Source organism: Aminobacter sp. 01T433 (assembly GCF_056398585.1).
On the sequence record NZ_JBFTPR010000008.1, the window covers coordinates 1 to 112479 of the forward strand.

Here is a 112479-nt window from a genome sequence, read left to right on the forward strand (position 1 = left end):
CTCGTGATCCGGCTCTGGCGGCCTGTAGCGGGTTCGTTGACGGGGAGCCGGGGGCGCGGCGTCGATTGCTGCCAACCCGGCTAGGATTGTGGCTAAAGCTAAACCTCGCCAGCCGGTCATCTCGTCCTCGCGTCTATCTGCGCGAACAGCGGGCGGGCGGCTGGCACTGGTAGCTTGCCGGATGCCTTCTCGGTGCGCTGGGCGGATTTGATTTGTCATGCTGCAATCCTTTCAAGTTCGTCGGCGCTGGCGTAGAGGCACGCGGCCTCGCTGGCGTATTCATCGGCAAGCTCATGCTGGCCGGCAGTGGCTAGAACCTCAGCCTGACGCCACAGCCTGGACGCCTCAGCACGGAGTTCCCTTGGTGTCCGGCATGGCTTCACGGCAGCACCTCAGCTTTGGCCGATAATCAGTGCCGCGAGCAGCAGGGCGATCCCGACGCGCTCGAACGGCTGGAGGTGGTTGATCAGGCGGGCGATCATCAGGCGGCTACCTTCGCTGTGGCGATTTTCTCAACACGATATCCAAGCGCCAACGCCAGCTTGCCGAATTTCTCCTCGGCCGTTGCGACGTGGTGCGCGACCGTGAGCGGGTCTGCATGCCCGCTGAGTGCATGCGCCATGAGCAGCGACTTGCTGACCTCGTCGGCGGAAAGGTGCGCGCGGTAGGTGGCCATCTTGTTCATCACAGCATTGCCTCGTCGTCTTCGTCCGCGTCTAGCTCAAGCTCGAAAGGCGTCTCGCCGCGTTCGAGCGCTGGCAGTAGGTGATCGTTCACTGTGTAATATTCGCCGTCGTAGAGAATGCGGGTGAGCGACGGCAGCGGCGCGCGATGAAGCCGGTCGATGATTGTGAACGGTACAGGCTGGATTTTCGCGTGGGCGGTCATCGGTTATCTCCCAAATCCTTATGTTGTAACTATCGCAACACTAGCAACGACTGTCAACATAAATCGCAACACTTTGCGCAACAGTTTAGAGGCGCTTTTGCAGCCAGTACCGGGCCGAGAATTTGGTGTCCTCGTCCATATCGCTCTTGTCCCTGATCCATTCCAGGTAGTCGATCGGAGCCGCCTCGAACGTGGTGCCGCGATGCTTGCCGAAGTTCATGACCTTCAACAGCGCGGGATACCTCGACATCACGATCATCTCGTCAGGCGTCTTCTCGTCGAGCAACCGCACGAATAGGTGAGCCGTGACATAGGCGTCGGGCAACGCGCGATGCGGCGGCGTGGCGCGGTGGGCGTCGACATCGAGGTCGAGCCAGTAGCGCAGGCCCTGGTTCGAATGCGTCGGCGCGTCGGGCCACACGATGCGCGCCACCTTGTAGGTGTCTATCCACGGCCGGCCGTCGCCGTTGTGGAAGTGCATCTCGAATTTCGCGTTGTGCGCGACCAGGACATCGGTTTCGGCGCATCCGTCATAGAACTCGTCCCAGAGCTCTCTGGCGTCTGGCGCGTTCTTCACGTCGTCCTCGGTGATGTGATGAACGGCCTTTGTCACGGCAGGTATAGGCCCACGCGGCTGAGCGAACGACTGCCATGGGTTTGCGATCTCACGTGAGGCCAAGTCGACATCGATCCGGCCGAACTCGATTATCTCGGCGCCGTCGTCTTCCGGGGTGCCGGTGGTTTCGTAGTCGATTACGCGGGCGATCTTCATTTCTGGACCTTCTTCCTGCGGGGCAATATCCCAGCTTCGGAGCGGCGCTGGCGGATGCCCTTCGCCAAGCCTGCAGCCTTGACCTCGTCGAGTGTGACAGGCTCGTCGTTCAGATAATACTCGGTCGACCAGCACAAGCGCTCGCCACGCTTGCCGGCCCATGGGCGGCGCCAGATCACCGCGCGGAACCTGCCAAGCGGCGTATCGAGGCCGGCAAGGGCATCAGCGGTCGCGCCTGACAGCCCGGAGCCGTGGCCATGCTTCTCGAACCATGTGCGCTGCGCCAACCTCTGAAGCTGCTCCAGATAGTTGACGGGCGTGCTGTAGACGATCCGCGACGGCTTATCAGGCATCACGGAGCGAAGCGCCTCGAACACATCTGCGTCGGCGCCTGGGCATGACTGGCTGACTGTGCGTATGCAATCTTCGACGGCGTGCTCGTAGGCGATGCGCTCGGCGAGGGTCATGCTGCGGCCTCGGCCATTCCCGCCTCGATCTGCGCCACCAATGCGTCATAGTCCTCACCAGATATGCTCTCCGAGTCGATCCCGCGAGCACGCATCTCAGCCTCTACCTTTGCTTCGATCTTTGCGTCCTCGTCGGCCTGCTCGGCCAGGACCGCGCTCATCGTGTTTTTCATGTTGACGCCGAATTCTTCCATCGCCTTGACGACGGAACACAATCCAGACGCCTCGGTACGATGACCTTCGCGCACAAGATCACCAACAAGGGTGAAATAGACCCTCGCAAGCGCGATCATGCTGTCGGCGTGGGCTTCGAAAACGTCAGCTCTGCGGATATCCATTTTGTCTCTCCCGTCTTCATGTGTTGCGACAGTCGCACCAAACGCAACACTATGTCAACAGGTTTTATTTGAGGTTTCAATTCGGCTCGATCGCCGCACTGTATACCTGCGAACGAGGTGTGAACGATTTTCGAAACCTGTTCACAGCGTACTAAACAATCGACCTTTTTTGACCAAATCAGAACCTCTTGGCGCAACCAAAAATCCAATATTATTCATGTTTTCCAATCGCTTAACTACTACTCCCCTTAGTGACAAAGAGGTTATAATAGAGACATCAAACATTTATAAAAATAGGGGGTCGCCGCAGTATATACCGCGCTGACCCTCGTCAAATACGAATTTTCGATGTCGTTATTAAAACCTCTTGTCGAAACCTCCCCTGCACCCCGTTCATTCGAGCAACCATCCTTGCGTTATCTGATGCGGAAATTACAACGCAGGAAAACGAGGTTATGGCTGACGAAATCAGGGCGAAAACACTCACTCCAAAACAGGAGCGATTTGTCGCCGAATACCTGATCGATTTGAACGCCACGCAGGCGGCGATACGGGCGGGGTTCAGCGAGAAAAGCGCGCATGACATCGCCGCACAGCTACTCGGCAAAACTCATATCAAGGCAGCAATCGACGCAGCGGTGTCGAAACGCTCTGAGAAAACCGAGATCACAGCCGATCGAGTGCTGAAAGAAATCTCTCGGATGGCGTTCTATGACCCGCTCGATCTGATCGAGATCGTACGCGATGCATTGCCCGAAGATGTTGCAGGTAATGTCGAGCTTAGCGACGACGGCAAGGCGATCACCGGACTGCGCAGCGCGCGGGATATCAAATACCTGCCGGAAGACGTGCGGCGCGCAATCGTCGGCTGGGGCTACGACCGCAACCAGAATTTCACGGTGAAGCTCGCCGACAAGTCTAAGGCGCTCGATCAGCTTGCGCGCCACCTCGCGCTCTACAACGACAAGGTCGAGGTCGGGTTGACTGAAGCGCTCGCCGAACGGTTGGAACGCGCGGCCAGATCAGGGCAGGGCGGCTAATGGCCAAGCCTCGCGCTGCCGATCCGAACGATGCGATAATCGAGAAAGCTGCTGCCTGCCGGTATGATCCGCTGGCCTGGGCGCAATTCGCGTGGGACTGGGGCCATGGCGTCCTAGCCGACTATGACGGCCCGCGTGAGTGGCAGGCGGATATCTTTCGCGTGATCCGCGACCATCTGGCTAACCCTGAGACGCGTCATGAGCCACTGCAAATCGCCGTCGCTTCCGGCCACGGCATCGGCAAGTCGGCGTCGATGGGCATGCTGTCGAACTGGGCGATGTCGTGCTTTGCCGACGCAAAGATCGTCACCACCGCCAACACTGACGGCCAGCTACGAACCAAGACCGCCCCAGAGATTGGCAAATGGTTCCGCACCTCGATAACGGCGCATTGGTTTGATGTGCAGTCGCAATCGATCAAGTCGCGCGACAAGCTCCATGTGAATGACTGGCGCCAGGACTTCATTCCGTGGAGCGAACACAACACTGAGGCGTTCGCCGGTCTGCACAACGTCGGGCGCATCATCATCCTGGAATTCGACGAGGCGTCGAAAATCCATGACAAGGTGTGGGAAGTCGCTGAAGGCGCGTTGACCGACGAGAACACCGTCATCATCTGGATCGTTTACGGCAATCCGACGCGCAACTCTGGCCGGTTCCGTGAATGCTTCCGCAAGTATAGGCATCGCTGGGTGCCGCGCCAGATCGACAGCCGCACGGTCCCCGGCACCAACAAGAAGAAAATCCAGCAATGGCTTGAGGACCATGGAGAAGATAGCGACTTCTTCAAAATCCGCGTTCGGGGGCAATTCCCCTCGCAGTCTGCCTTGCAGTTCATATCAGGCGACGACGTTGACGGCGCTCGCTCCCGCCACCTGCGGCCCGAGCAATTCAATTTCGCGCCTGTGATCCTGGGCGTCGACCCGGCATGGACCGGCGACGATGCGCTTGAGATCGTTCTGCGACAAGGGCTCTACTCCAAGAGCCTCGCGACGCTCCCGCGCAACGACAACGATGTCGAGGTCGCCAACCTGATCGCTCGCCTGGAGGATGAGCACCAAGCCGACGCGGTATTCGTCGACGCGGGCTATGGGACGGGCATCGCGTCGGCAGGCACAGTCATGGGCCGTGCGTGGCAGCTTGTATGGTTCGGCGGCAAGGCGACCGATCCGGGGTTTGCGAACAAGCGCGCCGAGATGTGGGGCGGCATAAAATCCTGGATCAAGAAGGGCGGCACGATCGATCCAAAAGACGAGGAGCTTTATCAAGACCTGATCGGCCCGGAGACCGTGGCGCGGCTCGACGGCAAGATATTGCTCGAAAGCAAGCAGGACATGAAGGAGCGCGGCCTTCCATCGCCGAACAAGGGCGATGCGCTCGCGCTGACGTTTGCGCAGCCGGTGTCGAAGAAGGACCGATCACAGCGCGCGGCCGCTGTTGGCGCTCCACTGATGGACGCTGATTACAACCCGTATGACTGAGCAACCATTGCCGTGCGCAACTTGGCGGGCAGTCTATCAACTACCGTCAATGAAAGGATATCCGATGGTTCGCTACTCGTTCCTTGGCCGCATGTTCTCGATGTTCAGCCACTTCATGCTGTCGATCGTCTCGTTCTTCGAACACACTGCCATCCCGTCGCCGCGTGACGCTATCGCGCTCGATGCCCTCCGCCGCTCCGCCTCGATCGAAGCTGACGGCAAGCCCTCGTTCACGGCCTTCATCGCCCGAGCGTTGCGCCATCCGAATTACAGCGCCGGCCGTTTCGATCCTGGGCGAACGTACGCCTGACCGCTTTAAGCCAGATGCAGAGAACCCGGCCTAACCAGCCGGGTTTTTCTTTGGGCGGGTGACGTTCAGCCGGTCAACCATCCGCCGCTAATCATCGGCGGCATGGAACATGATCCGCACAAGCTCGACTACAGGCTCGCGATTGCTCGCAACATCGCGGCGAACGGCCGGCTGTTCTCCGTGCTGCTCGTGGCAATCAACCTCGTCGCCTTCCTGAAGCTCGGCGGCGGCGTTCACCTGCTGCTCGCGCTTGCTGGCGCCGTGCCTGTCGGTGCGTCGTGCCTCGTCGACCAGATGCCGGGCGGTCGCGCTCGCCTGTTCGCCACGGCCGTCACCTACCTCGTTTCGATCACCGCCATCCTACTGACCATTCTAGCGATTGGATGAATTCTCATGTGCATGTTCAATTCGCCTGACGTTGCCGCTCCTGTCCTGCCGCCTGAGCGCGCAGCCCAGCGCCAGCCCGACACGGCGGTCGCCAGCGACACCTCGCGCCGCACGACTGACCAGATGCGGGCGGCGAGCGACACGATCCTAACGTCGGGCTCTGGCGTCACTGGCGCTGCCCCGACTGAGAAAAAGACGCTGCTCGGCGCCTGAGGTCATCGTGAAGATCGAAACCAAGCGCCAGTACCATGACCGCCGCCTCCAGTCGCTGAAGGAGATGCGCAACCCATGGGAGCCGCATTGGAGCGAGCTTTCCGAGTTCACTGCACCTTCGCGCCTGCGACTGTCGCTGAACACGAGCGAAGGCCGGCCTTCGCGGAAGAAGATCGTCGACAGCAGCGGATCGTTCGCGCTGCGGACGCTCGCCAGCGGCTTGCATTCGGGCATCACGTCGCCAGCTCGTCCGTGGTTCCGCCTTGCGACCAACGACCCCGAATTGAAAGAATTCGCTCCGGTTAAGGCCTACCTGAGCACGGTGGAAAAGCGCATGCGCGATGTCTTCCAGGCATCGAACATCTACAACTCGTTCCATTGGGGGTACGGTGATCTCGGGCTGTTCGGCCAGTCCTGCGGCCTGTTGGTCGAGGATACCGACAAGGTGATCCGCATGATCCAACTGCTGCATGGATCGTTCTGGATCGCGCGCGATGAGACGGGCAGGGCATCGACGCTTTACCGCCAGTTCTCCTGGTCGGTCGAGCGTATCGTGCGCAGGTTCGGCCTGGACAACGTTAGCAACGCCGTCAAGCGCTGTTACGACAAGAGCGATTACGACGAGCGGTTCACGATCAATCACGCGGTCGAGCCGCGCCATGACCGCGATGTCACCAAGATCGACAAGCGAAACAAGCCTTGGTCTTCGAATTACTGGGAGGATGGCGCGCGGCCGATCGCGGGCAGCGGCATGCTTGAGGAAAGTGGCTTTGACAGCAACCCGATCATTGCCCCGGCTTGGGAACTCGTCGCCGAAGATCATTATGCAGTCTCGCCGGGTATGGACGCGCTTCCTGATGTGAAGATGCTCCAGACGATGCAGCTTCGCTCGGGCGAGGCGATCGAGAAGAAGGTGCGACCGCCCATGAAAGGGCCGATGTCGCTCAAGAACAACCCGGCGTCCCTCATGCCTGGGTCGATCACCTATGTCGATGACCCGACCGGGCGCGGCTATACCGCTGCGATCGAGGTCAACCTGTCGCTGACCGAATTGGAGAACAAAATCCAGACTACGACGCAGCGGATCGAGCGCGCGTTTTATGCCGATCTGTTCCTGATGCTCGCCAACATGGAGGGCATCCAGCCGCGCAACAATTTCGAGATCGCCGAACGCAAGGAAGAGAAGCTTCTGGCGCTCGGCCCGGTTCTCGAAAACATCTATGGCGGGCAGTTGGCGCCGACGATCGACCGCACCTATGACATGATGGAGGCGCGCTCGATGCTGCCGCCTCCGCCTCCAGAACTGGAAGGGCAGGACCTGAAGATCGAGTATATCTCGATGCTTGCCCAGGCACAGAAAGCCGTCTCGACTGGCTCGATCGAACGTCTGTTCTCGTTCGTCGGCAACCTCGCAGCGGTCAACCCTGAAGTGCTCGACAAAGTCGACATGGACGAGGGTATCGACATCTACGGCGACATGATCGGTACGTCGCCGTCCGTCATTGTGCCGGATGAGGAAGTCGCAAAGAAGCGGGAAGGCCGCGCACAACAGCGCGCCCAGGCTGAGAGCGCCGCGAATGCCGCCGCCATGGCGCCGGCCGTCCGCCAAGGCGCTGAAGCCGCTCGCCTCCTGAGCGAGGTCGACACAGGCGGCGGCGGTTCTGTGCTGCAGCAACTGGGGATTGGGTGATGTTCCCGCCGAAGCCCGCTCCGACCGTTGAACTCCTGAACCTGACGCAGAACTACGCTGTGTTCGCGGGCGGTCTGACGCTGCCGATAACCGACTATTTCGACGCTGCCGGTGACAACTGCGAGGCGATAGAGGCGATAGTTTGCATAGCCGGCGACGACGCGCACGGCTGGTACACGATAGAGATCGGCGCGCCGGCCGAAAGGATGGTGCTGCATTGAGCGAAGCCAATTTGACCGAGCAACCATCTAAGGACCAAGGATTGCAGCGTGACCAGATCGCCAGTGATTTGGAAGCAGTGTTGCGATTACCGCATGGACGACGAACCCTGTTGTGGCTTCTCGGGCTTTGTGGCGTTTCGCGCACCGCTTACCAAGGCGATGAGGCCGCGACGAATTTTAGGCTGGGTGAACAGAACATTGGTCTGCGTCTGATCGTCAAGCTGGAGGAAATCGGCCCGACCGAATATCCGCGCCTGCTTCTGGAGGCGGCACAACGGAAGGACCTCGAAAAGGAAACGGTGCATGTTGTTGACGCTGAGGGATAGGCTGAGGGCAGGAGTGGTGTTCGCGCCCGAAGGCGGTTCGGGTGGTGGCGCGGGCGATCCGCCTGCTGCTGTCGTTACGCCGCCTGCCGACGCGGGCTCGGTTCTGTATCCGGCCGACGCCGGTAAGGTCGAGGCCCCGGTCGAGCCCGATGCCGCCAAGCCTGCCGGCGATCCTCCTGCCGTTGAGTGGAAGGAATACGAGACTGACCCGGCGAAGACCGCTGAGGAAAACGCAGCCGCCAAGGTCGAGCACGACAAGACCAAGCCCGCTGCCGACGATCCGTCCGACAAGGTGCCGGAAGATGGCAAGTACGCGCTCACGATGCCCGAAGGCGTCGAGGTCGATCAGGAATTGCTCGACGAGCTTTCGCCCGAGTTCAAGGCCGCTGGTCTGACCGGCAAGCAAGCCCAGGCGCTGACCGACAAGTTCATCGCCAAGCAGCAGGCTCGCATGAAGGCGCAGGGCGAGGGCTGGGCCAAGACCGTTTCCGGCTGGGTCGATGAGGCCAAGAAGGACCCGGAGATCGGCGGCGCCAAGTGGGACGGGACAGTTAAATCGGCCAGCGGCGTCGTCAACAAGTACGGCACGCCCGGCCTCAAGGAATATCTGAACGCTTCGGGAGGGGGAAACCACCCCGAAATGATCCGGTTCATGGCGACGGTCGGTGCCCTGATCGGTGAAGACAACCCGGCCATCAGCGAAAACCCAGGGAAAAAGGTCAAGGCAGATACCGCCGAGACGCTCTATCCCGATGACAAACCGAAGGGCAAATAACGATGGCAACTCTGTCGTCCACCTATATCAACCTGATCGACATTCATAAGCAGAATGATCCCGCTACTGGCGCGGTCATCGAAGTTTTGAAGCGACAGAACCCGATCCTCGACGACGCCGTCGCGATGGAATGCAACAACGGTTCGGCGCACAAGCATGCGATCCGCACCGGCCTGCCGACGCCGGCTTGGGGCGCGCTCTATAAGGGCATCCCGCAGTCGAAGGGCAGCATTCAGGCCGTCGAAGACACGACCGGCTTCCTTGAGGCTCGATCGGGCGTCGACGTGCGCGCGCTTGAACGCTCGAAGAACCCTGCCGCTCTGCGTCTAGGCGAGGCATCTGGCCACCTTGAGGCCATGAACCAGGAGATGGCGACCGGTCTGTTCTACCATGACACCGCGACTACCCCTGAAAAGTTCAAGGGCTTCGCGGCGCGCTACGGCGTCAAGGGCGGCGGAGGCGCGGGCAACCAGATCGTTGACGCTGGCGGCACCGGTTCGGCCAATACGTCCATTTGGTTCATCACCTGGGGCGATCACGCCTCGCACCTCCTGTTCCCAGAGGGTTCGAAGGCTGGCGTCCAGCGTCAGGACAAGGGCGAACAGCGTGTTCTCGACGACACGGGCAGTCCGTTCTTCGTCAAGGAAGAGCTGTTCACTTGGCACATGGGCCTTGCCGTCAAGGACTGGCGTTACAACGCCCGTATAGCCAACATCGACGTGGCGGCACTCCTGGCCGGCAACATCGACATCCACTCGCTGATGATCGACGCCTATTACAAGCTCCAGTCGACCCGGTACGACAGCGTGTCCTCGCGCATCGCCATCTACATGAACCGGGGCGTCATGGCCGCACTCGACAAGCTGAGTGCGAACATCGGCGGCACCGCCAAGAATTCGGCGCTTCGTCTGGTCCCTCGCGAGCTTGAGGGCAAGATGGTCAACGCGTGGCGCGACATCCCGATCCGCGAAACGGATGCGCTTCTGAATACCGAAGCTCGCGTCGTTTGACGCGAGTGATGTGAATTCCGCAATGCCCGGTGCGATGGTCGCACCGGGAACTCTGATTTGCTGAGGAAGGCAATCAAAATGATCTTCGACAAAACCCTCCTTCTGTCCGACCAGCAGGCCGTTACGGCAACCGCTGCGTCGACCAACGCCGTCAACTTCGGCGCCATGGGCCGCGCTTTCGGCCACGCTGCCGATCTGTCGCGCGATGTCGCCAAGTCGCTGAAAATCCCGTTCCTCATTCAGGTAACGGAGACGTTCAACAATCTCGGGACGCTGAAGATCGACATAGAACTCGACAGCACTGAGACATTCACTCCCGACAAGACGATCACGATCGGGACGTTCACGCTCGCCGAACTCAAGGCCGGGTTCCAGGTTCCGTGGACGCTGCTGCCCCAGGGCATCAACCTTCAGTACGCGCAGTTGAAATACACTGTGGCAGGCGGCACGGCCCCGACGACCGGCAAGATCACCGCTGGCGTCGTGGCCGGCGTCCAGACGAACGGGGTGTAAGCCATGAAGGTTCGTGCAACCGCTCGTGGCTACTACGGCGGAATGATCCGAGAGCCCGGCACCAAAGACGCCGAGTTCTCGCTGACCGATCCGAAGGCGGATTTCGCCTCGTCGTGGATGGAGAAGATCGGCAAGTCCGATCCTCTCGATCACGACAGCGACGGCAAGAAAGGCGGCTCGATGCCGTCTGGCAAGCCTTCCGCCGCTGAGCGCATCGCCCAGGCGAAGGAACTGACCGGCCGCGACGACATCACGACGGCGAAAGAAGCCGACGCGATCCTCGCCGCTGCCGGCGACCCTGCGCCTGCGGCCGGCGACCCTACGCCTGCCGTCGATGAGCCGGCGCCGTTCTCCGACGACACGCCGATCGAGGCCGTCGACGAATAATTGGGGCGGCTTCGGCCGCTCCTCTCATCTCTTTGAGGGCTGAACATGCCTGCTGCCAAAATCGATCTACTGTCGAACGTCGCTGCGACCGGCGCTGCGAAGCCGGTGAGCTTCGGCGGTCGTTACCTGTTGCTCGCTTCGGGTACGTTCAGCGGCGCGACCGTGAGCGTTGAAATCCTGGGGCCTGACGGTGCGACGTATATCGCCGTACCGGGGAGCGCTGTCACCGCAGCCGGCTCGGCCGTGATCTACCTGCCGTGGGGCTGCTCAGTGCGCGGCGTTGTGGCAAGCGGCACACCTGCCGGCCTGTATCTGTCGCTGTACCGCATGGAGGGCTGACCTCCATGAAGATGCAGGACCTCGGCAAGAGCTATAGCGAGCCGTCCGTCGTTTCGGACAAACCGTCTAACGAGAAATACTACCCGTCCATCTACCTCGACAAGGAGCAGATGAGCGCGATGGGCTTGAGCCGATCGCAGGCGGGCGATGAGTTGCAGATGGTCGCAAAGGTGCGCGTCCGCTCGAAAAGCGACAGCATCAGCGGCGGCGGTAGCCTCGACCTTGAAATCATCGAGGCGGCTTTCGAGGCCGCGCCAGACGGCAAGGACACTGCGTCAATCCTCTACGGTGATGACCAATGACCTCCGTCGTATCGATTTGCAATCTGGCCCTGTCGAACCTCGCCAAGGAAAACATTCAGGACTTGGACGAGGGGAGCGTCGAGGCTCGGCTGTGCAAACAGTTCTACGAGCATTCTCGCGACACGCTGCTTCAGGTCTTTCCGTGGCGGTTCGCGCGCAAGACCGGCTCGCTTGCCGAGATCACCAACACAAAGGGCAAGCGCTGGCTCTATGCCTACAAGCGCCCGACAGACTGCCTGAAGGTCCGACGTGTCACCGACGAAACGCACCTCGACTATCTGCCGTATGCCGATGGCGCCGTCGCTGGCGGCTATCCCTACGACATCGAAGGGACGACGGTATTCTGCGATCTGTCTCCCGCGTTCCTCGACTACACATGGCGGGTCGACGATGTGACGAAATTCCCGCCGCTGTTTGTCGACGCGCTCGCGTGGCATCTCGCCGTTCGGCTCGCTATGCCGGTTACGCGTGATCCCAAAATCCGCGCCGACGCGTTCCAGCTTGCCACGAAAATGCAGAACGAAGCGGCTGCGGCTGATGCCAACGAGGTCCGCGAGACCTCCGATTATCCCTCCGAGATGATGGAAGCGAGGTCGTAGTGGGCGACGTAGTCGACTTGCCGGTTATCACCACACTCGATCTCGATCCTGATCGCGTGTTGCAGAAAGCGATCGGCCGGATGTCGCGCGTCGTCGTCATAGGCATCGATAAGGACGGCGAGGAATATTTCGCCTCCTCGGTTGCCGATGGCGGAACCGTCGTATGGGACATGGAACGCGCGAAGCTCAAGCTTCTTCGCCTGCCTGATGAGGCTGACTGATGCCTGATTTGCGCGCATACCAGCCGGCGTTTACTGGCGGCGAACTATCCCCGGCGCTTTGGGCTCGCGTTGATCTGGCCAAATATGGCTCGGGGCTCAAGTCGGCGCTCAATCTGTTCATTCATCCGCACGGAGGCGCATCCAACCGGGCCGGGCTGGAATTCGTGGGCGAGGTCAAGGACAGCGGGCGCCCGACGCGGCTGGTTCCCTTCCAGTTCAACACCGAACAATCCTACATCCTTGAGTTCGGCCATGCCTACATGCGCGTCTACAAGAACGGCGGCTTGGTTCTGACTGGCGGCTCGACGCCGTATGAACTCGTAACGACCTATTCCGACATTCATTTGGGTGATCTCGTCCAGACGCAAGAAGCGGACGTGATGTATCTCACCCACGTAAACTATCCACCGAGAAAGCTCGGTCGCCTCGCCGATAACAACTGGACGGTTGCGACCGTGACCTTCGCGCCGTCCATGTCCGCTCCGACTGGCGTTGCGGCGGTGGCCCAAATTGGATCGGGCGTGACCGGATACCGCTATGTGGTCGCTGCGGTCAGCGATGCGACAGGCGAGGAAAGCATTCAATCTGCGCAGGCCGTCTGCCTGAACAACCTCGCCATTGCGGGGAACATCAACCGGATCACATGGAGCGCGGTTGCAGGGGCTGCGCGTTACATCGTCTACAAGCTGGACAACGGCGTCTATGGATACATTGGTGGCACTTCCGCATTGCTGTTCGATGATGAGAACATCGTCGCTGATCTGTCCGACACGCCGCAAACCGCGCGCAACCCCTTCGTCGGCGCCGGCAACTATCCGCGATGCTCGACGTTCGTCGATCAGCGGTTGGCATTCGCCTCGACGCTGAGCAACCCGCAAGCCTGCTGGCTATCCCAATCTGCGAACTATGAGAATTTCGGCTATTCAAGCCCACGCAAGGCAAGCGATGCGTTCGAATTTCGCATTCGTTCGCGGCAGGTGAATGAGATCAGGTCGCTGCTACAGGTGCGCGGCCTGATGGCTCTGACGTCTGGCGCGGAATGGGTCATATCAGGCGGCTCGAACGAGTACCTGTCGCCCGGCCAGACCGTGATTAAGAACCAAGGCTATCGCGGCGCGGCTGAGGTGCAGCCGATCGTCGTCGGCAACACGATCCTGTTCGCCCAGGAGCGCGGCGGCGTGGTTCGCGATTTCTCCTATGAGTTTGCCGAAGACAGCTTCACAGGCAAAGACCTGACGATCCTGGCGCGGCACCTGTTCGAGGATCGCGAAATCAAGGCGTGGGCGTATGCGCAGGCGCCTCATTCGATCGTCTGGGTTGTGTTGGACGACGGCTCGCTGCGGTCGCTCACCTACATGAAGGAGCATGACGTTTGGGCGTGGACGCGCCACGAGACTGACGGGGTTTTCGAAGACGTGACCGTCATCGGCGAGGGGCGCGAGGACGTTCCCTACTTCATCGTCAAGCGTAAGATTGGCGGCGTCAACAAGCGCTACATCGAACGTTTGCACTCTCGGGCATTCGAGAACGTGAAGGATGCGTTCTTTGTCGACAGCGGCATTTCCTATTCCGGCGCGCCAATAAGCACGATCTACCTGCCTCACTTGAAAGGCAAGGCGGTCGTTGCCCTGGCTGACGGCAACGTCGTTCGTAATCTCACCGCCGATCCCGTCACTGGCGCCGTCACGCTGCCCAATGCGGCATCGACCATCCACGCGGGTCTACCCTACGAGGCGACGTTGAAGACGCTCGATCTCGACCTCGGGCAGGTGAAGGGGCTCGGCACCGTGCAGGGCCGCAAGAAATCCGTTTCGAATGTGACGTTGCGTGTTGAGAAGACGCGCGGCATCTGGCTCGGCAGCGGCGACTATTCTCGCGATAGCGGTAAAATGGCTGAGTACAAGCAGCGCTCGACTGAGGCTTGGGACGAGGCCATTCAGGCGTTTACCGGCGATCTGGCCACCACCCTCATGCCGGCATGGACCGATGGCGGCAGTGTCGTCGTCAAGCAATTCGACCCCCTGCCTATGACGATCCTCGCGGTAATGCCCGATGTCACGTTGGGGCTGTGATGTCTCGTATCTTCCGGCCGATGCAACGCATATCGCGACCATTGCGGAGCGGATGCGTCACGCGGATCGCGATGAAGTTCTGGCAGCTTCGGGCGTCTCTCCGACTGAAGCCCTCGAAAGATCACTGCAGAAATCGTCAAGCGCGTGGACAGGGCTGATCAACGGAACCCCTGAAGTGATGTTCGGTGTCGGCGATCTCAACATCCTGACCCTGACCGGCGCGCCCTGGTTGCTTGGGAGCGATGCGGTCGAGCGTCATTTCCGAGTGTTCCTCCGCCAATCGATCGATTGGAGAGAACAACTATTGCAGCGGTATGCAGTGCTGAGAAACGTCGTTGATGACCGGAACGAGGTTTCCAAACGCTGGCTGCGCTGGATGGGCTTCGAATTGTCCAGCCCGGCGCCTCTCGGCGTCAATGGTGAAATGTTCCGGCTGTTCGAAATGAGGCGCTGACATGTGCGATCTGATGTTAGCTTTGACCCTGGGCTCGACCCTGCTCGGCGCGGCGGGGCAGGTCCAGCAGGGCAATGCTGCCGCCTCGGCTGCGAAGTACAACGCCCAGGTATCCGAGATGAACGCGACCCTGTCGGATCGTCGGGCGAAGGATGCGCTCGAACGCGGTGCGATCGAGGAGCAGAATAAGCGCCAGGAAATCGCCCAGTTGAAAGGCCGACAGCAGGCGTCGATGGCCGCGAACGGCGTCGACCTCACATTCGGCTCGCCGCTCGACACGATCGTCGACACGGCCGTCCTCGGCGAACTCGACGCGCTGACCGTGCGACGTAACGCCAACCGCGAGGCCCATGATTACGAAGTGCAGGCCGTGAACGGCCGCGCCGACGCCAACTTGAACCGGATGAACGCCAAGGCCGCAAAGGCGGGCGGGTATCTCGGCGCGGCCGGAACCGTGCTCGGCGGTGCCGGTGGGGCATGGAAAGATTATAAGACGCCGAAAACTGGTATCGGGAGCATTAACTAATGCCTGTCGTTCCTCAGTACCAGCGCACGGTTGCCGACCGGCCAATCCATCAACAGGGCGTCAGCGTCAACGCGAGCGCCGACGACATGGGCGCAGCCGTTGGGCGTGGCATGCAGGGGCTTGCGGCTGGTGTCAACCAGATGGGCGCTGCAATGGCCCAGGTGCGCGAGCTTGAGGATATCACTGAGGCGAAGGAGCGCGACAACGAGCTTGCCGCATGGGACCGTGAAGCCAAGTACGGTGAAAACGGCTTCATGACGCTTGAGGGGAAGTCGGCCGTCGCCGGCCGCTCCGATTATGAAAAGCGCCTCGCCGACAAGCGCCGCGAGCTTGGCGAGGGTCTGTCGCCGTCTGCGCAGAAGAAGTATTCGCAGGCGTCACAGGCGCGCGTGAACTCGTCGCTGGATCAGTCGATCGTTCACACGGCTCAGTCGCGGAAGAAGTGGTTCGCTGAAGCGTCGACCTCTCGCATTGACACGTTCGCGGAGGATGCCCTTGCCGGCTACCAGAACCCGGCGCTTGTGAATAAGAATATTGCGGCGGGTCAGGCCGAGTTGCGGTCTATGGCCGATCTGCAGGGCTGGGACGCCGACACGCTGAAAAACCGAGAGATGGAATACATCTCGGGCGTTCACAAGAACATCGCACTGCGCGTTGCGCAGACTGACCCGGTCGCTGCCAAGAAGTACGCGGCCGACAACAAGAGCATGCTGACCGGCCCGCATCAGACTGATCTCGATGGCGTGTTTGCGCCGCTGGTGATTGAGGAGGAGGCGAAGCGATACACGAACGAGTTCTTCGACGGCGGAAAGGTGCCGTCTACGAAATTCGCGGCGGCAGATTTGCCGAACCCCGCATACTCGTTGCTTGGCGTCATCGCCGGAACGGAAAGCCCGGATTACCGCACCATCAACGGCGGCTCGAAATTCTCGGACTTCTCGGATCACCCTCGCCAGAAAGGTGCTGGCGGCACCTCGACCGCTGCTGGCCGCTATCAGTTCGTGAAAGGCACATGGGACCGCACGGCTTCGGCGATCGGCGCCAAAGACTTCTCCCCTGAAAATCAGGATCGCGGCGCGTGGTGGCTCGCCCAGGCGGATTACAAATCGCGCACCGGTCGCGACCTTCAGGGCGATCTCGATGCTGGCCGGTACTCCGACGTCCGCAATGGCCTCGCGCCGACGTGGGAAGGTATCGCCAAGCTGACGAATGCCCAGTTCGCGGCACGCATGTCTAAGGCGAGCGGTGTCGCCGTGTCGGCTGACCCGACTGCGTTCCTTGACGGCATCAGCAACCCGTCCGTCCGCGATGCCACTATGCAGCGGATCAAGGCGATCACCTCCGTGCGCGAGGCCCAGGCCAAGGCCCAGGCAGAGGCCCTGAAGACCCAGGCATTCGGTTTCGTCGACGGTGGAACGAGCCCCGACGCGATCCCGGCCGAAATCCGCGCGCAGCTTGGCCGCGAGGAGATGTCGGGCCTGTGGTCGTATTTCGAGGCGAGGGCAAAGGGTGGCCAACCGAAGACCGACGATCGGACGCTGTACGATCTGCAGTCGATGTATGCCGAAGACCCCGGCGCGTTCACCGACATCGACATGTTCAAGTACCGCGACCGCCTCAGCGACGAGGATTGGAAGCAGGTGAACGGATGGCGCCAGTCTGCGCTCACCGATGAGCGCAAGGCGCGCGAGGACGGCATGACGATCACCGCAGCGTTCTCCCAGGCTCAGACGCAGCTTGAGGCACTAGGCATCAGCACGGCCGGACTGAGCGGCACTGTGCGTCAAACACAAGCTGCGCGCGTGGCCGAGTTCAATAATGCGCTGTCGCGCCAGATGCAGGAATTCAAGAAGGTCGAGCAGCGCAACCCGACGCAGATCGACATTCAGTCGATGATCAACCGCATGCTCCTGCCGGTCGTGATCCAAGAAGAAAAATCGATGTGGAACCCGACCAAGACGCCATGGTCGGCGACATCGGAGCGAGGCGGCTTCTTGTTCGAGGCCGGCAAGATCGGCGACGGGCTGACCGTCGATGTCGCTGTCGAATACTCGGATATCCCGGCTGACCTACGGCGCGGGATTTCGACGCGGCTCGAAACCGAGCTTGGCCGCAAGCCTAGCGAGGATGAAATCGTCGCTGAATACGAGGCTTTCGTCTTGGCTCAGTAGTTCAGGATGGACCCGTAAATGAACGCGAACACCAAGAACAGAACAGGTAGCGCGAACGTGTAGAGCAAAAACCGTCCAGCCGCCCGGCTTCTACTCAATTGTTTGGCTTGCATAGGAACACCACCCTTATGGATAATCTCGCGGACTATGATGCATGGAAGTCGAAGCAGCAACAGTCAACCGCTGCGTCGGCAGGGATAGTGCTCGAAACGATTAACGTCCAGCCCGACGAAACGGCGGGCGATATGCAGCTTGCAAACGAGTACGCGAAGGCGACGGGCAAGCCCGTTCCGCCGCTGTCTCTGGTGACGGAAAACCGTTCGATTTTCCAGCAGCAGATAGAGAGCAAGAAAAACGCAACGCTGTTGTCATCCTCGCCAATGCTGGCCGAATGGCTCCGCAAGCCCGACAATGCAGCGCTGGCTCGCGACGATCTCGATAGCCTGTCATGGTTCGAAGGCTTCGGGCGCGGCGCTGCGAATGCGGGCAAGCGTGCGGCTCAGCGTATCGGACAGGCCGGCAATCAGTTCATGCTCGAACAGACGGCGGGCCGCGCAAACGATAGGTCGAAGTCGTTCGGCGATCTCCTCGAAGGCGAGCGCGACACGATCAGCACGTCGCAGGGAGATCAAAAGGCGTGGGTGAACCTGTCCGATCTGGTCTCTGCATCCGGTCGATACATCGACGCGCGTTATGCCGATCTGATCGGCGCTGACGACGCGACTGCGGCAGAACAGTTCGCGGGGAACCTGAAGGCAAGCCGCGAAGCTCTCGCCGCGATCCCGAAATCCCAGATCGCGACATCGTTCGAGAAAGAGGCCATGGTCGACGGCGCTGGCCTGGGGGATGCCTTTGCCAACTTCAGCAAGGCGTTCGCCAGCAACCCGCTCGGTGGCCTGTCCTGGGCGCTGGAGACGGCTGGGGAGAGCGCGCCGCAGATTGCTGCCGCGCTGGCTGCTACTGTTGCCACGCGCAACCCTGGCGTCGGCATCGGTGTTCTTGGCGCCGGCTCCTACGCGACTGAGCGCTTCACGTCGCCGGCCGAGTTCCTTGACGAAAAGGGCATCGACCTCGGCAAGCCCGAAGACGTTCAGCGCCTCATCGCCGATCCGACCTTGATGAAGGACGCGGCGGATCGCGGTGTAATCCGTGGGTCGATCATCGGCGCGTTCGATATGTTCTCGGGTGGCATCGCCGGCCGCACTCTGGCGGGCAATCCGTTCGTCGAGGCGCTGGCCCAGGGCGTGACCCAGATGATTTTCGGATCGTCGGGCGAGTACGCGGCGCGGCTGGCGGCGGGGCAGGAAATCGACTGGAACGAAATCTTGGCGGAAGGTTTCGCCGAACTCGCGACGACGCCGGTCGACATGGGCATTGCGGGCCGCAAGTTCACCAGCGACCGCCGCGCCGCGAAACAGGCTGAGGCTCGCGAAACGGAGATCAAGGAGCTTGCTGGCGGCGCCACCGGGTCGGTCCTCCGTGGCCGCATGCCAGATGCGTTCCGCGATTTCGTCGCCCGCGCCACGGCGAACGGCCCGGTCGAAAACATGTATGTGCCGGCCGATCAGTTCATTGAATATTTCCAAGGCGCGGGCGTCGATCCTTTCGCGCTGGCCGACGAACTCGACGGCGTGAATGCTGACGATCTCAGGACCGCGCTGGCGACGGGCGGCGATTTGCAAATCCCGACCGCGACTTATGCCGCGAAGATGGCCGGGTCGGATCATGACGCGTTCCTTATCGAGAATGCGCGGTTCACGCCTGATGAGATGACGGCGCGCGAGGCCCGCGAATTTAACGAGCGGGCCGAAGATGCGATGCAGGAGGCTTTCGAGGAAGCCGAGCGCATGAGGCAGGATGACGAGCAGTATCGTTCGTTTGAGGCTCTGATTTATGACGACATGGTTTCTCGCCTGCGTGTTGCCGGCCGCTCGACCGATGTCGCGACCAGCGAGGCGATGCTCTATCCGGCGTTCTACCGCGTCATGGCCGAGCGCTCTGGCCTGACGACTGAGGAATTCCTTGCGCGCTACCCGCTACCCCAAGTGCGCGGCGATGTTCCGCAGGGTTTGCAGTTGAAGAACGTCGATGCGTTGACGCGGACGCTGGCAGAAGCGCGGGCGCAGAAGTCGGTCGCCGTCGATCGGCGCCAGTCGTTGCTCGAATTCATCGCCGATTACGGCGGCATCTCGGATCGCGGCGGCGAGTTGCGTGCGCGTGATGCTGAGGTGATTGATCGCGGTCGCGGCAAGAAGAAGCTCCGTCTCGCTCGCAAGTCGCTGACTGATGGCATGAAGTCGCTATTCGGCGCGGACGGCGGCAAGAAGCACGGTCCCGACGACGTTGCCTTGGCTGCGATCGAAGCCGGGTTCATGGCCGATCAGCCGGCCGTCATGGCGTATAAGGAAGCCCTGGCGACTGGCGGGCAGGTGCCGGATATTGGCGCCGCGCTGTGGGAGGCGATCGACGCCGAGTTGGGGGGCTTGCAGAATTTCTCCATCGATCAGGCCAAGCCCGCCGAACCGGACGCCGATGCGGATCAGATCGAACAGTACCTGTCGAGCCTGGGTGTGTCTCTGGACGATGCCGACGACGCGATACGCGCGGCGATCGAAGCTGACCAGGCGGTCGAGGTGCGGCGGTATGGGCAGTTTGCGGGATCGCGCGCCGATGGGCTGGACCGCGCCGGCCTTATGCGCGCTCAGGATATGCAAGACGCCCGCGCATCCCGGGACGATATCTATGACGCTACCGGGTTTTTCGTCGGGCCTGACGGCCGTTGGCGGTTTGAAATCAGTGACGCTGACGCGAAAATCCGCATGGGTTTTATCGACAAGCTTCGCGGCAAGATGGCCGCTCCATCGGGAAATCTGAGCGACGTTCTGGATCACCCAAAGCTATTTGGGGCGTATCCTAAACTCGCCAACTACTGGACATCGATGACTATCGACCCCGCCATGAAAGACCGTGGCGGCTCATTCGAGAATGCTGTCAACCGGATTGAAGTGCGTGGCCGTAGCGTTGAAGAGGCTCTATCGATCCTCCTTCATGAGGTCGCTCATGCGGTCCAAAACATTGAGGGGTTCGCCACGGGCGGCAGTCCGAACATGGGCGAAGTCTACGATGGCGAGAAGGTCAAGGCCCATCAAAGCCGGATCGACCAGTTGGTGAAGGATTGGGAAGCCTTCGCCGATTCAAACGACGATGCGCGCCTAGACGAAATATCCGTCGCGATCGAAGATGAGAAGCGCCGGCTGGTTAATGCAGCGCGGTTCGAGCACTACAGACGGATTGCCGGCGAGGTCGAGGCCCGCAACGTCCAGACGCGAGATGTCCTGCGCAGGCGCGGCGATGACGTTGATGCGCCTTGGTGGACCTCCGACGTTCCTGCGGACAAGGTAATCATTGTGCGCACCGATGAGCCCGGCGAGGCGTTCAAGGCTATGTCGGTCGCCGCTCCAGACGCCGGCTATGCGCAGTCCGGCGACGTTCGCGGAAATCGCGGCTCGGTCCAGTTCCCGCTTGCCGGCGTCGGCAACGGCGACAGCGTCATATCGCTGTTCAAATCGGCCGATCTCAGCACGTTCATCCACGAAAGCGGTCACTACTTCCTGACGGTCATGCAGGACCTTGCGGCGCGCGGCGAACTCGCCAGCGGCGCGGATTATGCTGCGGTCAAAAGCTGGTGGCTTTCGAACGCGGACGCTGTTGCGAAAGACGCAATGCGTGTGATGCCTGATGTCAAGATCGCACCGGAAGACGTGGTTTCTGCCCTCGAAAACGGCTCGACCGGCGATCTGATGAAGGACGCCGCCGTCGATGTCGGCTTGCAGGAGCAGTGGGCTCGCGCATTCGAGGCGTATCTTCTGGAGGGCAAGGCGCCTTCGATTGAACTCCGTGGTGCGTTCGAGAAGTTCCGCGCATGGCTGCTCTCAATTTACAAGAAGCTGGCCGGCCTGAACGTCACGCCGTCCGATGATCTGCGCGCGGTGTTCGACCGCATGCTCGCCACAGATGAGCAGATCGCGGCGGCACGGCAGCAGTCGGCGGACAGCGCTCCGGTATTCGCGACGGCGGAGGAAATGGGCCTATCGCCCGAAGATTACGCCGCTTTCTTAAAGCTTCGCGATCAGTCGATCGACGAGGCACATGCGAAGCTCCTGGCTGAAACCATGGCGCCGATCAAGCGCGAGCGCGAAAAGTGGTATCGCGAGGAACGGGCCAAGGTTCGCGACGAGGTTGAGCTTGATGTGAGCGCGCAGCGTGTCTATCGGGCGATCGAGTGGATGGGCAATCGCCGATGGTTCGGTGATGCAGCGCCCGAGCCTATGGGCGACATTCGGCTGTCGAAAGACATCTTGGTCGACCGCTACGGCGCTGGCGTACTGAAGACGCTCCCGCGCGGCAAGCAGACGGTTTACTCGGTCGAGGGCGGGCTTGATCCCGACGATGCTGCCGGCGTCTTCGGCTTCGGCTCTGGCGACGAGATGGTGAAGGCGCTGGAGCAGGCGCCGCCCCGCAAGCAGGCCATTGAGGGTCAGACTGACCGCGTGATGTTCGAGCGCCATGGCGATGTGCTGCGCGATGGGACGGTAGAGGCGGCGGCGCTGGATGCAGTGCATGGCGACAAGCGCGCCCAGGCGCTGGCCTTGGAACTCAAGGCGCTGGTCGAGGTGTCGGGCTCGGATCGTGGCCTGACGCACAAGGAGGCGCGCGAGATTGCGCGCCAGACGCTGAGCCGGGCCAAGGTCCGTGATGCGGTGAACGCGAACCGTTACCTCGCTGCAGAACGAAAGGCGGGCGAGGAGGCTGAAAGGCTGGCGTCGTCGGTCACGCGCACCGGCATGTGGATGACCGCAGCCCGTCGTCGTGTCGCCGTAAAGGCCCGCGCTGCCGTTCGGGCTGAGAACGCATCGGGCGTGGCCGCTGTGCCGCCCCAGATCGAACGGGCGAACGATACGACCGGCCGATACAATGAGAACGCCGCCAAGCTGGTCGAGGCTAAGCGCCGCCAACTGCTGAACCACGCCTTGTATTCTGAAGCTCGCCGGGTTGCCGACGAGGTCGAGGCTGCTGAAAAGCTGGTCGCTAAGCTGGAGAAGGCCACCAAGAAAATCCGCTCGGGCCGCAAGCGCATGGGCGAGGCTTCGCTGGCCGGGGACTATGTCGAGGCGATCGAGGCGATCATTTACGGCTACGAATTCCGCAAGGTATCGGGCGCCAAGGTCGATCGCCGTGCTGGCCTGCTGGCCTATGTCGAGCGGATGACGGCAGATGGCCGCGCGAACGAGCTCGCAATTCCCCAGTCTGTTCTCGATGATGCGCGTGTCGTCAACTATCGGTCGCTGCCGGTCGAGCATCTGCGCGGCGTCGTCGACAGCCTGAAGAACATCGAGCACACGGCCCGGATGAAAGGCCAGATGCTCATCAACAAGCGGAAGCGCGAGTTCGAGGAGGCCACGGCAGACGTGGCGCGTGCGATCGGCGAGAACGTCAAGGGCCAGCCGATCCATTGGGTGAAGGATGATCGCGCCACCACCAAGGCGCGCGAGTTTGTGTCGGGGTACATCTCGACGTTGCAATCGTCGACGACGATCCTGCGTCAACTCGACGGGCGTGAGGACATGGGCGTCGTGTATGAGACGCTGAAGTCCGATATGGATGCCGCCGCCTATGCCGAACGCGACATGCGCAAGGAGGCGACCGACAAGATCCTCGATCTGTATTCGGTCTATTCTGAGGACGAGCAGCGCCGCATGGCGGTTCGCATGGTGATCCCCGAACTCGGCGGGCAGTCGTTCTCCAAGTGGAACCTGATCGCCATGGCGCTGAACATGGGCAACGAGGGCAACCTTGCGCGTCTGACCAACAAGAACGCGCTCATGCACCTGACGCCGGATCAGGTCGACGCGGTCAAGGGCCTGCTCGACGCGCGCGATGCGAAATTCGTGCAGTCGGTGTGGGATTACATCAATTCGTTCCGGCCGAAGATTGCCGAACGCGATCGCCGCATCCGTGGTGTGGAGCCGACGTGGGTCGATCCTGCCCCGGTCGAGATTGCCGGCATGACGTTGCGCGGCGGCTACTACCCGATCAAGTACGAGGGGCGGCTAGGCGGCGCGTTGTTCTCGTCTGGCGACAGTGACGCGGATATCCTGAATTCGATGATGTCGTCGGGCTTCTCGTCGGCGCAGACGAAGAACGGCCATCTGAAGGCGCGCGGGGAGCACATCAAGCAATCCCTGGCGCTAGATGTCAGCGTCATCGCCCAGCATGCAAACGAGGTGATCCACGATCTGGCTTTCTCTGAGCCCGTCGTAAACACGTGGCGCATCCTGACCAACGGCAAGGTTGAGCAGGCCATGATCGGCGCCGGCCTGGATGCTCAGTACAAGATGCTGAAGCTATGGGTGCAGGACGCGGCAAGCGGGCAGGTTTCGTCTGGGTCGGGCCTAGCGCGCTCGGTGCAGTTCGTCCGCAGTGGGTTCACCTATTCCAAGCTCGCGCTGAACCTCAAGACGATCCTGCTCCAGCCGCTCGGCCTGATGCAGTCGGCCGTCGTCGTCGGCAAGAAGAACCTCGCCTATCAGACGATGCGGTATGTTCAGAACCCGGCCGCGATGACGAATGATGTCCTGGCTCGGTCGCGTATGATGTGGGAGCGCAGACAGACGTTCAACAAAGACCTGATGGACGCGGTCGCTCAGTCGAATATCGCAAGTCCGACGGCCGGCAAGATCAGGACAGCGATGGACGACTACATTATCCCGTTTGGCATGGCCGGGATTACGTACACGCAGTTCTATGTCGTCGACGTCCCCACGTGGGCGGCTGCGTTCCAGAAGGGCATGAAGCAGTTCAAGAACGACGAGGTGAAAGCGGCCCATTTCGCGGACATGACAGTCCAGCGCTCGCAGGGCTCGGGCATCTGGTCGGATCGGTCGGGCATCGAACGCGGAACGCTGTCGCAGACGATGCGTCAAAACCCGTTCGTGACACTGCTGACGACGCTCGGCTCGTACTTCTTCGCCAAGATGAACCTGATCGTCGAGCGGACGCAGGGCCTTCGGGCTGAGCCTGTGTCGGTTGGAGCTGCCACGTCCTACGCCTTGGACATGGCTCTGCTCCTGGCAGGCGAGGCGGCTGCTCTGGCGTTGGTGAAAGAGGCGTTCGATGACGATGACGGGGACGATGACGACAACATCGCCGCAACGATCGCCATGGAGGCGGCAAAGACGTTCGTGGCTGGCCTGCCGGTCGTTCGCGACGTTGCTGGCCTGTCTCAGGGGTTCCAGGCTGGAACCTATGCCTCGATCCTCGATACCGTCTGGGCGCCACTGAAGCAGGCAGGGCAGGGCGAGGTTGATAAGGCGCTGGTTAAGTCCGTCGTGAACCTGACCGGGATGCTGACGCGTCTTCCGTCATCGCAGACGAACCGGATCATCGACGGCGCGTGGCGCGAACTGGAAGGTGATGACGTGTCGGTGATAGAATACCTGATGGGTCGATCGAAGAAATAGCGTCGTTCAGCGGGGCAACCATCGGCGAGTAGGGTGTGGCGGAAATCACACCCTACTCATCATGGGCGCACAATGACCGTTTCCAGCACCATCAACAAATCCGGCCCGTACATTGGCAACGGCTCGACGGTTAACTTCGACTATGAATTCCGCATACTGGACATGGCGCATCTCATCGTTGTGAAGACTGTCGGCGGCGTCGAAACCTTGCTGACGCTGGCAGATTACGCGGTTACAGGCGTGGGCGCTCTAGCAGGCGGCTCGATCATTCTGAACGTTGCGCCTGTGACCGGCGAGACGATCACGATCATTCCAAACCCGCCGTTCACGCAGCAGATCGACCTCGAAAACCAGGGCGCTTACTACGCTGAGACGGTAGAGCGGGGTCTAGACCTCGCTGCGATGCGCGATCAGAAACTGGCTGAGGGCTTAGAACGCGCAATCCAGATACCGGTTAGCGCCGATGCTTCAGCGCTCAACGACGTGATCGCGGGCGTTCTTCGCCTTGCTGACAGTGCTGACGCTGTGGATGTTGTCGCCGGCATCGCCGCGAACGTGACCGCAGTTGCCGCGATCGAGGCCGAAATTTTGGCAGTTCCTGCTCAGGTGGGCGCGGCAGAAGCAGCGGCAATTACCTCGGCAGGGCGAGCAGAACTCGCTACGGAGAAGGCGGACCTTGCGACCACTGAGGCGGACCGGGCAGCGTCTTACGTCCCTAACGGGGTTGCAAAATCAATTTCAGGATTGGTGATCTCCAATAACGTAGGCACCCCGACAACCCGCTTCGATGTCTCTTCCGGCGCAGGGCGAGATAAAAACAATCTTATAGATATCGTCCTCGTCTCCAGCTTGGCCAAGTCGATTTCCGCCAACTGGGCTGCTGGCGCCAACAATGGGTGCTTGGATACCGGGGCTGTTGCCGCCTACACGGCGTATCATGTCTTTGTGATACGGAACCCGACCACCAGCGTTGTCGATCTTCTGGCGAGTACGTCCCCCACAGCGCCGTTGATGCCTGCCGGGTTCACGCAGCGTCGTCGAATTGGGATAATACAGACCAACGATCTGGCGCAGATTTACCAAGGCACATGGAGAGCAAACGGGGAATTTGAGTACAAGTCCGCAATCACTGTTGCAACCGATATGGCTCTGACTTCAATACAGCTCGCAATCGTACTCAATAATTGCGGGATCAAACGGCTCTGGAAAGGGCGTATGCTTCTCGATAATGTTGGTGCAGATTTTTGGCTGATTGCGCGCGACCCTGATGTCGGTGTTCCGACAGCTAGTGATCTTGCTTGTTTCAAACCAACGGAGACCCGCTTTGGAAACTTCATAGGGTCGATTTGGACCGATGCTGTAGGGCGGATTTACGTCGGCTCGAACAACAACTCTGCATCCAACAAGGTGACTATCGTCACCTCGGGATGGCTTGATCTCCGTGACGAGTATGTCTGATGTCTAGCATTTTTGATGTAGTCGTCATGGGTRCGAGCCTGACCACGGACACGTTCTCTAGGGGTTGGGTAGCATATCTCCAGCGTGCATTGCAGGAGGGGAAGAGAAGTCGCGTTCGGGCCTTGGCCATGGGCAAAAGCGCTCAGTCGTCCAACTGGGGCATTTCCAACATTCAGCCGGTTATTAACCTGAAGCCGAAAGTCCTGTTGATAGAATTTATTAACGACGCATATGCCCCCTACCAAAGCACGCCGCCTGAAAACATGACGCTGTCGCTATCCGCGTCTAACCTCAATGGAATCATTGATGCGGTTCAAGCCGGATCGCCCGATACCATTATCTATTTAATGACGCTGGTTAAACCTACCGCAGCTGCTAAGGCAAGTCTGTATCCGAACTTGGACAATTACGACGCGCAACTTCAATTTATAGCGGCAGCGCGCGGGGTCGGGTTTATCGATTTGAGGGGCGCCTGGGGAAACCCGGCCGATCACCCTGGAGAATACCCGGCAGACGGTGTTCATGTGTTTCTGCCTGCGCACCTGCGAGTGACCGTCCCTGTATTGAAAGGCGTACTTTCTCCACTGTTTGATTAGGTATGCAGCCGGTCTCTCGGCCGCTATGCCAGTGAACCGGTCAACCGAACGCCGCTATATTCCCGCAGAAGTTGAGGCTTTGGGGCTAGTGGAATATGGATGAAGTTGTTCGCTCGGAGATTGAAAAACTCCATGGGAGGATAAACGGGGTGCAAGAACGCGTGACAGTTCTGGAGGCGCAAAAACCTCATATCAATGCCGCCTTGCAGCGCATTCAAAATGGCGTCGACAAGCTGAACGGACACATCGTCAAGGCGATTTGGATTGTTTTCGCCATGTTCCTCGGGCTGGTATTTAAGTTTGCAATGACAGGCGGGTTCAACGTAGCGGGCATGTGAGTTCGCCCGCTCAACTGAGCGCCGGTAATTTGGGGCCTTCAATGGAGGTTCCATAATGCTGAAGGTCATTAAACGCTGGCGCACATGGCTGTTCAACACCGCCGCCGCCGCCGTCGTCGTCCTGCCGGAAATCGTCTCCGCGCTCGCCGGCTACAACTGGGGCGAGGTCGTACCGGCCAAATACATGCCGCTGGTCACGCTCACCATCATCGTCGTCAACATATGGATGCGCCCGCGTCCTGCGGTCCTTTCCAGCGACAGCGAGGCCCAGGCTAGGCGCGAGCAGTCGTGACGGCGTGGCTGTGGCGGCTTGGCGCGGCGGTCGCTGTAGCCGCTGCCCTGCTTGCTGCCGGCTATTCCAAGGGCAGGAGCGATGGCCGTTTTGCTGCCCTGAAGGACACAGTTGCGGCCTACCAGAAGCGGGGTGATATCGATGCGACCGTTCGGAATATGGATAGCGTTCGCCTGTGCCTTGAGCTTGGCGGGCTGCGCGACGAGTGCGACGAACTGCGCGGGCTGGACGGCGCCGCCGAAGGTCAGTGAGCCGGCAAGGCTGGTAGCGCAGGAGGAGCCTGTTGCTCGCTGGCTCGTCGCCACGGATCGCTACGGCCGCGCGGCTGGGTGCTGGAAATAGAAACGGCGGCACGAATGCCGCCGTCTGAATGTGAAAATCGCAACGCTACTAAGCTGCCTTGGCGGGTTTCTTGGTCTTGAGGAATGCCGGGATATCTTCGGCGTCGTCGTTCGGGGCAGGGATTTCGTCGTCGGGTGCAGGTCCGGGCTCTGGCTGCGGTGAAAGGAGCGGGTTGTTCGCCGCGACGGTTTCTATCGTGGCGTTTGCGATCACGCTCACGAGGTCGGTTACTGGCGCATCATCAACGCGGCGCGTCTTCTGCTCGGTCTTCACCTCGTCGATCTTTGCGGCTGCGAGTAGGGCGGCATAATCGCCTGTTTCGTGCGCCGTCTTAACGACGGTCAACGCCGCAAGCTGCTGGTCGAGGTCCTTGCCGATCGGCAGGAACGCCTTGATGACAATTGCAATTCCGGTCTGGTTGGTGGCCATGCTGTTTCCTTTTCGCTGGCTGGTGGTTAGACGGTGATGGAGAGTTGGTCGAACAGGATGATTTCAATTCCGCAATTGTCCGCCAAGGCGCGCTCGGCTGCTGCACCTTTCGACGCCTCCCACCCAGGCAGCAGGACGATCGCGTCGGCTTCCTCGCAAATGAATTTGCTGTAGGCGGCGAAAGCCTCTCGGATAGGGAAAACGGCGCGAGGCTGGTCGACGCCGAACTCGGCCGGGTTGTAGACGCGATGGCCGGCACTCCTAAGGCGCGCGGCAACGGAGTTGAATAGAGGGTAGTTGCTGCGCGGGTATCCTTTCATCGGACCGCTCAAGTATATGGCCCGGCCTCCGCTCGGCTTCGCCTCCACAAGCTCGGACGCGGTGAGGCCGATATCGTGATCGTCGGCTAGCATTCGGATACTCGTCATCGTTACCCCTCTCTCGCTACGATCATGGCGTCGGCAACCATGTACGCCCACTTGGCGGTCGCCGCCGCTGGTGTTCGTTGACGTTGTGCCCATTGAGTTGCATCTGGTTGGCCGCGACGTTGCCGGCGAACCAGTCGCGGAGCGTCATACCGGGAGCGCCGCCGTAGGCTTCCGTGTACTGCGCGTTCTGGATTGGGAACGCCGGCCCGCCGTTCTTAGCCGCGCTCATATGTCGTCCCCTGGCTGCTGGTCGGGGCCGTCGTATTCGACGATCTCCCCGGTTACGCGGTCATGCGGCGGTTCGTCGTCTGCCGGCTCCTGCTGCTGCTCGCGCTTCTCAGGCGTGATGTCCTTGAGCATCGCCGCTGCGGCGCCGCGCTTCTTGGTGGCCGGCAAGGCGGTGACGTTGTTCGCTGGCTCGGCCTCACCGTCGAAGTCGAAATCATCGTCGATCTGCTCGGCGGCTGAAGCGAACCGGCCGATAGCGTCGGACGATCTGGGGATGTATTTCGTGATCCTGCGGATAGCCGTCTTGCGCCACCATTCGGCGAAGTTCTTGCCGCTCTCAGGCTTGTATTGATAGGCGTTCTGGCCTTGCGCGGCGATGTTCAAGACTGCTGCCTTGCGCATGACTTCGCGGATTGCCGTGCCATCTTTCAACTTCACGATGGCATAGACTGCGATCGGCTGGCCCTGATCCTTGTCGAAGGAGGCCGGCGCGTGCTCGATCCGCTCCTCGTCACCAAGCACATATGAAAACGTGTCATGCTCATAAACGACGTGACTGACGATCGACGCGATCTCGCCAGAGTTGCGGGCGAGTTTCATCAACCCCTGAACCATCGGCTGGTAAACCGCTTGCTTCTCCCACCTGTCCTTTTCGTCCTTCTTGCTGACCTTGACGTTGCGGATCACAAGCGCGGCCTCGCGACCGTCGATGATCAGCCCGTCAGCAGCAGCCTTCATGCAGGCCGCGAACAGCGATCGAGGATTGCAGTTCATGAGGTCGGGGTTCAACTGGATCGCGGTCTGTACGGTTCGGACAAACGCATCGGGCTCGATGTGCTTGGGGAGCGTCTTAGCGAATTCCGGCTTCAGCTGGTCGATCTGCTGGCGCACCGTGAGGGGCTTATCCTGAACTGCTCTGTTATCCTGTGTAGCTAGTGCCTGAGACATCGTCGTCTTCCTTAATGAGTTCGATGGCGCGCTTGCGGAGGGTGCCGGTTGCGTATCTGGCGATGTGCCTCAAGACGCGTTGCGCTGTTTCCTGCGGTCGATCTGGGCAGCGGCGTGTAAATTTCGCCGCCGACCAGAACCGGGCTGTTAGTTCGCCGACTGTCACGCGGCAGGCGGGACCTGCGGCGTCGGTATCCCGAGCGCCTTGCAGGCCTCCTCTAGGTTTCTGGCCACATACTTGCGCTCACGTTCCTCGGCGCTCGTTTTGACCGACTTCTTGTGGTCGGACACCTGCTCGGTAGTAAGGATGCCAAGCCGAACGAGCCCGTCGAGGACGCCGCCAGTGAACCGGCAAAGGCCGTATTCCAGCACAGCCCATTTGCCGTTTGGCGCGTGCCTTCTGCCGGCGACGGTGTACTCGCCGTTTGCCAGTTCGATGAGGACAGTCGTGTCATCAACTGCCAGTACGCGGGTCGCCTTGGTGACGCGGCCCTTGCGGAGTTCCGCCCAATGAATGTGATTGATTTCCTCAATCTTGCTGATGATCACGCCCATCACGCGGCCTCATCGACCGGCGCGTCGATCTCCTGGTAGCTCCAGCGCTTGAATTGAAGCTCGGTGATCTCGCCGGAATAACCGGGCCACTCGTTGCGCTTCTGGCATTCGGCATATCTGGCGAGCGCTTTGCGGCAGATCACGCGGCCCTCGTCGACGATCGATGGCGGGAGTTCGTAGCGCGCGGTGACGAACGGATGCTTGTCTTCCCACACAAGGAACACGAAGCCATTGACGGGCTGGCCGTTGGCAACGTGGCCGTCTGTGTACCAAGGCTCCTGCGCGTGATACCCGTATTCGATCACACTGCGCGCAAAGGCTTCGGGGTGCGCGCTGCGGGACTTCTTCACGTCGACCATGATCCCATGATCGGCTCGATAGAGGTCGGGGCGCGAGCGGCAAAGGGCGCCGGTTTCCGGGTCGGTCCAATATGCTGACGTTTCAACCTGCGAATGCGAACTGACGATCAACGCATTGACCCATGCGTCGGCGTGGACGGTGTCGCGGATCACTAGCGCGTCGTCGTAGTCGCCTTGCGTGAGCAACAGGCGCTTGGTGTTCTTCGCCTCGGCAACGGCGTCTTTCCAGTTGTTGCCGCGCCGGTCCTCAGGGCCGCGCATGGCGCGTGCCTCGAACGTGTTCGGCTCAAGGATCGCCCAATGGAACGCCGTGCCTTTGTCCTTGGCGGCGGTTGCCTGGGTGCTTTCCTCTCTGGGCGCCGGGAATTTGAAGTGCCTCGGCGTCTGCTTGTAAATCGTCCAAAGGCCCGACTTGGAAATGCCGGGGCCGGAATGATAGGCGTCGTTCTCGATGTCGGCGTAGATGCCGGGGCCGATAGCCGCCAAGTCTCCAGGTACTTCGTTCATGTTGATCTCTCCAGATTTGCGAAGTGGGCGGTGGTTAAGAACACCGCCCGTATCGAAAGGGTTGGGGCTGCTTGTGTTGTTGCTGCCTCCGTATTCGTTGCGATAAACACAACACTGACGCTACGATGCTCAAATGTCAACACTGTTTTTTGATGATGCTTAATTCGCATTGCAGAGAATAAAAAACCGGCACGGAGGCCGGTAGATCGCGCCGTAAAATCGGCGCCTAAAAGGCTCGGGAATAAATACCCTAGGCAATAGGTCAGGCTATGGAATGACGGCCAGAACAGGCGTGGCCGTCTGCAATACGACCTCGCGCGTCTCGTCCTTGAATGTCACAATGCGCGCCTCGCCTGTTTTTCTGGCGCGCTCAATTCTGGCGATGATCTGCGCCCCATCTAGGAGGCGGCAAACCGAAAGCGCCCCGATCGCTGCGGGCTCCACGCTTTCTGTGTATCCGAACAGCACGACCGCATCATCCCACGGAGCGAGTGGCCCGCTCGACGCGCGAACCTGCGCCGCTATTACAGATGAGTTACTGCCGACGTGTATCGCCGCCTTGGCTCGGTCGATAACGCCTTGGGGTAGCGGTAGTGGTTGCGTCAGTCTTTCGATTATGCCGTCGCCTCCTATGGTGGCGGCCAGTAGAATGCGTGTGGGTATTCCCTCGGTGTCTAGAGCCACGCCTGCGTGGCTTAAGACCTCGCTGACCGGCGCTCCGAGAAAACGCGCGATCAAAGTTGCCTCTTCCATTCTCATTCTCCGTTTGCCTGCCAGCATGCGGGAGACTGCGGAAGGGTCTAGTTCCATATGCCGCGCCAACCCTCGCAGGGATTGGTTTTTATTCTCCAGCTGCTGGAAGAACCAACCCTGATCGATGGGTGCCTGCATAATCATTAACTCCTGACGCTGCGGCAACAAATGCCGCCCGAATTAAAAACCCCGTGCTGTTAATGCCACGATTGTTGCGGAAGTTGCAACAAATCTCGCATCAACCGTTTGGTGTAGTTAACGCAACATTCTTATTGACGATGCGATAAGCGCAACGTATGTTGCGTTAACCACATCGATTAAGGATAACGGCGAGTGAACGAACCCCGTAAAACGCCATGGCAAAAGGTCCACGCGAAGTTTGGCGTCAATTCGGCCTGCCTTGCGCGGATGCTCCGTCGCCACCGCTCCAAGATTAGCCGCGCTCTGAAGGACGACAAGGGTTTGATCAGCGGCCGCGACCAGGAACTGATCTTGGCGGTCGGCGTGGAACATGGGGTCGAGATCACCCCGAACGACCTGACGCCGAGCGCCTGACCATGGCGGCGCGCGCGCTCACCATTAAGGATCAGGCCGATTTCCTCCGCTCTCTCGTTACACGGACGAGGCTGCGGGATGGGGCGACATCGACGGAAACGCTGATCGTCCTGTCGCCCGACGACGCCGAAGCCTTCGACCTGCTGGCGATGCGCCTGGAGCGCATGGCGCCATTCGAAACCCAGATCAAGCGCATGGTGACGGGCAAGTGATCGTCCTGCGTGATGACCAGGAGGCCGTTCGGACCAAGCTCCGCGTTGCGCTGCGTTCGCATGGTTCGGTGCTGGCTTATGCGCCGACAGGGTTCGGCAAGACCGTTCTGGCCTCGGCGCTGATCAAGCTGATCGCCGATGCTGGCAAGCGCGTGATTTTCGCCGTGCACCGCATTGCGCTGCTGAAGCAGACGGCGGTCACGCTCGACGGCTTCGATATCCCGTACTCGTATATCGCGGCCGGCTACCACCACAACATCTACCGCAAGGTGCAGATCGCCTCGATCGATACGCTGAAGAACCGCCTCGGAAAGTATCCTGCCGACTATCTGTTCATCGACGAGGCGCACCTGTCTGCGTCCCCAGGTTGGGCCGCTGTCGTGGCTTACTATAAGTCGACCGGCACCAAGATCATCGGCCTGTCAGGGTCGCCTATCCGTCTGGACGGCAAGCCGCTGGGTGACGTGTGGGATGATATGGTCATGGGGCCGTCGCCCCGCTGGCTTATCGAGAACGGCTTCCTCTCCAAATACCGTGCGTTCTCGCCGAAGGGCATCGATCTGTCGGGGCTGCATACGCGCAACGGCGATTACATCGGCTCGGAGCTTGATGACCTCATTGCCGGCAAAGCCGTGATGTCAGGCGCGGTGCGGCACTGGCGGAAGTTTGCGCCGGGTAAACGAACGATCGCCTTTGCCCCGTCAGTGAAGCGGGCCGAAGAACTCGCCGCCGAGTTCCGTGCCAGTGGCGAACTGTTCATCGCGCTCGACGGCAACACGCCCCAGGTGGATCGCGACAAGGCATTCCTCGCGCTGGCCGATCGCCAGATCAGCGGTCTCGTGAACTGCAACCTGTTCAGCGAGGGTTTCGATATGTCCGCCCAGGTAGGGCGCGACGTGCCGATCGAATGTGTCCTCGATCTCTACCCGACGCAATCTCTGGCGCGGCATCTCCAGAAGCATGGTCGCGGCCTACGACGTAAGCCTGAGCCGGCCATCCTGCTCGACCTCGTCGGCGGTTTCGCCCGCAATGGCCTACCGGATGATGACCGCGAATGGTCGCTGGATGGTGTGGCTAAGGCGAAGAAGGGCGGCGAGGAAGCCTGCCGGACATGCCCGAAGTGTTACGCCTCCCATGCGCCCGGCCCGAAATGCCCCGACTGCGGCCACGTCTACGAGGTGTCCGCCAGCCCGCGCAAGGTCGAGGAGATCGACGGCGAGCTTGAGGAAATCGATATCGAGGCGGTGCGGCGCGCGAAGAAAATCGAGCACGACAAGATGGCCCGCGATCTGGCCGACAAACTCATTCGCGGCGCCGATCTGAAAGACCCGTCTCTCCAGAGGGAGGTGGACTACCTCCTGAAGTCCTCGACGGCGCGGCAGTCAAAATCTCCCGAGAAATGGGCGGCGCACGTGATCAGTGCGCGACTTCAGAAGCGAGACGAAAGGCGGGCAGGATAATGGGGCTCAAGCACTCACACGGCTGGCGGGGTGATCCCGCTGGCGAGCTTAAAACAGGCATCAGGCGGGACTACGTTAGCAACGCGATGGCCACGTATAGCGATGGCGTCTTGGATAGCGTCGGCGTCTCCGCACCCGCGCCCACGCCCGCCGAAACGGTTGACCTGAGCAAACTCGCAATTCCATGCCCCTGCTGCAAGCAGCCTGTTCGCTCGCCTGCCGTGGAAATCGTGGTCGAAAACTTCGGCATTAGCGAATTCGAGGCGCGCATTCTTGCCGCGATCTGGCGGGGCAAGGGCAGACCGGTCCAAACCGAACGCATCTTTGACGCCATGTATGCCGACGATCCTGACGGGGGGCCGTCCCACACTAAAATGTATCAGGCGTTCAAGTTCGGCCTTCACCGGCTGCGCAGTCGCCTCAATGGTTCCGGCGTTCAGATTGAAAACGTCGGCTATCGCCGGGGGTTCCGGCTTTTGCTTAAGGAGAACGCTCAATGAAACTGTTTTGGAAATTGGTGATCGGCGCGGGCAATGACCTGCTCCGTTTGGCGGGGGCGCGATAGATGGCGGGCTCTGTGAACAAGGTAATTCTAGTCGGCAATCTCGGCGCCGACCCTGAAGTCCGCCGCCTCAATAACGGCAACCCTGTCGTCAATCTGCGCATTGCGACATCGGAAAGCTGGCGCGACAAGAACTCGGGCGAGCGCAAGGAAAAGACCGAGTGGCATCAGGTGGTGATTTTCAATGAGGGGCTTACGAAGATCGCCGAGCAGTACCTGAAGAAAGGCGCGAAGGTTTTCATCGAAGGCCAGTTGCAAACCCGCAAGTGGGAGAAGGACGGCGTCGAGCGCTACACGACCGAAATCGTTCTGCAGAACTTCCGTGGTGAATTGCAGATGCTCGACAGTCGCGGACAGGGCGACGGCGGCGGCGGTCGCGCGTCTGATCCTGGCGAGGGCGCCGGCAGCGATGCTGGCGGTCGCTCGCAGGATCAGATCGACGACGAAATTCCGTTCTAACGGGGAGGTTCGGCGATGAAACTGTTCATGATCCTATACGTCGCGAATGGCATAGGCGGGACGTGGGGGCCTCTGCCATACGATATGGATGAGTGCCTTGCGCGCGCCGTTGAAGGGAATGCCAAGGTGAAATCTCACGAGCATACAAAGCTTTGGGAATTCTCTTGCGAACTCCGCGCCGTTCGTCCTCAGCTTGGCGAGCGCGATGTCAGAAGCTGATTTCATGCGGCGCTGCATGAAGCGCGCGACCGATCTCGGGGCGAGGCTGTTCCGCATGAACATCGGCCTAGCCTGGGTGGGCGATGTCACGAAAAATCGTGACGGCTCGATCACCATTCGCAACCCGCGACCTTTCAGGTCTGGCGTGAAGGGTATGTCCGACCTTATTGGCTGGACGCCAGTCGTCATCACGCCTGACATGGTCGGCAAGACCGTCGCAGTCTACGCGGCGGTCGAGACAAAATCGGCGCGCGGCGGAGCTTTTGAGGATCAAAAGAACTTCGTTTCCGCTGTCCACAGGGCAGGCGGCAAGGCTGGGATTGCCAAGGTCGACGAGGATTTAGACGCTATCTTGCGTGGCGGTCTTTTCGATGCCCAATGTGTTGACAAAATCACTACAGTTGTCCACAGTGCGGGGCATTGATCCTCCCAGATCGCACTATTAGCCGGCCCTTCGGGGCCGGTTTTTTCTTGCAATGACTGTTGCGGTGTGTTGTGGTTAACGCAACACTGATTTGGGAAATCATAATGTCAGAAATCGATCGTCTTCGCCGGGAAGTGTCCTTATCGGACACCGCTGCCGGCTATGGCGTGGCGCTCCAGGCGAATGGCAAAGAGTGGGAAGGCTGCTGCCCGTTCCATGCCGACGATACGCCGTCGTTCACGATCTTTACTGGCAACGATCACAACGAGCGGTTCCATTGCTTCGGCTGCGGCGCTGCCGGCGATGTCGTCGACTTCGTCCAGAAGATCAAGAATGTCAGCGCCAGAGAGGCAATCAAAATCCTCGGCGGCGGCTCTGCCGGCCCGAACATCGTGCCGAAGCGCATTGAAGTCGTCGACATCTACGCGCGCATTCTGCCGCTTCCGGCTCCGCGAGAGATCGAAGTCGGTAAGCGCATCAAGGTCTACAACCCGAAGCGCGCCGGCCATGAATGGGAGTGGGGCAGCTTCACGCCCTCCATGGTGTTCCCGTATTTCAACGCCGATGGCTCGTCGCTGGGCTATGTGCTGCGCCGGGAGTTCGACGATGGGCGCAAAGAAACGCCAATGGTCTGCTGGGTCCGCATGCCGACTGGCGACGAGTGTTGGTCGCGGTTCCCGTTTCCCAAGCCTCGCCCGCTCTACATAGGGGGCGGCAATCCTTCGCTTCGCGACGGGCAGATCGTCATCGTTGAGGGCGAGAAGTGCGCCGACGCCATGGTGGCCGGCTCCTATAGACAAGCCGTCTCATGGGCGGGCGGCACGTTCGGCATCAGGCATACTGACTGGTCGCCGCTGGCGGGCCGCTCCGTGATCATCTGGCCCGATGCTGACGGGCCTGGGGTGAAGACTGCCGGCGAGATCGCGGCGCTGCTGGTGGGCCTCGGCTGCTCGGTGAAGGTGCTCGACGTGTCGGGTGATCTCCCGAAGGGCTTCGATGTGGCGGACGCCGTTCGCGATGGCTGGAGCAAGCAGCAGATCGACGAGTTCATGAAGGAGCGCGTTCGTATCTGGTCGCCCGAGCCAGAGCCTGAGCCGACGCCCGCGCCGGAACCGGCGCCGATGGCCGCGCCTACCGCGCCCAGCCGTACCGTCGTGCAGGCCAAGACGACGCAGCAGGAGCAACCTCAGTCGGCGACCGTCACCAACATACAGACGCGTGTGACGGTCAAGGCTGACGACGCGTGGCAAGTCGACCTCGTGTTCAAGGAAGACGGGCAACCCAAGCCGGGTGTCGCGAAAAACTGGATGCTGTTCCTTGAGAACCATCCGAAGATGCGGGGCGTGTTCGGCTTCGACGCATTCAAAATGAACATCATGCTGATGCGCTGCCCGCCGTGGGAAGACGCTGGCGCGCACTGGGAGCCGCGCACGCTCCGAGATACCGACTACGCCAACGCGGCGATGTGGCTGGAGGGGATGCACTTCACGCCGAAGTCGACGACGATCCAGCCTGTTGTTTCCGCCGTCGCTGAGAAATACCAGTTCGATCGGCTGCGCGAGTACCTTGACGGCTTGGTGTGGGACGGCAAACCCAGGATAAGGCGCTGGCTTGTGACACATCTCGGGTGCGTCGACACGAACTATAACGCCGCTGTCGGCATGCGCTTTCTGATCTCGGCGGTAGCTCGCGGCCTGGAGCCGGGCTGCAAGGTCGACACGATGCCGATCCTTGAAGGACCGCAAGGCGCGATGAAGTCGACCGTGTTGCGCGACCTGTTCGGGAAGTCGTTCTTCACCGACGAGCTTTCCGACATCGGCTCCAAGGATGCCATGATGGAAATGGCCGGCGTGTGGGGGATCGAGGTCGCGGAAATGCACCGCTTCAACGCCTCGGAAACGAACGCGGTGAAGAAGTTCCTCACCCGGCAGGTGGACAGATACCGCCCGCCATATGGCCGATCGGTGATTGAGGTTCCGCGCCGCGTTGTTCTGGCCGGCACGATCAACCCAGAGGGCTCGAACTACCTCAAAGACCCGACCGGCGCGCGCCGCTTCTGGCCGGTGGTTGTCGGCAAAATCGATTTCGACGCGGTATGCCGTGACCGAGATCAGCTATGGGCTGAAGCCGTCATCGAGTTCCGCAAGAATACGCCTCACTGGATACAGCCGGATGAAGCCGCCGACGTTGTGGCGGAGCAGATGCGCCGCACAGACGTCGACGTATGGACCGATGCGATTGCCGATCTCGCAAAGACGCGGTCGGCCGTCTATCAGAGCGAAATCCTGAAAGACCTGGGCATCCCCCTGAAGGATGCAAATGACCGCCACGCCGCGCGCATCGGCCGCGTGATGAAGAACCTCGGCTGGGAGATGGAGCGCGACCGCACCGCTGGCGAGGATCGAGTGAAGTTCACAAGGCCGACATTGTTCGATCAGGAAAAAGAAACCCTCGACTGGTGAGGTCGAGGGTTCCGGCCTTGCCTGATTTCACCGCCACAGCCACAAGCCTCCGGGGAGCGGTGCCTTTCCTCAAGGGTGATCAGCGCGGATTAGTCCTGGCCTCTCGGACTTCGGAGTACCCCCTTCGGCGTGTTGCGATAGTCGCATGAGTGTGGCATAAATCGCAACATAAATTTAACAGGGGCTAAACATGGCAAAAGGCAATCTCCCGGCGTGTCTGCCGATCACTCTCTCGCATGAAGGCGGGTATACGAATGACCGTCGTGACCCTGGAAACTGGACGGGTGGCAAGGTCGGCGTTGGAACCCTGAAGGGTACCAAATACGGCGTTGCGGCGAACACCTATCCTAATTTGGACATCAAAAACCTGACGCTCGAAAGCGTGACGCCGATCTACCGCGACGGCTACTGGACGCCGATCCGGGGCGAAGACCTCCCGTATGGTGTCGACCTTGCCACGCTCGACTACGGCGTTAACTCGGGGTCGGGGCGGGCTGTGAAGCACCTCCAGGCTGTTGCTGGCGTGAAGCAGGACGGCAAGGTCGGGGCTGAAACGCTCAAGGCGCTGATCGTCGTCGGCGGCAAGCCCGCCATACAGAGGCTTTGCGCCAAGCGCCTGAGCTTCGTGCAGGGTCTGTCGACGTTCAAGGTGTTCGGCAAGGGCTGGTCGCGGCGCATCGCCGATGTCGAGGCGCGGGCGGTTGCGATGTGGCTGTCGAACCGTGCCGTACCTTGGAAGGTCGATGTTCCTGCCATCCTGAAGGATGAGGCCGCGAAAGCTGAGGCGAAGGCCAAGGATCAGAACAAGGCTGGCGGCGCGTCGGCTGGCGGTGGCGCCGTCGTCGGTGGCGCTGACTTGGCCACGAATAGCCTGGGCTGGGTTGCTCTCGTCGTCGTGGTGGTGGCTGTGGCGGTCGCTGTCGGCGTGCTGGTGAAGGCGCGCCAGAACAAGGAACGCGCTGATGCCTACGCTCGCGTGGCGGGCGAGGTGGCGTGATGGATGAAATCAAGCGCTCCTATTATCGCATCAGGTTCCCGGCGAAGGCCGGGAGCTACGGCGAATTCTACTCGTCCAACAATGGCACCGACAGGTGGAGCGATCTTGCGAAGGTGAAGGCTCTGCTGATGCGCGGTCAACCGAAGGGTTACAAAGGACGCTTCCTTGAACCCTTTGTCGGCTACGAGATTGTGAAGACTACCGAAACGGTAAAGCTCTTCCATGAGGTTATCACGCTGGCGTGACGTTACTTCCGTGGTCTGCCGCGAGGACGATCCCGACGCGCCTCTGATAATGCCGGGGTAGTGACGGCGTCGAGCCATTTCCAGCCCTCGTACTTGTCGCCGCTCTGGCGGATATGGGTGTACCGCTTCAGGTTCTGCCATGACCGATGCCCGCTGACGGCGGCGACGTGCGGAATGTTTAAGCCCATCTCAAACAGGCGCGACACGCCTTCGTGGCGGAGGTCGTGAAACCTTAGATCGCCAAGACTAAGAAGCTCCCTTGCGTCCCTGAACGTCGTGCCGATCGTGGCGGCGAGGTACGGAAAAATCTGCTCGGCGGTTCGCGGCATCGACTGAATGATCTTCAGCGCCGGCTCTGGCAGATCGCACCACACGTCGTTACCGGATTTCTCCGAAGGGTCTTTCATGTCGCGGACGAGAACGCGCGAATGCTTCTCGTCCAGATCGGCCCATGTGATCCTCGTGATTTCCTCCTGGCGGCGGGTGGAGAAAAGCGCGAACGCGACGATCTTGGCCATCGGCAGCGCGTCCGCCTTCCTGCCGGCAAACAGGGTCATCAGCTTATCAAGCTCGTCCATCGTCGGGCGCCGGTCCCTGCGAGTTGACCGGCCAATGATCCCGAGCCGCGTCAACACGATGCGCGCCGCCCGTATCGCCTCGGGGTCGAGCGGGATGTCCCATGCGGGGCCGGCGACCGAGACAACGGCGCCGAAGTGCGAAATGTAATTCCCGACCGTTGACGGCGACTTGTCGGCCGCAAGCTCCTGGGCGAACTTAACGATCTCCTGCGATGTAACCGACGAGCAGGGCAGCTTCGCAAAGTCGTATTTTTTGATCGAGTTGAGGACTTGCGCGTTCGTGCGACCGATCTCTTTGCGGCTCTCCTTGGTGTACATGTCGATCGCCTGGGCAACCGTGATGGACGACTGCGGCTTGTCGGGGCCTTGCTCGCGAAGTTGCGTCTCTCGCTTTGCAATCCACGCCGACGCGGCTGCTCGCCGATCGAAGGTCTTGGCTTCGCGGTGGATGATCTCTCCAGATTTCTTTAGAAGGATTTGTGCGGTATATCCGGTCGTCCCGCCCTTGCGTTTGCGTGCTACGATTGTTCCCATGGTACGACATCCTCCCCACCAAGTACGAATATGTCGTACCCGCAAAAATGAAATGAGTAAAGACGGGCGGGAATAGCAACGGATCGCAACGCAAATCACAACACAGAAGCCGCTAAAAGTTTATCGTTGAAAAAAATGTGTAGTGAAAACAGCAACGTACTAATTGCCGCGTTGCCGATGTATGACTGGCCTGAAATGCGCGACGAGGTCGATGCGCAATGGGTAAAGCTGCGAACGACGATCCGCCGGGCTGGTATCGAAGCGCCGGAAAACCTGGCCCGACGCAATGGCGATTTGCCGGCGATACCGGGCGGCATTCGTGACGCGTCAGGCGCGGAGATCGCACCCGATCCAGCGACGCTGCCACCGGACGAGCTCGATCTGCCGACATTGTGGCGGCATCCCAAACTGCTGTTGGGGCAGACTTGCTGGGGCCCTATGGAAACGACCGGCCTTGCCGCGCATGTGCGAGTGCTGGGGCAACCAAATTATGACGGCATCGAAGGCGGACGCGGCGAGTTTTATTCGAGCGCCATTGTGATCCGGCGCGGAGCAATCACCGCCGACCATGCGCACGCGCCGGAGGGTGATGCGCCACTCATCCCGCTCGACCTGATCCGCGGCAAGCGCTTTGCCTTCAACAGCCACGATTCGATGTCGGGCTTCATTGGCATTTCACGCGATCTTGCCGCCATGGGCGAAGGACTGCGGCTGTTTTCCGAACGCATCGAAAGCGGAGGCCACCGCGCTTCTATCGTCGCCATCGCCGAAGGCCGGGCTGACGTCGCGACAATCGACTGCCAAAGCTGGGCGCTGGCGCAGCGCTTCGAGCCGGCTACAAGGGATGTGATGGTGGTTGGCTGGACCGGCAAGCGCAAGGGTTTGCCCTATATCACGGCCCTAGGCTCGCCGGCGGCTTCGATGGCGTCGTTGAACGCTGCTATGGCTAGACTCTGAGCGAAGCAGGCGGCCTGGGCCGCCCGCTTTTCCGGACGCGGCTTAGTTGGCCGGAACGCCCTTTTCCCATGCCGTCCAATTGTCGATGACTGCATCGGCGAAGGCCGAGCCGACCCGATAAGCGTTGGTGGCGGCTGGCCCGAAACCGCCTGATTTTGCGCTTAGCGAATCGATGGCGCTGACCCCTGTTGGCTCGCGGTCGAAGTTCGACGCTGTGCGCAGCAAGGCGATGCGGTCGAAGTCGAGCAAGCCGGCATCAGCCCCGCGGCGCAACGCGGTTAGCGAGGCATTATCCTCCATCTGGGTCGTGCAGTAGTTTCCCTTGCCTTCGGTCAGTAGGGACACCCAGTCGCCCATGCTTTTGGCGGTCATGGAGCCATGCCAGTAGGTGTCGGTGGACAGCGTGTCACAGATGCTTACACTTGGGGCAGCATTTGCGGGTGCAGTCACGTAGGCCACGCGGTAGGCTTTTGCTTCGGGGCTGTCGGCAAGCTCGACGCTGCTGGTCAGGGCAAATGCCTTTTGCAGAAGCTGCTCGTTGAGTTGGTAAACCTCGGTTGCCGATCCCCAGCTTGGCTTTTCGCCAGGGCGCTTGGCTCCGAGCCCAACCACTCCATCTGGCCAATCGGCGGGAATCTGGCGCGGATCGATTTCGTGGCGGAGGCCAGCATCGACGGCATAACGCGCCCAATGCGCCGAACCCAGCGTGCCATCTGTCGGATCAACGCCGGCAATGCCGGCGATCACAATGTAGCTCTGCTTGAGGTCGACAAGACCGGCGTAGATGAGCGCCGAAACCGAGCTTGCCGCATTGGCATAGCCCATCGCAGTCGTCATGACGCACAGGCCGGCTGCGTCGCAGGCGAGTTCAGGATACTCCTTGGCAAAGCCCGGAATTCTTAGTTTGGTCTCGATCTTGCGGCCCTCGATCCACGGTTTTGCCTCGCCTCCAAACATCGTTATGACCAGCACTTTGGGCGCCAGCGGCTGTGCTGACGCAACTGGCATGTTCGAGGTGAAGCCCGCGGCAAGGGCGAGGACTGAAAGGCCAATCCGAAGGGTATGCGTCATATGCGGTCCGATCTGGTGAAGGAAAGTGGCGACGTTGCAGGGTCGCTTTCACTATCAGTACAAGGTGCAGCGGAAGCCACTTGCCAAAGACCCTGTCCACACCAAATCTGATCGGGCGCTTCAAACGACGTAACGTTATCGCAAAAAGCTCGCAACGAGCGCTTTTGGGTTGCCAATCTGTCAATTTGGCGGGACAAGCGCGCAACTTTCTGTCGCGCCTGTCGACGAGAGAGTCCTCCCCAAGAAGAATCCTCCCAAGGACCTGTCGTGAAAACAATTGCTGCATTTTCAAATTTCATCGGCCGCAGTTTCGCCATCTGGGTGATCGTGTTCGCCGTCCTCGGCTTCGTGCTGCCGTCGACCTTCAGCATCTTTGCGCCGTGAATCGTGGTGCTGCTCGGCATCATCATGTTTGGCATGGGACTGACCATTTCGGCCAAGGATTTCTCCGAAGTCGCGCGCCGTCCATTCGACGTCGCCATCGGCGTGCTCGGCCAGTTCATCATCATGCCGTTGCTTGCTGTCTTCCTTACGAAAATCATCCCGATGTCGCCGGAAGTGGCCGCAGGCGTCATTCTTGTCGGCTGCTGCCCCGGCGGTACCGCCAGCAACGTCATGACCTATCTCGGCAAGGGCGACGTCGCGTTGAGCGTTGCCTGCACCAGCGTGACCACGCTGCTTGCGCCCGTTGTCACGCCGTTCCTGGTGTGGATGTTCGCCAGCCAATACCTGCCGGTCGACGCGATGAGCATGTTCCTGTCGATCGTCAAGGTGATCCTGGTGCCGTTGGCGGCCGGCTTCATTCTGCAGAAGTTCGCACCTTCGCTGGTCAAGGCGGCCGTGCCGATGCTGCCGCTGGTCAGCGTCGCCGGCATCGTGTTGATCGTCTCGGCGGTCGTGGCGGTCAACAAGGCCGCCATCAGCCAGTCCGGCCTGCTGATCTTCGCCGTGGTCGTGTTGCACAACGGTTTTGGCTTGCTTCTCGGCTACTTCGCCGCGCGCGCGGCCGGGCTGTCGCTCGCCAAGCGCAAGGCGATCGCCATCGAGGTCGGCATGCAGAACAGCGGCCTGGGCGCAGCCCTTGCCAACGCGCATTTCTCGCCTCTGGCGGCTGTGCCGAGCGCCGTATTCAGCGTCTGGCACAATATTTCGGGTGCGCTCGTGGCGAACTATTTTTCGCGGATGGAAGATCCTGAAGCGGCGCCCAAAACCGTGGTGCAGAAGGCGTAAGTCGCATCCTTCGAGAAACGCCGGGGTTCGCTCCGGCGTTTTTCATTTGCCAAGCAGCCGTTTGTCGAGCGGATAGCTCGAAAGCTGCTGGTTGCCGGTCTCGGTGATGAGGATCTGCTCCTCGATCTTGACGCCCTCGTGCCCGCCAAGGCGGCCGATATAACTCTCCACGCATAGCACCATGCCCGGCTCAAGCACGCCGTCAGGCGTATCGGCGGTCCAGTCTGCGGCATGCGGCAGGGTCGGGTATTCGTCGGCAAGGCCAACGCCGTGATAGAGCACACCGTAGCGTGCTGGAAAACAGTCAGGCGGCGGCACGGCCGAGCGCTCGACCAATTCCTTGAAGCTAATGCCCGGCTGCATCAGCGCGGTGTTGTGGGCGATCTGATCGGCAGCGATACAGTAGAGATCACGCTGCTCACTCGACGGCTGGCCGTCGCCGCACAGCCATGTGCGCGACAGGTCCGCACAGAAGCCGTAGGGGCCGATGAGGTCGGTGTCGAAGGCGACGAGATCGCCTGACGCAATGACGCGTGAGGAGCATTCTTGAAACCACGGATTGGTGCGTGGCCCCGAAGACAAAAGCCGTGTTTCGATCCATTCGCCGCCGCGCGCAATGTTGCCGCGGTGCAGTTCGGCCCATAGTTCGTTTTCCGAAATGCTGGGCCGGAGCGCTGCCTCCATTTCACCCATCGCCGCTTCGCAGGCGACGATGGCGCGGCGCATGCATATGATCTCGTCCGCCGACTTGATCAGCCGCGCGTTCTCCATCACCGCTTCGCCATTGCTGATGGAAATGCCGAGTCTGGCGAGTGCGTCGACTCCCTCGTGATCGAGATGGTCGACGGCGATGCGGCGATTGCCGCCGCCATGCTCGCGGACGAGGTCGGCGATGCCTTCGGCCCAGCGGCGCACTTTCAAATCGGTCAGTTCGCCGCTGTAGAGATACATCCATGACACCGCCGGACGAACCTCGTCGACGACGCCAGAATGATCGGACAGGTGCTCGCAGGAGAAATAGTCAAACAGCACCACCGGCCCGTCGGTGGCAACGAAGCAGTGGCGAGTCGGGTTGTGCGCGACCCACAGCTGCATGTTGGTGGAGTCGGTGGCGTAGCGGATGTTGACGGGATCGTAGAGCAGGGCGCCGGCATAGCCGCGCCGCCTGAGTTCGGCGCGGATGCGATCGAGACGATAGCGGCGCATGGTCGGCAGGTCGGGCGCCGGAATGCCGGCTGCCGCCCATTCGGCTTCGGCGACGGCACCATAGCCCAGCACATGCTGGTTGAGCGATGCAGCCTTGTTGCGCGCTTCGTCGCGCAACTGTTCGACCGAACCCGGCTCAAAAGGCATGATCTTGCGGCGCCCGAAATTGCCTTTCGAGGAGGTGTCCATCAGCGAATCTACCCCCGCATCTTCTCGCCCGAGGGATCGAATGGCGGTTCGATGTTGATGCGGGCGGGAAGCCGGCGCCCGAGGATTTCGATCTCGAACAGGCCGTCTGCATCGTTCTCGGCAAGTGCGGCCGGCACATATCCCTGGGCCATCGATTTCTCGACGTAGTGGGCGTAGCCGCCTGAGGTGACCCAGCCGACAACGCGCCAGTCGCCATCAACGATGCCACGCACCGCCGATGCGCCGTCGGCTGCGGTCGAGCCGCGAACCTCCTTGCCGCTTTCGTCGAAGCGCGGCGCGCCATAGCCATGCGGCTTTTCGATCGTGCCATAATCCTTGGCGCCGACCTTGGCCCAGATCGGCTCGTCGCCCATGACGTCGGCATCATGTGCATCGACATAGAACGAGACGCGACGCAGCTTCGGCCCTTCGGCATGTTCCTTGGCGGCTGCCTCGCGGCCGATGAAGTCGTTTTTCTCAAGCTTGATGAAGCGATCCATCGCGCCTTCGAACGGTCCGTAGATCGGCCGCAACTCTCGGAACCAGGTCGGGAAGTTTTTCTCAAGCCGCATGGACAAAAGCGCCCGCATGCCGAAATCGACGATGCCGAACTCTTCGCCCGCCTCCTTGATCGCCTTGTAGACGAGGCGCTGGTAAGCCGGCGCCATCCAGATCTCGTAGCCGAGGTCGCCGGTATAGGTGATGCGGTTGACCATGCAGGGCGCGCCGCCGACCGCCATCTCGCGAAAATCCATGAAGCGGAAGGCCTTGGAGGAAACGTCTACGTCGACCAGCTTGGCAAGCAGTGCCTGCGACTTGGGGCCAGCGATGGAGAGGCCGACAAGTGTCTGGTCGAAGCGGTGAATGCGCACCGAACCATCCTTGGGCAGGTGCTTTTCGAACCAGCGCATGTGGTATTTCTGCGCCGCCGACGAACCCCAGATCATGAATTTGTCGTCGCCTGATTTGGCGATGGTGAAATCGCCGATCAGCCTGCCGAATTCGTTGAGCATCGGCGTCAACACGATGCGGCCCTTCTTCGGCATGCGGTTGGTCATCAGCCGGTTGAGGAAATCCTCCGATGCAGGACCAGTCACCTCGTATTTGGCGAAGTTGGCGATCTCGGTGACACCGACGCGTTCGCGGGTGGCACGGACCTCATTGCCGATATGCTCGAAATCGTTGGAGCGGTGGAACGAGACGATGTCCTTGGGCTCGGTACCCTTTGGCGCGAACCACAGCGGCGTCTCCAGGCCCCAGCTGTCGCCCATGACGGCGTTGTTGGCCACCATCGTGTCATAGAGCGGCGTGGTTTGTGCCGGGCGCGCGGCCGGCAGCTCTTCGTTGGGGAAGCGGATCGAAAAGCGGCGCGAATAATTCTCGCGCACCTTGGCGTTGGTGTAACGCAGGCTCGCCCACTCGCCCCAGCGCGCGACATCCATGCCCCAGACGTCGAAGCCGGGATCGCCGTTGACCATCCAGTTGGACAGCGCAAGCCCGACGCCGCCGCCTTGCGAAAACCCGGCCATGACCGCGCAGGCGCACCAGAAATTGGTCAGGCCCTGGACCGGGCCGACAAGCGGGTTGCCGTCAGGCGCGAAGGTAAATGGCCCGTTGATGACCTGCTTGATGCCGGCATTCGCAATGCCAGGGAAGTGCTGGAAGGCAACTTCAAGCGAAGGGGCGATGCGGTCGAGGTCGGGCGCGAGCAGCTCGTGGCCGAAATCCCACGGCGTGTTGACCGGCGACCACGGCTTGCAGGCCTTCTCATACGTGCCAAGCAGGATGCCGTTGCGCTCCTGACGCGTGTAGATCTCGCCCTTGAAATCGAGCACGCCGATCATCTCGCGGCCAGTTTCCTTGTTGAAGGCTTCGACCTCGGGCATCGGCTCGGTCAGCAGGTACATATGCTCCATGGCCAGCACCGGCAGCTCGACGCCGACCATGCGGCCGATCTCGCGCGCCCACAGGCCACCGCAGTTGACGACATGCTCGGCTCTGACGGTCCCCTGTTCGGTGATGACGTTCCAAGTGCCGTCGGGGTCCTGCGTCAGTTCCTTGACCGGATTGCGCAGCACGATCTCTGCACCCAGCTTCTTCGCCGCCTTAGCATAGGCATGCGTCGTGCCGGATGGATCGAGATGGCCTTCGACAGGGTCCCACATGGCGCCGACGAAATGCTTTTCGTCCATCAACGGGAACATCTTCTTGGCCTCGGACGGGGTGATCAGCTCGGTGTCCATGCCGAGATAGCGGCCCTTGGCGTGCGCCAGGCGCAAGAAATCCATGCGCTCCGGGCTATCGGCGAGCATCACGCCGCCGGTGAGGTGCAGCGAGCAGGACTGGCCCGAAAGCTCCTCGATCTCCTTGTAGAGCTGGACGGTGTAGGCCTGCAGCTTGGCAACGTTGGGGTCGCCGTTCAGCGTGTGGAAACCGCCGGCGGCATGCCAGGACGAGCCGGAAGTGAGTTCCGAGCGCTCGATCAGCATGACGTCGGTCCAGCCGGCGCGGGTGAGGTGGAACAACACCGAGCAGCCAACCACGCCGCCGCCGATGACAACCGCTTTCACATGGGATTTCATGAAGTTATGTCCAGTTGCGCGTAAATTGAGTCAAGTGAGGTGATCTGTGGGTTCAGGCGCTTGCCACGCCTTCGATTTCGAGAAGCCAAGCCTCGTCGAAGATGCCAGCGATGATCACCGACATCGCGATCTTGCGGTCGCCGAGCACTTCGGCGCGGATGCGGCGGTTGTCGAGCGCATGAGCGCGGCTGGAAAGAAAGATCGTCACCTTGACCAGATTGTCGAGGTTCATCCCGGCTGCGTGCAGCTGCGCTTCGACATTGCGCCAAGCTAGCCAGCACTGGCTGTCGAAATCGTCAGGAACCGAGCCGTCCTTGGCGACCGGAATCTGGCCGCTGATGTAAAGCGTGCGCGAATTGTTGGTCACCTCGATCGCCTGGGCGTAGCCACCGGCGGGCATGGGGGCATCTGGCGAGTTGATCTCTCGTTTGTGCATGGAAATCCTTCTCTAGAAATCGGTTGGGGCGCCGCCTTCGGCCTTGCGCTTGTCGACAAAGGCGTTGAGCTCCTCGCGAAGGGCAGGATCCATCCAGGGCTCCTCATAAGAGGCGAGGCGCTCTTTCCAGACGCGGTTTGCTTTTTCCACCGCAGTTGGACTGCCCGCCTCGGCCCAGGTCTCGAAATTGCGCCAGTCTGAGATAACAGGCGCATAGAAGGCGTTCTTGTAGCGGTCCTGCGTGTGCTGGGTGCCGAAGAAGTGCCCGCCGGGTCCGACATCGCGGATGGCGTCGATGGCCAGCGCATCCTCCGACAGGTCGAGTGGGGTCAGGAACTCGGCCACCATCTGCAGCAGGTCGATGTCGAGGATCATCTTTTCATAGGAGCAGCGCAGGCCGCCTTCGAGCCAACCAGCGCCGTGGAGGATGAAATTGGCGCCCCCCTGGATCGCACCCCATAGCGAAAACACGCTTTCATATGCCGCCTGCGCGTCGACAGCGTTGGCGGCGCAGACATTCGATGTGCGGTAGGGGATGTTGTAGCGGCGGGCGAGCTGGCCGCCGATCAGCTGGGCCTTCATGTATTCAGGCGTGCCGAAGGCCGGGGCGCCGGACTTCATGTCGACGTTGGAGGTGAAGCCGCCATAGCCGACGGGAGCGCCCTTGCGCACCATCTGGGTGAAGGCGAGGCCAGCAAGCGCCTCGGCGTTCTGCTGCACCAGCGCACCCGCAATGGTGACGGGCGCCATGGCCCCGGACAATGTGAAAGGCGTGACGATCACCACCTGGCCCATCGACGACATCTGGATGATGCCTTCCATCATCGGCACGTCGAGCTTCAGCGGCGAGTTGGTGTTGATGATGGTGTAGACCGACGGCTCCTCCAGCATCTGCTCGCGGGAGATGCCTCGGGCGATGCGAGTGATCTCGATGCCGTCGACATTGCGCTCCTTGCCGAGCGAATAGATGTGAAACACCTTGTCGGTGAGGGTGGCAAGGTCGCGGATGCATTCGAGGTGGCGGATCGAGGGATGAATGTCGACCGGCTCGACCGGATAACCGCCAGTCGTTTGCAGGATATTGTGCATCTGGGCGAGCTTGAGGAAGTTGCGGTAGTCGGCCTGGTTGCCTGGCCGCCGGCCACGGTCGAGGTCGGAGCAGTTGGGCGCCGACGCCATCTGCGAAATGACCAGATTGTTGCCGCCGAAACGCACATTGTGCGCAGGGTTTCGCGCATGCAGGGTGAATTCCGCCGGCGCATGCGAGATCAGCTCGAGGATCATGTCGGCATCGAAGCGCACGCGTTCCGAGCCCTCGCGCACGTCGGCGCCGTGTGCCTTCATGATGCGCCGCGCCTCGTCGTGCAGCACATCGACGCCGATTTCCTTCAACACGCGAAGCGACGCCAGGTGAACAGACTCGAGCTGGTCGTCGGAGATCAGCTTGGTTGGCGCGAAAGGTATCTTGAGCTGGCGGAATGGCGGCTGCTCGAAGGCCGAAGAAGTGCCGGCGCGCTTGCCGGCACGGCCCCCACGGCGGGCGCGGTCGGCGGCGGGAGCCGGTTCGGCAGAGGGCAGGGCCACGGTCATGGGAATCCTCACGGCAAGGCGAATGTCGTGGGCATAATGGACCGGGCGAAAATCCCTCATTGCGGAGGCGGCGACCAATAGCGCGAGGGAAGCGACATAAGGCGGTGGGCCTGGACCGACGCTCTCAGGCGTGGTGAGGCATCCCGGATGCGGTGGCTGTCGATAGGATTGCCTCGACAGATTCGTTTTTGGTGGCTGCGATGACATCTCCAGTTTCTACCGCCGAGCCGCCATTGCGATGGGCCGCGCTTGGCGGCGTGACCGCTGCATTGGCGATGTTCGGCGCTGCGCAGGGCCTGAGCTATCCGCTGTTTTCGCTGCTGATGCAGAAGCAGGGCATGTCTCCGGCCATGATCGGACTGTCGGCCGCAATGATGCCGCTGGGTCTTATCGTTTCAGCGCCCTTCGTACCCCTTGCCGTGAGGTTGGTGGGCGCCCGATCCCTGGCGGTCGGCTGTTCGCTCGCTGGCGCGCTCTGTTTTTTCGCCATCGGCTATCTGCAGGACTGGGTGGCCTGGTTCTTGATACGCTTCCTCGCGGGTGTGTGCATCAACCCGCTCTACATTCTGGGCGAGGTGTGGGCGCTGTCGCTTGCGCCGCCGTCGCGTCGCGGGCGGGTGATGGGCGTGTTCAACACGCTTATGGGGGTGGGATACGCCTCGGGGCCACTGGTGCTCACCATTGTCGGCACAACGGGCTGGACGCCATTTGTGGTGGCGATCGCCGGTTTCGTCGCATGCGCGGTCATGCTGCGTTTGCTGTCGGCCGGTCTGGCCGGGTTCGAGGACGATGGCCAGGCTGTCGGTGGCGTCGTTGGTTTTGCGGCCCTTGCGCCGGCGCTATTGTTCGCTGTTCTCGTCTCTGCCGCCAACCAGCAAAGCACCTATTCGCTGCTGCCGGTCTTTGGCGCCGGATACGGCCTGCCGGAAGCGGTCTTGGCGGCGATGCTCACCGCACTTTCCCTGGGGAATATCCTGTTGCAGATACCGCTCGGTCTTTTGGCGGAGCGTTTCGGCGGTCGGGCCATGATCGTGTTCTGCGCGACCACTACCGCGGTGTGCGCCCTGTTGCTGCCAATGCTGATCGCAACCCCATTTATCTGGCCGGTGCTGGTCGTGCTTGGGGCTGTGGGCTATGGCGTCTACACCATGGGGCTCATCGAGCTGGGAAATCGCTTCAACGGCAGTGCGCTGGTGGCCGGCAATGCCGCCTTCGCGCTGATGTGGGGCGTGGGCGGCATCGTTGGGCCACCGAGTTCCGGTGTGGCAATGCAGATATTAGGGACGCAGGGTCTGCCCACTGTCATGGTCAGCCTCAACGTGATGCTGGTCGCCTTTGCGCTTTACCGCGCTGCCAGGCGCAGATTTTCGTGAACACAAGAGGCCATCGCAAGCTGTGGATGCCACACAGCTTGCGGAGAAATGCGGCGGCGGATCACCGCCGCTGAGCGAGGCCGGTCGCTACATAGCCTTGGCGGCGTGCCACATGCCCCCCTTGCCGTCGCCAGCCATGTCTCCAGCCTTCTTGTCGCCGGCATATGTGTAGAGCGGTTTGCCTTCATAAGCCCACATATGCGAGCCGTCAGCGCTCTTGACGAGGGTCCATTCGCCTTCGGCCTTGGCGCTGGAAGCGGCCTTGAAGGGCGGCCAGTTTTTCATGCAGGCCGCGTCGCAATTGGATTTGTCCTTGGCATCCTTGTCAAAGGTGTAGAGCGTCATGCCCTTGGCATCGGTGTAGATCTTGCCCCCTTTGCTATCCATGACCTTGGCGGGTTCGGCCGCATACAAGGCTGCAGTGCTCACAAGCAGGACGGCAAGTGCTGAGAATATCGTTTTCATGATGATCGCTCCCTGGGCTTGGCCGAAAAAACGCGGGCCACACACGCAATCAACGCTGCAAGAGGTCGCTCTATTCCAACGCTATGTGCGAGGGGGATTTTTCCTGTGCTTGTGGATTCGTAAAACGCCGGGTTAAAGTGTCCTCATGTGCGCATTTGTTGCCCATATCCCGTTGCCCAGCGCGGTTTCGACGCCGTCCCCACGGACGCGGCATACCGAGCTTATGCGGCTGTGCGCGCGCATCGGCTATTCGCCGCCCGCCTGATCTCGAATCCGCCCCGGCACTTGCCGGATTGATTCAAGAGAGAGGCACAACCCAATGACTTATCAGAATTATTCGCTGAAGCAGCTTCAGCAGATCGATGCCGCGCACCATCTCCACCCCTTCACCGACCACAAGGAACTGCGCGAAATCGGCTCGCGCATGATCACGCGCGCTGAAGGGCCCTTCATCTACGATTCAGAAGGTGGCGAGCTGCTCGATGGAATGGCCGGGCTATGGTGCGTCAATGTCGGCTATGGCCGCACCGAGCTTGCCGAGGCGGCTTACGCCCAGATGAAGGAGCTGCCTTACTACAACTCCTTCTTCAAATGCTCGACGCCGACCCCGGTGCTGCTGTCGAAGAAACTCGCCGAACTCGCGCCCAAGAACATCAACCAGGTGTTCTACGGTTCGTCAGGTTCGGAATCGAACGATACGGCACTTCGGTTGGTTCGCCACTACTGGGCGCTCGAAGGCAAGCCGCAGAAAAACCGCATCATCTCGCGCCAGATGGCCTATCACGGCTCGACGGTCGCCGGCACGTCGCTCGGTGGCATGGATGGCATGCATCACCAGCTAGGAGGTGCGGTTCCGAACATCGTCCATGTCATGATGCCATATGCCTATGAGCTGGCATTGCCCGGTGAAAGCGACCACGATTTTGGCCTGCGCGCCGCCAAGGCCGTCGAGGACGCGATCCTTGAGGCAGGTGCTGAAAACGTCGCGGCCTTCATCGGCGAGCCGATCATGGGCGCCGGCGGCGTGAAGATCCCACCTGTGAGCTACTGGCCCGAGGTGCAGCGCATCTGCCGCAAATACGACGTGCTGTTGATGCTCGACGAAGTCATCACCGGATATGGCCGCACCGGCCAATGGTTCGCGGCCCAGACTTTTGGCATCGAAGCCGACACGATCACCACCGCCAAGGCGCTGACCTCGGGCTACCAGCCGCTGTCGGCGCTTCTGGTGGGTGACCGGATCGCCAACACGCTGGTCGAAAAGGGCGGTGAATTCTATCACGGCTACACCTATTCGGGTCACCCGGTGGCCTGTGCGGTGGCGCTCAAGAACCTTGAGATCATCGAGCGCGAAGGCCTGGTTGAGCGGGTGAAGACCGACACGGGTCCCTATTTCGCCAAGATGCTGAAGGAGCGCATCGCCGGCCACGATCTGGTTGGCGAAGTGCGTTCCGTCGGCCTGATGGGCGCGATCGAGATCGTCAAGGACAAGGCGACCAAGGAACGTTTCTCGCCCGGAGGCAGTGCTGCAGTTGTTGTGCGCGACCACGCCATCGCCAACGGCATGATGATGCGCGCGACCGGCGATTCGATGATCCTGTCGCCGCCGCTGATCTGGACCCGCGCCACCATCGACATGGCTTTCGACCGCATTCTCAAGGCTCTCGATCTCGCCGAAGCCGACCTGCGGAAAGCCTGAACATGAAACAGCCGGGCAGGGCATGTTCCTGTCCGGTTTGTTTGCCGGAGGCGGGATGATGAACGGCACATCAATCGTGCCTTTGATCGAATAGGTGGATGTGACCGAACCGGTGCGCCGCCACGACTGATCCGGAAATTCGTCGGATCAGCGTTCGGCTATCGCTGCTCCAGCTTTCGGCGCCCGGTGAAGTACTTCATCGTGCATTCATATTAGCTCGAATATGTGTTCTTACCCAGTTCAATTGGGGGCTGGTTATGGGTTGCATCCCAAGGTGATATTTTGATGAAGCATTTTTCTGTTCTGTTGGCCGCAGGTGCCATTTTCGCCACCACGCTTGGCACCGCGAGCGCGCAGACAACCGGCGATTGGGTTCTCGGAAACTACAAGGGTTCTGGCTATTGGTTCGCTGGGGTCATCGAAAAGGTGCAAGGCGACAAGATCACCGTTCGATACGACGACAATGAGCGTGAAACGACCAGCCTCAGCAAGGTTCGCCCCTACGATTGGAAGATCGGTACCAAAGTCGAGTGCAATTTCAAGGGCGCCGGTGAGTGGTACAAAGGCACGATCGCTTCGTTGGCCGGCGAGAAAGTTGGCATAGCCTATGACGACGGCGACAAGGAAACGACCAAGACGGGTCGCTGCCGGACAAAATGAATAAGCTGGGCAGGCTAATAGCCTGCCCATTTCACATGACGCCCGTCATGGCTTGGGCAACCTATGAGATGTCGTTCGGTTCGTAGACCGCCAAACGACTGAGCCGTTTCAGCTTGTTCATGACAGGCTGGAGGCGTATTGTGCACTGCACAATGATTGAGGCTGTTGTCAGAGACAGCCTTCGCCGGTCTGGCAAGGCCCGCTGGAGCAAGCCAAATGAAGAACCGTCGTCTGATGCGCGCCTCGCGCCAAACCACCGCTGTTGCCGGTAATCTGATGCTGGCGCCCATGGTCATCGCGATGCGTTTGCCGATGATGGCCACTGAAGCAGGCAAGGGTGGCATGCTGAGTGGCGAAACCTTGGCTGCCGTCACCGAAAAGACGGCGGCGATGGCCGAAGGCGTCGTTGCAGCACAGATGTCGTATTTCCAATCGGCCATGCAGTTCTGGCCCGAAGTGCTGTCAGGCCGCACGCCCTCGGTGTTCAACGGTGTTGCGGCGCAGAAATCGGTAGCCGCAGCGATGCGGCCTGCGAGCAAGCGCGTGAGGGCAAATTTCCGTCGACTGGCGAGTAAGTCCGACACGTAATCAAGGGCTGAACGCAAAAACCGCGCCCCGAAACGGGAACGCGGCTTTGCCACTTGAACGCATGGCCCTTCGCGACGCTTGACCAGCGAAGGTTACTGCTCCGGTACGCAAGACCTGATCCGGAGCCCGGGGCGGCTGCGAAGACCGCCCTTGCAAACCGTTTTAGCTGGACATCGTTACCGCGTGGTTAGCGAGAGCTTAATCAAACCTAAATTTTGAACTTTTTTGGAATGATCAGGCCGGTTCGCCGCGCAGGAACTTGATGATGCCGGAGAAATCGGCGCCGCCATTGCCGAGTGCCGAATAGAGCGCATAGAGCTGGGTTGCCTCGGCGCCGAGCGGGGTGACTGCCCCTGCCTGCTGCGCTGCTTCCTGCGACAGCTTGAGGTCCTTGAGCATGAGGGCTGCGGCAAAGCCCGGCTGATAGTCGCGATTGGCCGGCGAATTGGGGACGGGGCCCGGCACCGGGCAATAGGACGTCAGCGACCAGCATTGGCCTGACGAGGTCGAAGCCACGTCGAATAGGGCCTGGTGCGACAGGCCGAGCTTTTCGGCGAGCACGAACGCCTCGGCGACCCCAATCATCGAGATGCCAAGAATCATGTTGTTGCAGATTTTGGCGGCCTGGCCCGCTCCGGCGTCGCCGCAATGGACGATGCGTCCCGCCATCGGCTGGAGCACTGGCTCGGCCTTGTCGAAAGCTGCCTGTGCGCCGCCCGCCATGAAGGTCAGCGTGCCGGCCGCCGCACCCCCGGTGCCGCCTGATACCGGCGCATCGACCGACAACAGGCCATGCTTGGCGGCGATGGCATGTGCCTTACGCGCCGAATCGACGTCGATGGTCGAGGAATCGATCAGCAGCGCGCCCTTTTTCAGCTTCGGCGCGATGTCCTCATAGACCGAAAGCACATGCTTGCCGGCCGGCAGCATGGTGATCACCACGTCGGCGTCCTTGGCTGCTGCCACGGCATTGGCCATGACGGTGACGCCATTGCCGCGCGCTGTTTCAAGATGCTCGGGCATCAGGTCGAAGCCATGCACCGCGTGGCCGGCCTTGACGAGGTTGGCGGCCATGGGGTTGCCCATGTTGCCCAGACCAATGAAGGCGACTGTGGTCATGATTGATGTTCCTCCGGTGGGTGGATCGGGTGTTAGGGGAGTAGGGCAACAAGGGAGTAGGGCAGTAGGGCAGTAGGGCAGTAGGCTGGGAAGGTGTCTGCAAGCGCGCCATGTATGCGGCTTGTTGTTATTTTACTGCCCTACTGCCTTATTCCCCTACTGCCCCAATCCTCACTGCCTTCCGATCATATGCCGCGCGATGATGACGCGCATGATCTCGTTGGTGCCTTCGAGGATCTGGTGGACACGCAGGTCGCGCACCAGCTTCTCGATGCCGTAGTCGTGCAGATAACCGTAGCCGCCGAGCAGTTGCAGCGCCTCGTTGGCGACGTTGAAGCCGGTGTCGGTGACAAGGCGCTTGGCCATGGCCGACCATTTGGAGGCGTCATGGGCCTTGTGGTCGAGTTTCGAGGCCGCCGCATAGAGGAACAGGCGTGAGGCCTGCAGCTCGGTTTCCATGTCGGCGAGGCGGAACTGCAGTGCCTGGAAACGGTCGATGGTCTGGCCGAATGCCTTGCGTTCGGCGGTGTAGGCAAGCGCCTTGTCGAGTGCTGCTTGCGCACCGCCAAGCGAGCAGGCGGCGATGTTGAGGCGGCCGCCGTCGAGGCCGGCCATGGCGATGCCAAAGCCGGCACCTTCGTCGGAAAGGCGGTTTTCGACCGGCACGCGGCAATCGGTGAAGATCACCTGCCGCGTCGACTGCATGTGCCAGCCCATCTTGTGTTCGTTGGCGCCGAAGGACAGGCCGGGCGTGTCCTTGGGTACGACCAGCGTCGAGATGCCCTTAGGGCCGTCTGCCCCGGTACGCACCATGACGGCATAGATGTCGCTGTCGCCAGCGCCTGAAATGAACTGCTTGGCGCCGTTGACGACATAGTGGTCGCCGTCCAGCACGGCGCGGGTACGCAGCGCTGCCGCATCCGAGCCCGAGCCCGGCTCAGTCAGGCAATAGCTGGCCAGCCAGTCCATCGAGGTGAGCTTGGGCAGGAAGCGCTGGCGCTGCTCGGCGTTGCCGAAGCGATCGATCATCGATGCCACCATGTTGTGAATCGAGATGAACGACGAGAAACCCGGGCAGGCCTGCGACAGCTGCTCGAAGACGAGCACGGCGTCGAGGCGAGTAAGAGCGGAGCCGCCGACGTCTTCCTTGACGTAGAGCCCGCCGAATCCGAGCGGGCCGGTCTCGCGGATCACGTCATCGGGAAAGTGCTTGGCTTTGTCCCATTCGAGCGCATGAGGTGCCACGCGTTCGGCGGCGAAACTGCCCGCCATTTCGCGAATGGCCAGCTGGTCTTCGTTGAGTTCGAATTGACCGGCAGTCGCATCGATTGCGGCGTCCATGTCGGCCTCCCTGTCGTTTTTTTGGCTATGCGCGGCGTTCAATCTAGACCAATGATGCAGCCGCGCAACCCGACCTTCAACAGAGCGGCTGTGCGTAAATGCATGGGCGAGAAGCGACGTGGCGACAAAATTTGATGAGCTGCTGGAAGCCTTCAGGAGCTATCTCCAGATGGCCGGTTCGGTCTCACCTGTAGGTGAATTTCTCGGCGATATCGACTGGGCGATGCCTGTGCGGACACTGGAGCCAAACGTTATCAAATGTTCGCGTCTTCTCGACCGTAGCATTGAGCTGGCACCTGCCGAGCTTCGTCCGCTGGCGAGGCTGCTTGCGGAACGACGCGACGAACTCTGTTGGGGCCAGACCTACACGGCTGCGGATTTTGGCCAGCATTTCCTCGATAATTACGGCTGGGTCGAGCTGTTCGGCACGCGCGGGCACTACATGAACGACAAAGTAGCTGCCGGGTTTCTCGTTCTCGGCCCCGGCATCGAATATCCCGACCACCACCATGTCGCTGAAGAGGTCTACATCCCGCTGACCGGCGGCACTGAATGGCGCATGGGCGACGCGCCTTTTCGCGAAAGGCGGGGCGGCGAGGTGATCCACCACGCTTCCAACGTCAATCACGCCATGCGAACCGGCGGCGAGCCGCTGCTCGCGCTCTATCTCTGGCGTGGCGGACCGTTGGCGGCGAAATCGACCGTGACCGGGACGATCATCGGCGAAAGGGGCTGAACCATGGCCAAGGCGATCATGCTCCAGGGCACAGGCTCCGATGTCGGCAAGACCGTGCTGGTGGCGGGGCTGTGCCGCGCTGCGCGCAATCGCGGACTGCAAGTCAGGCCGTTCAAGCCGCAAAACATGTCCAACAATGCAGCTGTCGCCGACATTCCGGGCGAGGCGGGCGGCGGCGAGATTGGCCGGGCGCAGTGGCTGCAGGCGATTGCCTGTGGCGTGAAGCCATCGATCCACATGAACCCGGTACTGCTCAAGCCGCAAAGCGACATCGGCAGCCAGGTGGTGGTGCAGGGCAAGGTCTTTGGCCACGCCAAGGCGCGCGACTATCAGGAGTTGAAGCCCAAGCTGATGGGAGCGGTGCTCGATTCATGGGCCAAGCTGGGCGAGGGTGCCGATCTCATCATCGTTGAAGGTGCAGGCTCGCCGGCCGAGATCAACCTGCGCCCGCGCGATATCGCTAATATGGGCTTTGCCACGCGGACGGACGTGCCGGTCATTCTCGTCGGCGACATCGATCGGGGTGGGGTGATCGCATCGGTTGCCGGCACGCACTTGATCCTGCCGGAAGGAGACCGGCGCATGATCGTCGGCTACCTCATCAACAAGTTCCGTGGTGACGCCAGCCTGTTCGACGAGGGTATCACCGCCATCGAACGCTTCACCGGCTGGCGCTGCTTTGGCGTCGTGCCGTGGCTCAAGGCGGCGGCACTTCTACCGTCGGAAGATTCGGTCATCCTCGAACGGCTGGCCGGAGGCGAGAAACGGGCGCTCAAGGTGGCAGTGCCAATGCTCGGGCGGATCGCCAATTTCGACGATCTCGACCCGCTGGGCGCCGAACCTCAGGTCGAGGTGGTGTTCGTTCCACCTGGGCAACGACTGCCTGATGATGCCGGGCTTGTGGTCATCCCGGGGTCAAAGTCGACAATCGGTGACCTGGTGCTGTTCCGTGAAAACGGCTGGGACCGCGATCTCGAGGCGCATCGCCGGCGCGGAGGCCATATCGTCGGCATCTGCGGCGGTTACCAGATGCTAGGTCGTGTCGTGCATGACCCGCTGGGCATCGAGGGTAACGTCGAGGAGGCCGAGGGCCTCGGCATGCTTGATGTCGAGACGGTGATGGAGCCGGAAAAGACGGTCCGCAATGTCGAGGCGCGGTCGGTGCGCTATGGCGAGTCTCTGTCGGGCTATGAAATCCATCTTGGCCGGACGACGGGGAGCGATTGCGTCAGGCCCACCGCTGTCATCAATGGCGTCGATGACGGCGCGACTTCGGCAGACGGCAAAGTGTTTGGTACCTACATGCACGGCCTGTTCGGTGCCGACGGCTTTCGTGGACGTTTCCTCGAAAGCCTTGGCATCAGGGGCGGCGGCATCGACTATCGCGCCGAAGTCGAGCGCGCTCTGGACGAGATCGCCGATCATCTTGAGCGCCATCTCGACTGCGACGCGATTTTCGCCGCCGCGCGCTGACTCCGGTCAGGCGGCCGGTTCGCCAGCCTTTGGCCAGTAGGTGCCGAAGCACCAGACATTGCCCTCGGGGTCGCGGCAGACGAACTCGCGGCTGCCATAGTCGCGGTCGGTGAGTTGCTGGACGATTTGGGCGCCTGCATTTTTGGCGCGGGCGTGGACGGCATCGACGTCTTCGACGGCCACATAGAGCGACTTGCCGCCGTTTTGACCGGGTTCCCCGACGATCGCGCCATAATCGTCGGGCCGCGACGAGCCGATCATGATCAGCGACGCACCCAAGGCGAGTTCGGCATGGCCGACGTCAGCACCGTTCATGTATTTGGCATGGACGGAAAAGCCGAATGCCTCGTTCAACCAGTCGATCATGTTCGCGGCGTTGTTGTAGCGCAGTGTCGGGAATATGCGTGGAGCTTCGAGCGTGGGCATCTGGCACCTCCTTTGCAGCGTCGAACGATAGCCCACAGTGGCTGAGTGCCGTTTGGCCGTATTGAACAAATGTTACCGGCTCAGCCGAGGCGAAGCCCCGTCGGCGTAGCGCCTGCGAGCTCGCGAAACTCGCGAACGAGATGCGCCTGATCGGCATAACCGCATTCAGCTGCAAGATCGGCCCAGCCTGTGCGGCTGGCCTGCTTTGCAAGGCTTGCGGTGCGATTGAACCTGACGATGCGCGCGACCGCCTTGGGACCCAGGCCGGTCTGGTCAGCGAAACGGGCTGCGAGATGCTTGCGGCTCCAGCCGATCTCCGTGGCCATGGTCGCAATGCGGATGCGGCCGCCGCTCGCTACAATTTTTTCAAGTGCCCATCCGACTTCGGCCGATGAGGAAGCCGTGTTCATCATGCGCTCGGCGATGAAGTTCTCGGCAATATCCAGGCGTTTGTGCCAGTTAGTTTGCTCGCCGAGCCTTTCGCGCAATCGGTGGCCTGGGGCGCCAAGCAGCTCGTCGAACGGCACCATGCAATCGGCCAGCTCGCTCATAGGCATTCCGAAGAAGCGGCGGGCGCCAAGTGGGGTGAAATTGACCTGGACGCAGGAGGATCTGCCAAAGGAATCGATGGTCACCGGACCGGCATGAAGGCCTGCGGCGAAACTTGCGAAACGGTCGTTGTCGCCGGGCGCGCGGCTCAAGCCAATGGCGAACGGCTCGCCAAAGCTGATGACCAGAGGGACGGTCAGCGAAGCGGCTTCAGTCTGACGGCTGTAGACGGGAACAAGTTCGCGAAAGCCGATGAGATCGGTGACCATGCCAGCGAGCAACGCTGACGGTGCGCGCCGCACCATCTCGAACTGCGCTGCGAGATCAGCCGATGTTTCCGCAGAAAGTTGGCCGCTTGCCATTGTCCTGGCTCCGCTGAGGCAATCAGACGTTACCAGCGCAGCGAATGGCGGTCAAAACCGGCTCAGAAGCCCATCATTACCCGCAGCGGGTTGGTCGGGTCGATGAGCAGGCGGATGGCAAGTGCCACGCAGGTGCAGACCAGGAGCGGCTTGATCAGCTTGGCGCCGTTGCGCATCGCCATGTGGGCACCGAGCCGGGCGCCGAGAAACTGGGCGATGCCCATTACGATGCCGATCTTCCAGGCCATGGCGCCGATCAGCGCGAAGACGCCAAATGCACCGATGTTGGAGGCAAAGTTCAGCAGCTTGGTATGTGCCGTAGCCTTGAGCACGCCATAGCCGGCCAAAGTGACCAGGGCGAGCATGAAGAACGAGCCGGTGCCAGGCCCAAATACGCCGTCATAGAAGCCGATCAGCGGCACCACCGTCATCCCGATAAGGAAAGGCGACAGCCGTTCAGTGCGGTTGACGTCGTCCATGTTCGGCTTGAACGCGAAATACAATGCGATCGCGATCAGCAGGAAAGGCAAGAACGTGCGCAGGATTTCGATAGGCAGGACGGTTGCCAGCAAGGCGCCGAACACAGAGCCGATGCAGGACATGGCGGCGGAGGGCAGTTGCTTCTTGAGGTCGACATGCCCCTTGGCGGCGTAGCTGATGGTGGCCGAGCCCGAGCCAAACAGCGATTGCAGCTTGTTTGTTCCGAGCGCTTCCACTGGCGGAAGACCGGCCAGCAGCAGCGCAGGAATGGTGATCAGCCCGCCACCACCGGCGATGGAATCGATGAAGCCGGCGATAAACGCAGCAGCTATCAGGAACAGGAGTGTTTCGGTGGCAATGTCGAACATCGGCGCCAAGCTTCGCGCTGGAGGGAGCCGCCTTCGATCACAGCGAACAGGCTTGCGCAATAGCGTCGCCGGATCAGCCGCAGCTTAGCCGTTGGGCCAAGTGTTTTTCGGCCAACTTTGTTCTATATCGAAGCAGCAAGCAGCTCGACGGAAGGGATTCGCATGGCGACAGGATTGCTGGCCCAGATTCGCAACATGTTCGAGGGCGACCCCGGCGTGCGCAAGGTCGCTGACGATCCGGTGCTGTCGGCGGAGCTTCTGCTGCTGTTTCGCATGATCCTGGCTGACGGCGTTGCGAGCGAGAGCGAGATGGCTGTCTTTCGCCGGATCTGTACCGAAGCGTTCGGTATCGGCGAGGGCAGTGTTGATGCGGTTGTCGAATATCTCAACGAGTTCGGTTACGAGACCAACGGCTCGCAGGCGATTGCGATGTTTCACGACCTGGATATTGAGCGGCGCAAGCAGCTCGCGCGCCACATGGCCGATATCGCCAAGGCCGACGCCCATCTGGCGGAAAACGAGGTCAAGCTCTTGCGCCGAACGCTTGATCTGCTTGGCATCAGCCCCGTCGATGTGGTGAAGCCGGCACCGTAGACCTTTTCAGCGTTGGCCGGCCGGGTCCCCGATGCTTCGCATCGTCCCGGCGTTCGCTGGCCTTTCATCGTGCCACTGGCACGATGAATTCGCTACGCGAACCGGCGGCTCACCCTTGCTCCTGCAGCCGCCGGGCAATTGCCCGGTGCAGGTCGGGCGCGGCTGACACCAGCGCTTGTGCGGCTTCAGACGACGGCTGGTCGAGCACCTGGGCTGTCTTGCCGCGTTCGACAATCCGGCCTTCGTGCATGACCAGCACGTCGTCGGTGATGGCGCGGGCGACAGTCAGATCGTGGGTGATGAACAGATAGGCGACACCCAGCTTCTGGTTGAGTTCGGCGAACAGGTCGAGGATCTGGGCGCGGATCGACACGTCGAGGGCCGACACTGGTTCATCGGCAACGACCAGCTTGGGCCGGGTGATGATCGCGCGGGCGATGGACAGGCGCTGGCGCTGGCCGCCGGAGAATTCGTGCGGATACTTCTCCATGTCGGCCCGGCTGAGGCCAACTTCATGCAGCGCGCGCGCCACCATGTTGCGGCGCTCCTTGGCGTCGGGGCGCCGTTCCAGCAAATGAAGGGGCTCGGCGACCAGCCGCTCCACCGTATGTCGCGGATCAAATGAGGCGTAGGGATCCTGGAACACCACCTGCATGTTGCGGCGGGCTGGCTTCAGGTCGGCCTCGCTGCGCCCGGTGATGTTCATGCCACGGAACTTGATTGTGCCCGAACTCGGCGTGTCCAATGCCAGGATCATGCGGGCGAGGGTGGATTTGCCGCAGCCGGAGCGCCCGACAAGCGCCATTGACGCCCCCGGCTTCATTGTCAGCGAGACATTGTCGACCGCACGGACCGGTTCTGGCTTGGAAAACAGCGACCTGCGCCGGCCTGGATAGTCACGCGTGATGTTGGACACCTCAAGCAGGTTTTCGGTGCCCACATCGTCGACATGCGGCTTCACCCGTGCCGGCACGTGGGTTGAAGCAAGAGCGAGCTGGCGCGTGTAGGGATGGGTAGCTTCCGACAGCGTACGCGCGGTCTCACCGGTCGCTATGACCGTACCTTGGCGCAGGATGGTGATCCTGTCGGCCATCTCGGTCACCACGGCAAGGTCGTGCGAGATGAACAGCAGGCTCATCCTGTTTTCGCTGACCAGTTCTTTCAGCAAGTCGAGGATCTGCGCCTGCAGCACCACGTCGAGTGCGGTGGTCGGCTCATCGGCGATCAGAAGCTTGGGCTTCAGCGCGCAGGCAATGGCGATCGCCACACGCTGGCGTTGGCCACCTGACAGCTCGTGTGGGTAGCGCGAGAGCGCGAATTTCTGCTCAGGCAGGCCAACGCGGTCGAGTATTTTCCTGGCGCGCTGCTCCGCTTCGGCGCGGCTTGCCCTGGTGTGCCAGCGGATACCCTCGGCCACCTGCTCGCCGATGGTCTTGACCGGGTTCAGCGCGGTCATCGGCTCCTGGAAGATCATTCCGATATCGTCGCCCCGCAGCGCGCACATCTGCTTTTCGGACGCACTGAGGATGTCGTTGCCGTCGAATGTGATGCGGCCCTTGGCCCGCGCCGAGGCGGGTGCAAGCTGCATGATGGCAAGTGCGGTCATCGACTTGCCGGAGCCTGACTCGCCGACCAGGCCCATGACCTCGCCCGGCGCAATCGACAGGTCTATGTCCCGAAGGATCGGCAGACTGCCGATCTTGAGCGACAGTTTCTCGATCGTAAGCAGGCTCATATCCGGCGCCTCGCCCGCGGATCGAGGATGTCGGAGATGCCGTCGCCAAGCAGGTTGAGGCCAAGAACTGTGAGCAGGATGGCGCAGCCGGGGAAGAGGGCGAGCCAGGGGGCGACCATCATCAGCGTCTGTGCGTCGAACAGCATGCGCCCCCAGCTTGGCATTGGCGGCTGCGTGCCGAGCCCGACATAGGACAGAGCCGCTTCGGCAAGGATGCCGAGCGCGAACTGGATGGTGCCTTGGACGAGCAGCAGGTTGGCGATGTTGGGAAGGATATGCTCGATGGTGATGCGGGTCTTGTTCTTGCCGGCCGCACGCGCGGCCAGAATGTATTCGCGTGGCCAGATCGACAATGCACCGGCACGGGCGACACGGGCAAAGACCGGAATATTGAAGATGCCGATGGCGATGATGGCGTTGATGGCGCTGGGGCCGAAGACCGCCGTGATCATGATCGCCGACAACAATGCAGGGAAGGCGAAGACGAGGTCGTTGAAGCGCATCACCGCTTCGTCGACCCACCCGCCGCGCGCCGCAGCCCAGCAGCCGAGGGGCACGCCGATGCCCATGCCGATGACGACCGCGACCAGAGCCACGGCAATCGAGTTGCGCGCGCCGAGCATGATCATCGACATCACATCGCGGCCGAAATGGTCAGTGCCAAACCAGTGTGTGGAGGATGGTGGTTGCATCCGGTCGGCGACGATCAGCCTGGTGACGTCGAAGGGTGTCCAGAAGAATGACACCAGCGCCATGGCGGCAACGACCAAGGTGAAAAGCAGTCCGATGACGAAGGAGCGGTTGGTTAGCGCTCGGCCGACGAAGCTCTCTTCGCTGTGTGGCGCAGTCCCGCTCATAACCGCGCCCTCAGGCGCGGGTCGACCACCGCATAGGAAAGATCGACGATCAGGTTGACCACGACCACGGCTGCCACGAGCAGCATCACCACGCTTTCAACCACGATCAGGTCGCGTTGGGTGATCGCCTGGAAGACAAGCCGTCCGAGGCCGGGCAGGTAGAAGACGTTTTCGATGATGATGGTGCCGGCGAGCAGAAAGGCGAATTGCAGCCCCATGATGGTCAGCACAGGGATCATGGCGTTGCGCAAGGCATGCCTCCACAGTACCGCGCGCATCGGCATGCCCTTGGCGCGGGCGGTGCGGATGTAGTCTTCGCCCAAGACCTCGATCAGCGCGGCACGCGTGACGCGCGCGAGAATGGCCGCCTGCGGCAAGGCAAGGGCCAATGCCGGCAGGATCAGCGCCTTAAGCGCCGGCCAGATCCCGTTGCTCCAGCCTGGAAAGCCGCCGGCCGGCACCAGCCTGAGCCAGACGGCGAAGACATAGACGAGCAGCAGCGCGAACCAGAAGTTGGGCATGGCAACGCCAACCTGTGCCACGGCCATGGCAGCGGTATCGGCTGCCTTGCCGCGACGTGCGGCGGCAAACAGCCCGACCGGAATGGCGATCAGCGTGGATAGCGTGAGCGCAATGATAGCGAGCGGAAAGGAGACGACGAGGCGCTCCTTGATCAGGTCGATCACCGGCACCGAATAGGTGTATGACTTGCCGAAATCGAGTGACAGCAACCCACCGGCCCAGTTGAAATAGCGCAGGATGAGCGGCTCGTTGAGTCCCATCTGGTTGCGCAGGAGTTCGACCTGAGCGTCACTGGCGTTCATGCCCAGCATCAGCCGTGCGGGATCGCCCGGCACGACTTCGAGCATCAAAAACACCACGACCGAAGCGACGACGAGGGTCGCTATTCCGATCAGCAGGCGTTTGAGCAAATAGGCCGTCATCGATCGCAAACTGCCCGAGAAAATGCCGCTCCGAAAGCTCGCGGGAGTCGCGGAGCGGCGCAGTTCACAGAACTATCGTCAATCGACCCACTTAACTTTGGTCAGATCGTTGGCCTGGATCGGCGAATTTTCCCACAGACCCTCGATCTTGGCGTCCCAGATGCCGACCTTGGGCAGTTCGAACAGGAAGCCGTTGACGGCGTCGTCAGCGAGAATCTTCTGCGCCTGCTTGTAAAGCTCCGTACGCTTGGCCTCGTCTGAGGTCAGATTGAGCTCGTCGATCACCTTGTTGAAGGCCGGGTTGTCGTAGTTGAAGTAGTAGTCCTTGCGGGCATAGATATCGATGTCGTTGGGCTCGGTGTGCGAGACGATGGACAGGTCGTAGTCCTTGTCGGTGAAAACCTGCTTGAGCCAATCGGCCCATTCGACCGGAATGATCTGCAAGTCGATGCCGATCTCGCGCAGTTGCGAAGCAATGATCTCGCCACCCTGGCGAGCATAGCCGACCGGCGGAAGTTTCAGCGTCGCCTTGAAGCCGTCAGGGAGACCCGCCTCCTTGAGCAGTTCCTTGGCCTTGGCGATGTCATGCGGATAGGTGCCGGTCAGGTCGACATAGGCCGGATTGTGGGGCGCGAAGTGCGAACCGATGGGCGTGCCAAGGCCGCCCGTCGCGCCATCGATGAGCGCCTTGCGGTCGATAGCGTGCGCGATCGCCTGACGTACCTTGATATTGTCGAAGGGCGGGCGCTTGTTGTTGGTGGCGAGCAAGGTCTCGCCTTCGGTCGTGCCGATGACGACCTTGAAGCGCGGGTCGGCCTTGACCTGAGCGAGCGCGTCGCCGAGTGCGAAGTTGGGCAGCGCTTGCACATCGCCGGATAGCAAAGCAGGGATCGCTGCGGCCGCATCCGGGATGATGCGGAACTCGGCTTTTTCAAGCGCGATAGGATCGCCCCAATAGCCTTCCGCCTTGACCAGCGTGATCGACGAGCCTTTGGCCCAGTTCTGGAACTTGAACGGGCCGGTGCCGATGGGCTTTTCCTTGTTGGTGTCGGCGGTCTCCGGCGCCACGATCACCGCGTCGCCCCAGCCGAGATTGTACAGGAACGAGCCGAGCGGGTTTTTGAGGGTCACCTTTACAGTGGACGGGTCGACGACTTCCACGGTGTCGATCGCCGCAAACAGGCCCTTTTGCGCATTGACCGAGTTTTCGCCGCGCGCGCGGTTGAGCGAGAATTGCACGTCCGAAGCGTCGAAGTCGGTCCCGTCGTGGAACTTTACGCCGGTGTGCAACTTGAACGTATAGGTCTTGCCGTCGTCGGAAATGGTCCAGCTTTCAGCGAGGTCGGGCAACACTTCGCCGCGCGAGCCGATCCGGGTCAGGCCTTCAAATACGTTGGCGTAGAGCACTTCGTCGATGGCAGCGGCGGCACCTGCTGTCGGGTCGAGGTGAGGTGGTTCCAGCGGCATGCCCAGCACCAGATCGGTGCGGGCGGCCATGGCGGCGGTGCTGGATGCCAGGGCAAACGCTGCGGCTGCCACGATGGTTTTCCAATGCTTCATGCTCAAATCTCCCCCGCTCAACTTCGACGGCCGGATAGAAGCGCGATTTTCCGGCCGAGTAAATCAAGTTTGTTGCAATCGCAGCAGCGCTGCCGAAATGAATTTCTTGGTCGAACGGACCAGTGTTGCTTGCCCACTCAGCCGTTGAACTGGCTACGAAGCAATATGTCGAGGCCGATGGCCATGACCTTTGCCGATTGCACCATGTCGTCGATGCCGACCCATTCATCGGGTCGGTGAGCGAGGTCGAGAATACCGGGGCCATAGGCGATGCAATCGTACAAATGGCCGATACGGGCGACATGCTTCTGGTCGTAGGTGCCGGGCGAGATGACATATTCCGGCTCCTTGCCGAAAATCTCGCGGATGCCCTTGGCGACGGCCGACGCCACCGGCGCGTCGCGCTCGGTCATCAGCGGCTGCACCTCCATGATGTCGCGGATCTCGTAGTCGAATTTCTTGCGCTCGCGTTTCAGGCGCTCGAGAATGCTGGTGACCTCGCCCTTCACCTCAGTGATGTCTTCTTCAAGCAGGAAGCGGCGATCGATGGTCAGCCGGCACGAATCGGGCACATTGGGCGAGGGCAGGCCGGGGCGGAAGTCGTCGGTCTGGCCACCATGGATCGAATTGATGTTCATCGTCGATCGCCTCGCGCCTTCAGGCACGACGGGCATGCGTGTCGTCTTGCGGTCGAGCGCGGGAAACAGCTCTCGCTCGAAGGCTTCCAGCACCGCGCCCATGTGGCGCACCGCGCAATCGCCAAGGAAGGGCATCGAGCCGTGGGCGATTTCGCCCTTGGTCTCGATCTCGGCCCACCAGACGCCACGATGGCCAAGGCAGATGCGGTCCTTGTTGAGCGGTTCGGGGATGATGACGTGGTCGACCTTGGGCTTTGAGAAATAGCCCTTACCGGCGAGATAGGCGACGCCGCCGAAACCGCCTGACTCCTCGTCGACGGTGCCTGATATCTCGATGGCGCCGGGAAAGTCCGGGTTCACGTCCATGAAGGCTTCGGCTGCGATGATCGAGGCGGCGAGCCCGCCCTTCATGTCGCAGGCGCCGCGGCCATAGACGCGACCGTCGCGGATGACGCCCGCAAACGGATCGACAGACCAGCCTTCGCCAGCCTCCACAACGTCGATGTGGGAGTTGAAATGCACCGTCTGGCCGCGAGATCTGCCGTCAAAGCGAGCGACGACATTGATACGGGGGAAACGGTCCGTGTCGCCAGGCGTGCCCTCGGCGCGGATGTATTCGATCTCAAAACCGCGTTTGGCCAGGCGGTTGCCGAGGAATTCGGCGCAGGGGCGATAGGCATCCCCCGGCGGATTGATGGTCGGAAAGCGGATCAGCTCCGCCGTCAGTTCTGCCAGTTCGTCACGCCGGTCGTCTATGATCTTGAAAAGCTTGTCATACATGCGGTCGACACGATTCAATTGTGGTCGGATCGACAGCCAGTCTTACGCATCCGCTCAGCCGTGTCGAGCGCGCAGACTGCACGGTATCGAGCTGCCTGCGCAAACCGTTCCGCTCAGGGGCGAACGGCGGTGACTTCGATTTCGACAAGCCAGCCAGGAGCAGCAAGGCCGGCAACCTGCATAACCGAACGCGACGGCAGGTTGGGCTGTTCCTTGGTGCCGAAGAACTGGGTGTAGCCTTCCATGAAGCCGCCGAAATCCATCTTGCCGCCCTTTTCGGGATCGCCAACAAGGAAGACCTGCATCTTGATCACGTCGCCCATCTTGAGGCCGAGACCCTCGAGCGTCTTTTCGATCGACTTGAACACCGTTTCCGTCTGGGCCTTGGTGTTGCCATAGGCGGCAAGGCTGCCCTTTTCGGCCTTTTCATCGACGACCGAAGGCACGGCGCCGCTGACATAGACTGTCGTCTTGCCAGCCGGCACTTCGACTGCCTGGGCGATCGGGAAATCGGAATTCGGAATCTTGTGGCGTATGACGTCCTGAGCCATCGCGCTGCCGGTGAGGAAAAATCCGGCCACAAGCGTGGCGGCGCCGATCCGCATCTTTGTCATCTTTTACTCCTTCATTGCCGCATGGAATTGGAGCAGCCGGCCAAGTCCACCGGCCGCCCCGGTCGTCAGAACAATCGCTCCAACCTGTTGAATTCGCACATCATCGCCATTCAACTTCGGCGGTGATGTGTCAGCGGGCGGCGGCGACCTCTTCGGCCGTCACGGTATCCTTGTATTCGTTGCCGAAATTGGTCCTGACATAATTGACCACCGCAGCGACCTGGTCGTCGCTCATCATGCTGCCGACGGGCGGCATGCCTTTTTGACCATGCACGATGACATAAATGGGATAACCGCCGGATTCCAGGTTCTCGTTCTTGGCCAGTGCCGGATACTTGCCGGCACCAACCGCGCCTTGCCCCTTGTCCATGTGACAGGCCTGGCAGACGTTGGCATAGAGTTCCTGGCCGGTTTTTTCCGTGAAGTTGTCGCCGGCGCTGAAGGTGACACCCGCCGAATCGGCAAGGGCCCCCGCAGCGGTGAAGGCGGTGAAGAAGGCGGTGGCGGCCAGAAGGCCGAGTGAGCGCTTGGATTGCTGGGTCATGTCGACATCCTTGCGAAAACGAGAGTTGAGGGATGAACGGACATAACCGTCATCCCGCCACGACGCGTTGATGCAGCCTGGTGATCGCATCGAGCGACGACAGGATCGCGCCCTCCATCCACGCCGGAATGTAGGAGGCGTGCTCGCCGGCAAGCACGATGCGTCCATCGATCTGGCAGAGATTGTCGTAATGCTCCTTGCGCGCCTCATCGGTCCAGTCGCCGGCGCAGCCGAGCGTGAAGGGCGAGCGGTGCCAGGCCATGGAGATGCCGTTTTCGAACTCATCCTTGTATTGCGGATGGATCTGCGAGCCATATTCGACGGCACGCTTGACGCGTTCCTCCGGCGCCATCGAAGTGAATTCGTAGGAGTGCGGACCGTTCCAGGTGTAGGCGCCGAGCAGCACCCCCTTGCCGTCAGTGTTGAAGCTGGTGCTCGGATATGAAATCTGGGCAATCGGCAGGTCGGTGTAGCTGACGCCGCCGAAGATCAGTTCGTCCTGTTCCCAGAAACGGCGCTTGAACTGAAGGCCGACCTTGACCGACGAGGCGTAGGGCACCGCTTCGATCGCCGCCTGCATCGGGGCGCCGACATTGATTTCGATCTGGCTGAGAATGGTGAGCGGAATGGTGCAGATGCACCAGTCGGCTTTCTCTTCCTTCATCGCGCCGGGTTTGGTTACGTCCTCGTAGGTGACGGTGACGCCCTTTTCGTCCTGATGGATCTTGGAGACCTTGGAGTTGTAGGTGATGAGGTCGCCGACTTCCTTGGTGAAGGCCTTGCCGATCATGTCGATGCCGCCGACCGGCTGGAACATGGTCGTCTGGAACTCGTAGAGAGCAAAGTTAGCGAGGCTGCCCCATAGGCGCGAGTTCAATATGTCAGTCAGGGCAATAGGATCGCTCGGAATTGGCGCCGCGCCCAGGCCGCCGCCGGGGTCCTTGGCAAAGCCGCGGAATTCGGAGGTCGCTATGCTCTTGGTGTAGGCGTAGTCCTTGTCGAGCGCGCCCCACGAGCGCAGTGCTTCGACCAGCATCTCTTGGTCTTCCTTGGTCACGCCGCCTTCGAGCTTACCGGTATGCGCGACCTTGGCGAGCAGTTCGGAGATATGGCCCTGGAAATCGATCTTGATGTCGCGGACGCGCTGCGGCTTGCCGCCGAACGCCTTGGAAGAATGCAGGAAGGCATTGTGATTGAGCTGCTGGAATGGCTCCAGTTTGACCCCAAGGCGCTTGCAATAGGCCAGAAGCCCGTTGTGGTGGTAGGGGATGCGCCAGGGGCCGGGATTGATGTAGAGGCCTTCGTCGAACTCGCATTTCTGCGTCGCGCCACCAAGCTCGGTATAGGTGTCGCCGCCGCGCAAGGTCCAGTTTCGCCCGCCTGAACGCTTGTTGTATTCGAGGATCTTTACCTTGTATCCGACTTGGCGAAGCTCAAGTGCTGCAGTCATGCCGGCCAGGCCCGCACCCAAAATCAACACGGTGGCGCCCTTCGGATCGCCCTCCAGCTTGACCGGTCCCTTGTAGCCTGACTCAACCGCGAGGCCGAGACTGGTCATTGCCTGATACATCGCCGCTGTGCCGGCCGTCAGGCCGATCAACGACAGCAGGTTCCGCCTGCTCATTCCGCTAAAATGTTGGGATTGTTGCATTTTTCAGATCCTCCGGGCAACGGTCCGCTGTGGCCGCACGTTATCCGACTGGAGCACCATGGAACCTGGCTCCAGCTGCACGGGCGAGCCTATGCCCAATACCTGTCGTGTCAACTGGGCCACAGTGGGCGATGCGGGAGGCTGGTTTAGGCCACCTGAAAGGCGGCAAACGGTGTTGTTTCCATCCTGGGTAGTGCCCGCCTGCTGCGGTTCGGCTTACACGTTCAATTTACTGGCGGCACAGCTTTTTCAGGGTCTCATCTTAGCTTGAGCGGCATAAAATGCCGGATCGCGGAGTGTAGGGAAAATGTCCAAAGCGCTCTTCGCCGCCGCCACCTTGGCCTTGGCTGCACTTGCCGAACCGGCATTCGCCGATGTTCTCGTCGCCAAGATCAATATCTCGACCCAGACAATGACCGTCAGCATGGATGGGCGGGTGCTTCACCAGTGGTCCGTGTCGACGGCGCGCAAGGGCTATGTCACCCCGCGCGGCAGTTGGCGACCCAAGCGCCTGAACCTCATGTGGTACTCAAGCAAGTATGAAAACTCGCCGATGCCCTATTCGGTTTTCTACAATGGCGGCTACGCCATCCACGGCACAGGTTTCGTGAGGCAACTTGGCCGCCCGGCATCGCATGGCTGCGTACGGCTTCAGGTCGCGAACGCCGCCGAATTCTACGCGCTCGTCAGGGAAGTTGGGCCAAGCAAGACGCGAATCGTGGTCACTAACTAGGCGGGCGTCTTTTGAGCTGCACGAGTGGCGGTCGCATTTTTGCATCCGGTTTAGGTGACGTAGCGGCAATTCTGTTGCGCAATTGTCTCACCTCTGCCGTGAAACGTGCTTCGCAAACAGCAATCGGGGCTGCAAATCATACCCCGCAACGAAAGCGGCTGCTAATATGCAGAGGCTTGTCGAAGGGAATTTCATGACGTTGGATTTGGTCGCCGCATTTGCTGCTGCCAGCTGGAGTTAAGTCGGGGTGACGGGCATCGGAAAGACCGGGGAGTGGGGATTCCCCGGTCTTTCTATTTTAGGCGGCACCTTAGCCGTCCGAACCAAGTTCTTTTCCCTGCATAGATAAATTTTGCCGTAGACTGCCATTTCAAGGCATTTCCTTTCAGGCGGTGCCTCGGTAGGACTCATCCTCAGGGAGTTCGCCGGATGAAGTCAGAACCACACGTAGCGCTTTCGGAACCCGTTTCCGACGAGGTCCGCAAGACCACCTGCTACATGTGCGCCTGTCGCTGCGGCATCGACGTCCACATCAAGGACGGCAAGATTCGCTACATCGAAGGTAATCGCGACCATCCGGTCAATCGCGGCGTTTTGTGCGCCAAGGGCTCGGCTGGCATCATGCAGCATTACGCCCCGGCTCGGCTGCGAGCGCCGCTGCTCAGGACCGGTCCGCGCGGTTCGGGCGAATTCAAGGAGATTTCCTGGGATGAGGCATTGTCGCTCGCGACCGGCTGGCTGGACGGGGTGCGGCACGAAGATCCGAAAAAACTTGCCTTCTTCACCGGGCGCGACCAGTCGCAATCGCTGACTGGCTTTTGGGCGCAGCAGTTCGGCACGCCGAACTATGCCGCGCATGGCGGCTTCTGCTCGGTCAACATGGCAGCGGCCGGCATCATGACCATCGGCGGGGCCTTCTGGGAGTTCGGTGCGCCCGACTGGGACCGGACAAAGCTGTTCGTCATGTTCGGCGTTGCCGAGGACCATGATTCCAACCCGATCAAGATCGGCATTTCGAAGCTCAAGAAGCGCGGCGCGCGCTTCGTTTCGGTCAATCCAGTGCGCACCGGCTATTCGTCCGTCGCCGACAACTGGATCGGCATCCGCCCCGGCACCGACGGCCTGTTGATCCTTGCGGTGGTGCGTGAATTGCTCAAGGCGCGGAAGATCGATGTCGACTATATCGTGCGCTATTCCAACGCGACCTGGCTGGTTGTCGATGCGCCTGGAACCGCCGAGCATGGGCTTTTCGTGCGCGACGATAATGGCAAGCCGCAGATCTTCGAAACCGTGACCGAGCATGTCGTGCCGCTCGGCACCAAAGGCGCGCGGGCGGCACTTTCGGGCCGCGTCGAGCTGCCCGATGGCCGCTTCGCCGTGCCGTCATTCCAGTTGCTCGCCGAAAAATATCTCGACCCGCAATATGCGCCGGAGGCGGTTGCCCAGGAGACCGGCGTGTCGGTCGAGACCATCCGTGGCCTGGCCGCCGAGATCGCGCGTGTCGCATTCGACGAGGCGATCAGCATCGACCAGCCATGGACCGACATGAACGGCGAGCGCCATGAGGCGTTTATCGGCCGGCCGGTGTCCTTCCATGCCATGCGCGGGCTTTCGGCCCACTCCAACGGATTCCAGACGGCACGCGCCTTGCACATGTTGCAGGTTCTGATCGGCGCGGTCGACTGTCCCGGCGCGTTTCGATTCGAGCCGCCTTATCCAAAGCCTATCGAGGCGCATCCGACGCCGCATGGCAAAGCCGAGCATTTTGGTTCCAACAAGCCGCTTTCGGGCCCGCATCTCGGCTTTCCCAGAGGACCGGAAGACCTGTTGATCGATGCCGAAGGTCGGCCGATGCGCATCGACAAGGCGTTCTCCTGGGATGCGCCGATCTCGGCCCATGGTTTGATGCACATGGTGATCGCCAATGCGCATGCCGGCGACCCGTACCCGATCGACCTGATGTTCCTCTACATGGCCAACATGGCCTGGAACTCGTCGATGAACACGGCGGGCGTCATCAAGATGCTGGAGGACAAGGACCCGGCCACCGGCGAATACCGCATCCCCAAGATCATCTACTCGGATGCCTATTCCTCCGAGATGGTCGCCTATGCCGACCTGGTGCTGCCCGACACGACCTATCTCGAGCGCCACGACTGCATCTCCTTGCTCGACCGGCCGATTTCCGAGCCCGACGCTGTGCAGGATGCCATTCGCTGGCCTGTGGTCGAACCCGACCGTGACGTGCGCGGCTTCCAGAGCGTGCTGATTGATCTCGGCGCGCGGCTCAAGCTGCCCGGTTTCGTCGATAGCCGCGGCCACGCGCTCTACAAGGACTATGCCGACTATATCGTACGCCACGAACGGCGTCCGGGCATCGGGCCGCTGGCTGGCTTCCGTGGCAGCAATGGCGACCGTACCGGGCGCGGGGCGATCAACCCCGACCAGCTCAAGCGATATATCGAGAACGGCTCGTTCTTTTCGGCGCACATTCCGCTCGAAGCGCAGTTCTTCAAGCACGCCAACAAGGCCTATCAGGATTTCGCGGTGCGTATGGGCTTCTTCGATGAGCCGAAGCCCGTGACCTTCCAGCTCTATCAGGAAACGCTACAGAAATTCCGGCTCTCGGCTGAAGGTTTGCGCGAGCCGGTGGCGCCCGAGACGCATCGCGAACGCATCCTCGCTACCTTCGACCCGTTGCCGATGTGGTATCGGCCGTTCGAGGAAGCAGCCGTCAGTCGCGAGGAATATCCCTATCACGCCATCACCCAGCGACCAGCAGCGATGTACCACTCCTGGGGCTCGATGAACGCCTGGCTGAGGCAGATCCATACCAAGAACCCGCTCTACGTGCCGGGTCCCATCTGCGACGAGATCGGGCTCGTCGATGGCGACTGGGTCTGGGTGATCTCGCATCATGGGCGCATCAAGGTCGAGATTGCGCGCATGGAGGCGGTCAATTCGAGCACGATCTGGACCTGGAACGCCATCGGCAAGCGCGAGGGCGCTTGGGCGCTCGACAAGGATGCGCCCGAAGCCAAAAAAGGCTTCCTGATGAATCACTTGATCCACGAACTTCTACCACCCAAGGGCGACGGGATGCGCTGGTCCAACTCCGATCCCATCACCGGCCAGGCTGCCTGGTATGATCTGCGTGTACGTATCGAAAAGGCCGAACCGGCTGAAGTCAGCGAGCCGCATTTTTCGGCCATCGCGCAGCCGGGTGAGGCGCGGCCGCATACGGAAGAACTGCGCTACGGCCAGGAGTGGGCGAAATGACCAGCCTGCCTTCCTTGCCGACACCAAAGAAGCTCGGGCTGGTGATCGACCTCGACGTTTGCGTCGGTTGCCATGCGTGCGTCATCAGCTGCAAGGAATGGAACACCGGCGGCTATGGGGCGGCGCTGTCGGATCGGGACCCTTATGGAGCTGATGTCTCCGGCACCTTCCTCAACCGTATCCACACCTTCGAGGTCGTTCCGGAAGGCGGACAGGTGATCGGCGAGGCGGGGGAGGCTCGCATCGTGCATTTCCCCAAGTCATGCCTGCATTGCGAGGATGCTCCTTGCGTCACTGTCTGCCCGACAGGTGCGTCCTACAAGCGCGCCGAAGACGGCATCGTGCTGGTCGACGAAAGCAAATGCATCGGATGCGGCTTGTGTGCCTGGTCGTGCGCTTACGGTGCGCGAGAGATGGACCTCGCGGCGGGGGTGATGAAGAAATGCACGCTGTGCGTCGACCGCGTCTACAACGAGACGCTGAAGGAAATCGACCGCGTGCCATCCTGCGTGCGCACATGCCCCGCCAATGCACGGCATTATGGCGACCTCGGCGATCCGAATTCGGATGTCTCGCGCATGGTGGCTGAGCGCGGCGGCTACGACCTGATGCCGGAGCAGGGCACGCGCCCGACCAACAAATATCTGCCGCCGCGTCCACGCAAGCCACTCGCCGCAAGCGCCGGCTCGGCAGTGCTTGCTGAAAACACTGACGGCGCCAAGGGCTTCTTCGCCTGGCTCGACGGCATGCTGGACAGAATCTGAAACATGCATCCTGCACCTTCCATCATTTTGTTCACCACGCTTTCCGGGCTCGGCTACGGGCTGGCAGCGATCCTCGGGCTTGGCCTGCTCGACGCCTCGACCTTGTCGGCAAAACTGGCGCATGTCGCTGCGCTGATGATGATCGCGGGCGGCCTGTTGTCGTCGACGTTGCATCTCGGCAACCCGCAGCGGGCCTGGCGGGCGCTGTCGCAATGGCGCTCGAGTTGGCTGTCACGCGAGGGCGTGATGGCGGTTCTGACTTTCGTGCCGCTGACGATTTCTGCGTGGTTCGCGGTGGTCGAGGGGCGCTACCTTCCGTTGGTCGGCCTGATAGGCACGGTCATGTGTGGCATCACGGTCTATTGCACCGCGATGATCTACGCTTCACTGCGTTCGATCCAGGCGTGGAACACCGGCCTTACGCCGCTGTGTTACCTGCTATTTGCGGCAGCTGGCGGGCTTCTGCTCGCAACTGTCGTTGCCGTCATCTCGGGGAGCGGGGCTGTGCTTTGCGCCATTTTGGCACTGATTTTTGTCGTGGCGGCCTGGATTGCCAAGCATAAATGGTGGAGCCGGCTGCGAAGGATGGTGCCGCTCTCGACCCCGGAGAGCGCCACGGGTCTCGGCAATATCGGCCATGTCAGGCTGTTCGAACGGCCGCACATCAACGACAACTACCTGACACGCGAAATGGGTTTTGTCGTCGCCCGCAAACATGCGCTCAAATTGACGAAGCTGGCGATTCTAGCGGGTGGTGTGGTGCCGGATGTGCTGTTGTTGGTGGCTATTTTTGCCGGTGGGGGCACGATCGCGGTGTTGGCTGCCGTGCTGGCGGTGTTGTTCTACGCGCTCGGCCTGGTTGTCGAGCGTTGGTTGTTCTTCGCTGAAGCCCGTCACGCGGTGATGAACTACTACGGTGGTTGAGGACAATCTCAGGAATCGGCGGTCAGCTTGCCGGCCGCGTTGACCTTGCGGCGCCTGCCATGGAACAGGTTCCAGCGTTTGTGGAACCACATCCACTGGCCCGGGTCCTCGCGAATCCAGCGCTCCACTGTGTCGTTGAGCATCTGCGTGGTTGCCTGAACATCGACCGTGCCGTCGGCACGGCGCGGAAGCGTCAGCTTTTCGTCCACGGTCAGCCGATAGCGGTTGCCGGGCAGCCTGACGCAGTGCGCGGGGTAGACGTCGCATTCATAGTGGCGCGCGAGCATGGCAAGGACCGGATTGGTCTCGCATTCGCGGCCAAAGAACGTCGTGCGCAGGCCGCGGTTGAACTTCTGGTCGACGAGCACGCCGACATTGCCGCCCCGGTCGAGAATGCCTGCCAGAGCAAAGGACGCGCCGCGCTGCGAAGCCAGAAGATCCCCCATGTTCGAGCTGCGCGTCGAGAAGATGTATTCGGCAAGGTAGGGGTTGTTCGGCGGACGAAACAGCGCTGTGATCTTCATGCCGAAGGTGGCGGCAGCGATCGGCAGCAGTTCGAAATTGCCAAGATGCGCGGTGAAGACGATGTGCGGCTTGTCCTCGCCCGCGATCTTCACGAAATGGTCGATACCAGACACCTCGATACGGCCGGGCGTGGTCGCATGCGGGTCGTAGTCGAATATCTGCTCGAGGAAGATATATTCGGCGCCGAGCCGGCCCATATTGCCCCACATGTCGAGGGCAATCGCTTCGATTTCGGCGTCGGTTTTCTCAGGATAGGCGTTACGCAGGTTGGTCAGCGCGACCCGGTGGCGGCCGAACCAGGGGCCGACAGTGCGAGCGGCGCGGTCAGCAAAGTTCAGCCCCTTGTCGACCGGCAGCAGGCGCAGCAGCTTGAGCGCCACCAGCGCCACCTGCGCGACCAGCCAGTAGTTGAGCATGCGCAGGCGCCCCATGATCTTCATGACCGTGGGGTTGGGGATCTTGCTGGCCTTCTTGCGGGGCAATTCGGGAAAATCCTCAGTCGATGCGGAGGATGATCTTGCCGAACACGTCGCGACCTTCCATCCGCTTCAGCGCGGTGCCGATGGAGGTAAAGTCGACCTCGGTGTCGATGATCGGCTTGACCAGTCCGGCAGCCATCTTCTGCATGGCGTCGGCCATGTTTTCCATGCGGCAGCCAAAGGAACCAAGCAGCTTGAGCTGTTGCTGGAACAGCATCATCAGGTTGATTTCCGTCGAAACGCCTGATGTCGAGCCGCAGGTGACGAGGCGGCCGCCACGCTTGAGGCTGAACATCGAACCTGCCCAGGTGTCCTTGCCGACATGCTCGAAAACCACGTCGACGCCCTTCTTCTTGGTCAGCTTGCGCACGACGCCTTCGAAACGATCCTCGCGGTAGTTGATGACATGGTCAGCGCCAAGGGCCTTGGCCTTTTCGATCTTGTCGTTGGAGCCGACTGTCGTGATGACGGTGCAGCCCATCTTCTTGGCGAGCTGGATTGCCGCCGAGCCGATGCCCGAACCGCCGGCATGGATGAGGATTGTCTCGCCCGGCTGAAGCTTGGCGTTGTCGAACAGCATATGCTCGACCGTACCGAAGGTGACGGGAGCAACCGCAGCGCCAATGGCGTCGACGCCGGGAGGTGCGGGAACAAGCAGGCGCGCCGGCAGGTTGATTTTTTCCTGGGCGAAGCCGTCGAGATGGAAGCCATGCACGCCAGAGACGTGTTCGCAGAGATTGTCGCGGCCTTCGCGGCAGGGACGGCAGAGCCCACAGGTGCGGGCGCCGTAGATCGAAACGAGCTGGCCGGGTGCGAGGCCAGTGACGCCGGGGCCGACTTCATCGACCTCGCCGGAGGCTTCGGCGCCGATGACCAAGGGCAGCTTGCGCTTGGCAAAGGCCATGCCGCGCCAGCCCCAGACGTCGATGTGGTTGAGCGCCACTGCCTTGATGCGGAGCGTGACTTCGCCAAGGCCCGGAGGCGGTGGTGGGGCGATATCCACCTGTTCGAGCCGGCGGTCCTCGACGAGCTGCAATGCGCGCATGATCTCGCTAAATCCTTGTCGCTAGAGCGCCGCGCGCCCCTTTCGACGCGCAAAAAGGACGCTGCAGCACCTTATTCGATGTTGAGACGGTCGCTTAGACCGGTTCCCGCGCCATGACAAGGCAGGTGTTCTGGCCGCCGAAGCCGAAGGAGTTGGAAAGCACGGTGCGAACCTCGGCCTTGCGCTTTACATTCGGCACCACGTCGAGCTCGATCGAAGGATCGGGATTGTCGTAGTTGATGGTCGGCGGAATGACGCCTTCACGCATGGTCATCAGCGAGAAAGCGGCCTCGATGGCGCCGGCTGCCGAAAGCGTATGGCCGATCATCGACTTGTTGGACGACACCGGAATCTTGCGGATGCGCTCGCCAAATACCGTCGACAATGACAGATGCTCCATCTTGTCGTTCTCAGGCGTCGAGGTGCCATGGGCGTTGACGTAATCGATCTCGTCTTCGGCAAGGCCTGCGTCGGCCAGGGCTGCCTTGACCGCGGCGATCGCCGGCGAGCCGTCGGGCTTGGAGCGGGTGCGGTGGAAATCGTCGGCCTTTTCGCCGCAGCCACGCAGGATGCCGAGCACTTCGGCACCGCGCGCTAGTGCGCTTTCCAGCGATTCGAGCACCAGTGCTGCCGAACCTTCGGCGAGCACGAAGCCGTCACGGTCCTTGGAGAAGGGCTTGGAGGCCTTTTCGGGCACTTCGTTATTGGTCGACAATGCAGACAGCAGCGAGAAGCGGATCAGCGCCTCGGCGGTTGCCGAGCCATCGGCTCCAACTGAAAGCGCACGGTCGCATTCGCCACGGCGAATGGCCTCGACGCCGAGCTGGATCGCGGTGGCGCCCGACGCACAGGCCGTCGACGTGGTGATCGGCAGGCCGCGCGTGCCGAAGCGGTCGGCAAGACGATCGGCGATCGAGCCGAACTGCGAAGTGTCGAACATGTCGAGCGAGTTCTGGCTGCGTGCGACTTTCAGCAGGCGCTCGGAGGCCGAGCCTTCATCGTCGCCAGCATAGAGCGCGAAGCGGTCGCGCCAGTCGAGCTCGACCGGCGGGGAGGCGAGAAATAGCGGACCATCGAAATCGTCGGAAGCAAATCCGGCTTCCTCGACAGCTTCGAGGGCTGCCGTCTCGGCCAATTCGTAAGTCAGCGCGCTGGCGCCCTTGGTGCTCGACGGAAGGAAGTCGACCATGCCCGAGATGCGGGTGTTGAGCAGATCGATGGGGAAGCGGGTGATGGGATGAATTCCCGACTTGCCTGCCGTCAGTGCTGCCCAATTGTCGGCCTTGCCGACGCCGAGCGAGGTGACGACGCCGATGCCGGTAACAGCAACGACGGGTCTGCCGAGATGATCCTTCAGATTGGCCATGTTTTGTCCTGACACCCTTCAGCGCGGCGCGGAAACGAGCGCCATGCCTTCGAATTGGTGATAGCCGACCGCCGTTGCGAGAACATTGCGTGGCTGGCCCGCAAATTCTCTTTCGCCTGCTTCAAATGCCGGGTAGCCGGCACCGCGCTCGACGGCCAGGGCGGCAAGCGCCACCGCGAACGGAAACTGCGCTTCCTTCATGTGCCCGGTCAGCGACGAAAGGGCGCGGGCCGCGATCGCCGGATTGGCGGCGAATGCAGCCTTTTCAGCAGCCGTTGCGGCATGGGCGCCCGAGGCACCCGAGACCGCCAGCAACTCGCCGTTGGGCAAATCGGTCCTGGCCAGCAATTCGGTGATGCCGGCTTCGAGCCCACCATTGCGGCGCTTGGCGCGACTGGAAAGCACCGGTCCGAGCGTGGCATAGATCTTCTGGCCACGGGCTTCGGCATGCTCGCGCGATTCGAGCACGAGGAACGCACCGCCTGAACCTGTGACGACACCGCCGCCTTCCGAGCCCTGGCGTTGCCAGACAGGCTTCCACGGTCCGCGATGCAGATAGCCGGCCAGTTCATAGCCAAGCAGCATATCGGAATGTTCAGTCTGGAAAGCACCGCCGACCAGCACATGCGTCGACTGTCCGGAGCGGATGCGGGCAGCTGCGGTCTCGATGGCGGAAACGCCCGCGCCTTCCTCGCCCATGAAGGTGCGCGAAGAGCCGGTGACCTTGTGGACGATCGAGATGTTGCCGGCGAGCAGGTTGGAAAGCTGCGCCAGAAACAGCGTTGGCCTCAGCTCGGTCGTCAGCTTCTCGTTGAGCAGCACATCGCGGTCGGTGCGGTTTTCAGATGCAGCCAGCACGCCGGCGTCGACCGCTTCGTCGCGCTCGCCGCCGCCGGCCGCCACCACCATGTCCATGGTCGCGCTGAGCTCGTCATTACCCTTGATGCCGGCATCGTCGAGCGCCATGCCCGCCGTATAGGTGCCCAGCCGCTGCCAGGTTTCCATCTGGCGCTGGTCGCCGCGCTTGGCGATCTGCAGGCCCCAGTCGATCTGGGGCAGGGGGTGGATGGCATAGGGCGTGAAGCGCTCGGCATCGATCACCGGAGTTGTACCCGGTGCGGTCAGCTTTTCCCAATGGGCAGCGCCGCCTTCTCCCAAGGAGGAGACGAGGCCGATGCCGGTGATGACGACGTCGCGATTGGCCATGGGCGGCTTCAGCGTGCTCAGGCGTTCTTCGCCGCGACGAGCGCGTCGATCTTGGCGCAGAGGTTCTTCATGACGAAATACTCGTCCGTCGAAGCCTTGCCGTCGTTGACTTCCTGCGTCCACTTCTCGAGCGGCACCTTGATGCCGAATTCCTTGTCGATGGCAAAGACGATGTCGAGGAAGTCGAGGCTGTCGATGCCCAGGTCGTCGATGGTGTGGCTCTCGGGCGTAATGGTGTCGATGTCGATCTCGCTGGTCTCGGCAATGATCTTGGCGACTTTCTCGAAGGTCGTGGACACGGTTTTTCCTTTGATGAGGGCGGTCATGAATCCAGGACAGATTCTACGCACATAGTTTTGAAGGGCTGTCTAATCGGTTTTTCCAGACAGGAAAAGGCCAAATCCTGCGCTCTCGCCGCGATGGCTGGCGTCGTACCTTGGGGAAGGCAAGGCAAGTGCATCCTAGAAGACGATACGGCCGAGCACATGCAGCCTTTCTCCTTGCAGGCCTACGATCAGCGCTTCGCCTTCGCGCGCCGAGGCTCCAGTCAGCGCCTGAATGTTTTCGAGGTGGGTCACGAGCACGATGTTATCGGAGCCGGAATAGTTGCGGATAATGTCCATGACGGCTGCGACATCAGCCTCGGCGGTGGCTTCCGTCGGCTTGTCGAGTGCGGCCATCGGCTCGACCTTCTGGTCGTCGAAGGCAAGGCGTGCCGTTTCGAGAGTTCGGCAGTAACGGCTTGCCAGGATGCGCTCGACGGGAGCCGCGCGCGCGTCGAACAGGGCGCCGATCTTGCGCGCCTGCTGGCGGCCGCGATCGGACAGATTGAGCTGGGTCGCGCATTTGTCGATGTCGAAGTTGGCCGGCTCGACTGTGCCGGTGGTCATGGCGTTGCGCAGCAGCACGACATGGCCGCCATTGCGCAGCAACGCCCAGCCGGCTTCCGTGGCATGCGCTGGCAGCGCACCGAACAACAGCATGATTGCAATGGTAATTCTGAGCATAAATGGTCCCGCACCGGCGATGCGGATATAGGGATGGCAAAGTCGATTGAAAGGCAAGGCGACGGCAAATGATGTTCGCCGGCGTCTGATCCGGCCGCATCCTGGGTTGATCGTGGTTGCCCGTGGGGCAATGCTCCAAGAAGCTGATTCTCCATTTCGCCAGAGCGCTGATGTCACCACTCGTTGAAACTGTGCTCTTCGTCTTCGGTCTTGTGGCTTTGGGGTATCTGTCGGGCGTTACCGGATATTTGCGCACCCAGACTGGCGACGCACTTTCCGAATTCGCCATCGGCGTGGCGTTGCCGCTGCTTTTGTTCCGCACGATGATCGGCGCAGATTTCCACGGATCGGCGCCTTGGGCGCTTTGGGCCACCTATTTCGCTGCCGTGATCGTGGCCTGGACTGCCGGCCACTTGGTGATGACGCGTTTGTTCAAGCGCGACGGACAAGTGGGAGTTGTCGGCGGTGTGTCCTCGGCCTTCTCCAATCTCGTACTGCTCGGCATTCCCTTCATGCTCGGCGTCTTTGGGCAGGAAGGTTTCGAGATTCTGTCCCTCATCATCTCGGTGCACCTGCCGACCATGATGATGGCCTCGATCATCCTGTTTCAGCTGTTTGGCCCGCGTCGCAGCGAACCGGTGCATCCAATTGAGATCATTCGTGATTTCCTGCGCAAGATCCTGACCAACCCGCTGATCATTGGCATTGTGGCCGGGCTGGCATGGCGCGCGACGGGAGTGCCGCTGCCGGAACTCGCGAACCGCTTTGTTGACGCGCTCGCCAACATCGCCGGACCGGTGGCGTTGTTTGCGATGGGGCTCGGGCTCAGGAAATTCGGCATATCCGGCAACATCAGGCCGGCATTGGCGCTGTCGGTCCTTAAGTTGATGCTGATGCCTGCCGTGGCGTTGCTGTTTGCCTGGCTTTTTGGCCTACCGCCGCTGTCTGCCAAGGTCGCGGTGGCGGCAGCCAGTCTTCCATCGGGCGTCAATTCCTATCTGATCGCCATCCAGTTCGGTACCGGCCAAGCGCTGGCCTCCAACCAGATGACGATTGCCACCATTGGTGCCGTGGTCACGACCGCCTTCTGGCTGATGGTTGCCACCATGGTATTTGGTTGAAACTGGACCAACGCATCTATGCCATAATGTGGTTGATCGCTGACCCAGCGGCACGTTACTAATTTTACCTTGCGTTGGGCGTTCTGCCGATGTCCTTCGACGATTTTCACGATCAGCCCGCGTCCCCACAGACGCCATACAGGAGGTGAAGCCATGCTTCAGAAAACCAGCCATTTCATGCGGCAGGCCAATCTCATCAACGGCGAGTGGGTGCAGGCCGATTCCGGCAAGACCATCGATGTGATCAATCCGGCGACGGGGCTCAAGATCGGCACGGTGCCTCGCTCCGGAGCGGCAGAGACCCGCCGCGCCATCGAGGCGGCGAACGAGGCCTTCAAGACCTATCGCAAGACCTCGGCACTCGAACGCTCGAAGCTGCTGCGCAAGCTGCACGACGCCATCATGGACAACCAGGATGCGCTGGCCGAATTGCTGACCATCGAACAGGGCAAGTCGCTCACTGAATCCAAGGGCGAGATTGGCTCGTCGGCTGCCTATGTGCTGTGGTTCGCCGAGGAGGCCCGCCGCACCTATGGCGACGTCGTGCCGTCGCCCTGGGCCGACCGCCGCATCCTCGTCACCAAGGAGCCCGTCGGTGTCATCGCTGCGATCACGCCGTGGAACTTCCCGTCCTCGATGCTGTCGCGCAAGCTTGGGCCGGCACTGGCTGCCGGTTGCACGGCCGTCGTCAAGCCGGCATCGCAGACGCCGTATTCGGGCCTTGCCTGGGGGGCTTTGTGCGAGGAAGTCGGCTTCCCCAAGGGGGTGGTCAACGTCTTGACCGGCTCGGCCGGCGAGATCGGCGACGAGATTTGCGCCAATCCGCTGGTCAAGAAGATCACCTTCACCGGTTCGACCGAGGTCGGAAAGCTGCTGATCGAGAAATCGGCATCGACGGTCAAGAAGGTGTCGATGGAACTCGGCGGCAACGCGCCGTTCATCGTTTTTGACGACGCGGATCTCGACCGCGCGGTCGAAGGCTCGATCACCGCAAAGTACCGGAACTCCGGCCAGACCTGCGTCTGCACCAACCGCTTCTTCGTGCAGGCGGGCATCTACGACAGGTTTGTCGAGAAATTCGCCACTGCCTCAAACAAGCTCAAGGTCGGTTCCGGCCTCGATGAAGGTGTGCAGCAGGGCCCGCTGATCGACGAAAAGGCTGTCGAAAAGGTCGAGGAATTCATCTCCGATGCCACCGCCAAGGGCGGCAAGGTCGTTGCCGGCGGCAAGCGCCACGCGCTCGGCGGCTCGTTCTTCCAGCCGACGGTGATCGCCAACGCCACGCCGGAAATGAAGTTCATGAAGGAAGAAATCTTCGGGCCTGTCGCGCCTGTCTTTCGCTTCGAGAACGAAGAGGAGGCAATCTCACTCGCCAACAACACCGAGTTCGGCCTCGCTTCCTACTTCTACACCGGCAATCTCGGCCGTGCCTTCCGGGTCATGGAAGGGCTGAAATATGGCATGGTCGGCGTCAATGAGGGTCTGATCACCACCCCTGAAGCGCCGTTCGGCGGCGTCAAGGAATCCGGCCTCGGCCGCGAAGGCGGGCACCAGGGCATCGAAGACTACCTCGACACCAAATATGTTTGCATCGGCGGGCTAGGGCTCTAAGCCCGAATTGATCTTGACCAATTGACGACGCGCGGCGTCTTTGACGTCGCGCGTATTCTTTGCAAGGTTCTTCACAAGACGAGTCCGAAAAGCCAGGCAAGTCGCTGTTTCAATAGCATTTTGAATTCTGAACGCTGCGCCGCCGGGCTGCCGCTTCCAGAATGGCTTTCCGCAGCTGGCTGCGCCATGTTGCCCGTCAATGATTCAGGTTGGGATTCAGGCTGGCCGGGAAGGCGGCGCTGGCCGCATTCGTTGTCAGCAGGATCGAGGAGTGCGAATTGACATCGACATGGCGTTTGATCGTTGGGGGAATCGGCCTCGTCGCGCTCGTGGTGGGCGTCTTGGCTGCCGTCTATCTGACGGCACCTGCAGCACCCGGACCAGACCTTACACGCGCAAAGACCTCCGCCAAGGGCCTGTTCTCGGTGGCGATCGCGCCCGAGGTGGGCGAAATCAAGCAAGGCGAACTGCATTCGTGGCTGGTGACCCTCACGACGCGGAAGGGCGTTCCGGTCGAGGACGCCAAGATCATCATTGGCGGCGGCATGCCTGAGCACGCGCACGGCTTGCCCACCAGCCCCGAGGCGACCGCGTATCTAGGTGATGGCCGCTACCGCATCGAAGGCGTAAAATTCTCGATGAGTGGCTGGTGGCAGTTGAAGTTCGGCATTTCGTCCCCGGTTGGGTCTGACCAGGCCACCTTCAATCTGGTGCTGTGAGGTCATGAAACGCCGCCTGATCATATGTGCTGCAATCGCCGTGTCGCTTGCGGCCATGGTGGCAGGCTGCAGCCAGCAGGAATTTACCGAGGCGGAAAAGCGCACCATCGCCTCGATGTCGCTTTCAACACTCGCGCCACTGCCGCCTGATCCGACCAATCGATTTGCTGACGATCCAGGCGCTGCGGCGCTTGGGGCCACCTTGTTCTTCGATACCGGCATGAGCCGCGACGGCAATGTTGCCTGCGGCACCTGCCACAAGATCGACCGGCAGTTCCAGGATGATCTTCCGCGCGGCGTGGGCGTGGCTGAGACCAACCGGCGCACCATGCCGCTTGCAGGCGTGGCGCGCGATCCGTTCTTCTTCTGGGACGGGCGGCGCGACAGCCTGTGGGCGCAGGCGCTGACACCACTTGAGAACCCGCTCGAACATGCAGGCAATCGCGCGGCTTACGTGCACTATCTCAAGCGCCGCTTCGGCGACCGCTACGAGCGCATTTTCCGGCCGCTGCCAGACCTTTCGGCTGTGCCGCAGAATGCGGGACCGTTCGGCACGCCGGCCGAGCAGGCGGCTTGGGCGGCGATGACCGAGCAACAACGCCAAGGTGTCGACCTTGTCTTTTCCGATATCGGCAAGGCGATCGCGGCCTTCGAACGCTCGATTACCCATGGCCAAACGCGTTTCGACCGTTTCGCGGATGCCATCGCCAAAGGCAGCATACCGGCGGGCGACAATGCCCTGTCGGACGAGGAACAGGCAGGCCTCAGGCTTTTCATCGGCCGGGCGAATTGTTCGACCTGCCACACCGGGCCGCGCTTTACCGACAATCACTTCCACAACACCGGCGTGCCACCAGTTCCCGGGCTTCCTGCGGATCGCGGACGAATTGCCGTGGTGAACGAGGTGCTTGGCGACCCGTTCAACTGTTTCGGCAAGTTCCGCGATGGTGGAGATGAGGCCTGTGGCGAGCTCAAATTCATGCAAAAGAGCGCCCCGGAACTGGTTCGCGCCTACAAGACGCCGTCTCTGCGTGGGGTAACCGATCGCGCGCCCTATATGCATGCGGGGCAGTTCACGACGCTGGACCAGGTCCTCGATCACTACACCAAGGCGCCGGCAAGCGTCGAAGGCACCTCCGAAATCCATCCTGTGGCTTTGTCGGATCGCGAACGCGCGGAGCTGATCGCGTTCCTGAAGACGCTTTCTGATTAGATAGGCTCAACGGTCCTTGACCGTCTCCATCGCCACGAATGTCGACGTCTGGGCGACATGGGGCAGGGCGGAGATACGCTCGCCGAGCACGCGCCTATAGGCGGCGATGTCCTTCGTTCGCACCTTGAGCAGATAGTCGAAACTCGCCGCCATCATGTGGCACTGCTCGATTTCGCGCACGGCGTGGACCGCGCGGTTGAAATCGTCGAGGGCGGCTGATCGCGTGTCTGAGAGCTTGACCTGGACAAAGGCGACATGGCCTTCGCCCATACGCTCACTGTCAATGATTGCCTGATAGCCCCTGATGTAGCCATCCTTTTCCAGTCGCTTGACGCGCGCCTGCACCGGGGTCTTGGAAAGTCCGACTTTTGTGGCAAGCTCGGCCATCGACAGGCGTCCGTCGCGTGAAAGGGCGAACATGATGTTTCGGTCGATGCGGTCCAGTTGGTCTTCAGGCATGAAAATGGCAGCTCAGTTGGCGATTTCAGCTCGCCAATCGTAGACGCTTTGGACTGGAAAGTCGAATTCTTTGGACCGACCAGATTTGAGGCGATGTGCTAGTTTTGGACAAAGGCTCGGCAGCGAGTTTCCCGCCGGGCGCAGCCTCAATTTGCTCGACAGGAACGCCATGCCAGCGCTTGACCCGATCCGCCAGGAAATCCGCGCCAACTACCTCCCAGATGAAGCTGAAGCCTTGAAGAGGCTGTCAGCGATAGCCGCACTTTCCGTCGAAGATCGCAAGGCGATTTCCGCCCGCGCCGCCGATCTGGTGCGCGCCGTGCGCGGCTCGACCGACCCACGGCTGATGGAGGTCTTCCTCTCGGCCTATGGGCTGTCGACCAAGGAAGGTGTCGCGCTGATGTGCCTGGCCGAGGCGCTGCTGCGCGTGCCTGACACCGAAACGATGGACGACCTGATCCGCGACAAGATCGCTCCGCACGACTGGTCATCGCATTCGGGTGGTTCGAGCTCGATCTTCGTCAATGCCTCGACCTGGGCGCTGATGCTGACCGGTCGCGTGCTTGACGAGGGCGAGGGCTCGATCGAGCGCACGCTTCGCTCGATGGTTCGTCGCTTGGGCGAGCCAGTCATCCGCAAGGCGGTCGCTGCAGCGATGCGAGAAATGGGCGAGCAGTTCGTGCTCGGCCGCACGATCACCGAAGCCGTCAAGCGCGGCCGCTCGATGATCCAGAAGGGCTATCTCTATTCCTTCGACATGCTGGGCGAGGCCGCCCGCACCGAAACCGATGCGCTGCGCTACCACCGCGCATACGCCGAGGCGATTTCCTCGCTCGACAACGGCACCAATGGTCCCGATATCCGCTACAACCATGGCATTTCGGTCAAGCTGTCTGCGTTGCACCCGCGCTATGAAGTCTCGCACAAGGACGACATGCTGCCCGTGATGGCCGAGCGCCTGCTGTCGCTGTGCCTGGCCGCCAAGCACGCCCGCATGGGCCTCAACATCGATGCCGAAGAGGCCGATCGTCTCGATCTGTCGCTCGATGTGATCGAACGCGTGCTCGCGCATCCGGACCTTGAGGGATGGAACGGCTTTGGCGTGGTCGTTCAGGCCTATGGCCCGCGCACGGCCTTTGTCATCGACTGGCTTTATGCGGTCGCCAACAAGCTTGACCGCAACATCATGGTGCGGCTGGTCAAGGGCGCTTATTGGGACACCGAGATCAAGCGCGCGCAGATGCTCGGCCTGCCGGGCTACCCCGTGTTCACACGCAAGGCCAATACCGACGTCTCCTACATGGCTTGCGCCCGCAAGCTTTTGTCGATGACCGACCGGATCTATCCGCAGTTCGCCACGCACAACGCGCATACTGTGGCGGCCATCCTGTCGATGGCCAAGGACCGCACCTCGTTTGAGTTCCAGCGCCTGCACGGCATGGGTGAAGCGCTGCATGAGACCGTTCGCAAGGCCGAAGGCACGCGCTGCCGCATCTACGCACCGGTCGGCGCTCACTCCGACCTGCTCGCTTATCTGGTGCGCCGCCTGCTGGAAAACGGCGCCAATTCGTCCTTCGTGCACCAGCTGACCGACGAGGATGTTGCACCGGAAGCTATTGCCCGCGACCCGCTCGAGACGGTGGAGACGCAGGGCCCGGCCTCCAATCCGGCGATCCCGGCACCTGCCGCGATTTTCGGCGTCGGCCGCAAGAACGCAAAAGGCTGGGATATCACCGACCCGGTGACGCTTGCCGCACTCGACAAGGCCAGGGCTGAATTCAAGGGCCCGGACAGGTGGACGGCAAAGCCGATCACCCGCGCCGCCGGCTACGGCGCGTCGCGTCAGGTGATCAACCCGGCAAAGCCGCAGGACGTCGTCGGCACGGTAACCGAAGCAGCCGCGAAGCAGGTGCCGACAGCCGTTCGTTTCGCCATCGAGGCGCAGCCGGCCTGGGCGGCCAAGCCCGTCGCCGAACGCGCCGCCATCCTGCGCCGCACCGCCGATCTCTATGAAGCAAACGCCGCCGAGTTCTTCGCTCTTGCGACCCGCGAAGCGGGAAAATCGCTGGCCGATGGCGTAGCCGAAGTGCGCGAAGCAGTCGATTTCCTTCGCTACTACGCGGCCGAGGCTGACAAGGCGGAAGCAGGCACTGCGGCACGCGGCGCCATTGTGTGCATCTCGCCGTGGAATTTCCCGCTCGCCATCTTCACCGGCCAGATTGCAGCCGCTCTCGTTACCGGCAATTCTGTGATCGCCAAGCCGGCCGAGCAGACCCCGCTGATCGCTGCGCGTGCGGTTGCCCTGATGCGCGAAGCCGGCGTGCCGGAAGACGTGATCCAGCTTTTGCCCGGCGACGGCCCGACAGTCGGCGCGCCCCTGACGGCTGATCCGCGCATCGCCGGCGTCTGCTTCACCGGCTCGACCGAAGTCGCCAAGCTGATCGAAAAGCAGCTTGCCGAGACGGCCGCGCCCGACGCGATGCTGATTGCCGAGACCGGCGGCCTCAACGCCATGATCGTCGATTCCACCGCACTGCCCGAGCAGGCGATCCGCGACGTTCTGGCCTCGTCGTTCCAGAGTGCTGGCCAGCGCTGCTCGGCGCTGCGCGTGCTCTACGTCCAGACCGACGTCGAAAAGAAGATGGTCGAGATGCTGAAGGGCGCGATGGAGGCGCTCAACATCGGCGACCCGTGGCAGCTGTCGACCGATGTCGGCCCCGTCATCGACGAAGAGGCGCAGAACTCGATCCGCGACTATTGCGCAAAGATGGAGGCCAAGGGCAAGCTGATTGCCAAGCTCGACGCGCCCAGCGATGGCCGCTTCGTTGCGCCGCACGTCTTCCAGGTCAAAGGCATCGAGGAGATGGAGCGCGAGGTCTTTGGCCCCGTGCTGCATGTCGCAACCTTTGAGGCTGACCAGCTCGACGAGGTTATTGCTGCGATCAACCGCAAGGGCTACGGCCTGACCTTCGGCCTGCACACCCGCATCGAAGGCCGTGTCCAGCACATCATGGACGGCATCCACGCCGGCAACATCTACGTCAATCGCAACCAGATCGGCGCTGTTGTCGGTTCGCAGCCATTCGGCGGCGAAGGGTTGTCGGGGACTGGGCCCAAGGCTGGCGGACCGCACTATCTGCGCCGCTTCCGCAAGGCACCCGAAGCAGGCACTGTGCTGCCGGAAGGCCACAAGGTCACCGCGACCGAACTGGTCGACAACCTTGTCGATGCCGGCGAGTGGGCGACACGGCCGGACCGCATCGCCATCCTGCGCAAGCATCTGCGTGGCAAGGGTGCCGAGGCGATTGCGGCAGCGGCAAGCATCGATTTCGGCCAGATCGACCTGCCCGGACCGACTGGTGAGGCGAACACGCTGTCGCTCAATCCGCGCGGTCGCGTGCTTTGCCTCGGGCCGGATGCAGAGACGCTTCTGGCCCAGGCGATCCAGGCACTTGCCGCTGGCAATGCGGTTCTCGCCGTAGCACCTGGTGCTCCGGCTGCGGTCCACGCGCTGCTCGGCAAGGGCCTGCCGATCTCTGCCATCGATGGCCGCCCCGATCCGGTCGAGGCGCGTTCGCTGGCCGTAGATGTCGTGGCTTATTCGGGAACCGAAGAGAGCATGCGCATCGTCCGCAAGGTGGTTGCCGAGCGCAAGGGCCCGATCGTGCCGCTGATCAGCGAGGTGATCTACCCCGCCGCCTATGCCCATGAACGGGCTGTCTGCGTGGACACCACTGCCGCTGGTGGCAACGCCAGCCTGCTGGCATCAGCGTAAAATCAAAAGGGGCAGGCCAAGGCCTGCCCCATCTATATTTCTTCCGGCGCGCAGCCGAAGCGTAGCAAGTTTCCATGCGGATCGTGAATGTAGAATTCCTTCATGTTCCACGGCCGAACGGTGAACGGACTCAATTTCTCGACGCCACGAGCTGAATACTCTGCGTGCAGCGCCGGTACCTCGCCGCCTCTGATGTAACAGGACGACACCTCAGGCAGCTTGCGGTCGTCCGATTTCCAGAAGTGGATTTCGATCTCGCCCCGCCGCACGATCAGGTAGTCGTCCATTTCCGGGCCGATAATTTCGAAGCCAAGCTTATCGCGATAGAAATCTCGACTCTCGGTGATGTCGGGCGAGGGCAGCACTGGGATACTGCGGGCGAAATCGATCACTGGTCAGGCGCCTTCGACGACCGAAAAGCCTTCGAATTGCGGGTGGCCGACATAAGAGGCCTTGGAAGAGCCGGCATTCTTGTGCGCTGCGCGGAAGTTTTCCGACCTGGTCCAGGCACTGAAATCGTCATTGCTCTCCCAGGTCGTGTGGGAGGCGTAGAGCGTATAGCCTTCGGCTTCGTTGACCGGACCGCGCAACAGATAGAACTCGCGAAAACCCTTCATCTCATGGAGGGTCGAATCGCGGTTCTTCCAGATGTCTTCGAAGGCGGTTTCAGTCCCGTTCTGGACCTTGAAGCGGTTCATTGCGATGTACATGGCATCTTCTCGCAGGATGTGTTTTCGTCAAACTTGAACGGTCTAGCCGCGTCAGATTGCGATTGATCCGCCAAAACCTTGAGGTTTCGGCGAAGCTTCGTCAGGCCGCTTCGAGATTGAGGTCGATGGCCACGGGGACATGGTCGGAGGGCTTTTCCCAGCCACGCACATGCTTTTCGATCGACGCCGAGGCGAATCGGTTCGCGGCTTCGGGCGACAGCAGCAGATGGTCGATGCGAATGCCGTTGTTCTTCTGCCAGGCGCCGGCCTGGTAATCCCAGAACGTGTAGACGTCGGGCTGGTCGGTGACCGAGCGCACTGCTTCGGTGAAGCCGAGATTCACGAGCCGCCGGAATGCTTGGCGCGTCTCGGGCTGGTACAGCGCATCGCCGAGCCATACCTCGATGTTGCGAGCGTCGATCGCCTCGGGGATGACATTATAGTCGCCTGCGAGCACGAGTGCTTCTTCCAGCGCCAACCGTTCCGCCGCCCAGCGTTCCAGTCGCGCCATCCATGACAGCTTGTAGGGGAATTTTTCGGTGCCGACGGGATTGCCGTTGGGCAGATAGAGCGAAACGACGCGCAGCGCGCCCTTGTCGGTCGAAAAGACACCCTCGATGAAGCGGGCCTGTTCGTCGGAATCATCGCCTGGCAGACCGCGATTGACCTCGTCGAAGCGCAGCTTGGAAAGTATAGCGACGCCGTTGAAACCCTTTTGGCCATGTGTTTCGACGTTGTAGCCAAGCGCTTCGATCTCAAGGCGCGGGAATTGATCGTCGACCGTCTTTATTTCTTGCAGGCAAACGATGTCGGGCGCGCTCTCCTTGAGCCAATGCACCAGATTTTCGATGCGGGCTCTGACGCCGTTGATATTCCAGGTCACGATCTTCATGAATTTCACGCGATTATTTCAAATAAATATTGATAGCCTGCGAGGCCGTTCCAGACGATCCTGCACCATCCCTTGGGAGAAGGGAACCGGTCCTCTTCGGCATTCTTTGGACCGGCTGGCAAAAGGGGAACAAATGCCATGTCCAAAAGTCCACATCCTGTGGACGAGGTGCTACCGGCGCCTCGTCTCACCGCGCTTGGAATCCAGCATGTTCTGGTCATGTACGCTGGCGCAATCGCAGTGCCGCTCATCATCGGCCGCGCGCTCAAGCTTGATCCGGAGCAGGTCGCTTTCCTGATTTCCGCCGATCTTTTCGTTTGCGGCGTCGTCACCATCATCCAGTCCTTCGGCGCGACCCAATGGTTCGGCATCAAGCTGCCTGTCATGATGGGCGTCACTTTCGCTGCCGTCGGTCCGATGGTCGCCATGGCCAACGCCAACCAGGGGCCAGACGGTGCCCGCATGATCTTCGGCGCCATCATCGGTGCCGGCATCGTGGCGTTTCTCATAGCACCACTGGTCAGCCGCATGTTGCGGTTCTTCCCGCCTGTCGTGACCGGCACCATCATCGTGGTCATCGGCGCTTCGCTGATGCGTATCGGCATCAACTGGATCTTCGGCAATCCCTTCGGCCCGACCGCGCCCAAGCTCGTTTCGCCCGAACATGCCGAGTGGCTGAAGACGGTGACCGACATGGCTGCGGCCACGGGTTCTACCATTCCGCCGATCCCGGCCAAGCTGGCGCTCGCAGCGACCGCGCCGAACGCCGCTTACGCGCCGCTCGTCAATGTCGGCATTTCGGCAGTTGTTCTGGTCTCGATCCTGGCGATTGCCAGGTTCGGCAAGGGTTTCATGGCCAACATCGCCGTGCTGCTCGGCATCGTCATCGGCGGCGTGCTGACGGCGTCGCTCGGCATGATGCATTTCGACAAGGTGGCGTCTGCCGGCTGGTTCGAACTCATCACCCCACTGCGCTTCGGCATGCCGATCTTCGATCCGATCCTGATCATCACCATGGTGCTGGTAATGATCGTCGTAATGATTGAATCGACCGGCATGTTCCTGGCACTTGGCGACATGACGGGCAGGAAGGTGACGCAGCCGATGCTTTCGGCGGGCCTGCGCACCGATGGTCTGGGTACCATCATCGGTGGCCTGTTCAACACTTTCCCGTATACCAGCTTCTCGCAGAATGTCGGTCTTGTCGGGGTCACCGGCGTCAAGAGCCGCTTCGTCTGCGTGGCAGGCGGTGTGATCCTGATCATTCTCGGCCTTGTGCCCAAGATGGGCGCGCTGGTTGAGGCGCTGCCGACCGTTGTGCTGGGCGGGGCCGGGCTTGTGATGTTCGGTATGGTGGCGGCGACGGGTATCCGCATCCTGTCCAATGTCGACTTCAAGACCAACCGCAACAACCTGTTCGTTGTCGCGGTCTCCATCGGTTTCGGCATGATCCCGCTGGTCGCACCCGATTTCAAGATGTGGATTCCGCATGACATCCACCCGCTGATTGAGTCGGGCATTCTGCTGGCTTCGGTTTCGGCCGTGGTGCTGAACGCCTTCTTCAATGGCACCAAGGAAAATGAAGCCGAAATCCGCGAAGCGGCGATGGCATCTGAAGCCTGACCTTCTGGTTGAATGGAATGGACGAAGGCCGCCTACGGGCGGCCTTTTTCGTTCAGCTCGGCTTGCGCTCGACAAGCCCGATCGTGTTGCCAGCGGGGTCCTTCAGGAAGGCCATCCATTCGGATTCACCGGCCGGGCCGAACTCGCCGCTTGAATCGCGATGGACCAGCGTCGGTGCGGTGGTGAAGGCGATGCCTCTATCGGAAGCCATTTCGTGGAAGCTGTCGAGGTCGTCTATGTCGAGATAGACGGTCGCCTGCGGTATGCCCCCAGTGAAGAACAGTCTCGTGCCGCCAGCGATGATGAAGGCGATGCCTGGCGGGTCGTAGCGGGCGTGCACGGGCAGGCCGAACACGTCGAGCCAGAAGGCAAGCGTGGCGTCGATGTCGCGTCCGGCAGAGAGCGCAACCTGACGGAGCGCCCCGACTCGGCGCATGGCTAGACGGAAAAGCTGGTGCCGCAGCCGCAGCCGGCGACTGCGTTGGGGTTCTTGATCTGGAACGACTGGCCCATCAGGTCGTCGACGAAATCGACAACCGAGCCGCCCATATAGATCAACGACATCTCGTCGACGAGCAGCGTCGCACCGTCGCGTTCGATGGCGACGTCGTCGTCGTTGCGTCCGTCGACCAGATCGAACTTGTAGGAAAAACCGGAACAGCCGCCGCCTTCGACAGAGATTCGCAGCGCGACTTTGCCGGGATCGCCAGCGACGATCTTGGCAATCCGCTTGGCCGCGGCTTCAGTCATGTCGACTTTCATGGCAGTCTTGGCATCAGCGCCCATCGGCGTCACCTTGCTTTCGGTTTCTTATGATAGGTATGAAGCCACCTGTAGCAAGTCAACAGGTGGGGAGTATGGCAGGCGAACGGCAACTTGGCGATATCGGTTTCGGCTACCGGCCGCGCGCGGCCTATGCCTGCGATCCCGCGCGTTCGCGTGGGCGTCTGTTCGACGAGGTCGAAAGCCCGACGCGCACGCCGTTCCAACGCGACCGCGACCGCATCATCCATTCGACCGCCTTTCGCCGCCTCAAGCACAAGACGCAAGTATTTGTCGCTCATGAGGGCGACCATTTCCGCACACGCCTGACCCATACGATCGAAGTTGCCCAGATCGCCCGCGCTTTGGCGCGCGCATTGCGCTGCGACGAGGATCTGGCCGAGGCTATCGCACTCGTCCATGATTTCGGCCACACACCCTTCGGCCATACCGGCGAAGACGCGCTGAACGAAAAGATGGCGGCCTGGGGCGGTTTCGACCACAACGCCCAGTCCTTGCGCATCGTGACCAGGCTCGAGCGGCGCTATGCCGAGTTCGACGGGCTCAACCTGACCTGGGAGACGCTGGAAGGGCTGGTCAAGCACAATGGCCCGCTGACCGACTCAACCGGCAAGGGCCTGAATGGTCCGGTACCGCAGGCGATCCGCGACTATTCAGAACTGCATGATCTTGAACTCGACCAGTTCGCCAGCCTGGAAGCGCAGTGTGCGGCGATTGCCGACGATATCGCCTACAACACCCATGACATAGACGATGGGCTGCGGGCAGGGCTGCTGACGCTCGACATGCTCGATGGGGTATCGCTGCCGGCGTCGATCCTGCGCGGGGTGCGCGAGCGCTATCCGGCGCTCGATCCGGTGCGTACCGGTCACGAGTTGATGCGCCGGCAGATCACGCTTTTTGTCGAGGATGTCATTTCGACCGCCACCGCAAAGATCGCGCGCGCCGCGCCGCAAAGTGCCGACGAGGTCAGGGCCGCCGGCGAGGTCACGGTGACATTTTCGGAAGCCATGGCTGTGTCGGAGAAGGAGCTCAAGGCCTTTCTCTACCGCAACATGTACCGGCATTCTGAAGTAATGCGGGTGCGCGCCGACGCCGACAAGATCGTGCGTGACCTGTTCGACGTCTATTTCGCCGATCCGCGCGCCATGCCGGAGGGCTGGCGCGAAGGGCTCGATCGGGCCGAAGACCGCATCAAGGCGCGCGCCGTTGCCGACTTCCTCGCCGGAATGACCGACACCTACGCGATCAAGGAACACCGCCGCTTGTTTGACCATACGCCCGATTTGGGCTAGGCCGGACCAAGATCAGCATTTACCTGCAATGTCACTTTGAAGGTGGCTCTGCAGCTCAGTCATAGCCTTACGAAAGCCCGGACAATGAACATATTCGCCGATTTCAACGAGCGGATCACCAAAGCCGTCGAAGCGCTTGAATTGACCCCTAGAGATGGCGGCGCGCTAGATCTCGCGCGCATTGCCGTCGAGCCGCCGCGCGATGCCACCCATGGCGATCTCGCAACCAACGCGGCCATGGTGCTGGCCAAGCCGACCGGACAGAACCCGCGCGCGCTTGCTGAGCGACTGGTGGCCGAACTCGCCAAGGATGCCGACGTGGCGAAGGCCGAGGTGGCGGGGCCCGGTTTCGTCAACCTCAAGCTCCATGACGGTTTCTGGCAGAAGCACCTTGCCGATCTTTTGTCGCGCGGCGCCGACTACGGCCGCTCCGCCTCCGGCAACTCCAAGCGCATCAATGTCGAGTATGTCTCGGCCAATCCGACCGGGCCGATGCATGTCGGCCATTGCCGTGGTGCGGTGGTGGGCGACGCGCTTGCCAACATCCTGGGCTTCGCTGGCTATGACGTGACCAAGGAATATTACATCAACGACGCCGGCGTGCAGATCGACGTGCTCGGCCGCTCGGTGATGGTGCGCTATCGGGAAGCGCTCGGCGACGACATCGGCGAAATTCCGGCTGGCCTCTATCCAGGCGACTATCTCGTGCCGGTCGGCCAGGCCCTGGCCAAGGAATTCGGCCGCGAGCTGTTGCAAAAGCCGGAAGATGAAGCGCTGTCGATCATCAAGGATCGTACCATCGACGCCATGATGGTGATGATCCGCGAGGATCTGGCGCTGCTCAACGTGCGCCATGAAGTGTTCTTCTCCGAGCGCACGCTGCATGAGGACAATGCCAAGGCGATCCGCTCGGCGATCAGCGACCTGACGCTCAAGGGCCATGTCTACAAGGGCAAGCTGCCGCCGCCCAAGGGCGAGAAGCCGGACGACTGGGAAGACCGCGAACAGACTTTGTTCCGCTCGACAGAGGTCGGCGACGACATGGATCGCGCCCTGGTCAAGTCGGACGGCGCCTTCACCTATTTCGCCGCTGATGTTGCCTATCTCAAGGACAAGGTCGACCGCGGCTTCGAGGAGTTGGTGTTCGTGCTGGGCGCCGACCATGGCGGCTACGTCAAGCGCATGGAAGCACTTGCGCGCGCCGTCACCGACGGTGCCGTGAAACTCGACGTGCTGTTGTGCCAGCTGGTCAAGCTGTTCCGCGACGGCGAGCCGGTGCGCATGTCCAAGCGGGCAGGGGAATTCATCACCCTGCGCGAAGTCGTCGAGGAAGTCGGTCGCGATGCGATCCGCTTCATGATGCTCTACCGCAAGAGCGATGCACCGCTCGACTTCGATTTCGCCAAGGTCACCGAGCAGTCCAAGGACAATCCGGTGTTTTACGTGCAGTACGCCTCGGCGCGCTGCCACTCGGTGTTCAGGCAGGCCAAGGAGCAACTCGGCGAAGCGGAGATTGCGCGTCCGGGCCTGATCGGGGCGGTCGAGCGGCTGACCGACGAAGGCGAGATCGCACTCATCAAGAAGCTCGCCGAATATCCGCGCCTGATCGAATCTGCTGCCCAGTCGATGGAGCCGCACAGGCTGGCTTTCTACCTCTATGATCTGGCCAGCAGCTTCCACGGTCACTGGAATCGTGGCACCGACAACCCAGACTTACGGTTTGTTAAGGTTAACGACCGAGAATTGACCTATGCCAGACTCGGGCTGGTGCAGGCTGTTTCGGACGTTTTGACGTCAGGCCTGGCGTTGATCGGAGCGGATGCCCCGACCGAAATGCGCTAGGTTTTCCGGGACTTCATGTCACCTTTTGCCCACATTGCGCTGGTAAGGGCCAACCTTACGCGACGTTCATTGCGTCCGAAAAAAGTGCGAGAGTTCGGGAAAACGAATGGCAGATAGAACCCAGCTGAAGATCGCAGATAAGAACGATTTCGCCGACGAAGATCCCTTCGCTGAATTGACGAGGATCATGGGCTTCGATCCGCGCCAGCCTGTGGTGCGCCAGGATGTTGGCGCGCCCGCTGGCCGTGTCGAGCCGGAGATGGACGACGATTTCGGCATCGATCTGGAAAAGGAATTGCTCGGCGAACTGGCCGGCGATGAACAGGTCGCGGCCTACGTTCAGGCTGAAGAGCCTGCGGTCAATGCGCCCGTGGCGGCGCCGGTAGCCTATGCTCAGTCCGAAGAGCCCGCCTATGCGCGTGCCCATGAGCCAGAATTCGGCGCTACGTCTTTCGATGACGCCGTTGCGGCCAGCTTCGAGCAGGATTTTTCCCTTGAAGACGAGTTGCTGCGTCCTGAAGAGCCGGCCTATGCCGCGGAGCCGGCTTATGCCGTAGAGCCCGGCTATGCTGTGGAGCCTAGCTATGCGCAGGCCTCTGAGCCGGAATTCGCCACCGAGGCTTCCTTCGATGACGCTGTCGCGGCGAGCTTCGAACAGGAATTTTCCCTTGAAGACGAGCTGCTGCGCCCGGAAGAGCCGGCCTATGAAGCGGAACCGGCTTTTGCCGTAGAGCCCGGCTATGCCGTGGAGCCCGCCTACACCGCCGCGCCTGAAGCTGACTTCGCGCACGAAGCTGCGTTCGACGATGCGGTTGCCGCGTCATTCGAGCAGGATTTTTCGCTCGAAGACGAATTGCCGGCGGTCGAAGAGCCCGTCGAGTATGTGGCTGCTCCAGTTGCTTATGAAGCCCCGGCCGAAGCCAATCTCGATGCCGAATTCGATGTCGCCCTTGCCGATGTCGACATGGATTTCGCAGCCCATGACGATGCGGATGCCACGACCGAGGTCGTTGCCGACAATCAGTTGACGCTGGGCGAATATCAGCCGGCTGAGCCGGAAATCGCGTATTCCCGAGCGAACCTGGTGGAAGTACCCCAGGCGATTGCTGCACCGGTTGCGCAGGCTGAGGACTATGACGAATTCGAGCGCCGCTTGCAGGATGCGCTGAGCGACGAAGAGCCGGCTTATCAGCCTGTTGCCTTTGAAGAGCCAGCTTACGAGCCTGAGGTCGCGCAGGTGGCAGCTCCGGTTGCCGCTGCCGAAGATACCAGCCTCGAGGACGAGCTGAACGCGTTGCTCGGCACCATGAGCAACCAGGCTAAGGCACTGTCCGAGCCGTTGCCGCTGCGCGCCGCTGAGCCGGTTGCAGTCGAGCCTGAGCCCGTTTTCGTAAGCTCGCTGTGGGCACCAGAGCAGCCTGCCGAGGTAGCGCCGCAAGAACAAGAATATGAAGACGCCGACTATGCGCCGTCCTACGACGCACAGCAGGTCGAAGACTATGCAGTCACCGAAGAGGCGGCTCCGGTACTGGCTGATGCCGGCTATTCCGAGCCGAGCTACGACGATCAGGCCGATATCGACGTCAGCTTTGACGACGACGCCTTCGACATGGCCCTGGAACGCAGTGCCGTGACAGAGGTCGCCGAAGTCGTTGCGCCTGTGGCAGCCGCCGCAGCTGTGGCAGCGCCGCTGCGCCCGCTCGCCGCCTCGCGCTATGAGCAGGCTCGCAGCTGGGGCCTGGGCACGCCGGTCGCGCCGCGCGCATCGACGCCGGCCGTTGCAACGCAGCCGAGCTATCAACCGGAAGCGAGCTACGAGCCTGCGGCATATGTGGCGCCTGCGGCAACCTATGTGCCGTATGCTGAGCCAGAGGCCTATGTGCCGCACGCCGAGCCTGAGGCGTATGCGCAGCAGGCTGAGCCGGTTGTCGAAGAGACCGACGATCTGGAAGCCGAGCTTTTCGCCGCCGTTTCGTCCTTCGACGACGCTCCCGATATCGAGACTGTCGATGTGCCGGAAAAGGCCGTTGCTCTTGCCGACGATCTCGACATTCCCGAGCTCTCCTTCGAAGACGATGCGCCACCGGCCCCGGCCTATGACGATCTTGACGGCGAATTCTCGAACCTGATGAACGAGATGAATTCGACCGACACGAGCAATCAGCCTGCTTCGTCAAGCTATGCGGCCAATCCTTACGCCACGGGTTTCGATCGCAAGACGCTGCGTGATGGCGATGTCGCACAGCAGAGCGAGTTTCCCGCTGCGGCCGGTGCGGTCGCCGGTGCGGCGGCTGCCATGTATGCCGGGCGCCAGTCCTCGACGCAGCAGGGCGGTGAGCGCCCGACAGGCTTCGACCTCGGCGGCATGCAGCAGGGCAACGCGCCGCTTAAGCAGGCTCCGGCTGACGATTTCGACTACGATCCCGATTTCGACGAGGCGATGGAAGCGCTGCCGGGCTCGCCGGCTGCATCCAGCCCTGCGCGTCGCGGCATGATGATCGCTGCTGTCGTTGGCGCGGTCGCCATTGTCGGCGGCATCGGCGCATGGGCGCTGTCGTTCGGCGGCAGCGAGGGGGCTGGCACGCCAGTCATCGTCAAGGCCGACGAGAGCCCGATCAAGGTCAAGCCGGAAAACCCTGGTGGCACGACCGTGCCGAACCAGGACAGCAAGGTCTATGACCGCGTTGCAGGCGGTACCGCTCCCGGTGCCCCGGCTCAGCAAAAGCTGGTCACGAACACCGAAGAGCCGATCGACGTCACGGCACAGGACGACGAGGCCATTTCCGACACGCTGCCGCTCAACGCAGACGAGACGGATGCAGCACCGACCGCGAAGTCCGGAGATCGGGTTGCGCAGACGGCTCAGTCCGATCAGCCGGACACCAGCACCGAGACGTCGGCTGTTGCGCCGCGCAAGGTCCGCACCATGGTGGTGAGGCCTGATGGCACGCTGGTGCCGCGCGAAGAACCAGCTCCGGCCGCTGTTGCAGCCTCCGAACCTGCCGATCCGGCACCGCAACGCGTTGCCTCGACAGGCGAAGCCACCGGCACCGTGCCGGCCCAGCCTGCGCTGGCCCCTGTCGCCAAGCCCGCCCAGTCGGCAAACACGCTGGCCAAGGCTCCAGTCGCGCCACAGCGTCCTTCGCAGCAGCCTGTCAACGTCGTCGGCGAGGTCAAGCCTGATCAGGTTGCCGCAGTCGCGCCTTCGGCTCCGACAGCCGCTGCTTCCGGTGCCTGGGCGATGCAGATTGCCTCGCAGCCGAGCGAGGAAGCGGCGAAGTCGACCTATCAGGACCTCGTCCGAAAGTACGGCAGCGTGCTCAACGGTCGCGAAGCCAGCATCGTCAAGGCCGACATCGCCGGCAAGGGTACCTTCTGGCGCGTCCGCGTGCCGGCAGCGACCCGCAACGAGGCGATCAGCCTGTGCGAGAGCTACAAGACAGCTGGCGGCAACTGCTTCGTCTCGAAGTAAACTCGCCACATACAGATCAGATAACGGCGCAGCCAGGCTGCGCCGTTTTCGTTTGTGGTCGGCAGTAGCAACGATTCTATCGCGGCCCAAAAGGCGCTAAGCTTGCGTCATGCGCGAATCACGCACATCGCCTAAGGCGCTTTCTGGGGATTACCGGCCAAAGGCTGCGGCAATCCTTGCGGCGGGTGCGGATCTTGTTCTTCACTGCATTGGCTTTACCGGCAAGCCGCTGGAAAGTGCCGAAAAGGCGCTGCGGGCGGAATTCGGACACTATTTCGAGGCAGTTGCATAGCCTCAAGGAGAAGGCACGGATTTGGCGGAAGCATTGGAAAGCAAGGCGCAAAAGCCCGCACCGATGGACCGTCTGTGGGCGGAGAACGCCGACGACCGTACGACGGACGACCCCTCGCTGGTTGTCGACGTCGCCGGCTTTGAAGGCCCGCTCGATCTTCTTTTGCATCTGGCGCGCAGCCAGCGTGTCGACCTCTCCCGCATTTCGATCGTTGCCCTTGTCGAGCAATATCTGATCTTCGTGTCGCAGGCCCGTGCTCTCCGGCTCGAGCTTGCCGCCGACTATCTGGTGATGGCGGCGTGGCTCGCCTTCCTCAAGTCGAAGCTTCTGATCCCCAAGCTGCCCGGCGACGAAGGCGAGAGCGGCGAGGAACTGGCCGCTGTCCTGCAGTTCCGGCTGAAGCGGCTTGAAGCGATGCGCGATGCAGCTTCGCGGCTGGTCAACCGCAACCGGCTCGGCCGCGATGTGTTCCAGCGCGGCGCGCCGGAAATGGTCATCATCGACAAGCGCAACGAGTATTCGGCTTCGCTCTACGACCTCTTGAGCGCCTACGCCGGCCAGCGCCAGCGTCAGGCAATCACCAATGTGCAGATCGCCAGACGGAGTGTCTGGTCGCTGAAGCAGGCGCGCGACATGCTCATGCTCATGGTCGGCGAACTGAAGGATTGGACTGCGCTCGATCATTTCCTCTTCCAATACATGACCGGCCCGGAAGAACGGGCGACGGCGATCGCCAGTTCCTTTGCCGCCAGCCTCGAGATGGTCCGCGATGGAAGCGTCGAAATCCGCCAGCACGAGCCGTTTGCGCCGATCTACCTGCGTGAACGCCAGCCCGCAGCCGCGCAGACCGAAGGTGCGTCATGACCGAAGGATCAAACGTCGTTCCATTCTCCCTCGACGACGAGGATGGAGAGACCATCAAGCAGAATCCGGCAGCACGCCTGCATCTGGCTGAAGCGGTGCGCATGGCCGAAGCAATCGTTTTTGCCAGCGCTGATCCGGTGAGCGAGCGGCAACTCGTGTCGCGGCTGCCGGAAGGCGTGGACGTTCCCGCCGCCATGGCCGAATTGCAGCGCATCTATGAGCGCCGAGGCGTCAACCTTGTGCGTGTCGCAGACGCCTGGGCCTTCCGCACAGCTGGTGATCTTGCCTTCCTGATGAGCCGCGACACCATCCAGCAGAAGAAGCTGTCGCGTGCCGCCCTCGAAGTGCTCAGTGTGATCGCCTACCATCAGCCGGTAACACGCGCCGAGATCGAGGACATCAGGGGTGTCGAGACCTCCAAGGGCACGCTCGACACGCTGATGGAAACCGAATGGGTGCGCATGCGCGGACGTCGCAAGACGCCGGGCCGGCCTGTAACCTATGGCACCACCGAAAAGTTCCTCGACCATTTCGGGCTGGAGGAGATCCGCGACCTGCCTGGTATGGAGGAGCTCAAGGGCGCTGGCCTGCTGTCGACCCGCATGCCGCCCGGTTTCTCGGTGCCGCTGCCGCCATCCGACCCGGACCTGCTCTCCGAAGACGAGGATCCGCTGACGGACATCGATCTCGAAGAGCTTGGCCTGTTGACACCTCGCGTCACAGATGATTGACCGGCGCCGGTGTGGAACCGGCCCCAGGAGGTCCATCCTGTGACGACCAATCAAGCCCAGACGACATCCCGCGTGACAGCGGGCGTAACCTTTGCCGCGCGTCTGGCCTTTGAAAACATCCGCCATTCCTTCGCCAATGGTGCAGAGACGCTGCGCGATATCAGCCTGGCCGCAGAACCGGGCGAAGTGCTATGCCTGCTCGGCCCGTCCGGCTCCGGCAAGACGACGCTGCTGAGGATCGCCGCGGGCATCGAAGCGCAAAAGTCGGGCAGGGTGCTGTTGAACGGCAAGGAAATCGCCGGGCCGTCGGTGTTCTTGCCGCCGGAACAACGCTCCATCGGCCTGGTTTTCCAGGATTTCGCGCTGTTTCCGCATCTCACCATCCTGGACAATGTCCGCTTTGGCCTGACCGCGCTGTCGCGCGAAGAGGGCAAGCGCGAAGCACTGATCGCGCTCGCCCGCGTCGACCTCGAACATTATGCCGACAATTATCCGCACGCATTGTCCGGTGGCGAGCAGCAGCGCGTTGCGTTAGCGCGAGCTCTCGCGCCACGCCCGGCGGTGCTGCTGATGGACGAGCCGTTCTCCGGCCTTGATTCGCGCCTCAAGGATTCAGTGCGGGCCGAGACGCTGGCGATTCTGCGCGAAAGCCGCGCAACCGCAATTGTCGTCACCCATGATGCCGAAGAGGCGATGCGCATGGGCGACCGCATCGCCCTGCTCAAGGATGGCAAGCTTGTACAGACGGGCAGGGCGGATGATCTTTACCTGCGCCCGGCAAACCTTTTTGTCGCCGGCTTTTTCTCCGAGCTCAACGTCTTTTCGGCCAAGGTCGTCGATGGTTATGCCGATACGCCGGTCGGCGAGGTCGAAACCGAGATCGCCGATGGCACGCAAGTGTCGGTCGCGGTGCGACTCACCGGTATCGATGTCAGCGAAACCACTGGCGAAACTCAGGCTCGCATCATCTCCAGGCGCTATCTAGGTGTCGTTGAATTGCTTGAACTTGCGGTGCCGGGCGCCGAGACGCCGGTGAGGGCGCGTATACGCTGCGGCGCTTTGTCCGCAAAAGCACGTGATATATGGCTGTCGCTTCGGAAAGCGGACGTTCTAGTGTTTGAATCTGGAAGCGAAAGAGCCTAGATCAATCGCAGGGAAACTATTCAAGAGAGAGTTCAATGGGTTCGTTTTCAATCTGGCACTGGCTGATCGTTCTGGTCGTCGTGCTGCTGCTCTTCGGTCGCGGCAAGATCCCCGAGTTGATGGGCGATATGGCCAAGGGCATCAAGAGCTTCAAGAAGGGTATGTCGGAAGACGAAGCCGACGACTCCAAGACGGTCGAGCATCGCAACGACGAGGCCGTGAATTCGACCAAGGAAAAGGCCAGCAAGAGCTGAGACCTCACCTTGATACAGCGCCGCGCGTCCATTTGGGCGCGCGAAGGCCGCTGTAAGCTTCTTGAATCCGTGCATGATCCTTTCCGAAAATCGTCGCTGATTTTCAGGCGCATGCACTAGCCGGATCGCACCGACATGTTTGAAATCGGCTGGACCGAAATGCTGGTGATCGCGGTCGTCATGATCGTTGTCGTCGGCCCGAAGGATTTGCCCAAGATGCTCCGCACCATCGGGCGGATGACGGCCAAGGCACGTTCCATGGCGGGCGATTTTCAGCGCCAGTTCAATGAGGCGATGAAAGAGGCCGAGCTCGACGACGTCAAGAAGTCGATCGACGAGATCCGTGGCCTCAATCCGGCCAACGAAATCAGGAAGCAGCTCAATCCGTTCGAACAGGCCGCCGCCGATGTGCGCGCCGGCATCGATACGGCAATGAAGCCGACACAGCCTGCGCCGCCGGCGGATCCAGCCGCCGATGCAGTGCATCCGGCCGAGCCGTTGAAGAGCGGCGCAGCGGCGATGCCGGGCGTTGCCGGACCCGAAGCCATGCCTGCGGCACCGGTCTTTCCGGCTGCCGAGGTCAAGGCGACGCCGGTGCCTGCTGCGGCCAAGGCTGAAAAAGTTGCCGCGAAGCCGAAAACCACAGCCAAGCCAAAGGTTGCGCTTGAAGCCAAGCCCGCCGCGAAAGCCAAGGCGAGTGTAGCGTCTGCCAAGGCCGCGGCACCGAAGGCGGCACCTGCCAAGGCTGCTGCGCCCAAGAAGACCGTCGCTGCGAAGGCGACCAAAGCAGGAAAAGCCTCGTGAGCGCCGAAGACGACGAGATCGAAAAGTCCTCGGCCCCGCTTCTCGAACATCTGATCGAGCTGCGTACGCGGCTGATGTGGTCCATTGGCGGCTTCTTCGTCGCCTTCCTGGTCTGCTTCTTCTTTGCCAAGCAACTATTCAACCTGCTCGTCATCCCGTTCAAATGGGCGACGAAATGGGCAGGTCTCGACCCGCACAAGGTCGAGCTGATCTACACCGCGCCGCAGGAATTTTTCTTCACCCAGATCAAGCTCGCCATGTTCGGCGGGCTGGTGATCGCTTTCCCGCTGATCGCCACGCAGATCTACAAGTTTATCGCGCCCGGTCTTTACAAGAACGAGCGCAATGCATTCCTGCCGTTCCTGATCGCCTCGCCTGTCCTGTTCTTGATGGGCGCGTCACTGGTGTATTTCTTCTTCACGCCCATGGTGATGTGGTTCTTCCTCGCCATGCAGCAGGCCGGCACCGACGATCAGGTGCAGATTTCGCTGCTGCCCAAGGTGTCGGAATATCTCAGCCTGATCATGACGCTGATCTTCTCCTTCGGCCTGGTGTTCCAGCTGCCGGTGGTGACCACGCTGATGGCGCGGGTGGGCCTGGTCAGCTCGCAGGGGCTGGCCGACAAGCGCAAATGGGCGATCGTTCTCGCTTTCGTGGTGGCAGCCGTGCTGACGCCGCCAGACCCGGTCAGCCAGATCGGCCTTGCCCTTCCCACGATCCTTCTTTACGAGATTTCCATCTGGACCGCCCGGATGATCGAAAAAAACCGCGAGAAGGATCGTGTGGCGAGCGAAACGCAGGACGCGGGCGAAAGCACCGCCGAGAAGCAATCGCCTGCAGCATCGACCTCGCTCGAAGGCACAGGCAGCGGCACCAACGCTAGCTGACAGCTCGATCCGCCGTCGCGGTCGTTTCGACAACCGCGACGACCGGAATTTTTAAATGCTTGATATCAAATGGATTCGTGAGAACCCTGGGGCGCTTGCCGATGCACTTGGCAAGCGCGGGCAGTCGGCCGAGGTGGCGAGAGCGACCGTTGACGACCTGATCGCCAAGGATGAGGCGCGTCGCGCCCATGTCTCCAAGCTGCAGGAAGCGCAGGAGCGCCGCAACGCTGCATCCAAGGAGATCGGCAATGCGATGCGCTCGGGTGATTCCGCGCTCGCCGAGAAGCTGAAAACCGAAGTCGCCGAGATCAAGGGCTTCATTCAGGACGGCGAAGGCCGCGAGCGCGAGCTCGACAAGGCGCTCGACGCGGCACTTGCCGTGATCCCGAACGTGCCGCTCGAAGACGTGCCGGTCGGCAAGGACGAAAACGACAATGTCGTGCTGCGCAAGGTTGGCACGGTTCCGCCGCGCCCGAACTGGGTGAAGGAGCATTTCGAGATCGGCGAAGCGCTTGGCCTGATGGATTTCGAGCGTGCCGCCAAGCTTTCCGGTTCGCGCTTCACCGTGCTCAAGGGGCAGCTTGCCCGTCTTGAGCGCGCGCTTGGCCAGTTCATGCTCGACCTGCACACGACCGAACATGGCTACACCGAAGTGCAGCCGCCGCTTCTGGTGCGCGACGAGGTGCTGTTTGGCACCAACCAGCTGCCGAAATTCGAAGAAGACCTGTTCTTCGTGCCCCATGGCGAAAGCCGACTTGGCCTGATCCCCACCGCCGAGGTGCCCCTGACCAATCTGGTGCGCGAAGAAATCCTGGCGAATGAGCAGCTACCGCTGCGCATGACCGCGCTGACGCCATGCTTCCGCTCAGAGGCGGGCTCTGCTGGCCGTGATACGCGCGGCATGCTGCGCCAGCACCAGTTCTACAAGGTTGAGTTGGTTTCGATCGTCGACGCCGAAAGCGCCCTTGCCGAGCATGATCGCATGACCGAATGCGCCGAGGCTGTGTTGACGAAGCTCGAGCTGCCGTTCCGCACCATGGTGCTGTGCACCGGCGACATGGGCTTTGGCGCGCGCAAGACCCACGACATCGAAGTCTGGCTGCCGGGCCAGAACACCTATCGCGAAATCTCGTCCTGCTCGGTCTGCGGCGACTTCCAGGCGCGCCGCATGGACGCGCGTTACCGTCCGAAGGAAGAGAAGGGCACGCGTTTTGTGCACACCCTCAACGGCTCGGGCGTGGCTGTCGGCCGCGCGTTGATCGCAGTGATCGAAAACTACCAGAACGAGGACGGCAGCGTAACGATTCCTGAAGTCCTGCGTCCTTACATGGGTGGTCTCTCCAAGATCGAAATGAAGTGACATGCGTATCCTGCTGACCAACGACGACGGCATCCACGCTGAAGGCCTTGCCTGCCTGGAGCGGATCGCCAACCAGCTGTCGGACGATGTCTGGGTGGTGGCGCCGGAGACCGACCAGTCGGGTTATGCGCATTCGCTTTCGATCTCCGAGCCGCTTCGGCTGCGCAAGATCAGCGACAAGCATTATGCGGTGAACGGCACGCCGACCGATTGCGTCATCATGGGCGCGCGTAAGATCCTGCCGGAGCCGCCGGATCTGATTCTGTCCGGCATCAATTCGGGTCTGAATGTCGCCGACGACGTGACCTATTCCGGCACCGTTGCCGGTGCCATGGAAGGGGCGCTGATCGGCATCCGCTCGATCGCGCTCAGCCAGGCCTACGTCTACGAGAACGAAGAGCGCATCGTTCCTTATGAAACGGCCGAAGCATTGGCGCCGGCGCTGCTGCGCAAGCTGATTTCGACCGAATTGCCGATCGGGGTGCTGCTCAACGTCAACTTCCCCAATTGTCCGCCTGAAGAGGTGACAGGGCCTGTTGTGGCGAGCCAGGGCAAGCTGTCTTACGGCATCTGGGTCGAGGAACGCCGCGATGGCCGCAGCCTGCCCTATTACTGGCTGCGTTTCGGCCGCGACGAGCCGGTGTTGAAGCCAGGCACCGACCTTCATGCCGTACGCAACAAGCAGATCTCCGTGACCCCGCTCAAGCTCGACATGACGGCGCATGAATTGCGCGATCGATTGGCCAAGGCAATTGCATGAACATGATGCCGGACGACCGTGAAGGTTTCGCCGCCTTTCTCCTTCGCCTGCGTGGGCGCGGCATCGTTCCGAAAAATCTCATCGCAGCTTTCGAGGCGACGCCCAGGCGCGACTTCATCTCCGGCCAGTTCCATTCTATCGCCTGGTCGGATCGCATGTTGCCGATCGAATGCGGTGAGGCGATCGAAGGTGCCGATCTCCAGGCTTCGGTCATTGCCGCGCTCAACATTGAACAGGGCAACCGCGTGCTCGAAGTCGGAACCGGCTCGGGCTATACGGCGGCGGTCATGGCCCGGCTCGCCGGTCGTGTCGTCACGATAGACCGCTTCAAGACGCTGACCGAACAGGCGCGCCAGCGCTTTGAGGTTCTCGGCTTGAATAACGCGCTGGTCCGCCAGGGCGACGGTTCCAACGGGTTGCCGGGCGAGGGGCCGTTCGACCGCATCGTGGTGTGGGCGGCATTCGACAGCTACCCGCGCATGTTCGTCGACCAGCTTTCGAGCGGCGGCACGATGATTGCACCTATCGGTCCCGAAGAGGGCGAGCAGGTGCTGTGCAAGCTCACCAAGATCGGCAGCCGCTTTGAACGCGAAGATCTGGGCGTTGTCCGCCTGCAGGGGCTGGCCCGCGGCGTCGCTGCCATTCTGTAGCCAAAAATCGTTCTCAAGTTTTGGTCATGAACCAGACAGCTGGTGGCGCTTGGCCGTGCGCGAGCGCCATTCATGAAGCATTTGATTTATTTGATCCTCTTAACCGACCAGTAACATTAACGCGCTTTAATCAAGCCTAGTTGGTATCGGGTAAAGCGCGGGTCAGTGCGATGCGTTTCAGTATTTTGAAGACGAATAAACGCTCTCTGGCGCGCGGTAGCGCCGTGCTGCTGGTTGCCGGTATGGCGGCAGGGTGCAGTTCCGGAGTGTCGAGATTTGGCGGCGGTGGCGTCGACGATCTCTTTACGGCATCGACGCCTAACCAGCAGTCGATCATCAACAATCAGCAGCAGCCGCAGCCTTATCCGGGCGATCCCCAGATGGCGGCAGCGCCCGTAGCCCCCAGCAGTTCGGGTTCGGTTAGCCGTGGCAGCCTTCAGCCGGTTTCGTCGCAGCCTCTGCCGGCACCTGTCGCTCAGGCTCCCACGCTTGCCCCGGCTCCTGTTCGCACAGCGCAGGCGCCGATTGTCGATCGCGCCGCAGCTACGCTAGCCCAGCCGCAGACGGCGCAGGCAGAACAGAACACGCTCAAGCTGCCGACCAAGAAGCCGCTGCCGGCCAATCCGCCGCTGTCGACTGACAAGGTTGCGGTGTTGCCGCAGCAGCCCAAGACCAGGGAAGGTGCTGTCGCGCAGCTCGACTCCTCGGCTGACAAGAATGCCAAGCCGGTTGGTGCCGGTGGTGGCTACAAGGTTGCGGAGGGCGATACGCTCAACCGCATCGCTCAAAAGCTCGGCGTCACAACCGCAGCACTCAAGCAGGCCAATGGCCTGCAGGACGGCCGCATCCGTATCGGTCAAACGCTGAAGGTGCCTGGCGCGACCACGGCCGTTGCCGCTGCAAAGCCCGCTGCCATCGATCCGGTGGTCACAAGCACGCCTGCTCCGGCCAAGCCGGCCGTTGCCGCGGCGAAGCCCGCTGCCGATGCACCCACGGTTGCTTCTTATACGCCGCCGAAGAAAGACAAGCTGGTCGAGCAGGCCGAAGAATCGTCGGCACCCGCGCCGAATGCCACCGGCATCGATCGCATGCGCTGGCCGGTGCGCGGCCGGGTCGTTGCCAACTATGGCAAGGGCGGCGGCAAGTCGAATGACGGTATCGACATCTCGGTGCCGGAAGGTACGCCCGTCAAGGCTGCCGAAAACGGTGTGGTCATCTATGCCGGCGACGGGCTCAAGGAGTTCGGCAACACCGTGCTGGTGCGTCACGAGAATGGCCTCGTCACTGTCTATGGTCATGCCAGCCAGCTGAAGGTTCAGCGCGGCCAGAAGGTCAAGCGTGGCGACGAGATCGCACTTTCGGGCATGAGCGGCAGCACCGACGCGCCGAAGCTGCACTTCGAAGTGCGCAAGAATTCAACGCCGGTCGATCCGAGCGGCTATCTGGAATGATTTCGCGGGTCGTCTGACCTCCATCAGACCTGCCAGTTCCGCCCGTCCCGAATCAGGGGCGGGCGTTTTCGTTTGGGGAGCATCAGTCCTTGAGCGATTTGCCGAGGCGACCGGCCAAATCCTGGATGAACTGCCAGGCGACGCGACCGGAGCGGCTGCCGCGCGTCGTTGCCCATTCCAGCGCTTCGGCACGCAGCGATTCTGGATCGCTGTCGAGGCCGTGGTAGCTGGCATAGCCGCTGACCATGTCGAGATATTCGTCCTGCGAACATTTGTGGAAGCCCAGCCACAGGCCGAAGCGGTCCGACAGGGAGACTTTTTCCTCGACGGCTTCGGACGGGTTGATCGCGGTGGAGCGCTCATTGTCGATCATGTCGCGTGGCAACAGGTGCCTGCGGTTCGAGGTCGCGTAAAAGATCACATTGCCCGGCCGGCCTTCGACGCCACCTTCGAGCGCGGCCTTGAGCGACTTGTAGGACGTGTCGTCATGGTCGAACGACAGGTCGTCGCAAAACAGGATGAAACGATAAGGTGCTGCCTTGAGCTGGTTCATCAGCTTGGGCAGCGTGTCGATGTCCTCGCGATGAATCTCGATCAGCTTGAGGGGGGCAGCACTTTTGCCCGAAGCATTGATCGTGGCGTGGGCTGCCTTGACCAGCGA

The 112479-nt window shown here is 61.4% G+C and carries 111 protein-coding genes and 2 pseudogenes (1 of these 113 only partly in view); 68 read left to right on the top strand and 45 right to left on the bottom strand.

Annotated features, from left to right (window positions below; genetic code table 11):
- Positions 1 to 481: 481 nt before the first annotated feature.
- The 5 genes from AC1DLV_RS15610 to AC1DLV_RS15630 all read right to left on the bottom strand — a co-directional run bounded on the left by AC1DLV_RS15610 (position 482) and on the right by AC1DLV_RS15630 (position 2465).
- Positions 482 to 685 (bottom strand): hypothetical protein, encoded by a 204-nt coding sequence (locus AC1DLV_RS15610; RefSeq protein ID WP_476801026.1) that lies wholly within the window; start codon positions 683 to 685, stop codon positions 482 to 484.
- Positions 685 to 888 (bottom strand): hypothetical protein, encoded by a 204-nt coding sequence (locus AC1DLV_RS15615; RefSeq protein WP_476801025.1) that lies wholly within the window; start codon positions 886 to 888, stop codon positions 685 to 687. Before AC1DLV_RS15615 ends, AC1DLV_RS15610 begins: the two co-directional genes overlap by 1 nt.
- Before the next feature lie 85 nt (positions 889 to 973).
- Positions 974 to 1660, bottom strand: a complete 687-nt coding sequence (locus AC1DLV_RS15620; protein WP_476801024.1) for an exonuclease domain-containing protein — start codon at positions 1658 to 1660, stop codon at positions 974 to 976.
- A complete protein-coding gene (locus AC1DLV_RS15625) occupies positions 1657 to 2127 on the bottom strand; it encodes a hypothetical protein (RefSeq protein WP_476801023.1) in 471 nt (156 codons plus the stop codon). Before AC1DLV_RS15625 ends, AC1DLV_RS15620 begins: the two co-directional genes overlap by 4 nt.
- Positions 2124 to 2465, bottom strand: coding sequence for a hypothetical protein (locus tag AC1DLV_RS15630; protein WP_476801022.1), 342 nt, complete (start codon positions 2463 to 2465; stop codon positions 2124 to 2126). The genes AC1DLV_RS15625 and AC1DLV_RS15630 overlap by 4 nt, the downstream gene beginning before the upstream one ends.
- Before the next feature lie 455 nt (positions 2466 to 2920).
- Here AC1DLV_RS15630 and AC1DLV_RS15635 point away from each other — a divergent pair, with 455 nt between their 5' ends.
- The 26 genes from AC1DLV_RS15635 (at position 2921) to AC1DLV_RS15760 (ending at position 27957) form a co-directional block, all read left to right on the top strand.
- Positions 2921 to 3505 (top strand): terminase small subunit, encoded by a 585-nt coding sequence (locus AC1DLV_RS15635; protein WP_476801021.1) that lies wholly within the window; start codon positions 2921 to 2923, stop codon positions 3503 to 3505.
- Positions 3505 to 4986 (top strand): terminase, encoded by a 1482-nt coding sequence (locus AC1DLV_RS15640; protein WP_476801020.1) that lies wholly within the window; start codon positions 3505 to 3507, stop codon positions 4984 to 4986. The genes AC1DLV_RS15635 and AC1DLV_RS15640 overlap by 1 nt, the downstream gene beginning before the upstream one ends.
- A gap of 64 nt (positions 4987 to 5050) precedes the next feature.
- The gene (locus tag AC1DLV_RS15645) at positions 5051 to 5296 is read left to right on the top strand and encodes a hypothetical protein (protein WP_476801019.1); all 246 of its coding nucleotides are present in this window, start codon (positions 5051 to 5053) and stop codon (positions 5294 to 5296) included.
- Between the two features lie 102 nt (positions 5297 to 5398).
- Entirely contained in the window at positions 5399 to 5683 is a 285-nt protein-coding gene (locus AC1DLV_RS15650) for a hypothetical protein (protein WP_476801018.1), read from the top strand.
- Between the two features lie 6 nt (positions 5684 to 5689).
- The gene (locus AC1DLV_RS15655) at positions 5690 to 5896 is read left to right on the top strand and encodes a hypothetical protein (protein WP_476801017.1); all 207 of its coding nucleotides are present in this window, start codon (positions 5690 to 5692) and stop codon (positions 5894 to 5896) included.
- Positions 5897 to 5903: 7 nt separating this feature from the next.
- Entirely contained in the window at positions 5904 to 7586 is a 1683-nt protein-coding gene (locus AC1DLV_RS15660) for a portal protein (protein WP_476801016.1), read from the top strand.
- Positions 7586 to 7807 (top strand): hypothetical protein, encoded by a 222-nt coding sequence (locus AC1DLV_RS15665; RefSeq protein WP_476801015.1) that lies wholly within the window; start codon positions 7586 to 7588, stop codon positions 7805 to 7807. Before AC1DLV_RS15660 ends, AC1DLV_RS15665 begins: the two co-directional genes overlap by 1 nt.
- Complete coding sequence (locus tag AC1DLV_RS15670) at positions 7804 to 8133, top strand: Bbp19 family protein (protein WP_476801014.1); 330 nt, start codon at positions 7804 to 7806, stop codon at positions 8131 to 8133. Before AC1DLV_RS15665 ends, AC1DLV_RS15670 begins: the two co-directional genes overlap by 4 nt.
- Positions 8111 to 8908 (top strand): hypothetical protein, encoded by a 798-nt coding sequence (locus AC1DLV_RS15675; protein WP_476801013.1) that lies wholly within the window; start codon positions 8111 to 8113, stop codon positions 8906 to 8908. The genes AC1DLV_RS15670 and AC1DLV_RS15675 overlap by 23 nt, the downstream gene beginning before the upstream one ends.
- A 2-nt stretch (positions 8909 to 8910) precedes the next feature.
- Positions 8911 to 9918 carry a major capsid protein gene (locus tag AC1DLV_RS15680; protein ID WP_476801012.1) on the top strand — a complete coding sequence of 336 codons (1008 nt, stop codon included), beginning with the start codon at positions 8911 to 8913 and terminating at the stop codon, positions 9916 to 9918.
- A gap of 78 nt (positions 9919 to 9996) precedes the next feature.
- On the top strand, positions 9997 to 10431 hold the full coding sequence (locus AC1DLV_RS15685) for a Bbp16 family capsid cement protein (RefSeq protein ID WP_476801011.1): 435 nt from the start codon (positions 9997 to 9999) through the stop codon (positions 10429 to 10431).
- 3 nt (positions 10432 to 10434) lie between these two features.
- Positions 10435 to 10818: a hypothetical protein gene (locus AC1DLV_RS15690; RefSeq protein WP_476801010.1), complete on the top strand. Its 384-nt coding sequence runs from the start codon at positions 10435 to 10437 to the stop codon at positions 10816 to 10818.
- Positions 10819 to 10863: 45 nt separating this feature from the next.
- On the top strand, positions 10864 to 11157 hold the full coding sequence (locus AC1DLV_RS15695) for a hypothetical protein (RefSeq protein ID WP_476801009.1): 294 nt from the start codon (positions 10864 to 10866) through the stop codon (positions 11155 to 11157).
- Positions 11158 to 11162: 5 nt separating this feature from the next.
- Positions 11163 to 11459 carry a hypothetical protein gene (locus AC1DLV_RS15700; RefSeq protein ID WP_476801008.1) on the top strand — a complete coding sequence of 99 codons (297 nt, stop codon included), beginning with the start codon at positions 11163 to 11165 and terminating at the stop codon, positions 11457 to 11459.
- Positions 11456 to 12058 (top strand): phage connector family protein, encoded by a 603-nt coding sequence (locus AC1DLV_RS15705; RefSeq protein ID WP_476801007.1) that lies wholly within the window; start codon positions 11456 to 11458, stop codon positions 12056 to 12058. The genes AC1DLV_RS15700 and AC1DLV_RS15705 overlap by 4 nt, the downstream gene beginning before the upstream one ends.
- Positions 12058 to 12279: a hypothetical protein gene (locus tag AC1DLV_RS15710; RefSeq protein ID WP_476801006.1), complete on the top strand. Its 222-nt coding sequence runs from the start codon at positions 12058 to 12060 to the stop codon at positions 12277 to 12279. Before AC1DLV_RS15705 ends, AC1DLV_RS15710 begins: the two co-directional genes overlap by 1 nt.
- Positions 12279 to 14351 carry a phage tail protein gene (locus AC1DLV_RS15715; RefSeq protein ID WP_476801005.1) on the top strand — a complete coding sequence of 691 codons (2073 nt, stop codon included), beginning with the start codon at positions 12279 to 12281 and terminating at the stop codon, positions 14349 to 14351. Before AC1DLV_RS15710 ends, AC1DLV_RS15715 begins: the two co-directional genes overlap by 1 nt.
- A complete protein-coding gene (locus tag AC1DLV_RS15720) occupies positions 14332 to 14805 on the top strand; it encodes a hypothetical protein (RefSeq protein WP_476801004.1) in 474 nt (157 codons plus the stop codon). Before AC1DLV_RS15715 ends, AC1DLV_RS15720 begins: the two co-directional genes overlap by 20 nt.
- A 1-nt stretch (position 14806) precedes the next feature.
- A complete protein-coding gene (locus tag AC1DLV_RS15725) occupies positions 14807 to 15331 on the top strand; it encodes a virion core protein, T7 gp14 family (RefSeq protein WP_476801003.1) in 525 nt (174 codons plus the stop codon).
- Entirely contained in the window at positions 15331 to 17502 is a 2172-nt protein-coding gene (locus tag AC1DLV_RS15730) for a lysozyme family protein (protein ID WP_476801002.1), read from the top strand. Before AC1DLV_RS15725 ends, AC1DLV_RS15730 begins: the two co-directional genes overlap by 1 nt.
- 128 nt (positions 17503 to 17630) lie before the next feature.
- Positions 17631 to 25022 carry an LPD23 domain-containing protein gene (locus tag AC1DLV_RS15735; RefSeq protein ID WP_476801001.1) on the top strand — a complete coding sequence of 2464 codons (7392 nt, stop codon included), beginning with the start codon at positions 17631 to 17633 and terminating at the stop codon, positions 25020 to 25022.
- A gap of 72 nt (positions 25023 to 25094) precedes the next feature.
- Complete coding sequence (locus AC1DLV_RS15740) at positions 25095 to 26480, top strand: hypothetical protein (RefSeq protein WP_476801000.1); 1386 nt, start codon at positions 25095 to 25097, stop codon at positions 26478 to 26480.
- 26 nt (positions 26481 to 26506) lie between these two features.
- On the top strand, positions 26507 to 27076 hold the full coding sequence (locus AC1DLV_RS15745) for an SGNH/GDSL hydrolase family protein (RefSeq protein ID WP_476836193.1): 570 nt from the start codon (positions 26507 to 26509) through the stop codon (positions 27074 to 27076).
- Positions 27077 to 27171: 95 nt separating this feature from the next.
- Positions 27172 to 27414: a hypothetical protein gene (locus tag AC1DLV_RS15750; RefSeq protein ID WP_476800998.1), complete on the top strand. Its 243-nt coding sequence runs from the start codon at positions 27172 to 27174 to the stop codon at positions 27412 to 27414.
- Positions 27415 to 27469: 55 nt separating this feature from the next.
- Positions 27470 to 27706, top strand: a complete 237-nt coding sequence (locus tag AC1DLV_RS15755) for a hypothetical protein (RefSeq protein ID WP_476800997.1) — start codon at positions 27470 to 27472, stop codon at positions 27704 to 27706.
- Positions 27703 to 27957: a hypothetical protein gene (locus AC1DLV_RS15760; protein ID WP_476800996.1), complete on the top strand. Its 255-nt coding sequence runs from the start codon at positions 27703 to 27705 to the stop codon at positions 27955 to 27957. Before AC1DLV_RS15755 ends, AC1DLV_RS15760 begins: the two co-directional genes overlap by 4 nt.
- Positions 27958 to 28096: 139 nt before the next feature.
- On the opposite strand, the gene AC1DLV_RS15765 is transcribed toward AC1DLV_RS15760, so the two are convergent.
- From AC1DLV_RS15765 to AC1DLV_RS15795, 7 genes are all read right to left on the bottom strand, one after another.
- A complete protein-coding gene (locus tag AC1DLV_RS15765; protein ID WP_476800995.1) occupies positions 28097 to 28477 on the bottom strand; it encodes a hypothetical protein in 381 nt (126 codons plus the stop codon).
- 26 nt (positions 28478 to 28503) lie between these two features.
- A complete protein-coding gene (locus AC1DLV_RS15770; RefSeq protein ID WP_476836184.1) occupies positions 28504 to 28998 on the bottom strand; it encodes a DUF4406 domain-containing protein in 495 nt (164 codons plus the stop codon).
- Positions 28928 to 29134 carry a hypothetical protein gene (locus AC1DLV_RS15775; protein ID WP_476800994.1) on the bottom strand — a complete coding sequence of 69 codons (207 nt, stop codon included), beginning with the start codon at positions 29132 to 29134 and terminating at the stop codon, positions 28928 to 28930. Before AC1DLV_RS15775 ends, AC1DLV_RS15770 begins: the two co-directional genes overlap by 71 nt.
- The gene (locus AC1DLV_RS15780; RefSeq protein ID WP_476800993.1) at positions 29131 to 30081 is read right to left on the bottom strand and encodes a recombinase RecT; all 951 of its coding nucleotides are present in this window, start codon (positions 30079 to 30081) and stop codon (positions 29131 to 29133) included. The genes AC1DLV_RS15775 and AC1DLV_RS15780 overlap by 4 nt, the downstream gene beginning before the upstream one ends.
- Positions 30082 to 30243: 162 nt before the next feature.
- Entirely contained in the window at positions 30244 to 30636 is a 393-nt protein-coding gene (locus AC1DLV_RS15785) for a hypothetical protein (protein ID WP_476800992.1), read from the bottom strand.
- The gene (locus tag AC1DLV_RS15790; protein ID WP_476800991.1) at positions 30636 to 31502 is read right to left on the bottom strand and encodes a PD-(D/E)XK nuclease-like domain-containing protein; all 867 of its coding nucleotides are present in this window, start codon (positions 31500 to 31502) and stop codon (positions 30636 to 30638) included. The genes AC1DLV_RS15785 and AC1DLV_RS15790 overlap by 1 nt, the downstream gene beginning before the upstream one ends.
- 267 nt (positions 31503 to 31769) lie before the next feature.
- Positions 31770 to 32393 carry a helix-turn-helix domain-containing protein gene (locus tag AC1DLV_RS15795; protein WP_476800990.1) on the bottom strand — a complete coding sequence of 208 codons (624 nt, stop codon included), beginning with the start codon at positions 32391 to 32393 and terminating at the stop codon, positions 31770 to 31772.
- 195 nt (positions 32394 to 32588) lie between these two features.
- On the opposite strand from AC1DLV_RS15795, the gene AC1DLV_RS15800 reads away from it, so the two are divergent.
- The 9 genes from AC1DLV_RS15800 to AC1DLV_RS15840 all read left to right on the top strand — a co-directional run bounded on the left by AC1DLV_RS15800 (position 32589) and on the right by AC1DLV_RS15840 (position 39850).
- On the top strand, positions 32589 to 32810 hold the full coding sequence (locus AC1DLV_RS15800) for a hypothetical protein (protein WP_476800989.1): 222 nt from the start codon (positions 32589 to 32591) through the stop codon (positions 32808 to 32810).
- A 2-nt stretch (positions 32811 to 32812) separates the two neighbouring features.
- Entirely contained in the window at positions 32813 to 33022 is a 210-nt protein-coding gene (locus AC1DLV_RS15805) for a hypothetical protein (RefSeq protein WP_476800988.1), read from the top strand.
- The gene (locus AC1DLV_RS15810) at positions 33019 to 34482 is read left to right on the top strand and encodes a DEAD/DEAH box helicase (protein ID WP_476800987.1); all 1464 of its coding nucleotides are present in this window, start codon (positions 33019 to 33021) and stop codon (positions 34480 to 34482) included. Before AC1DLV_RS15805 ends, AC1DLV_RS15810 begins: the two co-directional genes overlap by 4 nt.
- Entirely contained in the window at positions 34482 to 34982 is a 501-nt protein-coding gene (locus tag AC1DLV_RS15815; protein WP_476800986.1) for a hypothetical protein, read from the top strand. The genes AC1DLV_RS15810 and AC1DLV_RS15815 overlap by 1 nt, the downstream gene beginning before the upstream one ends.
- 65 nt (positions 34983 to 35047) lie before the next feature.
- Positions 35048 to 35503, top strand: coding sequence for a single-stranded DNA-binding protein (gene ssb, locus AC1DLV_RS15820; RefSeq protein WP_476800985.1), 456 nt, complete (start codon positions 35048 to 35050; stop codon positions 35501 to 35503).
- Between the two features lie 205 nt (positions 35504 to 35708).
- The gene (locus AC1DLV_RS15825) at positions 35709 to 36146 is read left to right on the top strand and encodes a VRR-NUC domain-containing protein (RefSeq protein WP_476800984.1); all 438 of its coding nucleotides are present in this window, start codon (positions 35709 to 35711) and stop codon (positions 36144 to 36146) included.
- Between the two features lie 104 nt (positions 36147 to 36250).
- Positions 36251 to 38608: a virulence-associated E family protein gene (locus AC1DLV_RS15830; RefSeq protein WP_476801042.1), complete on the top strand. Its 2358-nt coding sequence runs from the start codon at positions 36251 to 36253 to the stop codon at positions 38606 to 38608.
- Between the two features lie 190 nt (positions 38609 to 38798).
- On the top strand, positions 38799 to 39605 hold the full coding sequence (locus AC1DLV_RS15835) for a glycoside hydrolase family 108 protein (RefSeq protein ID WP_476800983.1): 807 nt from the start codon (positions 38799 to 38801) through the stop codon (positions 39603 to 39605).
- Positions 39605 to 39850: a hypothetical protein gene (locus AC1DLV_RS15840; protein WP_476800982.1), complete on the top strand. Its 246-nt coding sequence runs from the start codon at positions 39605 to 39607 to the stop codon at positions 39848 to 39850. The genes AC1DLV_RS15835 and AC1DLV_RS15840 overlap by 1 nt, the downstream gene beginning before the upstream one ends.
- A gap of 2 nt (positions 39851 to 39852) precedes the next feature.
- On the opposite strand, the gene AC1DLV_RS15845 is transcribed toward AC1DLV_RS15840, so the two are convergent.
- Complete coding sequence (locus tag AC1DLV_RS15845; protein ID WP_476800981.1) at positions 39853 to 40962, bottom strand: tyrosine-type recombinase/integrase; 1110 nt, start codon at positions 40960 to 40962, stop codon at positions 39853 to 39855.
- A 177-nt stretch (positions 40963 to 41139) separates the two neighbouring features.
- On the opposite strand from AC1DLV_RS15845, the gene AC1DLV_RS15850 reads away from it, so the two are divergent.
- Positions 41140 to 41919: a phosphate/phosphite/phosphonate ABC transporter substrate-binding protein gene (locus AC1DLV_RS15850; protein ID WP_476800980.1), complete on the top strand. Its 780-nt coding sequence runs from the start codon at positions 41140 to 41142 to the stop codon at positions 41917 to 41919.
- Positions 41920 to 41961: 42 nt separating this feature from the next.
- Here the strand turns inward: AC1DLV_RS15850 and AC1DLV_RS15855 are convergent, their stop codons facing one another.
- A complete protein-coding gene (locus tag AC1DLV_RS15855) occupies positions 41962 to 42990 on the bottom strand; it encodes a purine-nucleoside phosphorylase (protein ID WP_476800979.1) in 1029 nt (342 codons plus the stop codon).
- Positions 42991 to 43257: 267 nt separating this feature from the next.
- Here AC1DLV_RS15855 and AC1DLV_RS15860 point away from each other — a divergent pair.
- Positions 43258 to 44220, top strand: a pseudogene (locus tag AC1DLV_RS15860) (bile acid:sodium symporter family protein).
- Between the two features lie 42 nt (positions 44221 to 44262).
- Here the strand turns inward: AC1DLV_RS15860 and AC1DLV_RS15865 are convergent.
- Genes AC1DLV_RS15865 through AC1DLV_RS15880 form a run of 4 tightly spaced genes read right to left on the bottom strand, consistent with a single transcriptional unit; the run spans position 44263 to position 50223 of the window.
- Positions 44263 to 45615, bottom strand: a complete 1353-nt coding sequence (locus AC1DLV_RS15865) for a M24 family metallopeptidase (RefSeq protein WP_476800978.1) — start codon at positions 45613 to 45615, stop codon at positions 44263 to 44265.
- An 8-nt stretch (positions 45616 to 45623) separates the two neighbouring features.
- Positions 45624 to 48197: a GcvT family protein gene (locus tag AC1DLV_RS15870; RefSeq protein ID WP_476800977.1), complete on the bottom strand. Its 2574-nt coding sequence runs from the start codon at positions 48195 to 48197 to the stop codon at positions 45624 to 45626.
- 52 nt (positions 48198 to 48249) lie between these two features.
- Entirely contained in the window at positions 48250 to 48633 is a 384-nt protein-coding gene (locus AC1DLV_RS15875) for a RidA family protein (RefSeq protein WP_476800976.1), read from the bottom strand.
- Between the two features lie 12 nt (positions 48634 to 48645).
- Positions 48646 to 50223, bottom strand: a complete 1578-nt coding sequence (locus AC1DLV_RS15880; protein ID WP_476800975.1) for a trimethylamine methyltransferase family protein — start codon at positions 50221 to 50223, stop codon at positions 48646 to 48648.
- A 200-nt stretch (positions 50224 to 50423) separates the two neighbouring features.
- Here AC1DLV_RS15880 and AC1DLV_RS15885 point away from each other — a divergent pair, with 200 nt between their 5' ends.
- A complete protein-coding gene (locus tag AC1DLV_RS15885) occupies positions 50424 to 51596 on the top strand; it encodes an MFS transporter (RefSeq protein WP_476800974.1) in 1173 nt (390 codons plus the stop codon).
- Between the two features lie 87 nt (positions 51597 to 51683).
- Here the strand turns inward: AC1DLV_RS15885 and AC1DLV_RS15890 are convergent, their stop codons facing one another.
- Complete coding sequence (locus AC1DLV_RS15890; RefSeq protein WP_476800973.1) at positions 51684 to 52061, bottom strand: COG4315 family predicted lipoprotein; 378 nt, start codon at positions 52059 to 52061, stop codon at positions 51684 to 51686.
- A gap of 319 nt (positions 52062 to 52380) precedes the next feature.
- Between AC1DLV_RS15890 and AC1DLV_RS15895 the strand changes: the two genes are divergently transcribed.
- The 3 genes from AC1DLV_RS15895 to AC1DLV_RS15905 all read left to right on the top strand — a co-directional run bounded on the left by AC1DLV_RS15895 (position 52381) and on the right by AC1DLV_RS15905 (position 55008).
- A complete protein-coding gene (locus tag AC1DLV_RS15895) occupies positions 52381 to 53760 on the top strand; it encodes an aspartate aminotransferase family protein (RefSeq protein ID WP_476800972.1) in 1380 nt (459 codons plus the stop codon).
- Positions 53761 to 54045: 285 nt separating this feature from the next.
- Positions 54046 to 54420, top strand: a complete 375-nt coding sequence (locus AC1DLV_RS15900; protein WP_476800971.1) for a tudor domain-containing protein — start codon at positions 54046 to 54048, stop codon at positions 54418 to 54420.
- A 216-nt stretch (positions 54421 to 54636) separates the two neighbouring features.
- Positions 54637 to 55008, top strand: a complete 372-nt coding sequence (locus AC1DLV_RS15905; RefSeq protein WP_476800970.1) for a hypothetical protein — start codon at positions 54637 to 54639, stop codon at positions 55006 to 55008.
- 234 nt (positions 55009 to 55242) lie between these two features.
- Here AC1DLV_RS15905 and mmsB read toward each other — a convergent pair whose 3' ends face one another.
- On the bottom strand, positions 55243 to 56127 hold the full coding sequence (gene mmsB / locus AC1DLV_RS15910; protein WP_476800969.1) for a 3-hydroxyisobutyrate dehydrogenase: 885 nt from the start codon (positions 56125 to 56127) through the stop codon (positions 55243 to 55245).
- 171 nt (positions 56128 to 56298) lie between these two features.
- Complete coding sequence (locus AC1DLV_RS15915; protein ID WP_476800968.1) at positions 56299 to 57468, bottom strand: isobutyryl-CoA dehydrogenase; 1170 nt, start codon at positions 57466 to 57468, stop codon at positions 56299 to 56301.
- Positions 57469 to 57586: 118 nt separating this feature from the next.
- Here AC1DLV_RS15915 and AC1DLV_RS15920 point away from each other — a divergent pair, with 118 nt between their 5' ends.
- The gene (locus AC1DLV_RS15920; RefSeq protein WP_476800967.1) at positions 57587 to 58204 is read left to right on the top strand and encodes a dimethylsulfonioproprionate lyase family protein; all 618 of its coding nucleotides are present in this window, start codon (positions 57587 to 57589) and stop codon (positions 58202 to 58204) included.
- 3 nt (positions 58205 to 58207) lie between these two features.
- The gene (locus tag AC1DLV_RS15925; RefSeq protein ID WP_476800966.1) at positions 58208 to 59677 is read left to right on the top strand and encodes a cobyric acid synthase; all 1470 of its coding nucleotides are present in this window, start codon (positions 58208 to 58210) and stop codon (positions 59675 to 59677) included.
- A gap of 6 nt (positions 59678 to 59683) precedes the next feature.
- On the opposite strand, the gene AC1DLV_RS15930 is transcribed toward AC1DLV_RS15925, so the two are convergent.
- From AC1DLV_RS15930 to AC1DLV_RS15940, 3 genes are all read right to left on the bottom strand, one after another.
- A complete protein-coding gene (locus tag AC1DLV_RS15930; protein ID WP_476800965.1) occupies positions 59684 to 60103 on the bottom strand; it encodes a VOC family protein in 420 nt (139 codons plus the stop codon).
- An 80-nt stretch (positions 60104 to 60183) separates the two neighbouring features.
- Positions 60184 to 61014 (bottom strand): helix-turn-helix domain-containing protein, encoded by an 831-nt coding sequence (locus AC1DLV_RS15935; protein WP_476800964.1) that lies wholly within the window; start codon positions 61012 to 61014, stop codon positions 60184 to 60186.
- Between the two features lie 62 nt (positions 61015 to 61076).
- Positions 61077 to 61862: a TSUP family transporter gene (locus AC1DLV_RS15940; RefSeq protein ID WP_476800963.1), complete on the bottom strand. Its 786-nt coding sequence runs from the start codon at positions 61860 to 61862 to the stop codon at positions 61077 to 61079.
- A 162-nt stretch (positions 61863 to 62024) separates the two neighbouring features.
- On the opposite strand from AC1DLV_RS15940, the gene AC1DLV_RS15945 reads away from it, so the two are divergent.
- Complete coding sequence (locus AC1DLV_RS15945) at positions 62025 to 62456, top strand: tellurite resistance TerB family protein (protein ID WP_476800962.1); 432 nt, start codon at positions 62025 to 62027, stop codon at positions 62454 to 62456.
- A gap of 109 nt (positions 62457 to 62565) precedes the next feature.
- Here AC1DLV_RS15945 and AC1DLV_RS15950 read toward each other — a convergent pair whose 3' ends face one another.
- From AC1DLV_RS15950 to AC1DLV_RS15985, 8 genes are all read right to left on the bottom strand, one after another.
- On the bottom strand, positions 62566 to 64191 hold the full coding sequence (locus AC1DLV_RS15950; protein ID WP_476800961.1) for an ABC transporter ATP-binding protein: 1626 nt from the start codon (positions 64189 to 64191) through the stop codon (positions 62566 to 62568).
- Positions 64188 to 65048, bottom strand: coding sequence for an ABC transporter permease (locus AC1DLV_RS15955; protein WP_476800960.1), 861 nt, complete (start codon positions 65046 to 65048; stop codon positions 64188 to 64190). Before AC1DLV_RS15955 ends, AC1DLV_RS15950 begins: the two co-directional genes overlap by 4 nt.
- Complete coding sequence (locus AC1DLV_RS15960) at positions 65045 to 65992, bottom strand: ABC transporter permease (RefSeq protein ID WP_476836185.1); 948 nt, start codon at positions 65990 to 65992, stop codon at positions 65045 to 65047. The genes AC1DLV_RS15955 and AC1DLV_RS15960 overlap by 4 nt, the downstream gene beginning before the upstream one ends.
- Before the next feature lie 78 nt (positions 65993 to 66070).
- Entirely contained in the window at positions 66071 to 67552 is a 1482-nt protein-coding gene (locus tag AC1DLV_RS15965) for an ABC transporter substrate-binding protein (protein ID WP_476800958.1), read from the bottom strand.
- A gap of 137 nt (positions 67553 to 67689) precedes the next feature.
- Positions 67690 to 68970, bottom strand: a complete 1281-nt coding sequence (locus AC1DLV_RS15970; protein ID WP_476800957.1) for an acetylornithine deacetylase/succinyl-diaminopimelate desuccinylase family protein — start codon at positions 68968 to 68970, stop codon at positions 67690 to 67692.
- A 113-nt stretch (positions 68971 to 69083) separates the two neighbouring features.
- The gene (locus AC1DLV_RS15975; protein WP_476800956.1) at positions 69084 to 69584 is read right to left on the bottom strand and encodes a RidA family protein; all 501 of its coding nucleotides are present in this window, start codon (positions 69582 to 69584) and stop codon (positions 69084 to 69086) included.
- Between the two features lie 130 nt (positions 69585 to 69714).
- On the bottom strand, positions 69715 to 70128 hold the full coding sequence (locus tag AC1DLV_RS15980) for a c-type cytochrome (RefSeq protein WP_476800955.1): 414 nt from the start codon (positions 70126 to 70128) through the stop codon (positions 69715 to 69717).
- Positions 70129 to 70177: 49 nt separating this feature from the next.
- Complete coding sequence (locus tag AC1DLV_RS15985) at positions 70178 to 71752, bottom strand: flavin monoamine oxidase family protein (RefSeq protein WP_476800954.1); 1575 nt, start codon at positions 71750 to 71752, stop codon at positions 70178 to 70180.
- A gap of 334 nt (positions 71753 to 72086) precedes the next feature.
- Here AC1DLV_RS15985 and AC1DLV_RS15990 point away from each other — a divergent pair, with 334 nt between their 5' ends.
- The 4 genes from AC1DLV_RS15990 to AC1DLV_RS16005 all read left to right on the top strand — a co-directional run bounded on the left by AC1DLV_RS15990 (position 72087) and on the right by AC1DLV_RS16005 (position 77479).
- The gene (locus AC1DLV_RS15990) at positions 72087 to 72512 is read left to right on the top strand and encodes a L,D-transpeptidase (RefSeq protein WP_476800953.1); all 426 of its coding nucleotides are present in this window, start codon (positions 72087 to 72089) and stop codon (positions 72510 to 72512) included.
- 429 nt (positions 72513 to 72941) lie between these two features.
- Positions 72942 to 75791, top strand: a complete 2850-nt coding sequence (locus AC1DLV_RS15995; RefSeq protein ID WP_476836186.1) for a molybdopterin oxidoreductase family protein — start codon at positions 72942 to 72944, stop codon at positions 75789 to 75791.
- Positions 75788 to 76555: a 4Fe-4S dicluster domain-containing protein gene (locus tag AC1DLV_RS16000; RefSeq protein WP_476800951.1), complete on the top strand. Its 768-nt coding sequence runs from the start codon at positions 75788 to 75790 to the stop codon at positions 76553 to 76555. Before AC1DLV_RS15995 ends, AC1DLV_RS16000 begins: the two co-directional genes overlap by 4 nt.
- Positions 76556 to 76558: 3 nt before the next feature.
- Entirely contained in the window at positions 76559 to 77479 is a 921-nt protein-coding gene (locus tag AC1DLV_RS16005; RefSeq protein ID WP_476800950.1) for a dimethyl sulfoxide reductase anchor subunit family protein, read from the top strand.
- Between the two features lie 8 nt (positions 77480 to 77487).
- Here AC1DLV_RS16005 and AC1DLV_RS16010 read toward each other — a convergent pair whose 3' ends face one another.
- The 6 genes from AC1DLV_RS16010 to AC1DLV_RS16035 form a co-directional block, all read right to left on the bottom strand.
- Positions 77488 to 78444: a lipid A biosynthesis lauroyl acyltransferase gene (locus AC1DLV_RS16010; RefSeq protein WP_476801041.1), complete on the bottom strand. Its 957-nt coding sequence runs from the start codon at positions 78442 to 78444 to the stop codon at positions 77488 to 77490.
- A gap of 55 nt (positions 78445 to 78499) precedes the next feature.
- Positions 78500 to 79528 (bottom strand): zinc-binding dehydrogenase, encoded by a 1029-nt coding sequence (locus tag AC1DLV_RS16015; RefSeq protein WP_476800949.1) that lies wholly within the window; start codon positions 79526 to 79528, stop codon positions 78500 to 78502.
- 94 nt (positions 79529 to 79622) lie between these two features.
- Positions 79623 to 80894, bottom strand: a complete 1272-nt coding sequence (locus tag AC1DLV_RS16020; RefSeq protein WP_476800948.1) for a beta-ketoacyl-ACP synthase — start codon at positions 80892 to 80894, stop codon at positions 79623 to 79625.
- An 18-nt stretch (positions 80895 to 80912) separates the two neighbouring features.
- Positions 80913 to 82100 carry a beta-ketoacyl-ACP synthase gene (locus AC1DLV_RS16025; protein ID WP_476800947.1) on the bottom strand — a complete coding sequence of 396 codons (1188 nt, stop codon included), beginning with the start codon at positions 82098 to 82100 and terminating at the stop codon, positions 80913 to 80915.
- A 17-nt stretch (positions 82101 to 82117) separates the two neighbouring features.
- Positions 82118 to 82426, bottom strand: a complete 309-nt coding sequence (locus tag AC1DLV_RS16030; RefSeq protein WP_476785040.1) for an acyl carrier protein — start codon at positions 82424 to 82426, stop codon at positions 82118 to 82120.
- Positions 82427 to 82561: 135 nt separating this feature from the next.
- Positions 82562 to 83107, bottom strand: coding sequence for a histidine phosphatase family protein (locus AC1DLV_RS16035; RefSeq protein WP_476800946.1), 546 nt, complete (start codon positions 83105 to 83107; stop codon positions 82562 to 82564).
- A gap of 170 nt (positions 83108 to 83277) precedes the next feature.
- On the opposite strand from AC1DLV_RS16035, the gene AC1DLV_RS16040 reads away from it, so the two are divergent.
- The 4 genes from AC1DLV_RS16040 (at position 83278) to AC1DLV_RS16055 (ending at position 87771) form a co-directional block, all read left to right on the top strand.
- Positions 83278 to 84228: an AEC family transporter gene (locus AC1DLV_RS16040; RefSeq protein ID WP_476800945.1), complete on the top strand. Its 951-nt coding sequence runs from the start codon at positions 83278 to 83280 to the stop codon at positions 84226 to 84228.
- A 153-nt stretch (positions 84229 to 84381) separates the two neighbouring features.
- Positions 84382 to 85839 (top strand): NAD-dependent succinate-semialdehyde dehydrogenase, encoded by a 1458-nt coding sequence (locus AC1DLV_RS16045; protein ID WP_476800944.1) that lies wholly within the window; start codon positions 84382 to 84384, stop codon positions 85837 to 85839.
- Positions 85840 to 86117: 278 nt separating this feature from the next.
- The gene (locus AC1DLV_RS16050; RefSeq protein ID WP_476800943.1) at positions 86118 to 86558 is read left to right on the top strand and encodes a FixH family protein; all 441 of its coding nucleotides are present in this window, start codon (positions 86118 to 86120) and stop codon (positions 86556 to 86558) included.
- Positions 86559 to 86562: 4 nt separating this feature from the next.
- A complete protein-coding gene (locus AC1DLV_RS16055) occupies positions 86563 to 87771 on the top strand; it encodes a cytochrome-c peroxidase (protein ID WP_476800942.1) in 1209 nt (402 codons plus the stop codon).
- 6 nt (positions 87772 to 87777) lie between these two features.
- On the opposite strand, the gene AC1DLV_RS16060 is transcribed toward AC1DLV_RS16055, so the two are convergent.
- Complete coding sequence (locus tag AC1DLV_RS16060) at positions 87778 to 88230, bottom strand: Lrp/AsnC ligand binding domain-containing protein (protein ID WP_476784747.1); 453 nt, start codon at positions 88228 to 88230, stop codon at positions 87778 to 87780.
- Between the two features lie 169 nt (positions 88231 to 88399).
- Here AC1DLV_RS16060 and putA point away from each other — a divergent pair, with 169 nt between their 5' ends.
- Positions 88400 to 92005 carry a bifunctional proline dehydrogenase/L-glutamate gamma-semialdehyde dehydrogenase PutA gene (putA, locus tag AC1DLV_RS16065; protein ID WP_476800941.1) on the top strand — a complete coding sequence of 1202 codons (3606 nt, stop codon included), beginning with the start codon at positions 88400 to 88402 and terminating at the stop codon, positions 92003 to 92005.
- Between the two features lie 32 nt (positions 92006 to 92037).
- On the opposite strand, the gene AC1DLV_RS16070 is transcribed toward putA, so the two are convergent.
- The 3 genes from AC1DLV_RS16070 to xth all read right to left on the bottom strand — a co-directional run bounded on the left by AC1DLV_RS16070 (position 92038) and on the right by xth (position 93607).
- On the bottom strand, positions 92038 to 92397 hold the full coding sequence (locus AC1DLV_RS16070) for a bleomycin resistance protein (RefSeq protein WP_476800940.1): 360 nt from the start codon (positions 92395 to 92397) through the stop codon (positions 92038 to 92040).
- Between the two features lie 3 nt (positions 92398 to 92400).
- A complete protein-coding gene (hmuQ, locus tag AC1DLV_RS16075) occupies positions 92401 to 92715 on the bottom strand; it encodes a heme-degrading protein HmuQ (RefSeq protein ID WP_476800939.1) in 315 nt (104 codons plus the stop codon).
- Between the two features lie 100 nt (positions 92716 to 92815).
- Positions 92816 to 93607: an exodeoxyribonuclease III gene (xth, locus tag AC1DLV_RS16080; protein WP_476785609.1), complete on the bottom strand. Its 792-nt coding sequence runs from the start codon at positions 93605 to 93607 to the stop codon at positions 92816 to 92818.
- 138 nt (positions 93608 to 93745) lie between these two features.
- On the opposite strand from xth, the gene AC1DLV_RS16085 reads away from it, so the two are divergent.
- A complete protein-coding gene (locus tag AC1DLV_RS16085) occupies positions 93746 to 95230 on the top strand; it encodes a nucleobase:cation symporter-2 family protein (RefSeq protein WP_476800938.1) in 1485 nt (494 codons plus the stop codon).
- Between the two features lie 52 nt (positions 95231 to 95282).
- On the opposite strand, the gene AC1DLV_RS16090 is transcribed toward AC1DLV_RS16085, so the two are convergent.
- Positions 95283 to 95666 carry a VOC family protein gene (locus AC1DLV_RS16090; protein ID WP_476800937.1) on the bottom strand — a complete coding sequence of 128 codons (384 nt, stop codon included), beginning with the start codon at positions 95664 to 95666 and terminating at the stop codon, positions 95283 to 95285.
- A 2-nt stretch (positions 95667 to 95668) separates the two neighbouring features.
- A complete protein-coding gene (erpA, locus tag AC1DLV_RS16095; protein WP_476800936.1) occupies positions 95669 to 96016 on the bottom strand; it encodes an iron-sulfur cluster insertion protein ErpA in 348 nt (115 codons plus the stop codon).
- A gap of 71 nt (positions 96017 to 96087) precedes the next feature.
- On the opposite strand from erpA, the gene AC1DLV_RS16100 reads away from it, so the two are divergent.
- The 14 genes and pseudogenes from AC1DLV_RS16100 to AC1DLV_RS16165 all read left to right on the top strand — a co-directional run bounded on the left by AC1DLV_RS16100 (position 96088) and on the right by AC1DLV_RS16165 (position 111818).
- Positions 96088 to 97308, top strand: coding sequence for a deoxyguanosinetriphosphate triphosphohydrolase (locus tag AC1DLV_RS16100; RefSeq protein WP_476800935.1), 1221 nt, complete (start codon positions 96088 to 96090; stop codon positions 97306 to 97308).
- 84 nt (positions 97309 to 97392) lie between these two features.
- Positions 97393 to 99150 carry an arginine--tRNA ligase gene (argS, locus tag AC1DLV_RS16105; protein ID WP_476800934.1) on the top strand — a complete coding sequence of 586 codons (1758 nt, stop codon included), beginning with the start codon at positions 97393 to 97395 and terminating at the stop codon, positions 99148 to 99150.
- Between the two features lie 106 nt (positions 99151 to 99256).
- Entirely contained in the window at positions 99257 to 102622 is a 3366-nt protein-coding gene (locus AC1DLV_RS16110; RefSeq protein ID WP_476800933.1) for an SPOR domain-containing protein, read from the top strand.
- A gap of 124 nt (positions 102623 to 102746) precedes the next feature.
- Positions 102747 to 102914 (top strand): annotated as a pseudogene (locus tag AC1DLV_RS16115) (beta-hexosaminidase); the annotation flags it as partial.
- Positions 102915 to 102977: 63 nt separating this feature from the next.
- Entirely contained in the window at positions 102978 to 103778 is an 801-nt protein-coding gene (locus tag AC1DLV_RS16120) for a segregation and condensation protein A (RefSeq protein ID WP_476836194.1), read from the top strand.
- Positions 103775 to 104509 carry an SMC-Scp complex subunit ScpB gene (gene scpB, locus AC1DLV_RS16125; RefSeq protein WP_476787721.1) on the top strand — a complete coding sequence of 245 codons (735 nt, stop codon included), beginning with the start codon at positions 103775 to 103777 and terminating at the stop codon, positions 104507 to 104509. The genes AC1DLV_RS16120 and scpB overlap by 4 nt, the downstream gene beginning before the upstream one ends.
- A gap of 39 nt (positions 104510 to 104548) precedes the next feature.
- A complete protein-coding gene (locus AC1DLV_RS16130; protein WP_476800932.1) occupies positions 104549 to 105652 on the top strand; it encodes an ABC transporter ATP-binding protein in 1104 nt (367 codons plus the stop codon).
- A 35-nt stretch (positions 105653 to 105687) separates the two neighbouring features.
- Positions 105688 to 105906, top strand: a complete 219-nt coding sequence (locus AC1DLV_RS16135; protein ID WP_476783920.1) for a twin-arginine translocase TatA/TatE family subunit — start codon at positions 105688 to 105690, stop codon at positions 105904 to 105906.
- Between the two features lie 135 nt (positions 105907 to 106041).
- The gene (gene tatB, locus AC1DLV_RS16140) at positions 106042 to 106710 is read left to right on the top strand and encodes a Sec-independent protein translocase protein TatB (protein WP_476800931.1); all 669 of its coding nucleotides are present in this window, start codon (positions 106042 to 106044) and stop codon (positions 106708 to 106710) included.
- Positions 106707 to 107597: a twin-arginine translocase subunit TatC gene (tatC, locus tag AC1DLV_RS16145; RefSeq protein ID WP_476800930.1), complete on the top strand. Its 891-nt coding sequence runs from the start codon at positions 106707 to 106709 to the stop codon at positions 107595 to 107597. The genes tatB and tatC overlap by 4 nt, the downstream gene beginning before the upstream one ends.
- A gap of 55 nt (positions 107598 to 107652) precedes the next feature.
- Positions 107653 to 108957, top strand: coding sequence for a serine--tRNA ligase (gene serS / locus AC1DLV_RS16150; protein ID WP_476800929.1), 1305 nt, complete (start codon positions 107653 to 107655; stop codon positions 108955 to 108957).
- Position 108958: 1 nt separating this feature from the next.
- Positions 108959 to 109717 carry a 5'/3'-nucleotidase SurE gene (surE, locus tag AC1DLV_RS16155; protein ID WP_476800928.1) on the top strand — a complete coding sequence of 253 codons (759 nt, stop codon included), beginning with the start codon at positions 108959 to 108961 and terminating at the stop codon, positions 109715 to 109717.
- Positions 109714 to 110367, top strand: coding sequence for a protein-L-isoaspartate(D-aspartate) O-methyltransferase (locus tag AC1DLV_RS16160; protein WP_476800927.1), 654 nt, complete (start codon positions 109714 to 109716; stop codon positions 110365 to 110367). Before surE ends, AC1DLV_RS16160 begins: the two co-directional genes overlap by 4 nt.
- A gap of 170 nt (positions 110368 to 110537) precedes the next feature.
- Positions 110538 to 111818, top strand: coding sequence for a peptidoglycan DD-metalloendopeptidase family protein (locus AC1DLV_RS16165; RefSeq protein WP_476800926.1), 1281 nt, complete (start codon positions 110538 to 110540; stop codon positions 111816 to 111818).
- An 82-nt stretch (positions 111819 to 111900) separates the two neighbouring features.
- On the opposite strand, the gene AC1DLV_RS16170 is transcribed toward AC1DLV_RS16165, so the two are convergent.
- A protein-coding gene (locus AC1DLV_RS16170) for an ATP-binding protein (RefSeq protein ID WP_476800925.1) crosses the window boundary here: on the bottom strand, positions 111901 to 112479 show its 3' portion. The gene runs 294 nt beyond the window's last position; the window shows 579 of its 873 coding nt (coding positions 295-873); its start codon lies off the right edge, out of view — the gene reads right to left on this strand; its stop codon occupies positions 111901 to 111903.

Coding starts and splice junctions, on each gene's coding strand:
- AC1DLV_RS15610 (WP_476801026.1), bottom strand. CDS start 685: ATGAACAAGATGGCCACCTACCGCGCGCACCTTTCCGCCGACGAGGTC.
- AC1DLV_RS15615 (WP_476801025.1), bottom strand. CDS start 888: ATGACCGCCCACGCGAAAATCCAGCCTGTACCGTTCACAATCATCGAC.
- AC1DLV_RS15620 (WP_476801024.1), bottom strand. CDS start 1,660: ATGAAGATCGCCCGCGTAATCGACTACGAAACCACCGGCACCCCGGAA.
- AC1DLV_RS15625 (WP_476801023.1), bottom strand. CDS start 2,127: ATGACCCTCGCCGAGCGCATCGCCTACGAGCACGCCGTCGAAGATTGC.
- AC1DLV_RS15630 (WP_476801022.1), bottom strand. CDS start 2,465: ATGGATATCCGCAGAGCTGACGTTTTCGAAGCCCACGCCGACAGCATG.
- AC1DLV_RS15635 (WP_476801021.1), top strand. CDS start 2,921: ATGGCTGACGAAATCAGGGCGAAAACACTCACTCCAAAACAGGAGCGA.
- AC1DLV_RS15640 (WP_476801020.1), top strand. CDS start 3,505: ATGGCCAAGCCTCGCGCTGCCGATCCGAACGATGCGATAATCGAGAAA.
- AC1DLV_RS15645 (WP_476801019.1), top strand. CDS start 5,051: ATGGTTCGCTACTCGTTCCTTGGCCGCATGTTCTCGATGTTCAGCCAC.
- AC1DLV_RS15650 (WP_476801018.1), top strand. CDS start 5,399: ATGGAACATGATCCGCACAAGCTCGACTACAGGCTCGCGATTGCTCGC.
- AC1DLV_RS15655 (WP_476801017.1), top strand. CDS start 5,690: ATGTGCATGTTCAATTCGCCTGACGTTGCCGCTCCTGTCCTGCCGCCT.
- AC1DLV_RS15665 (WP_476801015.1), top strand. CDS start 7,586: ATGTTCCCGCCGAAGCCCGCTCCGACCGTTGAACTCCTGAACCTGACG.
- AC1DLV_RS15675 (WP_476801013.1), top strand. CDS start 8,111: ATGTTGTTGACGCTGAGGGATAGGCTGAGGGCAGGAGTGGTGTTCGCG.
- AC1DLV_RS15680 (WP_476801012.1), top strand. CDS start 8,911: ATGGCAACTCTGTCGTCCACCTATATCAACCTGATCGACATTCATAAG.
- AC1DLV_RS15685 (WP_476801011.1), top strand. CDS start 9,997: ATGATCTTCGACAAAACCCTCCTTCTGTCCGACCAGCAGGCCGTTACG.
- AC1DLV_RS15690 (WP_476801010.1), top strand. CDS start 10,435: ATGAAGGTTCGTGCAACCGCTCGTGGCTACTACGGCGGAATGATCCGA.
- AC1DLV_RS15695 (WP_476801009.1), top strand. CDS start 10,864: ATGCCTGCTGCCAAAATCGATCTACTGTCGAACGTCGCTGCGACCGGC.
- AC1DLV_RS15700 (WP_476801008.1), top strand. CDS start 11,163: ATGAAGATGCAGGACCTCGGCAAGAGCTATAGCGAGCCGTCCGTCGTT.
- AC1DLV_RS15705 (WP_476801007.1), top strand. CDS start 11,456: ATGACCTCCGTCGTATCGATTTGCAATCTGGCCCTGTCGAACCTCGCC.
- AC1DLV_RS15715 (WP_476801005.1), top strand. CDS start 12,279: ATGCCTGATTTGCGCGCATACCAGCCGGCGTTTACTGGCGGCGAACTA.
- AC1DLV_RS15720 (WP_476801004.1), top strand. CDS start 14,332: ATGTCACGTTGGGGCTGTGATGTCTCGTATCTTCCGGCCGATGCAACG.
- AC1DLV_RS15725 (WP_476801003.1), top strand. CDS start 14,807: ATGTGCGATCTGATGTTAGCTTTGACCCTGGGCTCGACCCTGCTCGGC.
- AC1DLV_RS15730 (WP_476801002.1), top strand. CDS start 15,331: ATGCCTGTCGTTCCTCAGTACCAGCGCACGGTTGCCGACCGGCCAATC.
- AC1DLV_RS15735 (WP_476801001.1), top strand. CDS start 17,631: ATGGATAATCTCGCGGACTATGATGCATGGAAGTCGAAGCAGCAACAG.
- AC1DLV_RS15740 (WP_476801000.1), top strand. CDS start 25,095: ATGACCGTTTCCAGCACCATCAACAAATCCGGCCCGTACATTGGCAAC.
- AC1DLV_RS15750 (WP_476800998.1), top strand. CDS start 27,172: ATGGATGAAGTTGTTCGCTCGGAGATTGAAAAACTCCATGGGAGGATA.
- AC1DLV_RS15755 (WP_476800997.1), top strand. CDS start 27,470: ATGCTGAAGGTCATTAAACGCTGGCGCACATGGCTGTTCAACACCGCC.
- AC1DLV_RS15765 (WP_476800995.1), bottom strand. CDS start 28,477: ATGGCCACCAACCAGACCGGAATTGCAATTGTCATCAAGGCGTTCCTG.
- AC1DLV_RS15770 (WP_476836184.1), bottom strand. CDS start 28,998: ATGGGCACAACGTCAACGAACACCAGCGGCGGCGACCGCCAAGTGGGC.
- AC1DLV_RS15775 (WP_476800994.1), bottom strand. CDS start 29,134: ATGAGCGCGGCTAAGAACGGCGGGCCGGCGTTCCCAATCCAGAACGCG.
- AC1DLV_RS15780 (WP_476800993.1), bottom strand. CDS start 30,081: ATGTCTCAGGCACTAGCTACACAGGATAACAGAGCAGTTCAGGATAAG.
- AC1DLV_RS15785 (WP_476800992.1), bottom strand. CDS start 30,636: ATGGGCGTGATCATCAGCAAGATTGAGGAAATCAATCACATTCATTGG.
- AC1DLV_RS15790 (WP_476800991.1), bottom strand. CDS start 31,502: ATGAACGAAGTACCTGGAGACTTGGCGGCTATCGGCCCCGGCATCTAC.
- AC1DLV_RS15795 (WP_476800990.1), bottom strand. CDS start 32,393: ATGCAGGCACCCATCGATCAGGGTTGGTTCTTCCAGCAGCTGGAGAAT.
- AC1DLV_RS15805 (WP_476800988.1), top strand. CDS start 32,813: ATGGCGGCGCGCGCGCTCACCATTAAGGATCAGGCCGATTTCCTCCGC.
- AC1DLV_RS15815 (WP_476800986.1), top strand. CDS start 34,482: ATGGGGCTCAAGCACTCACACGGCTGGCGGGGTGATCCCGCTGGCGAG.
- ssb (WP_476800985.1), top strand. CDS start 35,048: ATGGCGGGCTCTGTGAACAAGGTAATTCTAGTCGGCAATCTCGGCGCC.
- AC1DLV_RS15825 (WP_476800984.1), top strand. CDS start 35,709: ATGTCAGAAGCTGATTTCATGCGGCGCTGCATGAAGCGCGCGACCGAT.
- AC1DLV_RS15830 (WP_476801042.1), top strand. CDS start 36,251: ATGTCAGAAATCGATCGTCTTCGCCGGGAAGTGTCCTTATCGGACACC.
- AC1DLV_RS15835 (WP_476800983.1), top strand. CDS start 38,799: ATGGCAAAAGGCAATCTCCCGGCGTGTCTGCCGATCACTCTCTCGCAT.
- AC1DLV_RS15840 (WP_476800982.1), top strand. CDS start 39,605: ATGGATGAAATCAAGCGCTCCTATTATCGCATCAGGTTCCCGGCGAAG.
- AC1DLV_RS15845 (WP_476800981.1), bottom strand. CDS start 40,962: ATGGGAACAATCGTAGCACGCAAACGCAAGGGCGGGACGACCGGATAT.
- AC1DLV_RS15850 (WP_476800980.1), top strand. CDS start 41,140: ATGTATGACTGGCCTGAAATGCGCGACGAGGTCGATGCGCAATGGGTA.
- AC1DLV_RS15855 (WP_476800979.1), bottom strand. CDS start 42,990: ATGACGCATACCCTTCGGATTGGCCTTTCAGTCCTCGCCCTTGCCGCG.
- AC1DLV_RS15865 (WP_476800978.1), bottom strand. CDS start 45,615: ATGGACACCTCCTCGAAAGGCAATTTCGGGCGCCGCAAGATCATGCCT.
- AC1DLV_RS15870 (WP_476800977.1), bottom strand. CDS start 48,197: ATGAAATCCCATGTGAAAGCGGTTGTCATCGGCGGCGGCGTGGTTGGC.
- AC1DLV_RS15875 (WP_476800976.1), bottom strand. CDS start 48,633: ATGCACAAACGAGAGATCAACTCGCCAGATGCCCCCATGCCCGCCGGT.
- AC1DLV_RS15880 (WP_476800975.1), bottom strand. CDS start 50,223: ATGACCGTGGCCCTGCCCTCTGCCGAACCGGCTCCCGCCGCCGACCGC.
- AC1DLV_RS15885 (WP_476800974.1), top strand. CDS start 50,424: ATGACATCTCCAGTTTCTACCGCCGAGCCGCCATTGCGATGGGCCGCG.
- AC1DLV_RS15890 (WP_476800973.1), bottom strand. CDS start 52,061: ATGAAAACGATATTCTCAGCACTTGCCGTCCTGCTTGTGAGCACTGCA.
- AC1DLV_RS15895 (WP_476800972.1), top strand. CDS start 52,381: ATGACTTATCAGAATTATTCGCTGAAGCAGCTTCAGCAGATCGATGCC.
- AC1DLV_RS15900 (WP_476800971.1), top strand. CDS start 54,046: ATGAAGCATTTTTCTGTTCTGTTGGCCGCAGGTGCCATTTTCGCCACC.
- AC1DLV_RS15905 (WP_476800970.1), top strand. CDS start 54,637: ATGAAGAACCGTCGTCTGATGCGCGCCTCGCGCCAAACCACCGCTGTT.
- mmsB (WP_476800969.1), bottom strand. CDS start 56,127: ATGACCACAGTCGCCTTCATTGGTCTGGGCAACATGGGCAACCCCATG.
- AC1DLV_RS15915 (WP_476800968.1), bottom strand. CDS start 57,468: ATGGACGCCGCAATCGATGCGACTGCCGGTCAATTCGAACTCAACGAA.
- AC1DLV_RS15925 (WP_476800966.1), top strand. CDS start 58,208: ATGGCCAAGGCGATCATGCTCCAGGGCACAGGCTCCGATGTCGGCAAG.
- AC1DLV_RS15930 (WP_476800965.1), bottom strand. CDS start 60,103: ATGCCCACGCTCGAAGCTCCACGCATATTCCCGACACTGCGCTACAAC.
- AC1DLV_RS15935 (WP_476800964.1), bottom strand. CDS start 61,014: ATGGCAAGCGGCCAACTTTCTGCGGAAACATCGGCTGATCTCGCAGCG.
- AC1DLV_RS15940 (WP_476800963.1), bottom strand. CDS start 61,862: ATGTTCGACATTGCCACCGAAACACTCCTGTTCCTGATAGCTGCTGCG.
- AC1DLV_RS15945 (WP_476800962.1), top strand. CDS start 62,025: ATGGCGACAGGATTGCTGGCCCAGATTCGCAACATGTTCGAGGGCGAC.
- AC1DLV_RS15950 (WP_476800961.1), bottom strand. CDS start 64,191: ATGAGCCTGCTTACGATCGAGAAACTGTCGCTCAAGATCGGCAGTCTG.
- AC1DLV_RS15955 (WP_476800960.1), bottom strand. CDS start 65,048: ATGAGCGGGACTGCGCCACACAGCGAAGAGAGCTTCGTCGGCCGAGCG.
- AC1DLV_RS15960 (WP_476836185.1), bottom strand. CDS start 65,992: ATGACGGCCTATTTGCTCAAACGCCTGCTGATCGGAATAGCGACCCTC.
- AC1DLV_RS15965 (WP_476800958.1), bottom strand. CDS start 67,552: ATGAAGCATTGGAAAACCATCGTGGCAGCCGCAGCGTTTGCCCTGGCA.
- AC1DLV_RS15970 (WP_476800957.1), bottom strand. CDS start 68,970: ATGTATGACAAGCTTTTCAAGATCATAGACGACCGGCGTGACGAACTG.
- AC1DLV_RS15975 (WP_476800956.1), bottom strand. CDS start 69,584: ATGACAAAGATGCGGATCGGCGCCGCCACGCTTGTGGCCGGATTTTTC.
- AC1DLV_RS15980 (WP_476800955.1), bottom strand. CDS start 70,128: ATGACCCAGCAATCCAAGCGCTCACTCGGCCTTCTGGCCGCCACCGCC.
- AC1DLV_RS15985 (WP_476800954.1), bottom strand. CDS start 71,752: ATGAGCAGGCGGAACCTGCTGTCGTTGATCGGCCTGACGGCCGGCACA.
- AC1DLV_RS15990 (WP_476800953.1), top strand. CDS start 72,087: ATGTCCAAAGCGCTCTTCGCCGCCGCCACCTTGGCCTTGGCTGCACTT.
- AC1DLV_RS15995 (WP_476836186.1), top strand. CDS start 72,942: ATGAAGTCAGAACCACACGTAGCGCTTTCGGAACCCGTTTCCGACGAG.
- AC1DLV_RS16000 (WP_476800951.1), top strand. CDS start 75,788: ATGACCAGCCTGCCTTCCTTGCCGACACCAAAGAAGCTCGGGCTGGTG.
- AC1DLV_RS16005 (WP_476800950.1), top strand. CDS start 76,559: ATGCATCCTGCACCTTCCATCATTTTGTTCACCACGCTTTCCGGGCTC.
- AC1DLV_RS16010 (WP_476801041.1), bottom strand. CDS start 78,444: ATGAAGATCATGGGGCGCCTGCGCATGCTCAACTACTGGCTGGTCGCG.
- AC1DLV_RS16015 (WP_476800949.1), bottom strand. CDS start 79,528: ATGCGCGCATTGCAGCTCGTCGAGGACCGCCGGCTCGAACAGGTGGAT.
- AC1DLV_RS16020 (WP_476800948.1), bottom strand. CDS start 80,894: ATGGCCAATCTGAAGGATCATCTCGGCAGACCCGTCGTTGCTGTTACC.
- AC1DLV_RS16025 (WP_476800947.1), bottom strand. CDS start 82,100: ATGGCCAATCGCGACGTCGTCATCACCGGCATCGGCCTCGTCTCCTCC.
- AC1DLV_RS16030 (WP_476785040.1), bottom strand. CDS start 82,426: ATGACCGCCCTCATCAAAGGAAAAACCGTGTCCACGACCTTCGAGAAA.
- AC1DLV_RS16035 (WP_476800946.1), bottom strand. CDS start 83,107: ATGCTCAGAATTACCATTGCAATCATGCTGTTGTTCGGTGCGCTGCCA.
- AC1DLV_RS16040 (WP_476800945.1), top strand. CDS start 83,278: ATGTCACCACTCGTTGAAACTGTGCTCTTCGTCTTCGGTCTTGTGGCT.
- AC1DLV_RS16045 (WP_476800944.1), top strand. CDS start 84,382: ATGCTTCAGAAAACCAGCCATTTCATGCGGCAGGCCAATCTCATCAAC.
- AC1DLV_RS16055 (WP_476800942.1), top strand. CDS start 86,563: ATGAAACGCCGCCTGATCATATGTGCTGCAATCGCCGTGTCGCTTGCG.
- AC1DLV_RS16060 (WP_476784747.1), bottom strand. CDS start 88,230: ATGCCTGAAGACCAACTGGACCGCATCGACCGAAACATCATGTTCGCC.
- putA (WP_476800941.1), top strand. CDS start 88,400: ATGCCAGCGCTTGACCCGATCCGCCAGGAAATCCGCGCCAACTACCTC.
- hmuQ (WP_476800939.1), bottom strand. CDS start 92,715: ATGTACATCGCAATGAACCGCTTCAAGGTCCAGAACGGGACTGAAACC.
- xth (WP_476785609.1), bottom strand. CDS start 93,607: ATGAAGATCGTGACCTGGAATATCAACGGCGTCAGAGCCCGCATCGAA.
- AC1DLV_RS16085 (WP_476800938.1), top strand. CDS start 93,746: ATGTCCAAAAGTCCACATCCTGTGGACGAGGTGCTACCGGCGCCTCGT.
- AC1DLV_RS16090 (WP_476800937.1), bottom strand. CDS start 95,666: ATGCGCCGAGTCGGGGCGCTCCGTCAGGTTGCGCTCTCTGCCGGACGC.
- erpA (WP_476800936.1), bottom strand. CDS start 96,016: ATGGGCGCTGATGCCAAGACTGCCATGAAAGTCGACATGACTGAAGCC.
- AC1DLV_RS16100 (WP_476800935.1), top strand. CDS start 96,088: ATGGCAGGCGAACGGCAACTTGGCGATATCGGTTTCGGCTACCGGCCG.
- argS (WP_476800934.1), top strand. CDS start 97,393: ATGAACATATTCGCCGATTTCAACGAGCGGATCACCAAAGCCGTCGAA.
- AC1DLV_RS16110 (WP_476800933.1), top strand. CDS start 99,257: ATGGCAGATAGAACCCAGCTGAAGATCGCAGATAAGAACGATTTCGCC.
- AC1DLV_RS16120 (WP_476836194.1), top strand. CDS start 102,978: ATGGACCGTCTGTGGGCGGAGAACGCCGACGACCGTACGACGGACGAC.
- scpB (WP_476787721.1), top strand. CDS start 103,775: ATGACCGAAGGATCAAACGTCGTTCCATTCTCCCTCGACGACGAGGAT.
- AC1DLV_RS16135 (WP_476783920.1), top strand. CDS start 105,688: ATGGGTTCGTTTTCAATCTGGCACTGGCTGATCGTTCTGGTCGTCGTG.
- tatB (WP_476800931.1), top strand. CDS start 106,042: ATGTTTGAAATCGGCTGGACCGAAATGCTGGTGATCGCGGTCGTCATG.
- serS (WP_476800929.1), top strand. CDS start 107,653: ATGCTTGATATCAAATGGATTCGTGAGAACCCTGGGGCGCTTGCCGAT.
- surE (WP_476800928.1), top strand. CDS start 108,959: ATGCGTATCCTGCTGACCAACGACGACGGCATCCACGCTGAAGGCCTT.
- AC1DLV_RS16160 (WP_476800927.1), top strand. CDS start 109,714: ATGAACATGATGCCGGACGACCGTGAAGGTTTCGCCGCCTTTCTCCTT.
- AC1DLV_RS16165 (WP_476800926.1), top strand. CDS start 110,538: ATGCGTTTCAGTATTTTGAAGACGAATAAACGCTCTCTGGCGCGCGGT.